The sequence below is a fragment of the Nocardia amamiensis NBRC 102102 genome, from assembly GCF_001612745.1.
Taxonomy (GTDB): Bacteria; Actinomycetota; Actinomycetes; order Mycobacteriales; family Mycobacteriaceae; genus Nocardia; species Nocardia amamiensis.
In genome coordinates this window covers 1-91,167 of sequence record NZ_BDBA01000025.1, presented here as the reverse complement: position 1 = coordinate 91,167, position 91,167 = coordinate 1, and the positions used below count along the sequence as shown (strand labels likewise).

At 68.2% G+C, this 91,167-nt stretch carries 92 protein-coding genes and 1 pseudogene; 40 read left to right on the top strand and 53 right to left on the bottom strand.

What is annotated here, in order from left to right; translation table 11 throughout:
- Window positions 1-552, bottom strand: a pseudogene (locus NA4_RS07395) (NlpC/P60 family protein); the annotation flags it as partial.
- 469 nt (window positions 553-1,021) lie between these two features.
- On the bottom strand, window positions 1,022-1,591 hold the full coding sequence (locus NA4_RS07390; protein WP_067465988.1) for an Rv1476 family membrane protein: 570 nt from the start codon (window positions 1,589-1,591) through the stop codon (window positions 1,022-1,024).
- Between the two features lie 287 nt (window positions 1,592-1,878).
- On the opposite strand from NA4_RS07390, the gene NA4_RS07385 reads away from it, so the two are divergent.
- From NA4_RS07385 to NA4_RS07370, 5 genes are all read left to right on the top strand, one after another.
- The gene (locus NA4_RS07385) at window positions 1,879-4,683 is read left to right on the top strand and encodes an aconitate hydratase (RefSeq protein WP_067465984.1); all 2,805 of its coding nucleotides are present in this window, start codon (window positions 1,879-1,881) and stop codon (window positions 4,681-4,683) included.
- Window positions 4,684-4,817: 134 nt separating this feature from the next.
- The gene (locus NA4_RS07380; protein WP_067465980.1) at window positions 4,818-5,384 is read left to right on the top strand and encodes a TetR/AcrR family transcriptional regulator; all 567 of its coding nucleotides are present in this window, start codon (window positions 4,818-4,820) and stop codon (window positions 5,382-5,384) included.
- A gap of 446 nt (window positions 5,385-5,830) precedes the next feature.
- Window positions 5,831-5,965 carry a hypothetical protein gene (locus NA4_RS43210; protein WP_281179984.1) on the top strand — a complete coding sequence of 45 codons (135 nt, stop codon included), beginning with the start codon at window positions 5,831-5,833 and terminating at the stop codon, window positions 5,963-5,965.
- A 62-nt stretch (window positions 5,966-6,027) separates the two neighbouring features.
- The gene (locus NA4_RS07375) at window positions 6,028-6,510 is read left to right on the top strand and encodes a hypothetical protein (protein WP_067465976.1); all 483 of its coding nucleotides are present in this window, start codon (window positions 6,028-6,030) and stop codon (window positions 6,508-6,510) included.
- A gap of 11 nt (window positions 6,511-6,521) precedes the next feature.
- The gene (locus NA4_RS07370) at window positions 6,522-6,827 is read left to right on the top strand and encodes a hypothetical protein (RefSeq protein WP_067465972.1); all 306 of its coding nucleotides are present in this window, start codon (window positions 6,522-6,524) and stop codon (window positions 6,825-6,827) included.
- A 169-nt stretch (window positions 6,828-6,996) separates the two neighbouring features.
- Here the strand turns inward: NA4_RS07370 and NA4_RS07365 are convergent, their stop codons facing one another.
- Both NA4_RS07365 and NA4_RS07360 read right to left on the bottom strand, forming a co-directional pair.
- Window positions 6,997-7,806, bottom strand: a complete 810-nt coding sequence (locus NA4_RS07365) for a hypothetical protein (protein WP_067465969.1) — start codon at window positions 7,804-7,806, stop codon at window positions 6,997-6,999.
- A gap of 161 nt (window positions 7,807-7,967) precedes the next feature.
- Window positions 7,968-8,474 (bottom strand): MarR family winged helix-turn-helix transcriptional regulator, encoded by a 507-nt coding sequence (locus NA4_RS07360; protein ID WP_067465966.1) that lies wholly within the window; start codon window positions 8,472-8,474, stop codon window positions 7,968-7,970.
- A gap of 159 nt (window positions 8,475-8,633) precedes the next feature.
- Here NA4_RS07360 and NA4_RS07355 point away from each other — a divergent pair, with 159 nt between their 5' ends.
- From NA4_RS07355 to NA4_RS07345, 3 genes are all read left to right on the top strand, one after another.
- On the top strand, window positions 8,634-9,047 hold the full coding sequence (locus NA4_RS07355; RefSeq protein ID WP_245671164.1) for a cupin domain-containing protein: 414 nt from the start codon (window positions 8,634-8,636) through the stop codon (window positions 9,045-9,047).
- A 413-nt stretch (window positions 9,048-9,460) separates the two neighbouring features.
- Window positions 9,461-9,916, top strand: a complete 456-nt coding sequence (locus NA4_RS07350; protein WP_067465959.1) for a hypothetical protein — start codon at window positions 9,461-9,463, stop codon at window positions 9,914-9,916.
- Between the two features lie 44 nt (window positions 9,917-9,960).
- A complete protein-coding gene (locus tag NA4_RS07345; protein ID WP_245671158.1) occupies window positions 9,961-10,890 on the top strand; it encodes an MvdC/MvdD family ATP grasp protein in 930 nt (309 codons plus the stop codon).
- On the opposite strand, the gene NA4_RS07340 is transcribed toward NA4_RS07345, so the two are convergent.
- The 3 genes from NA4_RS07340 to NA4_RS07330 all read right to left on the bottom strand — a co-directional run bounded on the left by NA4_RS07340 (window position 10,884) and on the right by NA4_RS07330 (window position 13,484).
- Window positions 10,884-11,456, bottom strand: coding sequence for a dihydrofolate reductase family protein (locus NA4_RS07340; RefSeq protein ID WP_067465953.1), 573 nt, complete (start codon window positions 11,454-11,456; stop codon window positions 10,884-10,886). The two genes, NA4_RS07345 and NA4_RS07340, sit on opposite strands and share 7 nt — an antisense overlap.
- An 81-nt stretch (window positions 11,457-11,537) precedes the next feature.
- On the bottom strand, window positions 11,538-11,771 hold the full coding sequence (locus NA4_RS07335; RefSeq protein WP_067465950.1) for a helix-turn-helix domain-containing protein: 234 nt from the start codon (window positions 11,769-11,771) through the stop codon (window positions 11,538-11,540).
- Window positions 11,772-11,852: 81 nt separating this feature from the next.
- Window positions 11,853-13,484, bottom strand: coding sequence for an ABC-F family ATP-binding cassette domain-containing protein (locus NA4_RS07330; RefSeq protein WP_067466027.1), 1,632 nt, complete (start codon window positions 13,482-13,484; stop codon window positions 11,853-11,855).
- A 171-nt stretch (window positions 13,485-13,655) separates the two neighbouring features.
- Between NA4_RS07330 and NA4_RS07325 the strand changes: the two genes are divergently transcribed.
- Window positions 13,656-14,420, top strand: a complete 765-nt coding sequence (locus NA4_RS07325) for an SDR family oxidoreductase (RefSeq protein ID WP_067465947.1) — start codon at window positions 13,656-13,658, stop codon at window positions 14,418-14,420.
- Window positions 14,421-14,457: 37 nt separating this feature from the next.
- Here NA4_RS07325 and NA4_RS07320 read toward each other — a convergent pair whose 3' ends face one another.
- On the bottom strand, window positions 14,458-15,237 hold the full coding sequence (locus NA4_RS07320) for a hypothetical protein (protein ID WP_157128866.1): 780 nt from the start codon (window positions 15,235-15,237) through the stop codon (window positions 14,458-14,460).
- Window positions 15,238-15,325: 88 nt separating this feature from the next.
- Window positions 15,326-17,536 carry an MMPL family transporter gene (locus tag NA4_RS07315; protein ID WP_067465940.1) on the bottom strand — a complete coding sequence of 737 codons (2,211 nt, stop codon included), beginning with the start codon at window positions 17,534-17,536 and terminating at the stop codon, window positions 15,326-15,328.
- A gap of 632 nt (window positions 17,537-18,168) precedes the next feature.
- Between NA4_RS07315 and NA4_RS07310 the strand changes: the two genes are divergently transcribed.
- Window positions 18,169-19,266 (top strand): lycopene cyclase family protein, encoded by a 1,098-nt coding sequence (locus tag NA4_RS07310; RefSeq protein WP_245671162.1) that lies wholly within the window; start codon window positions 18,169-18,171, stop codon window positions 19,264-19,266.
- On the top strand, window positions 19,263-20,204 hold the full coding sequence (gene ku / locus NA4_RS07305) for a non-homologous end joining protein Ku (RefSeq protein ID WP_067465937.1): 942 nt from the start codon (window positions 19,263-19,265) through the stop codon (window positions 20,202-20,204). The genes NA4_RS07310 and ku overlap by 4 nt, the downstream gene beginning before the upstream one ends.
- A gap of 45 nt (window positions 20,205-20,249) precedes the next feature.
- Here ku and NA4_RS07300 read toward each other — a convergent pair whose 3' ends face one another.
- From NA4_RS07300 to NA4_RS07230, 15 genes are all read right to left on the bottom strand, one after another.
- Window positions 20,250-20,861: a hypothetical protein gene (locus tag NA4_RS07300; protein WP_067466021.1), complete on the bottom strand. Its 612-nt coding sequence runs from the start codon at window positions 20,859-20,861 to the stop codon at window positions 20,250-20,252.
- 116 nt (window positions 20,862-20,977) lie between these two features.
- On the bottom strand, window positions 20,978-21,169 hold the full coding sequence (locus NA4_RS07295) for a hypothetical protein (protein WP_067465934.1): 192 nt from the start codon (window positions 21,167-21,169) through the stop codon (window positions 20,978-20,980).
- Between the two features lie 35 nt (window positions 21,170-21,204).
- Complete coding sequence (locus NA4_RS41290; protein ID WP_067465931.1) at window positions 21,205-21,531, bottom strand: DUF3467 domain-containing protein; 327 nt, start codon at window positions 21,529-21,531, stop codon at window positions 21,205-21,207.
- A gap of 94 nt (window positions 21,532-21,625) precedes the next feature.
- Window positions 21,626-22,147, bottom strand: coding sequence for a hypothetical protein (locus NA4_RS41285; RefSeq protein WP_067465928.1), 522 nt, complete (start codon window positions 22,145-22,147; stop codon window positions 21,626-21,628).
- 277 nt (window positions 22,148-22,424) lie between these two features.
- On the bottom strand, window positions 22,425-22,850 hold the full coding sequence (locus tag NA4_RS07280; protein WP_067465925.1) for a DUF4189 domain-containing protein: 426 nt from the start codon (window positions 22,848-22,850) through the stop codon (window positions 22,425-22,427).
- Window positions 22,851-23,176: 326 nt separating this feature from the next.
- On the bottom strand, window positions 23,177-23,593 hold the full coding sequence (locus NA4_RS07275) for a DUF4189 domain-containing protein (RefSeq protein ID WP_245671157.1): 417 nt from the start codon (window positions 23,591-23,593) through the stop codon (window positions 23,177-23,179).
- Between the two features lie 304 nt (window positions 23,594-23,897).
- Complete coding sequence (locus tag NA4_RS07270; protein WP_067465922.1) at window positions 23,898-24,284, bottom strand: metal-sulfur cluster assembly factor; 387 nt, start codon at window positions 24,282-24,284, stop codon at window positions 23,898-23,900.
- Window positions 24,277-24,774: a Fe-S cluster assembly sulfur transfer protein SufU gene (sufU, locus tag NA4_RS07265; RefSeq protein WP_067465919.1), complete on the bottom strand. Its 498-nt coding sequence runs from the start codon at window positions 24,772-24,774 to the stop codon at window positions 24,277-24,279. Before sufU ends, NA4_RS07270 begins: the two co-directional genes overlap by 8 nt.
- Before the next feature lie 3 nt (window positions 24,775-24,777).
- Window positions 24,778-26,031 (bottom strand): cysteine desulfurase, encoded by a 1,254-nt coding sequence (locus tag NA4_RS07260; protein WP_067465916.1) that lies wholly within the window; start codon window positions 26,029-26,031, stop codon window positions 24,778-24,780.
- Window position 26,032: 1 nt separating this feature from the next.
- Entirely contained in the window at window positions 26,033-26,809 is a 777-nt protein-coding gene (gene sufC, locus NA4_RS07255; RefSeq protein ID WP_067465913.1) for a Fe-S cluster assembly ATPase SufC, read from the bottom strand.
- A gap of 37 nt (window positions 26,810-26,846) precedes the next feature.
- Complete coding sequence (gene sufD, locus NA4_RS07250) at window positions 26,847-28,025, bottom strand: Fe-S cluster assembly protein SufD (RefSeq protein ID WP_067465910.1); 1,179 nt, start codon at window positions 28,023-28,025, stop codon at window positions 26,847-26,849.
- Complete coding sequence (gene sufB / locus NA4_RS07245) at window positions 28,025-29,461, bottom strand: Fe-S cluster assembly protein SufB (RefSeq protein WP_067465906.1); 1,437 nt, start codon at window positions 29,459-29,461, stop codon at window positions 28,025-28,027. The genes sufD and sufB overlap by 1 nt, the downstream gene beginning before the upstream one ends.
- Window positions 29,458-30,258 (bottom strand): helix-turn-helix transcriptional regulator, encoded by an 801-nt coding sequence (locus NA4_RS07240; RefSeq protein ID WP_373862765.1) that lies wholly within the window; start codon window positions 30,256-30,258, stop codon window positions 29,458-29,460. The genes sufB and NA4_RS07240 overlap by 4 nt, the downstream gene beginning before the upstream one ends.
- 286 nt (window positions 30,259-30,544) lie before the next feature.
- Window positions 30,545-31,564: a zinc-dependent alcohol dehydrogenase gene (locus NA4_RS07235; RefSeq protein ID WP_067465900.1), complete on the bottom strand. Its 1,020-nt coding sequence runs from the start codon at window positions 31,562-31,564 to the stop codon at window positions 30,545-30,547.
- 39 nt (window positions 31,565-31,603) lie between these two features.
- A complete protein-coding gene (locus tag NA4_RS07230) occupies window positions 31,604-32,266 on the bottom strand; it encodes a TetR/AcrR family transcriptional regulator (RefSeq protein ID WP_067466015.1) in 663 nt (220 codons plus the stop codon).
- Window positions 32,267-32,360: 94 nt separating this feature from the next.
- Here NA4_RS07230 and mptB point away from each other — a divergent pair, with 94 nt between their 5' ends.
- The 8 genes from mptB to NA4_RS07190 all read left to right on the top strand — a co-directional run bounded on the left by mptB (window position 32,361) and on the right by NA4_RS07190 (window position 40,035).
- On the top strand, window positions 32,361-34,043 hold the full coding sequence (gene mptB, locus NA4_RS07225; RefSeq protein ID WP_067465897.1) for a polyprenol phosphomannose-dependent alpha 1,6 mannosyltransferase MptB: 1,683 nt from the start codon (window positions 32,361-32,363) through the stop codon (window positions 34,041-34,043).
- 150 nt (window positions 34,044-34,193) lie between these two features.
- Window positions 34,194-35,126 (top strand): ABC transporter ATP-binding protein, encoded by a 933-nt coding sequence (locus tag NA4_RS07220; RefSeq protein WP_067465895.1) that lies wholly within the window; start codon window positions 34,194-34,196, stop codon window positions 35,124-35,126.
- A complete protein-coding gene (locus tag NA4_RS07215; RefSeq protein ID WP_067465892.1) occupies window positions 35,123-35,914 on the top strand; it encodes an ABC transporter permease in 792 nt (263 codons plus the stop codon). Before NA4_RS07220 ends, NA4_RS07215 begins: the two co-directional genes overlap by 4 nt.
- Before the next feature lie 68 nt (window positions 35,915-35,982).
- On the top strand, window positions 35,983-36,951 hold the full coding sequence (locus NA4_RS07210) for a COX15/CtaA family protein (protein ID WP_067466012.1): 969 nt from the start codon (window positions 35,983-35,985) through the stop codon (window positions 36,949-36,951).
- A gap of 28 nt (window positions 36,952-36,979) precedes the next feature.
- Window positions 36,980-37,963, top strand: a complete 984-nt coding sequence (pip, locus tag NA4_RS07205) for a prolyl aminopeptidase (protein ID WP_067465888.1) — start codon at window positions 36,980-36,982, stop codon at window positions 37,961-37,963.
- Between the two features lie 194 nt (window positions 37,964-38,157).
- Window positions 38,158-39,036 (top strand): universal stress protein, encoded by an 879-nt coding sequence (locus tag NA4_RS07200; RefSeq protein WP_067465885.1) that lies wholly within the window; start codon window positions 38,158-38,160, stop codon window positions 39,034-39,036.
- A gap of 25 nt (window positions 39,037-39,061) precedes the next feature.
- Window positions 39,062-39,298: a hypothetical protein gene (locus NA4_RS07195; RefSeq protein ID WP_067465882.1), complete on the top strand. Its 237-nt coding sequence runs from the start codon at window positions 39,062-39,064 to the stop codon at window positions 39,296-39,298.
- 152 nt (window positions 39,299-39,450) lie between these two features.
- Complete coding sequence (locus NA4_RS07190) at window positions 39,451-40,035, top strand: HAD family hydrolase (RefSeq protein WP_084496877.1); 585 nt, start codon at window positions 39,451-39,453, stop codon at window positions 40,033-40,035.
- 65 nt (window positions 40,036-40,100) lie between these two features.
- Here NA4_RS07190 and NA4_RS07185 read toward each other — a convergent pair whose 3' ends face one another.
- The gene (locus NA4_RS07185) at window positions 40,101-40,640 is read right to left on the bottom strand and encodes a DNA-directed RNA polymerase subunit beta (RefSeq protein WP_245671156.1); all 540 of its coding nucleotides are present in this window, start codon (window positions 40,638-40,640) and stop codon (window positions 40,101-40,103) included.
- A 399-nt stretch (window positions 40,641-41,039) separates the two neighbouring features.
- On the opposite strand from NA4_RS07185, the gene NA4_RS07180 reads away from it, so the two are divergent.
- The 4 genes from NA4_RS07180 to NA4_RS07165 all read left to right on the top strand — a co-directional run bounded on the left by NA4_RS07180 (window position 41,040) and on the right by NA4_RS07165 (window position 44,600).
- Window positions 41,040-42,413 (top strand): helix-turn-helix domain-containing protein, encoded by a 1,374-nt coding sequence (locus tag NA4_RS07180; protein WP_157128864.1) that lies wholly within the window; start codon window positions 41,040-41,042, stop codon window positions 42,411-42,413.
- On the top strand, window positions 42,410-43,327 hold the full coding sequence (locus tag NA4_RS07175; RefSeq protein ID WP_067465873.1) for a phosphotransferase enzyme family protein: 918 nt from the start codon (window positions 42,410-42,412) through the stop codon (window positions 43,325-43,327). The genes NA4_RS07180 and NA4_RS07175 overlap by 4 nt, the downstream gene beginning before the upstream one ends.
- 208 nt (window positions 43,328-43,535) lie before the next feature.
- Window positions 43,536-43,952 (top strand): VOC family protein, encoded by a 417-nt coding sequence (locus NA4_RS07170; protein ID WP_067465870.1) that lies wholly within the window; start codon window positions 43,536-43,538, stop codon window positions 43,950-43,952.
- A gap of 75 nt (window positions 43,953-44,027) precedes the next feature.
- The gene (locus NA4_RS07165) at window positions 44,028-44,600 is read left to right on the top strand and encodes a flavoprotein (RefSeq protein ID WP_067465867.1); all 573 of its coding nucleotides are present in this window, start codon (window positions 44,028-44,030) and stop codon (window positions 44,598-44,600) included.
- Between the two features lie 120 nt (window positions 44,601-44,720).
- On the opposite strand, the gene NA4_RS07160 is transcribed toward NA4_RS07165, so the two are convergent.
- Window positions 44,721-45,515 (bottom strand): transporter substrate-binding domain-containing protein, encoded by a 795-nt coding sequence (locus NA4_RS07160; protein WP_157128863.1) that lies wholly within the window; start codon window positions 45,513-45,515, stop codon window positions 44,721-44,723.
- A gap of 3 nt (window positions 45,516-45,518) precedes the next feature.
- Window positions 45,519-45,869, bottom strand: coding sequence for a hypothetical protein (locus NA4_RS07155; RefSeq protein ID WP_067465861.1), 351 nt, complete (start codon window positions 45,867-45,869; stop codon window positions 45,519-45,521).
- A 61-nt stretch (window positions 45,870-45,930) separates the two neighbouring features.
- Here NA4_RS07155 and NA4_RS07150 point away from each other — a divergent pair, with 61 nt between their 5' ends.
- On the top strand, window positions 45,931-46,896 hold the full coding sequence (locus NA4_RS07150) for a quinone oxidoreductase family protein (protein WP_067466006.1): 966 nt from the start codon (window positions 45,931-45,933) through the stop codon (window positions 46,894-46,896).
- A 258-nt stretch (window positions 46,897-47,154) separates the two neighbouring features.
- Here the strand turns inward: NA4_RS07150 and NA4_RS07145 are convergent, their stop codons facing one another.
- Window positions 47,155-47,679 carry a DUF8020 domain-containing protein gene (locus tag NA4_RS07145; RefSeq protein ID WP_067465858.1) on the bottom strand — a complete coding sequence of 175 codons (525 nt, stop codon included), beginning with the start codon at window positions 47,677-47,679 and terminating at the stop codon, window positions 47,155-47,157.
- 448 nt (window positions 47,680-48,127) lie between these two features.
- On the opposite strand from NA4_RS07145, the gene NA4_RS07140 reads away from it, so the two are divergent.
- On the top strand, window positions 48,128-48,838 hold the full coding sequence (locus tag NA4_RS07140) for an FAD-dependent monooxygenase (RefSeq protein ID WP_281179983.1): 711 nt from the start codon (window positions 48,128-48,130) through the stop codon (window positions 48,836-48,838).
- Here the strand turns inward: NA4_RS07140 and NA4_RS07135 are convergent.
- Window positions 48,831-49,820: a heme o synthase gene (locus tag NA4_RS07135; RefSeq protein WP_067466003.1), complete on the bottom strand. Its 990-nt coding sequence runs from the start codon at window positions 49,818-49,820 to the stop codon at window positions 48,831-48,833. The two genes, NA4_RS07140 and NA4_RS07135, sit on opposite strands and share 8 nt — an antisense overlap.
- 754 nt (window positions 49,821-50,574) lie before the next feature.
- Between NA4_RS07135 and tkt the strand changes: the two genes are divergently transcribed.
- The 7 genes from tkt (at window position 50,575) to NA4_RS07100 (ending at window position 60,479) form a co-directional block, all read left to right on the top strand.
- Window positions 50,575-52,716: a transketolase gene (tkt, locus tag NA4_RS07130; protein WP_067465855.1), complete on the top strand. Its 2,142-nt coding sequence runs from the start codon at window positions 50,575-50,577 to the stop codon at window positions 52,714-52,716.
- Window positions 52,717-52,721: 5 nt separating this feature from the next.
- The gene (tal, locus tag NA4_RS07125; protein ID WP_067465851.1) at window positions 52,722-53,876 is read left to right on the top strand and encodes a transaldolase; all 1,155 of its coding nucleotides are present in this window, start codon (window positions 52,722-52,724) and stop codon (window positions 53,874-53,876) included.
- Between the two features lie 3 nt (window positions 53,877-53,879).
- Window positions 53,880-55,457: a glucose-6-phosphate dehydrogenase gene (gene zwf / locus NA4_RS07120; protein ID WP_067465848.1), complete on the top strand. Its 1,578-nt coding sequence runs from the start codon at window positions 53,880-53,882 to the stop codon at window positions 55,455-55,457.
- Window positions 55,454-56,362 carry a glucose-6-phosphate dehydrogenase assembly protein OpcA gene (gene opcA, locus NA4_RS07115; RefSeq protein ID WP_174552912.1) on the top strand — a complete coding sequence of 303 codons (909 nt, stop codon included), beginning with the start codon at window positions 55,454-55,456 and terminating at the stop codon, window positions 56,360-56,362. The genes zwf and opcA overlap by 4 nt, the downstream gene beginning before the upstream one ends.
- On the top strand, window positions 56,355-57,110 hold the full coding sequence (gene pgl, locus NA4_RS07110) for a 6-phosphogluconolactonase (protein WP_067465842.1): 756 nt from the start codon (window positions 56,355-56,357) through the stop codon (window positions 57,108-57,110). Before opcA ends, pgl begins: the two co-directional genes overlap by 8 nt.
- 96 nt (window positions 57,111-57,206) lie before the next feature.
- Complete coding sequence (locus NA4_RS07105) at window positions 57,207-59,519, top strand: thiamine pyrophosphate-dependent enzyme (protein ID WP_067465841.1); 2,313 nt, start codon at window positions 57,207-57,209, stop codon at window positions 59,517-59,519.
- Window positions 59,520-59,999: 480 nt separating this feature from the next.
- Window positions 60,000-60,479 (top strand): SRPBCC family protein, encoded by a 480-nt coding sequence (locus NA4_RS07100; protein ID WP_067465838.1) that lies wholly within the window; start codon window positions 60,000-60,002, stop codon window positions 60,477-60,479.
- A 221-nt stretch (window positions 60,480-60,700) separates the two neighbouring features.
- Here NA4_RS07100 and NA4_RS07095 read toward each other — a convergent pair whose 3' ends face one another.
- Both NA4_RS07095 and NA4_RS07090 read right to left on the bottom strand, forming a co-directional pair.
- Entirely contained in the window at window positions 60,701-61,303 is a 603-nt protein-coding gene (locus NA4_RS07095) for a DUF7691 family protein (protein WP_067465836.1), read from the bottom strand.
- A 61-nt stretch (window positions 61,304-61,364) separates the two neighbouring features.
- Window positions 61,365-62,354 (bottom strand): alpha/beta hydrolase, encoded by a 990-nt coding sequence (locus NA4_RS07090; protein WP_067465832.1) that lies wholly within the window; start codon window positions 62,352-62,354, stop codon window positions 61,365-61,367.
- 139 nt (window positions 62,355-62,493) lie between these two features.
- Here NA4_RS07090 and NA4_RS07085 point away from each other — a divergent pair, with 139 nt between their 5' ends.
- Window positions 62,494-63,342, top strand: a complete 849-nt coding sequence (locus tag NA4_RS07085) for an SDR family NAD(P)-dependent oxidoreductase (RefSeq protein ID WP_067465829.1) — start codon at window positions 62,494-62,496, stop codon at window positions 63,340-63,342.
- A 96-nt stretch (window positions 63,343-63,438) separates the two neighbouring features.
- Here the strand turns inward: NA4_RS07085 and secG are convergent, their stop codons facing one another.
- Genes secG through NA4_RS07070 form a run of 3 tightly spaced genes read right to left on the bottom strand, consistent with a single transcriptional unit; the run spans window position 63,439 to window position 66,277 of the window.
- Window positions 63,439-63,672, bottom strand: a complete 234-nt coding sequence (gene secG, locus NA4_RS07080) for a preprotein translocase subunit SecG (protein ID WP_067465827.1) — start codon at window positions 63,670-63,672, stop codon at window positions 63,439-63,441.
- Between the two features lie 51 nt (window positions 63,673-63,723).
- Window positions 63,724-65,322: an MFS transporter gene (locus tag NA4_RS07075; RefSeq protein WP_067465825.1), complete on the bottom strand. Its 1,599-nt coding sequence runs from the start codon at window positions 65,320-65,322 to the stop codon at window positions 63,724-63,726.
- A gap of 10 nt (window positions 65,323-65,332) precedes the next feature.
- Entirely contained in the window at window positions 65,333-66,277 is a 945-nt protein-coding gene (locus tag NA4_RS07070) for a DMT family transporter (protein ID WP_067465821.1), read from the bottom strand.
- Window positions 66,278-66,676: 399 nt separating this feature from the next.
- Here NA4_RS07070 and NA4_RS07065 point away from each other — a divergent pair, with 399 nt between their 5' ends.
- Complete coding sequence (locus tag NA4_RS07065; protein ID WP_067465817.1) at window positions 66,677-67,459, top strand: META domain-containing protein; 783 nt, start codon at window positions 66,677-66,679, stop codon at window positions 67,457-67,459.
- A 76-nt stretch (window positions 67,460-67,535) separates the two neighbouring features.
- Here the strand turns inward: NA4_RS07065 and tpiA are convergent, their stop codons facing one another.
- The 9 genes from tpiA to NA4_RS07020 all read right to left on the bottom strand — a co-directional run bounded on the left by tpiA (window position 67,536) and on the right by NA4_RS07020 (window position 77,159).
- Window positions 67,536-68,321, bottom strand: a complete 786-nt coding sequence (tpiA, locus tag NA4_RS07060) for a triose-phosphate isomerase (RefSeq protein ID WP_067465815.1) — start codon at window positions 68,319-68,321, stop codon at window positions 67,536-67,538.
- 2 nt (window positions 68,322-68,323) lie between these two features.
- Window positions 68,324-69,538, bottom strand: a complete 1,215-nt coding sequence (locus tag NA4_RS07055) for a phosphoglycerate kinase (protein ID WP_067465812.1) — start codon at window positions 69,536-69,538, stop codon at window positions 68,324-68,326.
- 5 nt (window positions 69,539-69,543) lie between these two features.
- Window positions 69,544-70,563 (bottom strand): type I glyceraldehyde-3-phosphate dehydrogenase, encoded by a 1,020-nt coding sequence (gene gap, locus NA4_RS07050; RefSeq protein WP_067465809.1) that lies wholly within the window; start codon window positions 70,561-70,563, stop codon window positions 69,544-69,546.
- A gap of 187 nt (window positions 70,564-70,750) precedes the next feature.
- Complete coding sequence (whiA, locus tag NA4_RS07045) at window positions 70,751-71,734, bottom strand: DNA-binding protein WhiA (RefSeq protein WP_040780001.1); 984 nt, start codon at window positions 71,732-71,734, stop codon at window positions 70,751-70,753.
- Window positions 71,725-72,771 carry a gluconeogenesis factor YvcK family protein gene (locus tag NA4_RS07040; RefSeq protein ID WP_067465806.1) on the bottom strand — a complete coding sequence of 349 codons (1,047 nt, stop codon included), beginning with the start codon at window positions 72,769-72,771 and terminating at the stop codon, window positions 71,725-71,727. The genes whiA and NA4_RS07040 overlap by 10 nt, the downstream gene beginning before the upstream one ends.
- Window positions 72,768-73,748 carry an RNase adapter RapZ gene (rapZ, locus tag NA4_RS07035; protein WP_084496871.1) on the bottom strand — a complete coding sequence of 327 codons (981 nt, stop codon included), beginning with the start codon at window positions 73,746-73,748 and terminating at the stop codon, window positions 72,768-72,770. The genes NA4_RS07040 and rapZ overlap by 4 nt, the downstream gene beginning before the upstream one ends.
- Window positions 73,749-73,860: 112 nt before the next feature.
- On the bottom strand, window positions 73,861-75,870 hold the full coding sequence (uvrC, locus tag NA4_RS07030) for an excinuclease ABC subunit UvrC (RefSeq protein WP_067465802.1): 2,010 nt from the start codon (window positions 75,868-75,870) through the stop codon (window positions 73,861-73,863).
- Between the two features lie 47 nt (window positions 75,871-75,917).
- On the bottom strand, window positions 75,918-76,337 hold the full coding sequence (locus tag NA4_RS07025; protein WP_067465799.1) for a hypothetical protein: 420 nt from the start codon (window positions 76,335-76,337) through the stop codon (window positions 75,918-75,920).
- Window positions 76,338-76,469: 132 nt separating this feature from the next.
- On the bottom strand, window positions 76,470-77,159 hold the full coding sequence (locus NA4_RS07020; RefSeq protein ID WP_067465796.1) for an HAD family hydrolase: 690 nt from the start codon (window positions 77,157-77,159) through the stop codon (window positions 76,470-76,472).
- Window positions 77,160-77,300: 141 nt separating this feature from the next.
- Here NA4_RS07020 and NA4_RS07015 point away from each other — a divergent pair, with 141 nt between their 5' ends.
- Window positions 77,301-79,253, top strand: a complete 1,953-nt coding sequence (locus NA4_RS07015) for a gamma-glutamyltransferase family protein (RefSeq protein ID WP_067465792.1) — start codon at window positions 77,301-77,303, stop codon at window positions 79,251-79,253.
- A gap of 3 nt (window positions 79,254-79,256) precedes the next feature.
- Here NA4_RS07015 and NA4_RS07010 read toward each other — a convergent pair whose 3' ends face one another.
- The 5 genes from NA4_RS07010 to NA4_RS06990 all read right to left on the bottom strand — a co-directional run bounded on the left by NA4_RS07010 (window position 79,257) and on the right by NA4_RS06990 (window position 82,846).
- Window positions 79,257-79,796 (bottom strand): GNAT family N-acetyltransferase, encoded by a 540-nt coding sequence (locus NA4_RS07010; RefSeq protein ID WP_067465789.1) that lies wholly within the window; start codon window positions 79,794-79,796, stop codon window positions 79,257-79,259.
- 84 nt (window positions 79,797-79,880) lie between these two features.
- Complete coding sequence (locus NA4_RS07005; protein ID WP_084496870.1) at window positions 79,881-80,381, bottom strand: PH domain-containing protein; 501 nt, start codon at window positions 80,379-80,381, stop codon at window positions 79,881-79,883.
- Window positions 80,382-80,383: 2 nt separating this feature from the next.
- The gene (gene ribH, locus NA4_RS07000) at window positions 80,384-80,863 is read right to left on the bottom strand and encodes a 6,7-dimethyl-8-ribityllumazine synthase (RefSeq protein ID WP_067465786.1); all 480 of its coding nucleotides are present in this window, start codon (window positions 80,861-80,863) and stop codon (window positions 80,384-80,386) included.
- Between the two features lie 30 nt (window positions 80,864-80,893).
- Window positions 80,894-82,138: a bifunctional 3,4-dihydroxy-2-butanone-4-phosphate synthase/GTP cyclohydrolase II gene (locus NA4_RS06995; RefSeq protein WP_067465783.1), complete on the bottom strand. Its 1,245-nt coding sequence runs from the start codon at window positions 82,136-82,138 to the stop codon at window positions 80,894-80,896.
- 84 nt (window positions 82,139-82,222) lie between these two features.
- Window positions 82,223-82,846: a riboflavin synthase gene (locus NA4_RS06990; protein WP_067465779.1), complete on the bottom strand. Its 624-nt coding sequence runs from the start codon at window positions 82,844-82,846 to the stop codon at window positions 82,223-82,225.
- 632 nt (window positions 82,847-83,478) lie between these two features.
- Here NA4_RS06990 and NA4_RS06985 point away from each other — a divergent pair.
- Complete coding sequence (locus tag NA4_RS06985) at window positions 83,479-83,949, top strand: hypothetical protein (protein WP_067465776.1); 471 nt, start codon at window positions 83,479-83,481, stop codon at window positions 83,947-83,949.
- A gap of 6 nt (window positions 83,950-83,955) precedes the next feature.
- Here NA4_RS06985 and rpe read toward each other — a convergent pair whose 3' ends face one another.
- Window positions 83,956-84,612 carry a ribulose-phosphate 3-epimerase gene (gene rpe / locus NA4_RS06980; RefSeq protein WP_067465773.1) on the bottom strand — a complete coding sequence of 219 codons (657 nt, stop codon included), beginning with the start codon at window positions 84,610-84,612 and terminating at the stop codon, window positions 83,956-83,958.
- A gap of 96 nt (window positions 84,613-84,708) precedes the next feature.
- Between rpe and NA4_RS06975 the strand changes: the two genes are divergently transcribed.
- Both NA4_RS06975 and NA4_RS06970 read left to right on the top strand, forming a co-directional pair.
- Complete coding sequence (locus tag NA4_RS06975) at window positions 84,709-85,131, top strand: ATP-binding protein (protein ID WP_067465770.1); 423 nt, start codon at window positions 84,709-84,711, stop codon at window positions 85,129-85,131.
- Window positions 85,131-85,994, top strand: coding sequence for an RNA polymerase sigma factor SigF (locus NA4_RS06970; RefSeq protein ID WP_067465768.1), 864 nt, complete (start codon window positions 85,131-85,133; stop codon window positions 85,992-85,994). Before NA4_RS06975 ends, NA4_RS06970 begins: the two co-directional genes overlap by 1 nt.
- Before the next feature lie 6 nt (window positions 85,995-86,000).
- Here NA4_RS06970 and NA4_RS06965 read toward each other — a convergent pair whose 3' ends face one another.
- The 4 genes from NA4_RS06965 to def all read right to left on the bottom strand — a co-directional run bounded on the left by NA4_RS06965 (window position 86,001) and on the right by def (window position 89,632).
- The gene (locus NA4_RS06965) at window positions 86,001-86,351 is read right to left on the bottom strand and encodes an MmcQ/YjbR family DNA-binding protein (RefSeq protein WP_067465995.1); all 351 of its coding nucleotides are present in this window, start codon (window positions 86,349-86,351) and stop codon (window positions 86,001-86,003) included.
- Between the two features lie 49 nt (window positions 86,352-86,400).
- Complete coding sequence (locus tag NA4_RS06960; RefSeq protein WP_084496869.1) at window positions 86,401-87,732, bottom strand: RsmB/NOP family class I SAM-dependent RNA methyltransferase; 1,332 nt, start codon at window positions 87,730-87,732, stop codon at window positions 86,401-86,403.
- Window positions 87,733-88,142: 410 nt separating this feature from the next.
- On the bottom strand, window positions 88,143-89,066 hold the full coding sequence (gene fmt / locus NA4_RS06955) for a methionyl-tRNA formyltransferase (protein ID WP_067465766.1): 924 nt from the start codon (window positions 89,064-89,066) through the stop codon (window positions 88,143-88,145).
- Complete coding sequence (gene def, locus NA4_RS06950; RefSeq protein ID WP_067465762.1) at window positions 89,066-89,632, bottom strand: peptide deformylase; 567 nt, start codon at window positions 89,630-89,632, stop codon at window positions 89,066-89,068. The genes fmt and def overlap by 1 nt, the downstream gene beginning before the upstream one ends.
- Before the next feature lie 388 nt (window positions 89,633-90,020).
- Here def and NA4_RS40140 point away from each other — a divergent pair, with 388 nt between their 5' ends.
- Both NA4_RS40140 and NA4_RS06940 read left to right on the top strand, forming a co-directional pair.
- Window positions 90,021-90,386, top strand: coding sequence for a hypothetical protein (locus NA4_RS40140; RefSeq protein ID WP_157128861.1), 366 nt, complete (start codon window positions 90,021-90,023; stop codon window positions 90,384-90,386).
- A gap of 25 nt (window positions 90,387-90,411) precedes the next feature.
- A partial coding sequence (locus NA4_RS06940; RefSeq protein WP_157128860.1) for a heavy-metal-associated domain-containing protein occupies window positions 90,412-91,167 on the top strand: 756 nt, incomplete at its 3' end.

Genomic DNA, 91,167 nt, shown 5'->3' with positions numbered 1-91,167 from the left:
GGCCGCCTTCGCCTGTCGGGCGGCGGAATTCTTGTTGCCGTGATCGATCTGGGCCCGGCGCAGGCCGTCGAGCACCTGTTGCCGGTTCTTGGAGACCAGCTCGAGCAGTTGAGCACGGTCGAGCGCGGCCGCCGGGGTGGCAGCCGCGAGGTAGGTGATCATCGAATCGGACCCGGGCCGGGTGTAGACCTGGGTGGCGAACTGGTCGAAGTTGTGTCGCGCCTGGCCGACTCGCGCTCCGGCGTCGGCCAGTGCGTGCTGGGTATCGACGACGACCACGGCCGCCGCGTCGGCGGCATCCCGTGCGTTCTGTAGGTCGACCAGCGCCCGGTTGACGTCTTCCCGGCGCTGCGCGACGACGTCGTCGAGTTGCCGCAGCTGCTCGTCGGCGGCGGCGACGTGGTTGATGAGCGTGCCGACCTCGGCGACCCCGGCGTCGACCTGCGCCCCGGCTTGGGAGATCTGCGCGTCGCTGGGATTTGGCGGAGGAGGCGGCACAGCGGCGACCGGTCCGGCGGTGACCGCCGTGGCGACCGATATCAGCAACCCCATAGCGATCCATAGCGGGCGCCGTCTGGCTAGCTCGCCGTTGTTGCGCATCACACCTCCCATGGACCGGATTCCGGTAATGCCTCACGGGCATCAGGCGAACCATGACGCACTGTGGTCGACAGATGGCCTCTGGAAACACATATTCCCCATCACTGACCATTTGAACCGTATGCCACATAAGTCACAAGAACAACACTGGTAACAGCCTGGGCGTGCCCACTTCTGAATTGCTGTAAGTTTGCTGAACGTGGCGAGATGACCAGGCGGTCATAACAGACCAACCGGACGGAAAGTTAGCTACTGGGATACTGGAGCCCCGATTGCCACCGAGCAAGGCTCCACCGCAGCCTTCGCGTAGGCGAAGACCGCGCCAGAAGTCTTGGTCGCTCGAGAGTGATCCCGCGGGCAATGCCACGCGGCCGAAGGCAGATCGGCCGGAGCGACCGGCCGAGAAGAGGAAGCGCCGAACCTAGACGGCGCGAACGTCCGGCGACTCGCCCTGCGGTAAGTCGCGCCCGGCCTCCCGCGCCCGCCTGGCTTTGATCCAGTACAACCCGGCGATGACCGCCGACGTCCCGGCCAGCAGCGCGCAGGTGATGACGCTCCAGGAGACCGATTCCGGCGATTCCAGACGGGCCGCGAAGACGCTCGCCGCCTCGCCACTGTCGCCGTGCCGGTACTTCGCGGCGTCCTCGGCCCATTCCAGCCGCACCCGGCTGATCGTGTCGCTGTAGGTGCCGATCCAGTCGTCGCTGAACACGACGACGGTGCCGTGCTGCGTCTTGCCCACTTCGGTGGCCAGGTCCCGTAGGCTCGAGTCGTGTCCTGGATTGCCGGGGACGACCACGATGCTCAGCGGGATTCCTTGGGATCGCGCCTCCGCGGCGATGGCCGCCAACTCCGCCTCGTCCTTGCCGGTCAGTGTCGCGACGTGGTCATCGGCCAGATCGGCGTTGAGCGTGCGCACGGTGTCGGTGGTGAGGTTCGGCGGCAATTCCGCGGCCATGGGGGTGAAAACCGAGGTGTGCGGGGCGGTCATCTTCCATCCGGTCTGTCGAGCCGCATCGGCAACCGAAGCGACAGGCATCCAACACTGCAGGGTCGAGCGAGATCCCCCTTGCTGGCTCGAAAGCACAGTACGCGACGGAGTGTCGCATCACCGGACCACGGCACGCCCAACCGCCCCCCTGGTATTTCACAGGACAAGCGTACTGTTAGGGTCGTACCGCGAGGAACCGGCGCCCTAGCGGCGCCGGAGCACCTCCGAAGACTCGGTCGCCGGCACAGCCCCGCCGGCGGCCACCCTCACAGACGAGTGGAGCTGACGTGACGACAAGTATCGATACTTTCGGCGCCAAGGGCACCCTCGAGGTCGGTAGCAACTCCTACGAGATCTTCCGCCTCGCCGCCGTGCCCGGCACCGAGAAACTCCCCTACGCACTGAAGGTCCTCGCGGAGAACCTGCTCCGCACCGAGGACGGCGCGAACATCACCGCCGATCACATTCGTGCCATCGCGAACTGGGATCCGTCGGCGCAACCGAACACCGAGATCCAGTTCACGCCCGCCCGCGTCATCATGCAGGACTTCACCGGCGTGCCGTGCGTTGTCGACCTCGCCACCATGCGTGAGGCCGTCGCCGCCCTCGGCGGCGACCCGAACAAGGTCAACCCGCTCTCCCCCGCCGACATGGTCATCGACCACTCGGTCATCCTCGACGTCTTCGGCCGCGCCGACGCACTCGAGCGCAACGTCGAACTCGAGTACCAGCGCAATGGCGAGCGCTACCAGTTCCTGCGCTGGGGCCAGGGCGCGTTCGACGACTTCAAGGTCGTCCCGCCGGGCATGGGCATCGTGCACCAGGTCAACATCGAGTACCTGGCTCCCACCGTCATGGTCCGCAACGGCCAGGCCTATCCCGACACCTGCGTCGGCACCGACTCGCACACCACCATGGTCAACGGCCTCGGCGTGCTCGGCTGGGGCGTCGGCGGTATCGAGGCGGAGGCGGCCATGCTCGGCCAGCCGGTCTCCATGCTTATTCCGCGCGTCGTCGGCTTCAAGCTGACCGGTGAGATCCAGCCGGGCGTGACCGCCACCGACGTGGTGCTCACCGTCACCGACATGCTGCGCAAGCACGGCGTGGTCGGCAAGTTCGTCGAGTTCTACGGCGCCGGTGTCGCCGAGGTGCCGCTGGCCAACCGCGCCACCCTCGGCAACATGAGCCCCGAGTTCGGCTCGACCGCCGCGATCTTCCCGATCGACGCCGAGACGGTCAACTACCTGCGCCTGACCGGCCGCACCGACGAGCAGCTCGCGCTCGTCGAGGCGTACGCCAAGGAGCAGGGCATGTGGCACGACCCGGACCACGAGCCCGCCTACTCCGAGTACCTCGAACTCGACCTGAGCAGCGTGGTGCCGTCCATCGCGGGCCCGAAGCGCCCGCAGGACCGGATCCTGCTCAGCGAGTCGAAGATCGCCTTCCGCAAGGACATTCACAACTACGTCGAGGAGCAGCTGCCGGTCGCGCATACCAAGCTCGACGAGGCGGTCGAGGAGTCCTTCCCCGCGTCCGACGCCGCGGTACTGTCCTTCGCCGACGACGGCGCGGTCGACGTGCAGTCCGCGGCGAACAACGCCGAGGGCCGTCCGAGCAAGCCGGTCCGCGTGGTGTCCGAGGAGCGCGGCGAGTTCGTCCTCGATCACGGCGCGGTCGTGGTGGCGGGCATCACCTCCTGCACCAACACCTCCAACCCGTCGGTCATGCTCGGCGCGGCGCTGCTGGCTCGTAACGCGGTCGACAAGGGCCTGTCCAGCAAGCCGTGGGTCAAGACGAACATGGCGCCCGGGTCCCAGGTCGTCTCCGACTACTACGAGAAGGCCGGTCTGTGGCCGTACCTGGAGAAGCTCGGCTTCTACCTGGGTGGCTTCGGCTGCACCACCTGCATCGGCAACACCGGCCCGCTGCCGGAGGAGATCTCCAAGGCGGTCAACGACAACGACTTGTCGGTCACCGCGGTGCTGTCCGGCAACCGCAACTTCGAGGGCCGCATCTCCCCCGACGTGAAGATGAACTACTTGGCCTCCCCGCCGCTGGTCATCGCCTACGCGCTCGCGGGCACCATGGACTTCGACTTCGAGACCGACTCGCTGGGCAAGGACACCGAGGGCAACGACGTCTACCTGCGCGACATCTGGCCCTCGCCGCAGGAGATCGACGACACCATCAAGTCGGCGATCAGCCAGGACATGTTCCGCAAGTCCTACGCCGACGTCTTCAAGGGCGACGAGCGCTGGCAGAACCTGTCCACCCCCGAGGGCGACACCTTCGCGTGGGACGAGAACTCGACCTACGTCCGGAAGGCGCCGTACTTCGACGGCATGGAGCTCGAGCCGGCGCCGGTCACCGACATCAAGGGCGCCCGCGTCCTGGCGCTGCTCGGCGATTCGGTCACCACAGACCACATCAGCCCGGCCGGTCCGATCAAGCCCGGCACCCCGGCCGCGCAGTATCTGGACTCGCACGGCGTGGAGCGCAAGGACTACAACTCCCTCGGCTCGCGTCGCGGTAACCACGAGGTGATGATCCGCGGCACCTTCGCCAACATCCGGCTGCGCAACCAGCTGCTGGACGACGTCTCGGGCGGCTACACCCGCGACTTCACCCAGGCGGGCGGCCCGCAGGCGTTCATCTACGACGCCTCGCAGAACTACCAGGCCGCGGGCATCCCGCTGGTCGTGCTCGGTGGCAAGGAGTACGGTTCGGGCTCGTCACGTGACTGGGCCGCCAAGGGCACCCGGCTGCTGGGCGTGAAGGCCGTCATCACCGAGTCGTTCGAGCGCATCCACCGCTCCAACCTCATCGGCATGGGCGTCATCCCGCTGCAGTTCCCCGCCGGCGAGTCGGCCGCGTCGCTGAAGCTGGACGGCACCGAGACCTTCGACATCGAGGGCATCACCAAGCTGAACGAGGGTGTCACCCCGAAGACCCTGAAGGTCACCGCCACCAAGGAGAACGGTGACAAGATCACCTTCGACGCGGTCGTGCGGATCGACACCCCCGGTGAGGCCGATTACTACCGCAACGGCGGCATCCTGCAGTACGTGCTGCGCAACATGATTCGCGGCTGAACTGTGTTCCGCCGAAAGTAGGAACCGTCGTAGAAGGGTCCGCGCACCGCATCCGGCGGTGCGCGGACCTCTCCACATTCCGCTTCGCGCCGCACCGCGCACCGCGCGATGCCCGCTTCCCTCGGAGGAGCCCGATGCCCAAGGTCAGTGACGATCACCTCGCCGCCCGGCGCAGCCAGATTCTGGACGGGGCACGCCGCTGCTTCGCCGAGTACGGCTACGACGGCGCCACCGTGCGCCGCCTGGAGGAGGAGATCGGGCTCTCCCGGGGCGCCATCTTCCACCATTTCCGCGACAAGGACGCGCTGTTCCTCGCCCTCGCCCAAGAGGATGCCGAACGCATGGCCGACGTCGCGGCCAACCAGGGCATCGTGCAGGTGATGCGCGACATGCTCGCCCATCCCGAGCAGTTCAACTGGCTCGGAACGCGTTTGGAGATCGCGCGGCGGCTGCGCACCGATCCCGAGTTCCGTGCCGGCTGGACCCAGCGTTCGGCCGAGCTCACCGCCGCCACCCTGGCCCGCCTGGAACGCCGCAAGGCCGCAGGCGCACTGCGCGACGACGTCCCCACCGACGTCCTGCTCGGCTACCTCGACCTGGTCCTGGACGGCTTGATCGCCCGGATCGCCTCCGGCCACACCAACGAAAACCTCTCCGCGGTGCTGGATCTGGTCGAGGCTTCGGTCCGCCGCAAGCACTGACACTCCCCCGCCTCTCCGCGTCTTCCGGCCCCACCGAAGGGAGGGGACGAACTTCACGAGTCGGTGAAGCCGCCGAATCCCTTCCGAGAACGAGCACCCGCCAGGTCGCCGGATGACCGGTCACACCAGGTACAGGGGTGGCCGCATGTTGCCAGGCCGTTCGCGTCTGAGCAGGTCGCGCAGTTCCTCTCCAGCGTCCGCACCCGTCGCGCCGGTCAGCTCGATGACACGGCGGATTGTCAGCGCGTTGACACCGCGAAGTGACGCGGCGTACGCATAACGGTCGATGTCGCCAGTTGTGTCGATGGTCGGCGTCCGCTGCGGGTAGCAGATGTCCGAATTGCATCCCGTATGGACGGATGTCGCTCTATCAGTGCGGGCGCTGCTCGCTACTTTTCACAAGGAAACCCGCCAGAAACTCGACCGCGCCAGTTGACAGTCATCCGATGTTTCAGGGCGCGGAGGGCTTGCTGATGCCGGTTGATGGGCACGGATGGGTCTCCGACTCGGACGCCGACTTGGACAAAGCCGACGCACTCACGATCACGCCTATCAGCGTGGTCGACGTCGAAGCGAACTGATCACGCCATGAGAGTACTGGGCGGTATCGGCCGCGCAGGCAGGAAAGAATGGGGGCAATCCCTTGCACTACAACATTTCTCGACTGTCCGTCATCGTCGCCGCGCTAGGCGCGCTGCTGATCTCCGGCACAAGTGGCAACGTCGCGAGCGCCAGTCCGGACGGACCATTGGTCACCGAGGCAAAGAAGCCTATCTGCGACAACGGATTCAGCCCCTGGTCCACACCAACGGTATTGCAGCCCAAGATCGAGGGCTACGGTTGGGCCAAGTGCGATCTCCCTCCCGATGGCAACCCCGGTCTCACGCACAACTACTACCTGAGCTTGCAGCGGCGTAACGCCTCTGGTGGCTGGGATTCCGTGGGCGAGCACATTCGAACCAGCCTCGTCCCGTGGACACGCCAGACCTACACGGCCAGCGCACCGTGCACGGCTGGATACTGGCGCATCGTCTCATCGGTGAGCGGTACCATCCAGGGCAGACAATACGGCCCCATCGAAACCGCGTCCGACCCGCGGGTCGTCACAGCAGCCGAATGCGGATAGAAGGGGATGACATGGGTTTGCCGAATGGACGGCGTTACGCCGATTACCACGGTCCGGTCACTATGCGCGATCAGGTGATCGGTTTGGCGCGAGCATTGTCGCGCCTCCGGCCTGGGCGGCGACTGTTGCACCCGCGCGATTCGGGTGGCGGGTATCAGGGCGTCCGCCGCGAGTTCGGTCGCTGGGTCGTGCGACCGATGAGCGGACCTGGTTCCCGCCGTTGGGTCAGCAAGCCGCATTACGCCACCCGCGCCATCCCCGCCGATGACCTCAAAGCGGCCGAGGACTGGATGCTGGCGACTCTCGGTGTGTACTGATCCGGCACCATTGGGTCTGCCGCCGCCAACCTAACGACAAACGCGCCCCGACCGAAGGGCCGGGGCGTCGTCATGTCCGCTTGCCGATTGCTAGCGGCGCATTTCATCGTCGTGCGAAATCAGTCGGCACGTCGCAGATCCGGCGAAAGCACGGAGAGGCGGGGAGCCTTCAAAACGTCGTGTTGATGTACTCCGCGGCGTGTGTGGTCCACAGAACCTTCGTGCCCGGCATCTTGTGTGTCGCGTAGAGCACGTGCTGACCGTGCGGCCACGGGGTCAGGTAACCGATGACGCCGCGGACCGCCGCGCTGTAGCGGTCGAGATTGCCGATCGGGTCGCGTTGCAGGATTTCCAGGAGTTCGGCAAAGATCAGCGGCGCGACATTGCCGATCCGAGCGCCCTCGACGAAGGAGAACGGCGAGATGCCGACGCCGATGATGCGCAGCGGCGAATCTTTGGGCGCGGCGGTGATGATGTCGCCGGGGTTGGCGTACTCGCGGACCGCGACCGAGGCAGGCCACGCGCAGCGCTGCCCGTGCAGGCCGAAGGTCGCTGCGGGGCAGAGGTTTCCGACCGACTCACCGGCCCGGCGCACCGGGTTTGCGATATTCACGGCGAACGCGATTTCCAGCGGCGTGCCGTCGATGTTCTTGTACTTCCCCGACCGGACGCCCTCCAGGATTTGGCTGGCGCAGATGCCGCCGAGCGAATAGCTCAGCAGCCCGCAGACGTTCGGCGAGTCCTGGATGGCTTTCACACCCGCCGCCGTGCCGAGCCGCACCGATGTGTCCAGCGAGGGACCCCAGACATTCGGCGCCGGTCCCACCGGCACAGGACCCACCGAAGCGGGCCACTCGGGCTCGAAGCAGCTGAATTTGTCGGTGTCGAGTAGTTTGGCGACTTCGTGCAGCATGCCCGCGGGCGTTCCATCGGAGTTCCGCGGCTCCCCGGTGCCGCGGAGAGTGACGATGTCTATCATCGTGTCCTCCTTGCACAATCGCACCGAAACTTTCGGCACGCAACTCCACGGTAAACCCGGGTGGCAGCGCGGGGCATGAGTATCGAGCTACCTCATCGGGACACGAGTTTCCCCATGTAGAGCGCGATTCGGCGGATCGAAGGCCGCGTGAGCTACCGCGACTACTCCCCCAGCTCCATACTGCTCAGTAGAATTCGCGCGATCCGGTCCAGTTCCTGCCGCTGACCGGTGGTCAGCACGGACAGGATCCTGGTCTCGTTCGCGGTGTGTTCGGTGACCATGGCGTCGACGAGTTCGCGCCCCGCCGCCGTGAGGGCGACCCGGATCGCGCGACGGTCCTTGGCGTCCGCGACTCGCCGCACCAGCCCCGCGGCTTCCAGCCGATCCAGCCGTCCGGTCATCCCGGCCCGCGAGAGCATCAGCGTGTCGGCGAGGACCGACGGGTTCAGCTCGAAGGGTTCGCCCGAACGACGCAGCGCGGCGAGTACATCGAACTCACCGCGTTGCAGGCCGTGTTTGCCGAACACCGCCTCGATCTCGCGCCGCGCCACCACCATCAGCCTGCCCAACCTGCCGATCACGGCCATGGCCTCGAGGTCGAGGTCCGGACGTTCGCGCCGCCACTGCGCCACGATCGCGTCGACAGGGTCCGTCTGCTGCTCCGTCATGGACGGATTCTATTCGGTGATTTATAGTTCGGTCGCTAACTATCAAACACCGAACCAAATGGAGTTCCGATGCGCACTACCGGCCCGCACACCCAAGCCGCGATCCGCCAGCCGCAGGATGCGGAGACACTGCACACGAAGTCGGTCACCGTGCGCCTGCTGATCGACGCCGTGGAGGCGGGCGGCGCCCTGAGCACACTCGAAGTGGCCATGGACCGCGGGGCCGACGGCGCAGCGCCGCATTACCACACACGTTCCGACGAGCTGTTCTATGTCGCCGAGGGGGAACTGCAAGTGCTGGCGGGCGACCGGATCGTCACGGTCGGCGCGGGCGGTTCGATCGTGGTACCCAAGTTCATGCCGCACGCGTTCGGCGCCGCGCCCGACAGCACGGCGCGCATCTTGATCGCCCTCACACCGGGCGTGCAGCGCTTCGAGTACTTCCGCCTGCTGGAGCGCATCGCAGCAGGCGAATCGGCCATGGCCGAGCTCGCGGCGGCCCAGGACGAGTTCGACAACCACTTCGTCGACGCCCCGGCGTGGTGGGTCGAGCGCAACGGTAACCGGCGCTGAGCCCCCTGCGACGCGCCGGCAGCCGCAAATGCCAGCCCGCCCAGTCTGATTCGAACAAGTTGAGCAAGACGGCCCGCGCGCCGAGCCGAGGAAATACGATCCCATGCGGACGCGGTGGCGGTTCCGGCCTGGGCCGCCTGCGGAGGCCGCAGTGCACGAAAGTACAGATGCACAGCCGCCAATATCGGGCTATGGACGCGGTCCCATCCAGCCCCTGGGGTAGCTCGATGATTGCACCCTGACTATTTCCGGCCTACCGGAAATGTTTCGGTACTCGCCGGTTCCGGATCGGAATTCGGTTTGCCACCGGCCGGTAAATCTCCCGATCCGAACCGATCGAAGCACCTACCGCGATATGATCGCTCACACGCTTGGGGGTCGTGGCAAATGGTGAGCAGATCGGAGAAACGGCTATGACCGACGCAATCCGCCGTCCCGGCACGACGCCGCAGGGTGACCGCGTTCCCCCGCTCCAGGGTGTGCTGGTCGCGGAATCGGACCGCGAAATCAGCGTGCGCGTCGCCGAGGGCACGTGGACGTTCCGTCGGTCCGACGTCCTGCGAGTCGTCGATTCCGCTGTGCCGCATTCCGATCAGGACGGCCGCCCGGTATTGGTGGACATTCGCGTGGGCGCCACCGCCGATTTCACCCGGCGTCTGCGTATCGACCTGGTCGACCGGCCGATGACCATCCCGGAGGCACCGTCGGAGGCACTCGGCGACGACCAGCTGCGCCGGCTCACCGAAATCTGGGCCGACCGACTGCAACTCGTCCAGGGCCCGGGTGCGGGCGGCGCGACGTTCACCTACTGCCAGACCAAATCGCTCGACGGCAGCGACGACGGCATCAACTGCGACAGTCTCGACTGAACGGCACGCACATGGCGGCACGCCGGAGGGCCTCGGTCCTGATCGTGTCCGAATCCGATGACCTCCACGGCACCGCGATGGCGGCGACGTTGCGAGAGCACCACGGACTCAGTCCGATTCAGCTCGATTTACGCGACTTCCCTCGCGAGTCCGGCAGCTTCCGCCTGGACCGGCTCGGCACGACCCGCTCGCTGTCGCACCTGATCGGCCTCGACGACGTCCGGTCGGTGTGGTGGCGGCGACCGCACCACGCCCAAGTGCCTGCGGGTGTCCGCAGTTCGGACAACGACTTTCGGCAAGCCGAATGCGATGGCTTCATCCAGGGATTGCTCTGGTCCATCCCGGCCTACTGGGTCAACGACCCGGGCGCCGACCGCACCGCGGGACGCAAGATCGTGCAGCTGGAAACGGCGCTGCGGGCCGGATTCGCGGTACCGGAGACGCTGATCACCAACGACCCCGACGAGGCACGCAGTTTCGTCGAATCCCGGCCCGGTCCCGTCGTGTACAAACGCACCGGCACCAGCCGCGGCGAGTTCGCCGAGACCAGAATCATCTCCCGCGACGACTTCGGCAGGCTCGCCGCGATCCGTTCGGCGCCGACCACGTTCCAGGACTACATCGACGCCACCTGCGACCTGCGCGTCGTGTGGGTGGACGGGATCGAATGGACCGTGCGCATCGACTCGCAAGCCGGGGTCGGCAAGGTCGACTCCCGCCTGGACACCTCGGTCGACTTCACGCCCGACCACTTGCCCGCCGCGGTGAGCAAGTCGCTGGCCACCCTGATGGGTGCGCTCGGTCTGTCCTTCGGTGTGCTCGATATCCGGCTCGGCCGCGATGGCGAGTACTACTTTCTCGAGGTCAATCCGCAGGGCCAGTTCGCCTACCTGGAGATCAAGACCGGACTGCCCATCTTCCGCAGCCTGGCCAACCTCTTGGTGGACGGCGACGGCATGGTGGCCGGTTACTGACTGCGGCGATAGATCTGCCGCACCACACCGGACGCAGGGAACGCGACGACGTCCACCAGTCGCAGCCGCCGTGGCGCCACCTCCTCGAACAGCTGCTGACCCGCACCGAGCAGCACCGGAAACACCAGCAGCCGAAGCTCGTCCACCACGTCGAGGCGAAGGAACTCCTGCGCGGTGCGCGCGCCCGCGAACACCACCACCGGCTTGCCGGAGCTGTTCTTCAGTTCCGCGACCTCGGCGCGCAGGTCCGCGCCGATCCGGCGGGCGGGCTGCCACGGCAGCTCCAGGTCCGGCCGATGCGAGAGCACCAGTTTGGGCAGCGCGTTGACCAGCGGAGCCAGCCGCGCGTCCCCGGGAGTCGCCGGATTCCGTTGCGCGTCCGGCCAATACCCGGCAAGCAGCTCGTAGGACGTGCGCCCGAAGATCTGCGCGTCGACGCCGCTGAGCAGCTCGGCGAGATAGTCGTCCAATTCGGGATCGTCGACCTCGATCCAGTCGAGCGCTCCATCCGGCCCGGCCGCGTAGCCGTCCAGTGTCACCATGATCTGCAGCAGCAGCTCCCGCACCGCGAGGTCCTTTCCGTCGACATCGTTGCTGTCAACAGTGCGGACGATCCCCGCGGCGCGAATTCATCGCGGCATCGGACGCTACTGGCCCTTCCTGCGGTTGGCCCCACCCCGGCTGCGGAGCTGCACATGCGACTCCACTAGCACGTTGTGGATGAAGCCGTAGGAACGGCCGGTGGACCGCGCCAGTGACCGGATGCTCGCACCGGCCTCGTATTGCTTCTTCAGCTGGGTTTGTAGGCGGTCGCGCGACTTCCCGGTGACGCGTGTGCCCTTACCCAATGTGGCCTTAGTCTGTGTGGGCCTGTCGCTCATGGCTTCCTCCGAGTCGCCGAGCAGCGTCTTTCCAGGCTAAGCACTCAGCAGGCCGTGATCAACGGGTTCCTGTGATGAAACTCACGCAAGCTGAATAAGTTCCAGATATTCCGCCGACCAGTGATCTTCTGTCCCGTCCGGGAGGAGAATCACCCGTTCCGGAGACAACGCCTCCGCTGCGCCGGGGTCGTGGGTCACCAGCACTACCGCGCCCGCGTAGGTGCGCAGCGCGTCGAGCACCTGCTCACGCGACACCGGGTCGAGATTGTTCGTCGGCTCGTCCAGCAGCAGCACGTTCGCCGCCGAGGAGACCAGACCGGCCAGCGCCAGACGGGTCTTCTCACCACCCGAGAGGGTGCCTGCGGGCTGGTCGAGCTGCGGTCCGGAGAACATGAACGCGCCGAGCAGGCCACGCAGATCCTGCTCACCCGCGTCCGGCGCGGCGTGGCGGATGTTCTCCCAGACGGTCGCGTCGTCGTCCAGGGTGTCGTGTTCCTGCGCGAAGTACCCGATCTTCAGGCCGTGGCCGGGCACCAGGCCGCCGGCGGTCGGCTGCTCGACCCCGGCGAGCAGGCGCAACAGCGTGGTCTTGCCCGCTCCGTTGAGCCCGAGTACGACGACCCGGCTGCCGCGATCGATAGCGAGATCGACACCGGTGAAGATCTCCAGCGAACCGTAGACCTTGGTCAGGTTCTCGGCCATCAGCGGCGTCTTCCCACAGGCCGCGGGCTCGGGGAATTTGATCCTGGCGACCTTGTCGGCGACGCGCACGTCGTCGAGTTCGGCCAGCAGGCGATCGGCCCGTTTGGCCATGTTCTGCGCCGCAGTCGCTTTCGTGGCCTTCGCCCCGAGCTTGGCGGCCTGGGCGCGCAGCGCGCTCGCCTTCTTCTCGGCGTTCGCGCGTTCGCGGCGCCTGCGCTGCTCGTCGGTGGCGCGCGCGTCCAGATACTTCTTCCACCCCATGTTGTAGACGTCGGCTTCGCCGCGCACCGCGTCCAGGAACCACACCTTGTTCACCACGTCGGCGAGCAGTTCCACATCGTGGCTGATCACGATCAGGCCGCCGTCGTGGTTCTGCAGGAAACCGCGCAGCCAGGTGATCGAGTCGGCGTCGAGATGGTTGGTCGGCTCGTCGAGCAGCAGAATGGTGTCCGAGCGGCCGCCGCTGCCGTCGGAGGCGGCGAACAGGATGCGCGCCAATTCGATTCGGCGGCGCTGGCCGCCGGAGAGAGTGCGCAACGGCTGGCCGAGTACCCGGTCGGGCAATCCGAGGCTGTGGCAGATGCGCGCCGCTTCGCTCTCGGCGACGTAACCGCCGAGCGCGGAGAACCGTTCCTCGAGCCTGCCGTACTTGCGTACCGCCTTCTCGCGCTCCTTGTCGTCGGCCACCTCGGCCATCAGGGCCTGCTGTTTCTCCATCTCGCGGATCAGCGTGTCCAGTCCGCGCGCGGACAGCACCCGGTCCCGGGCCAGCACGTCCAGGTTGCCTTCGCGCGGATCCTGCGGCAGGTAGCCGATGTCGCTGGAGCGCAGGATCTTTCCCGCGTACGGCTCGCCCTCGCCCGCCAGGATGCGCAGCGTGGTCGTTTTGCCCGCGCCGTTACGTCCGACCAGTCCGATCCGGTCGCCCGCCTGCACGCGCAGCGCCGGCCCGGGGGCCGACAGCAGGGTGCGGACTCCGGCCCGGACTTCCAGGTCGGTCGCGGTGATCACAAACTTCTCCTCGCGGATCGTGGTTGCTGGACGCGTGCGCTCGATTGTGCGACCCGACGGCACACAAGAACCACCGATTTTAACCGGGACGAATGGCTCGCCCGCAGCCCAGCGCCCCGCATGTGACGGCGGTAACGGCACGGGCGGACAACTGCGCTACCGTGCGATGCCATGAGTACCGATCTATTGGGCAAGAGCGCTCTGGTCACAGGGGCCAGCCGCGGCATCGGCAAGGCGGTCGCGGCGGAGCTGCTCGGCCGCGGCGCGAACGTGCTGATCACCGCGCGAAAGAAGGATCCGCTGGACGAGGCGGCCGACGAGCTGCGCGAGCTGGGCCACCAGGGTCAGGTCGTCGCGCTGGCGGGCAACTCCGGCGTCGCCGAGGATCGGGCGGCCGCGGTCGAGCGCGCGGTCACGGAGTTCGGTTCGCTGGACGTCCTGATCAACAACACCGGCATCAACCCGGTGTTCGGGTCCCTGATGGACGCGGACCTGGACGCGGTGCGCAAGATCTTCGACGTGAACGTGGTCGCGGCGCTCGGCTACATCCAGGAGGCGTACCGGGCGTGGATGCGCGACCACGGGGGCGCCGTGGTGAACGTGGCCAGCGTGGCCGGTATCCGCTCGACCGGCGTGATCGCCGCGTACGGCGCGTCCAAGGCCGCGCTCATCCGCCTGACCGACGAACTCGCCTGGCAGCTGGGACCGAAGATCCGCGTGAACGCGGTCGCGCCGGGCGTGATCAAGACCAAGTTCGCCGACGCGCTGTACTCGGCCGACGAGGAACGCGCCGCGAGCGTGTACCCGATGAAGCGGCTGGGCAGCCCGGAGGACGTGGCACGCCTGATCGGCTTCCTGGTCTCCGACGAGGCCGCATGGATCACCGGCGAGACCGTGCGGGTGGACGGCGGGCTGCTGTCGACCGGCGGACTCTGACCTCGCCGCCGAGATTTCCGTACGGGGCGCCGCCGCGCTACCGGAACGCCAGTGCACCGAGTATGTCGGCGTGCCGGTAGCGCAGATACTTCTCCACCGTCTCGGGGGAGACCGCGTCGGTGGCGGTCGCGATGGTCACCACGACGAACTCCTTCTGGCTGCCGTCCTTCCACTTGCCGGTCGCGTAACCGGAGATGTAGGAGCCCGGCCGCAGGGTCAGGTCCGAGTCGCTGAATCGATCCGTCGCCGCTGCGGCCTGATTCTCGTCGGTCATGCCGAGGATGAACTGGGTGAGCATCAGCGCGCCGCCCTCGGTGCGGAACACCATTTCCGCCGCATACGTGCAGCCGAGACCGGCGAGCTTGCCCGCTTTGTCGATGTCGCCGCAGTCGGGGTGGTCGCGGCCGTCGACCCAGTCGGCGTGCAACTCGACGCGGTCGAACCGGAAGTCCCAGTTCCCGGCGTACTCGGTGTGGCTCAGCCTGCCGGACGACGGGCCGCTCGTCCGGGTGCTGGTGGTCGTGGTGGCACGGGTAGTCGCGTCGGCGGACGTGGCGACGGCTGGCGCGGCGCCACGCTCGCGCGGGACCACCGCCACAGCGATGCCGACTGCGAGCAGGACGGCGACGATGCCGACGGCCAGCCCGGCTACCCGGCCGGTGCTGGATTTCGGGGGCGGTGGCAAGGGCGGCGCTTCCCACGCAGGCATCGGATACTCGCTGGGTGGGGAAGATTGCCCCCACCCATACTCCACACCGTCGGATTTCGCGTAATCGCCTGGCCCGCCGTCGAATCCGGGGCCGGAGGGATACGTCATCGCGGTCGCCTTCCCGCATCCCCGGGCGGCCGTCCCACCCCGTGCGGGCTCCCCCGGGCTGCCCGACCGACCCTACCCGATACGCGTTTCAGAGCCGGGCGGGCTGACGCCAATCCTGGGAGCCGCCAACCTGGGCGGCGGCCGGCCCCTCCTCGATGCCGAAACGCCGGTGCAGCTTGCGCAGTGGCCCGGGTGCGTACCAGTTCCAGTCGCCGAGCAACTCCATCGCCGCGGGCAGCAGGAATCCGCGCACCAGGGTCGCGTCCACCAGGACCGCCAGCGGAAGGCCGATACCGAAGGCTTTCATGAACGTGATGTCCGAGGCGAGGAAGCCGAGGAACACCAGAGAGATCAACACCGCCGCCGCCGTGACGATCCGTCCGATCCGCTCCAGCCCGGAGGTGACCGCGAGCGCGTTGGATCTGGTCCGCTGGTACTCCTCGCGGATGCGGGCCAGCAGGAACACCTGGTAGTCCATGGCCAGGCCGAACGCGACGCCGAACAGCATGACCGGAACGGTCGGCGGCAGGTCGCCGGTGACGGTGAACCCGAGCAAGCCGGACAGATGCCCGTCTTGGAAGATCCAGACCAGCGCCCCGAAGGTCGCGGTCAGGCTCAGCACGCTGAGCACCACCGCCAGCAGCGGCAGCACGACGCTTCCGGTGAGCAGGAACAGGACCGCCACCATGATCAGCACCACGAACACCAGCGCGTACGGCAGCGCGGAGACCACCGCGTCGATCGCGTCCGCGTTCGCCGCGGCCACGCCGCCGACCAGCACCGGCGACGCGGCGGGCGTCGCGCGCACGGCGCCGGCGATCCGGTCCAGCGCACCTGGATCGGTGGTGTCCGGAATCACCGTGAGATAGGCCGCGTTCGGCGCGCGGAAGCGGTCGTCGGCCGCAGTGGGCGGGGCAAGCAGACCGCCGTGGCTGTAGCTACCGGTGGCCGTGTCGACCCGGCGGACGTTCTCGATCTCCGACAGTTCCCTGGCGTAGGCGTCCAATCCTGCCGCGTTGTAGGCGGTTTCGGGCAGCACCGCGAACAGCCCGTTCTGCTCGGTGGCGGCGAAGTCGCGCTGGATGGTCTCGGTGACCTGGCGGTTGTTCATCGACTCCGGCAGCGAACGTTCGTCCGGGAAGCCGAGTTTCACGCCGAGGAAAGGCGCGCCCAGTACCAGCAGCAGGGCGGTCACCGCGAGCCCGATGGGCACCGGCCGCATCATCACGAACCGGGCCAGGCGATGCCAGGCGCCCTCGCCCGGCGCGGGCCGGGCGGCGCGCAGGAACCACCAGAGCTGACCGTTGTCGATTTTGGTGCCGAGCAGGAACAGGATCGCGGGCAGCACGGTCAGCGAGACCACCGCGGCGATCACCGCCACGGCCAAGCCCGCGTACCCCATCGACCGCACGGCCAGCAGCGGGAAGAACAACAGGCCCGACAGCGCCACCGCGACGGTCACGGCCGAGAACGCGACGGTGCGACCGGCCGAGCGCATGGTCGCCACCACCGCGGCCGCGGGCTGCTGTCCGGCGACCAGCTCGTCGCGATAGCGGCTGATGATCAACAGGCTGTAGTCGATCGCGAGGCCGAGGCCGAGCAGGGTGGCGACGTTGGTCGCGGTCGCCGCGAGATCGGTGATGCTCGCGATCAGCCACAGCGCACCCATCGTGATCATCACCGTGATCATGGCGACGACCAGCGGCAGGCTGGCCGCGACCAGGCCGCCGAAGACCAGCAGCAGCGCGACCAGCGTGATCGGGAAGGCGATGGATTCGCCGAGCACGACGTCTTTCTCGCTCTGTTGCACCGTCTCGTGCAGCAGCATCGCGTACCCGCCGACCCGCACCTCCAGCGGGCCGTGCGTGCCGCCGAACCGCTCGGCGAGGTCGCCGACGCGTTTGTCGACCTCGGACTCCTCGCCGAGGATGCTGGCCACGATCAGGCCCTTGGCGCCGTCGGTGCTGCGCAGCGCGGGCGACTTCTCGGTCCAGTAGGAGGCGACGCCCGCGACACCGGACTCCGACTTCAGCTCGGCGACCAGCTCGGTCGCGGCGGTGACCGCGGCGTCGTCGTCCACCGACCCGGGAGTCCGCACCAGCAGCACGAGATTCGGGGTGGCCTGGCCGAAGGTGTCCCGCAGCATCGCGGCCGCACGGCTGGATTCGCTGTCGGGATCGATGTACCCGCCGCCCTGCACTTTGTCGAACAGCGTCGCGCTCAGCGTGCCCATCGCCAGCGCGAGCACGGCGAACACCGCCAGGATCCATCGGCTGCGCCGCCTGGTCAGTTCGAACACTGCCTCTACCCCTAACTCGTTCCGGCCGGGCCGCTTTCGTCCTCGGACTGCCACGGCGCCGCCGGTTCGGCTGCCTGCCCGGCGCGCCATCGCGGCGTACCGGCACGCCGGTTGTTCGCCGCCGAACCTCGACACCGGGGCCGGATGCGTCGCCAGCGCCCCGGAATCCTAACAACGCCAGCGAAACTCTGGTGGGCGAGAACACATTCCGTGCACGACCAGCGCTCGAACCTGTCCTGTGCGCCTGGCGGCCGAGATCCTGTGCCGCCGCGCGCAGGGACGGTTGCCCTGACGCCGCCGCTGTTCTGACGGAGACATCGACTGTCCGCGAAGCGCGTGGTATCGCACCCAGTAGCAGAGTTCGCTGCGCCGTTGTTCGGAACATCACGACGGCAGCTGCGCTGCGGCCTCGGATAGCCGGCCCCGGGCAGGGGTCCATGCCGCGGTATTCGCGAGAAATTCATCTGAGATGTGCCGGGCTTCGGCATGGCGGCGTGCACGACGGCGACAACCGCGTTGTCCCCGTCCAGGCGAGCCGAACTACTAGGCTCCGACCAGTCCGGACCGAACGAACGAAAGGCGCAGACGATGCACGTAGGCGCCCCGGCGGACGCAGCGTGACGCCGGATCTGATCGTCTGTGGTCTGGGCCCGGCCGGACGGGCCCTTGCACATCGCGCTACAGCACGCGGGCTCACGGTCATCGCTGTGGATCCCGCACCGGAACGCAGGTGGACGGCTACGTATGCGGCATGGGCCGATGAACTGCCGGATTGGCTGGCGCCGGAGGCGATTGCCGCGACAGTGGCCCGGCCGATGGCATGGGGAACTCGGGCGCATCAGGTCGACCGCAGCTACGTGGTGCTGGACACCGCGCGTTTGCAGACGTCGTTGTCCTTGTCCGAGGCACGGATCATCGCCGACCGCGCGGTCGAGATCTCTCCCGAGCGGGTGACTCTCGCCTCGGGCAGGTCACTCGCGGCGGGCAGAGTCGTGGACGCCCGCGGCCTCACCCGTTCCCCCGCGCGGGCCGAGCAGACCGCCTATGGCGTGATCGTGGACGCCGAGCGCTGCGCAGGTATCGACCCGCTGTTCATGGACTGGCGCGCCGACAACGGCGCGGCGGCAGGCGAGATGCGCTCCTTCCTCTACGCCGTCCCGCTGGACGACGAGCGGATGCTGCTGGAGGAGACCTGCCTGGCCGGTCGTCCCGCCCTCGCGGGATCGCGGCTGCGCACGCGCCTGCACCACCGGCTGCGCGCCAGGGGCATCCGGCTCACCGGTGCGGAACCCGTCGAGCATGTCCGGTTCCCCGTGCAGGGCGGGCGTCCGGGCCCGCAAACCTTCGGCGCCGCCGGAGGCTTCCTGCATCCGGCGACCGGATACAGCGTCGCCGCCGCGCTGGCCGCGGCCGATGCCATGGCGGCCGGTCAGAACATGTGGCCTGCGGCCGCGCGGGTTGTCCACCGTCTTCGCGGCGCGGGACTGCGGGCGTTGCTGGCCGTGCCGCCCGCTGATCTCCCGGTGTTCTTCGACACGTTCTTCGAACTGCCCCCAGCGGCGCAACGCGCGTACCTATCCGGCCGCACCGACCTGACGGGCACGGTCGATGCGATGCGGACCCTCTTCGCGGCGCTGCCGTGGCGGCTGCGTCGGCGTGTCGCGGCCGCGACACTCGGGATTCCCGTTCCGTCGCGCGGTCGCCCGGGTTCGGCCATGATGGGTGCATGAGGTCGATCTGGAAAGGCTCGATCGCATTCGGGCTGGTGAACGTCCCGGTGAAGGTGTACACCGCCACCGAGGACCACGACATCCGGTTCCATCAGGTCCACGCCAAGGATGGAGGCCGGATCAAATACGACCGCGTGTGCAGCGTGTGCGGTCAGTCCATCCCGTACACCGATATCGACAAGGCCTATGAGTCTCCGGATGGAGACAAGGTCGTGCTGACCGACGAGGACTTCGCGAAACTGCCCGTGGCGGAGAAGCACGAGATCCCGGTGCTGCAGTTCGTGCCGTCCGAGCAGATCGACCCGATCCTGTTCGACAAGAGCTACTACCTGGAACCGGATTCCAGCACACCGAAGGCGTACGTGCTGCTGGCGACGACGCTCGAGGAGATCGAGCGCACCGCGCTGGTGTACTTCACGCTGCGCCAGAAGACCAGGCTCGCCGCGCTGCGCGTGCGCGATGGCGTGCTGGTGCTGCAAACCCTGCTGTGGCCGGACGAGGTGCGCTCGGTGGACTTCGAATCGCTCGACGGTGTCGCGCAACCGAAGCCGCAAGAGATCAAGATGGCCGAGACGCTGGTCGACGCCATGTCCGACGACTTCGATCCGGACCAGTTCACCGACGAATACCAGATCGAGCTCAAACGGCTGCTGGACGAGGCGATCGCCAGCGGCACCGGGAAGGTGCCCGAGCAGCCGGAGTTGGTGCCCACCGGGATGGACGCCGAGGTGGTCGACCTGGTGGCCGCGCTGCAGCGCAGCCTGGAGGCCAGCGGACGCCGGACGGCAGGCGGCGACGGTGCGGCGAAGGCCGAACCGAAGAAAGCGGCGAAGAAGGCGGCCGCCAAGAGTTCGAAGAGCGCGGCCAAGAGCACCGCGGCGAAGAAGGCGCCTGCGAAGAAAACCGCCAAGAAGACCGCCACACGCAAAGGCGCCTGACCTTCGCCGGTTGCGGTCGGTGATCAGCCGGACCCGGAGGCCGGGTCAGCCCTTGGCCGCGCGTTCCCGGCCTTCCTCGAAGAATTGCAGCAGCGCCGCCACGGTGTTCACCTTGTCGCGTGGACGCAGCGCGCCGAACGGCGCGTTCCAGAATTCGCCGCTGCGCGGGGTCCACGGTCCGACGTAGGCGTACGGTCCCGGATGCGCGTCGTCGCCCGGCGACACGCCGTAGTTCACCTCGTCCAGCGTGCTCGCCAGATCGAAATGCTCCGGCCACAGCACCGGCGTCAGATCGGGTGCCAGGCAGCGCAACGCTCTGTCCCCCACCGCGAACCACTCCTCGATCAGCCCCGCCGCCGACGGGTCCAGCTCGATCGCGGCGTCGAGATCGACACCGGTGGTGTCCGAATAGGAACCCTCCGGCGCTCCCGGTTCGAAGCCGGCCACACGCGCCACCTCGCGGTAGGTCCCCTCCAGCCGGGTCCGCCCCTCCGGCCACACCAACTCGGCGCCGACGACCGAGATCGGCCACCGCACACCCCCGAATCCCCCGTGCACCGCACGCATCCGGATAGTGCCGAACTCCCGGTATTGCGGCCCCGCTATGAGCAACTCCGCCACCGCGTGCAGTGCCTGTCTCGACCGCAGATACGTCATCTCGTCCACTCCGGCATCATGTCCACTTCCGCCCCCGGACCGCACGGGTTTCGCCGGATGCCCGCGCCTGGCCGGGAGCGTGCGAGCCGGGGGCTGCGTCGATCGCCCGTCCCGGCTCACCCGACGCTGCCCGCGGCCCTCCCGGACACGATGGACTGGGATGCGGGCGCCGGTCGCGGAGCGACGGTGACGGGCTGGTAGCGGCGCCCGGTGATCAGTTGGGGCCGATACCGCACTGCCGGGTCCGGCATGACCGAGCGGTCGAGCGCACAGGCAACCAGGATGACCGGGCCGGACCAGGTGACCATCGTGGGTTTCTCCTGACGCGTAATCGGCTCGACGGTTAGTCGCCGAGGTGGGTGATGTGACCGAACTGGCGCTCGTAGTTGCTCATCGCGTCGTTGAGCGTCTGCATCAACCGGAAGATCAACGCGGGCGGGAACTTCACCCGGGATACGACCTGCACGGGCTGCCGCATCACCGGCCCGTCGCCCTTGACCGAACCGGGTTCGGCGGGGAGATAGACCAGGAAGTCCACGGTGAAATCAGTTCGGTTGTACCAGCAGGTGAATCCATTCGCATATGCCCCGGCGCTCAGCGCCTCGGGCACCACCACCTCGACATCGACCTCCGGCTCCTCCGCCGGGGGAGGCGGGGTTTGATCACTCATCGCCACCCACCTCTCCGGGACCGGCGAACCGGACGCACCGGGTTTCCGGCGCGCCGGTCCGTCGGCGCCGTATTCACTCGCTATCCGGCCGCGGTCAGCGACCCTGCAACTGCCGGGCCTGCTGGCGGATCTGATGCAGCTGCATCTCCCACTGGTTGGACCGATCCTGAGCCCGGCTGGCCTGGTCCTCGGCCTGCTGCGCCAGCTGGGTGGCCTGATCGGCCTGATCCTGCGCGGAGACCGCGCGCTGCTGGGACTGATTGGCCTCCCCTTGGGCCTGCTGGGCATGGTTCTGGGCCCGGTCGGCCTCGCTTTGGGCCTGCTGTGCTTGATTCCCCGCCAGAATGGCCTGCTGCTTGGCCTGCTGGGCTTGCTGGTTGGCCTGGCTGGCGTCCTGCTGGGCGATCTGCGCTTGATGCTGCACCTGACGAGCCTGCGCCTGCGCCTGCCGCGCCAACCCGCTGGCCTGCATCGCGGACTGCCGGGCGCTCTGCGCCTCCTGCCGCGCCTCGTCCAACCGCATCCGCAGCAACTCCACCTCCCCCCGGATGTCCGCCATCTCCTCACGCCGGCCCTCTGACGTCCTGCCTTCGGTGGCCATGTCCTGTGCTGCCATTACCGAGCTCCCTTCGAGGAAAGTAGTGGATTGCGACTGGGACGAACTCGCGTGACCGGACTCATTCTCACACCCACCCCCATCGTCATTAGCAACTTTGCAGCAACCATTAGGAAACGCTGCCGTAACGCTAGTCTGTGGCTCCGACGGCGGCAAAGATCGACCTGAGCGACTGCCTGGCGAACAGTCAGGCGAGCTACCTGTGCCGCGCCGCGATCCGAGCGCGCCGTCCCGGCGTGGTCGAAGCGGCGCACGGCTGGCCGCAAGGTCTGAGCTATCAGGCGGTCATTGTGCACACCGTGAGGCGCACGGTGGCGGGGCGCGGCACGGCGCTGCCGAGATCGGGGAAGGGCGGTGCGCTGGGACCGAGGAACTCGATGGCCCGGCGTTCGGCATCGGCCCGGGTGATCGCCCACGCCCAACCGTGGCGACCATCGGCGCCGCGGACCACCGACCCGCAGGCGTTCCAGAACTGCACCACCGTCCGGCAGTCGGTTACACCGCACTGGGATCGGGCGGCGGTCTCGGCTGCGTCGGCGGTCGAGAAGTTGACCGCCGACCCGATCGCGCCGGTGCTCGAAAGCGCAATCGCGCCGTGGTAAACCCCGGCGGCGCGGGCCTGACCCGCAGGACTGCCAACGATGGCGCAGGTAGCGGCGGACACCACCGCCAGACCCAGGGCAGCCTTGTGCGGCACCGACATACGATCCTCCCCTTCTGGCGACAGATTCAGGGCTCAGATCATCGTCCCGCTCACTTGCCGTGTCCAACGCCAGGACTTCCCACGCTGTGCGGTAGGGACCACACGTCGTCCATTCGGTTGTAGGGGGCTACCGATCAGGAAACGGTACTCGCCGCCGATCGCAGCCTCCCCCGCCGAATTGGCCAGCTACCGCGCGATTTTCGATCGCCTCACCGTGCGGCCGAGCGCGCGGTGGCTCCCCGGCTCACACGAGAAAGCGAGCCCAGGTCGATTGACGCGAACGGGCCCGGACCCCTTGGGGAGATCGGCCCAATCTCACCGTCGGATCAGCGGGCGTTGCTCGTGCAGACGACCTCGACGATCTTCGCGCCGCTCAGGCTGGCGGAGCCGACGTTGGCGAGCTGCGCCGTCGGGGTGATCTGCGCGAGCCGCTGGTAAGCGGCGCGCTCGGCCTCGGCCCGGTTCGGACCCGACGCCGCGGCCACACCATCGTTGCTCTCGGCCAGCGCACCGCAGCCGTTCGCCCAGGTGGTCATCACCTCGCAGTCGGCGGCACCGCAGTTGGCGAGCGCCGCGGCCCTTGCCTCGTCGACGCCCGCCTCATCGATGCTCACCCCGTACGTCCAAGAGCCACCGCTCATCGCGATCGCCGCGTACAAGCCCGCCGCGTTCGCCGATCCCGCGCCGAACACCGACCCCACCGCAAGGCTGCTTGCCGCGACGGCAAAGCCGACCTTACCCATCAATCTCATCGAACAGTCTTTCTCTCGGATGCGCCCCGGAATCGGAACCACCGCAATCATTCCCGCTGTCCTCGAATCCGTCCAATGGCGGGACGGCACGCCGATGCCGCCGCATGACGACCCCGGAAGCCTGCCGCAGCGCAACGACACGGACCCAGATCATTGCGATCCGGACCCGATGCCGAATAGCGCTGCGCGAAGGCGGAGGTCAGCCGGAGCGAAGGCAGGAGCTACGCACAGGCGGCGCTGCCGGACGCAGTCCGTCCATAGCCCGCGCATGGCCGGAGCGAAGGTGGCGGTACGCCTAAACCGTGAAGCCGAGCGCGCGCAGCTGCTCGCGTCCGTCCTCGGTGATCTTGTCCGGGCCCCACGGCGGCACCCAGACCCAGTTGATCTTCAGGTCCTCCACCAGTCCGCTGCGCACCAGCGCGTTGCGCGACTGATCCTCGATCACGTCGGTGAGCGGGCAGGCCGCGGAGGTCAGCGTCATGTCGAGGACGGCGACGTTGTCCTGTTCGACGCGCAGTCCGTAGACCAGGCCGAGGTCGACGACGTTGATGCCGAGTTCCGGGTCGACGACGTCGCGCATCGCCTCCTCGATGTCCTCGAGGTGCTTGATCTCCTCGGCCGAGAGCTCGACCTGCTCGGCCGAGAGTTCGGCCGATTCGGTCGCCGGTGTCGTCTCAGTCATGACGTTCCCCATTCTTCGGCAGGGCGCTGCCCATTGCGCGCTTGGTCTCTTCCGCGGAGGTTATCCGGACCACGGCGTCCTTGAACGCCATCCAGCCCAGTAGTGCGCATTTGACCCGCGCCGGATACTTCGACACGCCTGCCAGCGCGATGCCGTCGCCGATCATGTCCTCGTCGCCCTCGATGGTGCCGCGGCTGGAGATCATCTCGCTGTAGGAGTCGACCACCTTCAGCGCCTGCTGCACCGGGAGCCCGATGACCTGGTCGGTGAGGATCGAGGTGGCGGCCTGGCTGATCGAGCAGCCCTGCCCGTCGTAGGAGACGTCGGCGACGTCGCCGTTGTCGTCCAGCTGAACGCGCAGGGTCACCTCGTCGCCGCAGGTCGGGTTGACGTGGTGCACCTCGGCGCCGTACGGCTCGCGCAGCCCGCGGTGGTGCGGGTGCTTGTAGTGGTCCAGGATCACTTCCTGGTACATCTGCTCCATGCGCATGTGTTATGCAACCCCGAAAAAGCTCTGGGCCTTCCGCACCGCGGCGACCAGCGCGTCCACCTCGGCGAGAGTGTTGTAGACCGCGAACGAGGCGCGGGCCGTGGCGGCGATGCCGAAGCGCCGGTGCAGCGGCCACGCACAGTGGTGGCCGACTCGGATCGCGACGCCCTCGTCGTCCAGGATCTGCCCGACATCGTGCGCGTGGATGCCCTCGACCAGGAACGCCACCGCGCCACCGCGATCGATGTTCTCGGTCGGGCCAACGATGCGCACACCGTCGATCCCGGCCAGCCCTTCCAGCGCCGCGCCGACCAGCGTGTGCTCATGGGCCGCAACGGCTTCCATGCCGATCTCTTCCAGATACCGCACCGCCGCGCCCAATCCGACCACCTGCGAGGTCATCGGCACACCCGCCTCGAACCGCTGCGGCGGCGGAGCGTAGGTGCTGTGGTCCATGAACACCGTCTCGATCATGGACCCGCCGGTGATGAACGGCGGCGTCTCCTCCAGCAGCGCGCGGCGGCCGTAGAGCACGCCGACGCCGGAAGGGCCGAGCATCTTGTGGCCGGAGAACGCGGCGAAATCGACGCCGAGCTCGTGGAAGTCCACCGGCATGTGCGGCACCGACTGGCAGGCGTCCAGCACCACCAGCGCGCCTACGTTCCTTGCGCGGCGCACCAATTCGGCGACCGGGGCGACAGCGCCGGTGACGTTGGACTGGTGGGTGAACGCGACCACCTTCGTGGCAGGCGACAGTTCCAGCGAGTCGAGGTCGATGCGGCCGTCGTCGGTGACGCCGTACCACTTCAGCGTCGCGCCGGTGCGGCGGGCCAGCTCCTGCCAGGGCACCAGATTCGCGTGGTGCTCCAGCTCGGTGATGACGATCTCGTCGCCCGGCCCGACGTGATACGGGAACCGGTTGTCGCCGAACGCGTTCGTCACCAGGTTCAGTGACTCGGTGGCGTTCTTGGTGAACACGATCTCGCCCGCGTCGACGCCGACGAACCGCGCGATATCGGCCCGCGCGCCCTCGTAGGCGTCGGTCGCCTCCTCGGCAAGCTGATGCGCACCGCGGTGCACCGCCGAGTTGCTGGTGATCAGGAAGTCGCGTTCGGCCTCCAGCACCCCGATCGGCCGCTGCGCGGTCGCGCCGGAGTCCAGGTACACCAACGGTTTCCCGTCCCGGACCGTGCGGCTCAGGATCGGGAAGTCGGCCCGGATGCGGGCGACGTCGAGGGTGCGGACCGTAGCGGTCATATCAGGCTCCAGCAGTAGCGGTCTGAGTGAAGCGAACGTAGCCGTTGGCGTCGAGTTCCTCGGCGAGTTCGGGACCGCCCTCGGCGACGATGCGGCCGCCGACGAAGACGTGCACGAACTGCGGCTGGATGTAGCGCAGGATGCGGGTGTAGTGCGTGATCAGCAGGATGCCGCCGTGCTCACGTTCCTTGTACTGGTTGACGCCCTCGGAGACGATGCGCAGCGCGTCCACGTCGAGGCCGGAGTCGGTCTCGTCCAGGATCGCGATCTTCGGCTTGAGCAGACCGAGCTGCAGGATCTCGTGGCGCTTCTTCTCACCACCGGAGAAGCCCTCGTTCACGCTGCGGTCGGCGAAGGCGGCGTCGATCTCCAGCTCGCTCATCGACTCCTTCACCTCCTTGACCCAGTGCCGCAGCTTGGGCGCCTCACCGCGGACGGCGGTGGCGGCGGTGCGCAGGAAGTTCGACATCGAGACACCGGGAACCTCGACCGGGTACTGCATGGCCAGGAACAGGCCCGCACGCGCGCGCTCGTCGACCGACATCTCCAGCACGTCCTCGCCGTCGAGGGTGATCGAGCCGGAGGTCACCGTGTACTTCGGGTGACCGGCGATCGCGTAGGACAGCGTCGACTTGCCGGAGCCGTTCGGGCCCATGATCGCGTGCGTCTCACCGGATTTCACGGTGAGGTTCACGCCCTTGAGGATCTTGATGGGCTCGCCGGTCTCGTCGGGGTTGGCGACCTCGACGTGCAGGTCCTTGATTTCCAGGGTGGTCATCGAATTCGAATTCCTTAGTTGTAGAAGGTCTGGTTCGTCATGCGCCGATAGCGGCGAGTTCGGCCTCGATGGCCGACTCCAGCCGCTCCCGGACCTCGGGTACCGCGATCTTCTGGATGATCTCGTGGAAGAACCCACGCACCACCAGACGGCGGGCGGCGTCCTCCGGGATGCCGCGGGCGCGTAGGTAGAACAGCTGCTCGTCGTCGAACCGGCCGGTGGCGGACGCGTGGCCGGCGCCGACGATCTCGCCGGTCTCGATCTCCAGGTTCGGCACCGAATCGGCGCGCGCGCCGTCGGTGAGCACCAGGTTGCGGTTCACCTCGAAGGTGTCGGTGCCCTCGGCCGCGGCGCGGATGAGCACGTCGCCCACCCACACGGTGCGGGCATCGCCCTTGGGCGACTGCGGATCGCCTTGCAGCGCACCCTTGTACAGCACGTTCGACTTGCAGTTCGGCACCGCGTGGTCGACGAGCAGGCGCTGTTCGAAGTGCTGGCCGGCGTCGGCGAAGTAGAGACCGAGCAGTTCGGCGTCGCCGCCGGGGCCCGCGTAGCGGACGTTGCCGGTCAGGCGCACCAAGTCGCCGCCGAGGGTGACCGAGGTGTGCCGCAGGGTGGCGTCGCGGCCGAGTTCGGCGTGGTGCGCGGTGACGTGGACGGCGTCGTCGGCCCAGTCCTGCACCGCGACGACGGTCAGTTTGGCGGAGTCGCCGAGCACGAATTCCACGTTCTCGGCGTAGGTTCCGCTGCCGCGCTGATCGATGACCACGGTGGCCTTCGCGAAGCGGTCCAGGCGGATCTGCAGGTGCCCGTAGGCGGTCTTGCCCTCGCCGGGGCCGGTGATCGTGACGGTCACCGGCTCGGCGACCTCGATCTCTTTGCCGACCGACACGACCGTCGCCTGCTCGAAGCCCGAGTAGGCTTGCGCGGCAACACGATCCGACGGGACGCCGCCCTCGCCCAGCCGGGCGTCGGCGCGATCGACCGTCTCCACCGTGACGCCGTCGACGGCTGCGACCTCGACGGTCGCGCGGCCGTCGCCGGCCGCGGTGCCGTCCTGCAGTCCGCGCAGGCGGCGCAGCGGCGTGAACCGCCACGCCTCGTCCTTGGCGGAGGGCACCTCGAAGGCGTTCACGTCGAACGAGGTGAAGACCTCGCCCTTGTTGATCGCGGGGGTACGAGCCTCAGCGGCTTCGGCAACGTTCTCCACGGCCATCAGCCGACGGCTCCTTCCATCTGCAGTTCGATCAGGCGGTTGAGTTCGAGCGCGTACTCCATGGGCAGTTCCTTGGCGATCGGCTCGACGAAGCCGCGCACCACCATGGCCATCGCCTCGTCCTCGGTGAGGCCGCGGCTCATCAGGTAGAACAGCTGGTCCTCGGAGACCTTGGAGACAGTCGCCTCGTGACCCATGGTCACGTCGTCCTCGCGGATGTCGACGTAGGGGTAGGTGTCGGAGCGGCTGATCGTGTCGACCAGTAGCGCGTCGCACTTCACCGTGGACTTCGAACCGTGCGCGCCCTTGTTCACCTGCACCAGGCCGCGGTAAGAAGCCCGGCCGCCGCCGCGCGCCACCGACTTCGACACGATGGTCGAGGAGGTGTGCGGGGCCAGGTGCAGCATCTTCGCGCCGGTGTCCTGGTGCTGGCCTTCACCGGCGAAGGCCACCGAGAGCACCTCGCCCTTGGCGTACTCGCCGGTCATCCAGACCGCGGGGTACTTCATGGTGACCTTGGAGCCGATGTTGCCGTCGATCCACTCCATGGTCGCGCCCGCCTCCGCCTTGGCCCGCTTGGTGACCAGGTTGTAGACGTTGTTCGACCAGTTCTGGATGGTGGTGTAGCGGCAGCGCCCGCCCTTCTTCACGATGATCTCCACCACCGCGGAGTGCAGCGAGTCCGACTTGTAGATCGGCGCCGTGCAGCCCTCGACGTAGTGCACGTAGGCGCCCTCGTCGACGATGATCAGCGTGCGCTCGAACTGGCCCATGTTCTCGGTATTGATCCGGAAGTAGGCCTGCAGCGGGATGTCGACGTGCACGCCAGGGGGCACGTAGATGAACGAGCCACCCGACCACACCGAGGTGTTCAGCGCCGAGAACTTGTTGTCGCCTGCGGGGATCACCGAGCCGAAGTACTGCTGGAAGATCTCCGGGTGCTCCTTGAGACCGGTGTCGGTGTCCAGGAAGATCACGCCCTGGGCCTCCAGGTCCTCGCGGATCTGGTGGTAGACGACCTCGGACTCGTATTGCGCGGCGACACCGGCGACCAGCCGCTGCTTCTCCGCCTCCGGGATGCCCAGCTTGTCGTAGGTGTTCTTGATGTCCTCGGGCAGCTCGTCCCAGGACGCGGCCTGCTTCTCGGTCGAGCGCACGAAGTACTTGATGTTGTCGAAGTCGATGCCCTCGAGATTGGAGCCCCAAACCGGCATCGGCTTGCGATCGAAGATGCGCAGCGCCTTGAGCCGCTGGTCGAGCATCCACTGCGGCTCGTTCTTCTTCGCCGAGATGTCGCGGACAACCGCCTCGGACAGACCTCGTTGCGCGCTGGCGCCGGCCACATCCGAATCGGCCCAGCCGTAACCGTATTTGCCCAGCGAGGCGATGGCCTCTTCCTGAGTGAGCGGTTGCACCTGGTCGGTGGTCGTCGTCATTCGGCACTCCTTCCGGAGTCGTTCGTTCGTACCGCTGCGGGCTGTGCAGCGGTTTGTGCTGACGTTGTGGTGTGGGCTACCGGTGGCACCACCAGCGGCACGTGCGTGGTGCACGCGCAGTCGCCGTTGGCGATCGTCGCCAGCCGCTGCACGTGCGTGCCGAGCAACTCGCGGAACGCCTCGAGTTCAGCCGCGCACAGCTGCGGGAACTCCTCGGCGACGTGCGAGACCGGGCAGTGGTGCTGGCAGATCTGCACGCCCGCACCCACCTTGCGGGTGGTGGCGGCGAAACCGGCGTCGGTGAACGCTTCGGCGATCTCCTCGGCCTTGGCCTCGGTCTGCTCCGGGGTGTGCTCCTCGACCGGTTCGATCCCGGCCACGATAGTGCGTGCCCGCTGGCGGGCGAACTCGGTGATGGCCTGTTCGCCGCCGATCTTGCCGAGCTGCCGCATGGCCGCTCCAGCCAGATCGTCGTAGGCGTGGCCCAATTTGCCTCGGCCCGCCGCGGTGAGCTGGTATTGCTTGGCCGGGCGGCCGCGGCCCTTCTGCTGCCACGGCGCCGACCGGCTGGCTCGTGCCTGACCGGACTCGATCAGGGCTTCCAGGTGCCTGCGCACCCCCGCCGGGGCCAGGCCCAGCCGGTTCCCGATGGCGGTCGCGGTGATCGGCCCTTCCTCCAGCAGCAACTGGACGATGGCCGCACGGGTATGTCCCTCGCCGCCGACCGTCGCGGGAGCAGCGACCGACCCGGCACCGGCCCGGCGACCGGTTCCTGTGTCGTCTGTCCGCAAACCCACGGTTTTCACAACATCAGTGTGGCGGAATTCGTTCCCGAAATCTAATAAGGGTCCCCTGAGTTCGCCACCCGACTGACCTGCGCGAATTCTGCTGCGCCGAGCGTCCGTACAGGAGGGCTGCCGACCCGCCACCTGCGCCCGCTTTCCGCCCGCTGACCTGCGGATAGGTAGTGCTGAACGAAATCCGTCGGCGAACGCCGACCGGTCATCGCCGAGGGCGAGCGCGACCGGACCGGTATCCGGCGCGGTGATGCGCGAATGGAGTGCGATTGGTCACAAGCGGCGTTCACCGCACGGCGACCAGCTTCATCGGCGTCTCCAAAAGCGCGTCCACGGCTTCGTCCCACGCGACCGTGGCGGTCGTGACGAGCGCCGGATCGAAGCGGCCCGCGGATACCAGATCGAGGACCGCCGGAATGACCGGACGGACGTGCGCGCGGCCGGTGTGGAAGGTGCAGCAGCGGGTGTACATGCCGAGGATCGGCAGGGCGACGTCCTGCAATTGGACGCTGACGCTGGTGCACCAGCCGTCGTAGGCGGTCGCGTCGATCGCCGCGCGCAGCGCCATAGCTCCGCCCGCCGCCTCCACGATGACCGGGAACCGGCCGACACGAGCATCTCGCGGCCCCTCGATCGCCTCCGCGCCGAGCGAGTTCGCGATCGCCAACCGCTCCGCGGAGTCATCGAGATAGACGACGCGAGCGGAGCCGAGCGCGACCGCGAGCCCGGCGGCATACAGTCCGATGGAGGGGGCGGCGGGGCCGCCGATCACGAGGACTTCAGCGCCCGGATCGGCGGCGAGTTGGGGTCCGACGGAGCGATAGGCATCGGGGATGTTGTCGCTGGCGCTGGCCACGGCGACCGGATCGACGCCGGACGGCAGCGGCACGAGCATGGCGTCGGCGTGGGGCACCAGGGCCAGGTCGGCCCACAACCCGCCCCAGTCCAGCCCGCCCATGGCGCCCAGCCCGAAAGTGGACAGCGGTGGATGGCTGCCGCAGTTCCCGGTCCGGCCCCGCGTGCACGACCGGCAACTGCCGCAGGAGATCTGGAAGGGCACGACGGCACGATCGCCCACGGCGACGCTGCGGACCTCCGGCCCGACCGCGACCACCTCGGCGACGCCCTCGTGCCCGAACGGGTACGGCCCGGCCAGCGGGAACGCTCCGCGCAGGACAGCAGGATCGATGTCGCAGGTGGCCAGCGCGACCGGCCGCACCAATGCCTGGCCAGGGCCGCTCAGTTCGGGTTCCGGGTGTTCTTCCCAACGCAGTTCGCCAGGACCGGTGAGCATCAGACGCTTCATCGTTCTAGTGTCGCTAGAACGTTCTTTCTAATCAAGGCTTTACGCCGAATCGCCCTGCTCGAACGGCATTTCCGAAGTGCTTCCGGCGGCCGACGGATGCGCCCCGGACGCATCGCCCGGCGCGGACCCGGCGCTGCTCGCGGCAAACGTCCACCGGATCAGCCGCTCCATGGAATCCGCCACGGTCCGCAACGGCGCGTCGGATTGCCTGATCCGGGCCAGAATCGTGGCGCCCTCGTAGGCGGCGACCACGGTCGTGGCCAACGCCGCGGCATCTTCCTCGCGCAGGCCCAGCTCGGTGAGCAGCCCGGCGAAAGCGTGCTCCATGGTGTCGAAGGCGGATACGCAGGCCGAGCGCACCGCGTCGACGTCGCTGCCGCCGTCCAGCGCGGGCGTGCCGATCGGGCACCCGTCGGTCCAGTCCGAGTCCGCCAGCTTGGCGACCATGAATTCGAACAGCGTCGCCATGGTGGCGAACACGTCACTCGGAGCCTGCCGGATCATCCGGCCGGTCAACACCCCCGTCCCGGTGATCGCGGCGACCGCGATCTCCTCCTTGCCGCCGGGGAAGTGGTGGTAGATCGAGCCGTACGGCAGTTCGGCCGCTTCGCTCAGCGCCTTCAGCCCGAACCCGTGATACCCGTGCCGCGCCAGCAGCCCGCACGCGGCGACCTCGATACGCCGCCTGGACTCCGAAACCATGCGTCGATTGTCCCCCGCGAACGGGAGAGGTCCGATCGGAACGAGCGGTGCCCGTTCGCCGTGCGCGACCGCCACGCGAACTAGGCTTCGTCTCGTGGCGGTACTGGAGGGCGCGCGGCGCAGGACACTGGCGTTCGGGCGCCGGGCACTCGGACTCGATGTGCCCACGCCCGATCACACCATCGCGGTGCTGCATCGGGACGAATCGGAAGTCCCCGGTCTCGATCGCAAAGAGCTGGCGCAGCTGGACCGGATCCGCCTGATGGGCGCGACGGGCACGGTGCTGATGGCGATCAGCGCGCTCGGCATCGGCGCGCAGCCGGTGCACCAGAACCCGACCTCCGGCGTCCGCGTGCTCGGCATCTTCGCCCGCGCGCACACCGGCTCGCTGGCCATGTGCATGACCGGCACCGTCGTGGTGGTGCTGGCCTGGCTGCTGCTGGGGCGGTTCGCGGTGGGCGGCATCGGCGGCTCCCCCATCCACCGGCTGACCCGCTCGCAGCTGGACCGCACGCTGTTGCTGTGGATCATCCCGCTCAGCGTGGCGCCGCCGCTTTTCAGCAACGACGTGTACTCCTACCTGGCGCAGAGCGAGATCGCCGCGCGCGGCATCGATCCCTATGAGGAGGGGCCGGTCGCTGGTTTGGGGATCGACAACGTCCTCACCAACAACGTTCCGACAATCTGGCGTGATACTCCCGCGCCTTACGGGCCGCTGTTCCTCTGGATCGGTCGCGGAATCGCCGAACTCACCGGCGACAACATCATCGCGGGCGTCTGGGTGCACCGGCTGCTGGCGCTGGGTGGAGTCGCGCTGATCGTCTGGGCGCTGCCGCGGCTGTCGGTGCGCTGCGGCGTCGCGCCGGTGAGCGCGCTGTGGCTCGGCGCGGCCAATCCGCTGGTGCTGTTCCACCTGGTCGGCGGCGTGCACAATGACGCGCTCATGCTCGGGCTGATGCTGGCCGGACTCGAGCTCTGCCTGCGCGCGATCGAGGACACCCACCCGTTCGACGGCCGCGCCTACGCCTGGCTGACCAGCGGCGCGGTGATCATCACGCTCTCCTCGACGATCAAGTTCACCTCGATCATCGCGCTCGGTTTCGTCGGGATGGCGCTGGCCCGGCGCTGGGGCGCCACGCTGCGCACCGTCGCCATCGCGGCCGCCATGCTGGGCGCGATCGCCCTCGGCACAACGCTTTTCATCAGTTCGGTCAGTGGGCTCGGCTTCGGCTGGATCTACACCCTCAACACGGCCAGCGTGGTACGCAGCTGGATGTCGCTGCCGACCGTGCTCGGCATCATCACCGGATTCGGCGGCGTCCTGCTCGGACTCGGCGACCACACCACCGCGCTGCTGAGCATCACCCGGCCGATCGCGGCGGTGGTAGCGGGCTTCTTCACGGTGCGGATGCTGGTGGCCACCGGCACGGGGCGGCTGCACGCGGTCGGCGCGCTCGGCGTGGCGCTGGGCGCCATCGTGCTGCTGTTCCCGGTGGTGCAGCCGTGGTATTTGCTGTGGGCGATCGTGCCGATGGCCGCGTGGGCCACCCGGCCGGTGTTCCGCGTTCCGGCGGTGGCGTTCTCGGCGGTCGTGAGCGTGATCCTGATGCCGCGCGGCGCCAACCTCGAGGTGTTCCAGATCGTGGGCGCCGCCATCGCCACCCTGATCGTCGGGGTGCTGTTCATCGTGATCACGCGCAACGCGCTGCCCTGGCGTGGGCAGGCGGGGGTGTCGGCTCCGTCACAGGTGCCCACTGCTTACGGTGTGAGATCGTGACCGAGCGCAGCGAGGGAACCATCAACACAGCACCAACTGGCGCGACGCAGCCGAGCGCCGGCGAGGCGGAGTCGTGACCGTGCGCAGCGTGGGAACCGTCAACACAGCACCAGCGGGCGCGACCCAGCCGAGCGCCGGCGAGGCGGAGTCGTGACGGTAAGTTCCGGACCCGCCGTCAGTGTCGACGGTGTCGTCAAGCGTTTCGGCGAGACGACGGCGGTGGACGGCTTGACGTTCGACGTAGAACCGGCGCAGGTGCTCGCGCTGCTCGGTCCGAACGGGGCGGGCAAGACCACAACGGTGGAGATGTGCGAGGGGTTCGCCGCGCCGGACGCGGGTGTGGTGCGAGTGCTCGGCCTGGACCCGGTCGCCGATTCCGAACGGCTTCGTCCCCGTATCGGCGTCATGCTTCAAGGCGGCGGCGCGTATCCCGGTGCACGGGCGGGCGAAATGCTCGACTTGGTGGCCGCCTACTCCGCCGATCCGCTCGACCCCGACTGGCTGCTGCGCACGCTCGGTCTCCAGGACAACCGGCGTACGCCCTACCGCCGCCTCTCCGGCGGGCAGCAGCAGCGCCTCGCGCTGGCCTGCGCCCTGGTGGGCAAGCCGGAGATCGTCTTCCTGGACGAGCCGACCGCGGGTCTGGACGCCCAGGCCAGGCTGATGGTCTGGGAGCTGATCGACGCTCTGCGCCGGGATGGCGTGACCGTGGTGCTGACCACACACATGATGGACGAGGCCGAGCAGCTCGCCGACCAGCTGGTGATCATCGATCACGGCCGCATCGTCGCCTCCGGCACTCCGGCCGAGGTCACGGCGCATGGCGCGGCCGGGCAGCTGCGGTTCTGCGCGCCGGCCAAACTGAACTTGGACCTGCTGAAGGGGGCGCTGCCGGAAGGCTTCGCGCCCAGGGAAACCGCGCCGGGCACGTATCTGGTGGAGGGCGAGATCACTCCGCAGGTGCTCGCGACCGTCACCGCGTGGTGTGCGCGAATGGACGTGCTGGCCACCGACATCCGGATCGATCAGCGCCGTCTCGAAGACGTCTTCCTGGAACTGACCGGACGGGATTTGCGCGGATGAGCACGCAGGATTCGACCGCCAACCGCTTCGCGCCCGGCACCTTCACCCCTTCCCCGCGCCCGAGTTCGCGCGCCGCGATGATGCTGGCGCAGACCCGGCTCGAGCTGATCCTGTTGCTGCGCAACGGCGAACAGCTGCTGCTCACCATGTTCATCCCGATCACGCTGCTGGTCGGTCTGAGCCTGCTGCCGTTCGGCGACCTGGGCGCGCACCGGGTGGACACCATCGTGCCCGCGGTGATGATGGTGGCCGTGATGTCGACCGCGTTCACCGGACAGGCCATCGCGGTCGGCTTCGACCGTCGCTACGGGGCGCTCAAGCGGCTCGGCGCGACGGCGTTGCCGCGCTGGGGCGTCATTGCGGGCAAGAGCGCGGCGGTGCTCATCGTCGTGGTGCTGCAAGCGGTCCTGCTCGGCCTGATCGGCGTCGCGCTGGGTTGGCGCCCCGAACCCGTCGGGCTGCTGCTGGGCGCCGCGGTGATCGCGCTCGGCACCGCCACCTTCGCGGCGATGGGCCTGCTGCTCGGCGGCACCCTCAAGGCCGAGGTGGTGCTCGCGCTGGCGAACATCCTGTGGTTCGTCATGCTCGGCATTTCCAGCATCGTGTTCGCCCGCGACGACCTGCCGACCGCGGTGAGCGTGCTGGCCCGGCTGGTGCCCTCGGGCGCGCTGGCGGTCGCTTTGGAGGACGCGATGCGCAACAGTCTCGACTGGTTCGGCTTGTCCGTGCTCGCGGCGTGGGGCGCGGTGTGCGGTGTCCTCGCGACCCGGCTGTTCCGCTTCCACTGAACCGACCAACGACCGAATGTAGTAGACCGGGTGCGGTGGCCGGATCGGGCCGGGCTACCATTTTCGACGTGCTGTATCGCGCGTTCCTGCGACTCGTCGACAAGCTGCCGCTGCCCTCGCTGCGGGTGCAGCGCCTGATCGCTCTCGCGGTGATCCTCACCCAGGCGGGTATCTCGGTTACCGGCGCTGTTGTGCGGGTCACCGCGTCGGGTCTCGGTTGCCCGACCTGGCCGCAGTGCTTCCCCGGCAGCTTCACACCGGTCGCGGTGTCGGAGGTTCCGGCGATCCACCAGGCCGTCGAGTTCTCCAATCGGCTGCTCACCTTCGTCGTCTCGCTGTGCGCCGGGCTCGTCGTGCTCGCGGTGACCAGGGCGCGGCGGCGCCGCGAAGTGCTGGTGTACGCGTGGCTGATGCCCGGCGGCACGGTCGTGCAGGCGATCATCGGCGGTATCACGGTGCGCACCGGACTGCTGTGGTGGACCGTCGCGACGCACCTGCTCGCGTCCATGGTGATGGTCTGGCTCGCGGTGGTGCTGTACGCGAAGATCGGCGAACCCGACGACGGCGTCGGCACCGTGCAGGCCCCCGCGCCGCTGCGCTGGCTCACCGCGCTCAGCGGCGTCGCGCTCGGCGCTGTCTTGATCGCGGGCACGCTGGTGACCGCGGCGGGTCCGCACGCCGGTGACAAGAGCATCGAGCGGCCTGTCGAGCGGCTGGAGGTCGAGATCGTCACGCTGGTGCACCTGCACTCGCAGCTGCTGGTCGGGTATCTGGCGCTGTTGGTCGGCCTGGCGTTCGGCTTGTTCGCCGTGGGCATCACGCCCGCGGTCCGCACTCGGCTGTTGGTGCTGCTCGGATTGGTCTGCTCGCAGGCGCTGGTCGGCGTCGTGCAGTACTTCACCGATGTGCCCGAGGCGCTGGTCGTCGTGCATGTGGGCGGGGCTGCGGCCTGCACTGCCGGTACCGCGGCGCTCTGGGCCTCGCTGCGCACCAGGGAGCGGGTCGGCGCACCGGCCCCCGCGACGCAGGCCGTCTGAGCCACGTCCGCGAGTACCGTGGTCATCCGTGTCCACGCCTGACCCGAAATCCGAAGCACCCCAGCCCTTTCCCGACCTCGACCCGTACGCCCACGGGCTGCTCGACGTCGGGGGCGGCCAGCGCATCTACTGGGAGACCAGCGGCAATCCGACGGGCAAACCGGCACTGGTCGTGCACGGCGGCCCTGGCGGCGGAGGATGGCGGGGCGCGCGGAAATCGTTCGACCCGCAGGTCTACCGGATCGTGCTGTTCGATCAGCGCGGGTGTGGGGAGAGTCTGCCGCATGCCTCCGACCCCACGGTCGACATGGCACACAACACCACCGACCACCTGATCGCCGACATGGAACGATTGCGCGAGCACCTCGGCATCGATCGATGGCTGCTGTACGGCGGTTCCTGGGGATCGACGCTGATCCTCGCCTACGCCCAGCGCCACCCGGATCGGGTCAGCGAGATCGTCCTCGTCGGGATCACGATGACCAGGCCGGAAGAGATCGACTGGCTCTATCGCGGCGTCGCGCGGCTGCTGCCCGAGCAGTGGGAGACCTTCCGCGCCGGTGTTCCCCTCCCCGAGCGCGACGGCAACCTCGTCGAGGCGTATCGCAAGCTGATGGAAAGCCCCGACGCGGCGGCGCGGGAGCTGGCGGCGGGGCGCTGGTGCGCCTGGGAGGATGCCGTCATCGCCCACGAAAACCTCGGCAGCCCAGGGCAATACAGCGCCAAGCCGGACGCGGCGCAACTGGCTTTCGTGCGGATCTGCACGCACTATTTCGCCAACGCCGCCTGGCTGGACGACGGGCAATTGCTGCGGGACGCGCACCGGCTTGCGGGCATCCCCGGCGTGCTGATCCACGGCAGGCTCGACCTCAGCGGTCCGCTGTACACGGCGTGGCAGCTGGCACGAGCGTGGCCCGACGCCGAACTACAGGTCATCGAGGATTCCGGGCACACCGGCAGCCCCTCGATGCGCACCGCCGTCCTGCGGGCCATCGACCGGTTCGCCCGTTGACCGTGCTGCGGCCCGGAACCGCGAGCCCGTCCGCTGCGGCTCCAGGCGAGATCTGGGCCCCGGCGGACGCCGGTCATCCGGTCCCGAGATGAGGTCTTTGGTCCCTAGCATCAAGGCCCGCTGACCCCGTTGCGCGCGGACGGTCGGCTGCGAATGTGAAGAGAGCCACGTCGCAGCTATCGACGGGAGAACCGATGAGCACACTCGCCGACCGTCAGTCGATCGTCGTCGGAATAGACGGCACCGCCACCGCGCTGGCGGCCGCCCGCTGGGCTGGTGCCATGGCGGATCGCCTGCGCTCCCCGCTTGTGCTGCTCGGTGTCGCTCCCACCCTCGACTACCCGCTGACCTCGTCGTCCGGGATCAACATGGTGCCCGAACTCCGGGCCGCGGCGAAGAACAAGCTCGACGAGGCCTTCGAGGCCGTGCGCGCCGATCACCCTCGGGTGGAAGTCCGCCAGGTCCTCGAAGACGGTATGCCCGCACGCAAGCTGATCGAGCACAGCGCCGTCGCACGCATGATCGTCGTCGCGGCGAACTTCAGTGACCGGCTCACCACATTGCTCCTCGGATCCACCACCCTGACGGTCGCGAACAAGGCGGCCTGCCCCGTCGCGGTATGGCGTGGCAGCACCGACCAGCCGCTGCCGGACGGGCGACCCGTGCTGGTCGGCGTCGACGGCAGCCCTGGCAGCACCGTCGCGGTCGGCGAGGCGTTCGAGCTGGCGGCGGCCCTCGATGTGGAGGTCATCGCGTTGCACGCCTGGAACGACCCAGACCTGCTGCAGTGGACCCCGGTGCCCGACGCCTGGGAGACTCTGGCCCAGCAAGAGGAGGAACTGCTGTCCGAGCGCATGGCCGGATGGAGCCAGAAGTACCCGGACGTCACCGTCACCAAAGTGGTCCAGAAGAACACACCCGCGCAGGCGCTGCTCGAATACGCCGAGAGCACGCAACTGGTGCTGACCGGCAGCCGCGGGCACAACCGCCTCACCGGACTCCTGGTCGGATCGACCAGCCAGAACCTCCTGCACCACGCCCCGAACCCGGTCGTCATCTGCCGTGAACGGTAGAACCGCACGTAGGAGCCTCGACCTCATGCCCGACAAGCCATCGTCCGACAACCGCGACACCGAGCTCGCTCCCCTCGCGCCTCTCGCACTGGTACTCGGCTTCGTGATGATCGTCGCCGCACTCATCGCTGTCGTCGAAGTCCCCAAATGGGCAGTCGATTACGGGATCATGGTGGTCGCCGCGGGCTTCCTCTACGTGGCCGTCGCAGCGTGGTTGGTGCACTGGGGCGTGGGACAGATGCGGAATCGCTCCAGCGACTGATCGGCGAGCGTTCACGGTTGGCGGAGCAATTGCTGGCTAGGTTGCGGCGGTTCACAGCAATCAGCTCGCCGGGTAGTGCCTGAGTTATCGGTCACTTGCCAGCTACAGCGTCTGAGCAACGTGCCGTTGATCGATCTGCCAGAATGCTCGGCATGAGTGCGGAGTACGCGGGACTCATCGTCTGGGACGTCGACGGCACGTTGATTCCTGCCGACCTGCGTTGGCTCCGAAGGGCTGTCGCTCGCACATATGCCATTCAAGAAGCCGATGTCACCTTCCCAGCGGCGCGTGTGCACGGCTACACCGACGAGTCCATAGTCGTCGACACGGCAATCACTTCTGGTATCTCCCCGGAGTTGGCAGAGCGCGGCATCGAACGTTTCCCCGAGCAGTTGGCGCAAGTGATGGCAGACGGCGAGCAGGAACTCGCGCGAGATCAGCCCCCGTACCCGGGCGCGGCCGAAGCAATTGATTCCCTCGCTGAGCACGGCTTCGTTCAAACCGTCCTGACCGGAAATCTGCGCAGCGCTGCCGAATTCAAGCTCCGGGTTGCGCGCCTGGAACCTTTTCAGAAAGGCGGGTGCTCACGGTTGCAGGTACAAGCGCTCGTTGGGCAGCCGGGGCAGTCCCGTCGGGTCGCCGGGCACCACGGTGACCGCATGGTGACAGTGGCGGGCGCGCCACTCCCGCACGAACAACTCCGCCGCGCTCGCGCAGGCCGCGAAATCCATACGTAGGTCATGGAATTGAATCGACAGGTGAACGTCGTCCTCGTCCGGGCGCGGGGACTCTCGCCGCACCGTCATCTCCCGCGCCGCACACAGACACGAACTGCGGCGACCACAACCGAACCGGACGGCCGGAAGGTGTCCCGGGGCGGCTCGATCCACAGACGAAACGACGCCGATCGGTCGGCGGGTGACGGCAGCGCGATCTGCGCACCGCCTCGGGCCACCGATACATCCAGCCGGAACAGTTCGGCGAACAAGCGGACTTCGTCGGGCAGATCCGGCCGCACCAAATAGGTCCAGCGCCGTGACCTCGGGTGCGAAACGATCGGCCCGAGCGCGGATCGCCGGGCCTGCGTCAGCGTCCTCACCTCCTGACCGAGGCGCGCGGGCAGGGTGATCGCACCGATCCTCCCCGCGCGCACGACGATCCGCCCGTCTTCCGGTTGCACAGCCGCCGGGAGCCCGCACTGCCGGTAGAAGCGGCACCGGCTGACGGGGGTATCGGCCAGTGGATCGGATATGTAGCTCACCGCGTGCTCTTCTGTGCCGCGCTCAATACTCGAGCCGAACCGGGGAGTTTCCGATGGGGAGTAGATGTCGTTCAGCCCCATGAGTCAGTCCTCCTCCAGCCTGTGGGACAGGACTGCACCCGCGGCGAGCTGTGGAAGACAAACAGGCGCACAATCTCTGTGGATTGCCCACAGCTGGCGCGCCGTTTGCCAATCCAGGTGATAGGGCTCCCACGTGCAGTCGTCCAGTGGCAGTTGTTCCACGTCGGAGTTTTTCGGAACTATTTTCATCAGGCGTCTCCCCCTGTTGAGTTGCCGGGTTCGCTACCAAGCATCAAGACGCGCTGGAAATGCAGTAAGCCGTACTGGCAGTCAGCTTGGCTAGCAAATTGAGTGACTAGTCGGGCTAGTCGATTTCGCATTGTCCTGCCGCGTGGTTCCGTCGACGGCTAACCTGAATGCCATCGGGGTTCGGCTGGTGCACCGACAGATGGAGTCACGGTGAACGTGGATCGAGACCAGTCAGGACAGATCGGTTCGGCTGTGTGGGAGCACAGAGAGATGCGGCAAGCGCTGGCGTCCCGCGACTTGAAAAGGGTGTACGAGCTACTACAACGCGTCGGTATTTCTCAGCGGGGGATCGCTCGGCTCACCGGCCAAAGCGCATCCGAGGTCTACGAAGTCCTCTATAAGAGTCGACGCATCATGGCCTATGACGTGCTGGTGCGTATTGCCGACGGTCTCGGCATTCCACGGGGTTACATGGGTCTCGCGTACGACGAAACTACCGAGACCGCTCTGGACCTTGCTGCCGCCAACTGTTCGATCAACGCTGCAGAACGCGATGAGGTCCGCGATCTACTGTGCCACGCGGCGAACGTGACGATGGGCACCACCGTCAGCGAGGTTGCCCGATGGTGGCAGCCGTTGGATCGGGAAACGGCTCCGGCGCCCAGCCGCATCGGTCCGTCGGATGTCCAGCACCTGCAGGCGATAACCGCTGCGATGCGTGCTGTCGACTACCGGCATGGTGGCGGCGCATGCCGTGACGCCGTGGCGGCACAAGTGCGTTGGGCTCAGCAACTTCTCGATGCCGATTGCGCGGCCGCAACCCGTCGGCAGCTGGTGGCGGCACTCGCCGATCTGCACAACCTCGCGGGGTGGACGTCGTTCGATGTCGGCATGTACAGCATCTCCCGCCGTCATTTCACCCGAGCATTGGAGCTCGCCCGGGATGCCGATGATCACTCTCTGGCGGCGAACGTGCTCTACCGCATGGGCCGGTTGCACCTGCACCGCGTGATGCCCTTGGAGGCGCTTCGTTTCTTCCAGCTCGGCCAGATCACCGCTCAGGATTCCGGCTGCACCCTGACCGTCGCGATGCTGTGCGCCAACGAGGGTGTCGCATACGCCCACCTCGATGACCGAGAACAGATGCTCCGTTCGCTGGGCCGAGCCCAGGACGAATTTGCTCGGTCCGAACCCGAAACCGCCCGAGCCTGGGTCCGATTCTTTGGCCAAGCCGACCTCGACGCCTCCCGCGGCGTCGCGCTTACGGCGCTGCGCAGCGCGACCCGCGCAGAACTCGACGACGCGGTACGCCTCATCGGCAGGGCGATCAGCATGCGGGGCCCCGACATGACACGCAGCCGGATATTCGAACTGATCGCCTTCGCCACCGCTCACTTGCGCAACGGCAGCACCGAACGGGGCGTGCGTGCTGCGTACGACGCCGTATCAAGTACCTCGACCGTACGATCGGTCCGGACCGTTGACCGTTTGGCGCCGCTGCATGAGGTTGCCAGCAACCAACAGCACCACTCAGAGCTGAAGCACCTCGTACACTCCATCGACTCGCTGCGGGCTCTCACATGACAGAGACCACCGCAGCCAGCAATCCGAACACCGAGACCGATTGGGCCGCTCGCATTCTGCGCGATGCATGTGCTGAAGTCGGGCTGGATGCCTCTCGCGCACGACTGATCAAGTTCACGAACAATGCCGTGTGGGCACTCGACTCGGCGCTGGTTATCGTTCGCATACCTGGTTCATCGGCCGTCCGGAAACGGGTGCCCAAGATTATCGCTGTGGCACGGTGGCTGGCCGAGCAGAACATGTCCTCGGTTCGTCTGGTCGAGGAACTTCCGCAGCCTCTTCGAGTCGGTCAGAATGAGATCACCTTCTGGCATCTCGTCGCCTCGCCCGGGGCAGCGACGCCTCCGAACGGGCACGACCTCGGCAGAATTCTGCGGCAATACCATTCATTGCCTGACCCGTCGTTCGACCTACCGCAATGGCGGCCCCTCGACGCCGTCCGCCAGCGCATCAACGAACAGGACGCACTCACCGCTGGCGACAGGCAATTTCTCGAGGACAAATGCGACGAAACCGAAGACCTACTCGCTCGGATCGCCTACCAGCTTCCGCCCGGCCCCATACACGGGGACGGGTTCGTCGGCAACCTGATAACCGGATCCAACGGAGCCGTCATTTGTGACTTCGATTCGGCTGCTGTTGGACCGCGCGAGTGGGACCTCGCACCAGTTGCAGTGGGACAGCTTCGGTTCCGGTACGCGACCGACTACCACCAGCAGATAGTCGACGAGTACGGCATCGATATCACTCAGTGGCCATACTTCACCGTGCTGCGTCAACTCCGGGAACTCCAACTTGTCACCAGTGTGTTGCCGGTGCTCAAAACAAATCCGTCGCTGGCGGACCAATGGCAGAGGCGATTCACGAGCTTCCGAGACGGTGACAACGCAGCGATCTGGACCCCGTATCGGTAGCGCGCGGGATGCCTCGGTGGTGCGCGACCACTGATCGTCGACGTCCACTGTTATCGACGGACCCATGTCGATCAGATTCGTCGTACACGAATCTTGTCGCGCTCTCTCCCAGCTGTGGATCGGCCAGGCGCGGCCGCCGACCACCTGTAGCCGACTCTCGGGGATTTCGCGGCTGGGCAGAACCGGCAGTCATGACAGTATCTAGACCATGCCGATCACCACCAGTTCGTTCGACCATGCTCGCTTGACAGTGACCGACATCGACAGATCGCGGGCCTTCTATGACGCCGTCTTCGGGTGGCCGATCGCTTGGGAGTGTCCCGCGGACGCGGACGAAGCCACACGTGAGCGATTCGGGTTCCTCTTCGGCGGCGTGATCTATCAGATGGGTGATGCACTGCTCGGGCTTCGCCCGGTCGCCAGCGACGAGTTCGACGAGGATCGAGTAGGGCTCGACCACCTCGCGTTCTCCCTTGCCACACGAGCAGATCTCGATGCGGCGGCTGCCTTGCTCGACGAACTCGGCGTCGCTCATGCGGGCGTGAAAGACCTCGGTCCCATGTACATCCTGGAATTCCGCGATCCGGACAATATCGCGCTGGAATTGGTCGTACGCAAGCAGTAATCGCCCGTTTTGGCCTGCAGACGTGGCAGCGCAGGTGCCCCATGCAGTGGATACCTGGCGTGACACGATAATCGCATGGACGCCAACGGAAATCCCGTGCTGTACGCCCTCGTGACCGGCTCCCCCGCCGCCCGTGACGTCGGCAAGCTGGTCGCGCTGGCACAGGCGGACGGTTGGGAGGTCTGTGTGATCGCCTCGCCGTCCGGGACCCGGTTCATCGACGTCGACGGGCTCGCGGCGCAGACCGGTCACCCTGTGCGCAGCGAGTACAAAGAGCCCGGGACGCCGGATGTCCTGCCGCCGCCGGACGGCATCATCGCCGCACCGGTCACCGGCAACTCGGTCGCGAAGTGGGCCGCTGGGATCTCCGATACGCTGCCGCTCGGGCTGCTGGTGGAAGGGCTGGGCAAAGGGCTGCCGATTGTGGCGGTGCCGTTCTCCAATCGAGCTCAGATGAGCTTTCCCGCGATCCAGGATGGGATGCGCAAGTTGTCCGAGTGGGGCGTCACCGTGCTGACGGGCGACGGCGAGCCGCACGAACCGGGCACCGGGGAGTCACTGATCCCCCGATTCCCGTGGGACACGGCCTGGCAGGCGTTTCTGGCGCATCCGCGTCGGACAGCCGTACACGGCCCGGCATCCGATTGAGCGCCGCATCCGCTCCCACAGCTGGTTCAGCGATAGCGCCGCGAATCAACCGCGTGACGAAAGACCGGCCGCTGATCGATTCGAAATGCTGTGGGGCACAAACCCCACCTCAGCGGGAGGTCAACTGGCGGACGCGTTCGGCCCGATCCACTGGTCGAACAACCGGTCCACTTCACCGGTCGCGAGCTGGGTCGCCAAGTAGGCATTGAGCGCGGTGGCCAGGACCGCGTCGTTCTTACGCACCAGCAGCACCTTGCCGAACGAGTCGAACGGCGCTTCGGGGTGCAGTACCTGGAGATCCGGGTGCTGGCGGACGCGGTAGCGGCCCTCGACGGCGTCGGTGACGAATACGTCGGCGCGGCCCTGTTCGATCTCGCCGAAGATCGTCAGGTTGTCCGGCCACAAGGTGAGCTGCGCGTCGGGGAAGTTCTTGCTCGCGAATTCCTCGTTGGTTCCGCCGCGGTTCGCGATGACCCGGACGCCGGGACGGTTGATCTCCTCGATGGTCGAGTAAGCCGCGCCGGTCGAGCGGCGGGTGATCGGGGCTTTGCCGTCGGTGCCGTAAGTGATCGAGAAGTCGGCGAAAGCGCGGCGGGAAGGCTGGTCGGAGATGCCTCCGACGGCGATATCGCAGTTTCGCTCGGCGAAATCCGTTTTCAGGGTGGCCCACGTCACGGGGACGAACTCGATCGGACGGCCGAGCGTGGTGGCGAATCCGCGGGCGAGGTCCACGTCCACGCCGCGGTAGCCGCCGTCGGCGACCGAGTACGGCGGGTAGTCACCCGGCGTGCAGGCGCGCAAGGCATTCGGCGTGTTCTGCGCCGCCGCCGGAATCGCCACTGCGACAAGGGCGGTGCACCCGGCGACCAGCACCGCGCCGATGCGGCTGGACAGCCGCGTCATCGGGCTACGCACCGATCACTTCTCGTTGCGCGCCTTGGGGAAACGGGTCTGCTTGGCGACCCAGCCCGCCATCTTGGCCCAATGGCCCTTGCGGGGGGTGACGACCGAGGTGAGCTCGCGATCCCACTCGTCGGTCTCGGAGAGCCCGTCGATGGTGGCGACCAGATCCTTGGCGGTCTCCAGGTCGGGGACGACGCGGTCGCCCAAGACGCCATCGGCGCCGACCAGGGTGAGCCGGACGCCGGTGCGCCCGATCGGCTGGAGCACGGCCGTGGCGGAGCCGCCGTGGTCGGCGACGAATCCCTTGACGGACTCCACGAGGGCGCCCGACAGCTTCGTCGGGGGCGTGGCGGTTTCAGCACTCATGGCAGGCAGTTTACCGACCGGTAGGATGCGGTCCAGCCCCTCGGGTGTACAACTGGATCTCATGCGCGCCATTCAGGTTTCCGAGCACGGCGGTCCCGAGGTCCTGAAGTACGTGGAAGTGCCCGATCCGCAGATCGGACCGGACCAGTTGCTGGTCGACACGCAGGCGATCGGTGTCAACTTCATCGACACCTACGTTCGCACCGGGCGCTACCCACAGGACGTCCCCTATATCCCGGGCTCGGAGGGCACCGGCGTCGTCGCTGAGGTCGGCGCGAATGTCACCGAGTTCTCGGTCGGCGACCGGGTCGCCTGGGCAGCCGCGCCGGGCAGCTACGCAGCGAAGGTCGCGGTGAACGCCGCCGTCGCCGTCGCGGTACCGGAGCGAGTCGATCCGCCGGTGGCCGCGTCGGCGCTGTTGCAGGGCATGACCGCGCACTACCTCATCGAATCCATCTACAAGCCGGAGCCCGGGGAGACCGTGCTGGTGCACGCGGGCGCGGGCGGTGTCGGGCTGATCCTGACCCAGCTGCTCACGGCGCGCGGCGTGCGCGTGATCACAACCGTGTCCTCCGACGACAAGGAGACCCTGTCCCGCGCGGCGGGCGCGGCCGAGGTGCTGCGCTACGGCGACGAGCTCGCGGGCCAGGTGCGCAAACTCACCGACGGGGTCGGCGTGGCCGCGGTCTACGACGGCGTCGGCGCGGCCACCTTCGAATCCAGCCTGGCGTCGTTGCGTGTGCGCGGCATGCTCGCCCTGTTCGGCGGCGCGAGCGGGCCGGTGCCGCCGTTCGACCTGCTGCGCCTCAGCACGTCCGGTTCGCTGTTCGTCACCCGTCCCAGCCTCGTGCACTACACCCGCGACCGCGCCGAACTCGCCTGGCGCGCAGGCGATGTCCTCGACGCCATCGCCAACGGCACATTGAACATCCGGATCGGCGCGACCTACCCGCTCGCCGATGCCGAGCAGGCCCACCGCGACCTGGAAGGCCGCAAGACCACCGGCTCCATCGTCCTTCTTCCGTGAACTCGAGCAGGGGCGACTCGACGGGTGGCCCACCGTAAGGGTTCTTCCACGGCAAAGAAGCGCCCAGGCGATGATTCTCCGAGTCGCCGCAACCGAACAGTCTCGTATGTGGAGCCATACTGCGCGGTGCGGATGAGGCCGTAGAGGCCGGAGACGTCGCGATGACGTGGTGACATCCCGGACAGAGCCCCGGGCACGGATCGGTCGGCGCGGAGAATCGTCCGCGCCGACCGGAGCATTGTCGGGTGAGCTGTCGCATCACTGGTTGGCGCCGGCGATACCTCCGATGATCCCGCCGATGACACAGCCGGGAAGCGCCCCGACGATCAGGAAAATGAGGCCGATCAGCGCACCCACGGCGCAACCGATCAACACGCCGGCGACCGTGGTGCCGGCGTCACCGATGAACTGCGGCGCATCCGGCTCCGGTGTCGCCGTGCCGACGGGAGTCAGGGTCAAGGTCGTCGCGGTGGCATCGATGTCGGGCGCCACCCGCACCTCCTGGCCCGAGACGCTGCGCACCGTCGTCGGCACCTGGCCGATTACCGAACCGTCCGGCGCCGCCACGGATACCCCGGTGGGTGTCAGAACGAACGAGCCCGAGGCAAGGGTGACGGTCGCACTGGACCGGTCGGATGCCACCGCGGCCGTGTACGCGACACCCTGGTCGACACCGCTGATTTCCGCACCGGCCACGCCCGCCTCGCCATGGCCGGTCGCAGCCGTGACGCCCAGTGCGGCGGCGGAAAGAAGTGCTGTTGCGGCGATTTTCGCAATGATCATGATGGTTACCTGCAATCACGAGTCGATTCACCGCGGCCCCGAACATAAGCGCCCGGCCGCCGGCATCGAATCGGCAGCACGCGTGGGGCGTGGCGAATAGGGATCCAATTGTGCTGCCCTGAACAGGGATCCGGCCCTCCGGCACGTCCCCTGATGAACAAACCGGGCTGTTTCCCATGGTGCTCTCGATCGGATCACAATGGAAGACCCCGGTTTCCGGGTGGGCCGGTCAGCCCGCAGCATAACCCGGCTGCAATCGTTCGGCTATTCCAGTTCTCCCTCGGTCTCGAGGTAAACCTGATGCGGGCGCTCCAGCGTCGAGCATTCGGGCTATCCCAACAGCTTCCGCTCGGTGGCCTCCGGCAATCATTCCGCGATCCCATGCAGGGCTGAGGAATTGGACCGCCTCGATCGCTGGCACGTACGCAACAGACCGGCCTGGTTGTCGGTGAATAACGCTGTGCTGCAGGAGTACGTGGACCGCTATTGCGGACACGACGACATCATCCTCAGCGACCTCACCTGGGCGACGGTGTGGCGGCCGAATGTCCGCCTGGCGCAACGGTTCCGCGACGGACGGGTCTTCCTGGCCGGTGACGCCGCGCACGTGCACCCACCCACCGGCGGGCAGGGCATGAACACCGGTATCCAGGATGCGTACAACCTGGGCTGGAAACTGGCCGCCGCGCTCGACGGTAACGACACGCTCTTGGACAGCTATGCGGCCGAGCGCCGGATGGTGGCCGCCTGGGTTCTCGGGCTGAGTTCGGAGTTGCTGGACAAGCTGGTCGACGGCGCCGAGGACGCGATGGACCGCGGACCGGAGACCCAGCAGTTGGACATCAGCTACCGCGATCCCGCCGTCCGCACGGCACTGGCCGTCGGTGATCGCGCGCCGGACGCGCCGCTGAAGGATGACGCGGGACGACCGGTGCGGCTGTTCGACCTGTTCCGCGGACCACACGCGACGCTGCTGTCGTTCGGCGTTCCCGCCGATACCGAGCCGGGCGTGCCCGCGTATGCGGTGGTCCGGCCCGGAACCGTGGTCGCAGGGCCGTACGTAGTCGACATCGATGGGCACGCGCACGCCGCCTATGCAGCGACCGAGGGCTCCCGGGTCCTCGTGCGCCCGGACGGCTACGTGGGCGCGATCAGCTGAAGAAGCTGCCGATGGTGTCCCAGCCGAGCACCGAGTCCACCGCAAGTCCGCAGAACACCACGGCCAGGTAGTTGTTCGACTGCAGGAACAGCCGCAGCGGCTTCACCGATTCGCCGCGCCGCACACCCGCGTACAGCTGGTGGGCCATGAGCAGGAACCACGCTCCGGCCACCAGCGCGACGGCCGCGTAGATGACACCGGTCGCCGGCACGAGGGCCAGCGTGGTGAGCACGGTCAGCCAGGTGTAGATGACGATCTGCCGGGTGACGGTCTGCTCGGTGGCCACAACCGGCAGCATCGGCACTCCCGCCGCGCGGTAGTCCTCCTTGTAGCGCATGGCCAGCGCCCAGGTGTGCGGCGGCGTCCAGAAGAATATGACGCCGAACAGCGCGATGGCGGGCCAGCCGATGCCGCCGGTCACCGCCGACCAGCCGACCAGCGCGGGCATGCATCCGGCCGCGCCACCCCACACCACGTTCTGCGAGGTGCGGCGCTTGAGGCCCAGCGTGTAGACGAAGACGTAGAACAGGATCGTCGCGACGACGAGCAGGCCGCTGAGCAGGTTCGCCTGCCACCACAGCCAGGCGAACGAGCCGACGCCGAGGACGACGCCGAAGACGAAGGCGTTCGACGTCGGCACCGCCTCCCGGGCCAGCGGCCGCTTGGCGGTACGTTTCATCACCTTGTCGATGTCGGCGTCGGCGACGCAGTTGAGCGTGTTCGCGCTCGCCGCGCCCATCCAGCCGCCGAACAGCGTGGCCAGGATCAGGCGGATGTCGATGGTGCCGCGGTCGGCGAGCAGCATGGTCGGGATGGTGGCGACGAGCAGCAGCTCGATCACCCTCGGCTTGGTCAGCGCGACGTAGGCCAGCACCCGCCGCAGCAGCCGGGACGGTAGGCCCGGACCCGTGAACCGGTCGGCCAGCGCCGTCGCGGAGGAGCCGTGCGCACCATCGCCACCCGGCTGTCGCCCAATCCGCACTGTCTCTCCTCGCACGCTGTGCATCGCATCCGGCATGGACCAGCAGCGCTCGTCCCGCTGGTACGGATGTGCCTGTACCGGACCTTCGTCCGCCCCGGCGCCCTCTCCGACCGGTGCGGCGCGACTACTACTACAAAGGATGGTAGACCCCCGCCGCCCCCGCCCTTCCCCTCGCCCCCGCGCAACGGCATGGGAATGTGACCCACCAGACGGGCCGTTCCGCGCGTTCGACCATCCGCCCTCGAGACAGGTCGTACGCCTGTGTCCGACCAGTTTTGTTCACGTGGCTTACGTCCTGATACGAAACGCAGTTCGACGCGGGTCCGGAGTTCTGCCGGCTCCGATGAGGCCGCAACGTGAGCGCGAACACGCAGCACCCGAGCACGGCACAGCCGATTCGCGTCCACGAGCATCGTTCCCCAGCCGACCGGCGTTCAGCCGCTCGATCAACGCGCTCCAGGCCAGTTGACGCGTGGCAGTGGATCACTGTTCGCAGACCGGCTCGCCGCCCAGGAGGCGAAGCGATCACCAACCTCGGCCGTCTCCGGCACGAGCCGCAACGTGGGCGCGAACACGCAGCGCCGCGGGCGCCGCAAAACGCCACGGCAAAACAACACAGGGTTACTGCTGTGCCGGTCACCGTGCACATCTAGGGTGGTTGGATAAACCCGGCATGCACGCCGTAGCTGCCGCGCGATCACCGCCGTCAGAACCCACCCGCCGTCGACGAACCAATGTCAGGAGAACCTCGGTCGTGTCGATCACAGACGACATCCGCGCCCTCACTCAGCCGAACCACCCGGACGACTGGACGGATCTGGACACCAAGGCTGTCGACACCATTCGGGTCCTCGCCGCCGACGCGGTGCAGAACACCGGAAACGGTCACCCCGGTACCGCGATGAGCCTGGCGCCACTGGCGTACACCCTCTACCAGCGCACCATGCACATCGACCCCACCGATCCCAGCTGGGTCGGCCGGGACCGGTTCGTGCTGTCGTGCGGCCACTCCAGCCTCACCCAGTACATCCAGCTGTATCTGTCGGGCTACGGCCTGGAACTGGACGACCTGAAGAACCTGCGCAAGTGGGGCTCGCTCACCCCGGGTCACCCGGAGTTCCGCCACACCGACGGCGTCGAGATCACCACCGGCCCGCTCGGCCAGGGCCTGGCGTCGGCGGTCGGCATGGCGATGGCGGCGCGGCGCGAGCGCGGTCTGTTCGACCCGGACGCCGCGCCGGGCACGAGCCCGTTCGACCACTTCATCTACGTGGTCGCCTCCGACGGTGACCTGGAGGAGGGCGTCACCTCCGAGGCGTCGTCGCTCGCGGGCACCCAGCAGCTGGGCAACCTGGTCGTGATCTACGACGACAACAAGATCTCCATCGAGGACGACACCACCATCGCCTTCACCGAGGACGTCGCCGAGCGCTACGCGGCCTACGGCTGGCACGTGCAGGTGGTCGAGGGCGGCGAGGACGTGGTCGCCATCGAGACCGCGCTGGCCGCCGCCAAGGCCGAGACCGACAAGCCCTCGATCATCGTGCTGCGCACCATCATCGGCTACCCGGCGCCCAGCAAGATGAACACCGGCTCCGCGCACGGTGCCGCGCTGGGCGCCGACGAGGTCGCCGCGACCAAGAAGGTGCTCGGCTTCGACCCCGAGCAGAGCTTCGAGGTGGACCCGGCGGTGATCGCGCACACCCGCAAGGTCGTCGACCGCGGCAGGCAGGCGCACGCGGAGTGGCAGAAGTCGTTCGACGCGTGGGCCGCGGCCAACCCGGAGAACAAGGCGCTGTTCGACCGCCTCGCCGCCCGGCGGCTGCCGGAGAACTGGGCCGCGAATCTGCCCACCTACGAACCGGATCCGAAGGGCATGGCCACCCGCAAGGCCTCCGGCAAGGTGCTCGCCGCGCTGGCCCCGTTGCTGCCGGAGCTGTGGGGCGGTTCGGCCGACCTGGCCGAGTCCAACAACACCACCATGCCCGACCAGCCCAGCTTCGGGCCGGAGTCGATCTCCACCGGCATGTGGAAGGCCAACCCGTACGGCCGCACCCTGCACTTCGGTGTCCGCGAGCACGCGATGGCCGCGATCCTCAACGGCATCGCGCTGCACGGCCCCACCCGCCCGTACGGCGGCACCTTCCTGGTCTTCAGCGACTACATGCGCCCTGCCGTCCGCTTGGCCGCGCTGATGCGGGTGCCCTCGATCTACGTGTGGACGCACGACTCCATCGGCCTTGGTGAGGACGGCCCGACGCATCAGCCGATCGAGCACCTGGCCGCGCTGCGCGCCATCCCCGGCCTGAACGTCGTCCGTCCCGGCGACGCCAACGAGACCACCTATGCCTGGCGCACCATCCTGGAGCGCGACAGCAGCGAGCACACCTCGCACTTCTCGGTGTCGGAGCCGCCGCACCAGGACGGCCCGTCCGGGCTGGCGCTGACCCGCCAGGACCTGCCGATCCTGGAAGGCACCAGCTACGAGGGCGTGTCCAAGGGCGGTTACGTCCTGGCCGAGGCGTCCACCGGCACCCCGCAGGTGATCCTGATCGCCACCGGTTCGGAGCTGCAGCTCGCCGTCGCCGCCCGCACTACGCTGGAGGAGCAGGGCATCGCCACCCGCGTGGTGTCGATGCCGTGTGTGGAGTGGTTCGACGCGCAGGACAAGGCGTACCGGGACGAGGTGCTTCCGCCCGCGATCACCGCACGCGTCGTCGTCGAGGCCGGTATCGCGATGCCGTGGCACCGGTTCGCCGGTGACGCGGGCGAGATCGTGTCGATCGAGCACTTCGGCGCTTCCGCCGACTACAAGACCCTGTTCCGCGAATTCGGTATCACTCCGGAAGCCGTCGTTGCCGCCGCGCAGCGCACGCTCGAGAACGTGAAGGGATAGCGCTCATGGCTCAGAACGAAAACCTCGCCGCCCTGTCGGCAGCGGGGGTGTCCGTGTGGCTCGACGATCTGTCCAGGGACCGGATCCGCTCCGGCAACCTGGCCGAGCTGATCGCCACCCGTGGCGTCGTCGGGGTCACCACCAACCCGACGATCTTCCAAGGCGCGCTCAGCCAGGGACACAGCTACGACAGCCAGCTGAAAGAGCTTGCCGCCCAACGCGCCGACGCCGATGCCGCCATTCGCACCATCACCACCGACGACGTCCGAGCGGCCTGCGACGTGTTCGCTCCGGTCTTCGAAGCGACCGGCGGTGTGGACGGCCGGGTCTCCATCGAGGTCGATCCGCGCCTGGCGTTCGACGCGGACAAGTCCATCGCGCAGGCGGTCGAGCTGTGGAAGATCGTCGACCGGCCCAACCTGTTCATCAAGATCCCGGCCACCGAGGCGGGCCTGCCCGCGATCACCGCGGTGCTCGCCGAGGGCATCAGTGTCAATGTCACGCTGATCTTCTCGGTGCAGCGCTACCGCGCGGTGATGGGCGCCTACCTGGACGGAGTGCGCCAGGCGAAGGTCGCCGGGCATGATCCGGCCAAGATCCATTCCGTCGCTTCGTTCTTCGTGTCCCGGGTGGACACCGAGATCGACAAGCGGCTGGAGGCGATCGGCACCGAGGCGGCGCTCGCGCTGCGCGGGAAGGCCGGTATCGCCAACGCCCACCTGGCCTACGCCGAGTACCAGGACGTGTTCGACGGTGGCAAGCACACCTCCACCTACACGAACCTGGCCGCTTCGGGCACGAATCGCCAACGGCCGCTGTGGGCGTCGACGGGCGTGAAGAACCCGGACTACCCCGACACCATGTACGTCACCGAGCTGGTCGCCCCGAACACGGTGAACACGCTGCCGGAGAAGACCCTCCAGGCGGTCGCCGATCACGGCGAGATCCGCGGCGACACCGTCCGGGGGAACGCCGCGGCGGCCACGGAGGTCTTCGACCAGCTCGCCGCGGTCGGCATCGACCTGGACGACGTGTTCGAGGTGCTCGAGCGCGAAGGCGTGGAGAAGTTCGAGAAGTCGTGGGAGGAGCTGCTTTCCGCCACGGCCGCCGAGTTGACGTCGGCCGCCGCGTCCGGCTCTGACGCGTCCGGGAACAGCTGACCGATGGCCGGTACAGCCCCCACGGGTCGAGCGGCCGCGAACGATTGGCACAACCCGCTGCGCGACGGCCGGGACCAGCGGCTTCCGCGCATCGCGGGACCGTGCAGCATGGTGATCTTCGGGGTCACGGGTGACCTGTCCCGGAAGAAGCTGATGCCGGCCATCTACGACCTGGCCAACCGGGGGCTGTTGCCCCCGGCTTTCGGCTTGGTCGGCTTCGCCCGCCGCGACTACGCCGACGAGGACTTCGCCGCGGTCGTCCTCGACGCGGTGAAAACGCATTCGCGCACCCCATTCCGCCAGGAAGTGTGGGACCAGCTCGCGGAGGGCATCCGCTTCGTCCAGGGCAGCTTCGACGACGACGCGGCATTCGACCGGCTCGCCGACACCCTGGCCACCCTGGACAAGGAGCGCGGCACGGGCGGCAATCACGCCTTCTACCTGTCCATCCCGCCGAAGACGTTCCCTGTCGTGCTGGATCAGCTCTCCGGGCACGGCTTGGCGCAGACGAAAGGGTTCGACGGAGCGGGCCGCAAGCCGTGGCGGCGAGTGGTGATCGAGAAGCCGTTCGGGCACGACCTGGAAAGCGCCCAGGAACTCAACGCGCTGGTCAACCGGGTGTTCCCGGAGGAGACGGTGTTCCGCATCGACCACTACCTCGGCAAGGAGACGGTGCAGAACATCTTGGCGCTGCGCTTCGCCAACCAGTTGTACGAGCCGATCTGGAACGCCAACTTCGTCGACCATGTGCAGATAACCATGGCCGAGGACATCGGCCTGGGTGGTCGCGCCGGGTATTACGACGGCATCGGCGCCGCGCGCGACGTGATCCAGAACCATTTGCTGCAACTGCTGGCGCTCACCGCCATGGAGGAGCCGATCAGCTTCGAGCCCAGGCAGCTGCAGACCGAGAAGATCAAAGTGCTCTCGGCGACCAAGCTCATCGAACCGCTGGACGAGACCACCGCGCGCGGGCAATACGCGGAGGGCTGGCAAGGCAGCGAGCACGTGGTCGGACTGCTGGACGAGGAAGGGTTCGATCCGAATTCGCGGACCGAGACCTATGCCGCGATCAGCCTGGAGGTCGACACCCGCCGCTGGGCGGGCGTCCCGTTCTTCCTGCGCACCGGAAAACGATTGGGGCGCAGGGTCACCGAGATCGCGGTGATCTTCAAGCGGGCGCCGCACCTGCCGTTCGACCAGACCATGACCGAGGAACTCGGGCAGAACGCGCTGGTCATCCGGGTGCAGCCGGACGAGGGCATCACCACGCGGTTCGGCTCGAAGGTGCCGGGCTCCGGCATGGAAGTGCGCGATGTCAACATGGACTTCAGCTATGGCGAGGCGTTCACCGAGTCCTCCCCCGAGGCCTACGAACGCCTGATCCTCGACGTGCTGCTCGGGGTGCCGTCGCTGTTCCCGGTCAACGCGGAGGTCGAATTGTCCTGGCGCATCCTGGACCCGGTGCTCGAGCAGTGGGCCGCCGACGGCAAACCGGAACCGTACGAGGCGGGCACCTGGGGCCCGGCGTCGGCCGAGGAGATGCTCGCCCGCACCGGGCGGGAATGGCGGCGGCCGTGATCGTCGACATGCCGGAGACCAAGACCGGCGAGGTCACCAAACGTCTCGTGCAATTGCGCGAGAGCAACGGCGTGATCACCGTAGGCCGGGTGCTCACCCTGGTGGTGTGCACGCTGGACAGCTCGGAGGCCGAGGACGCGATCGACGCCGCGAACGACGCCAGCCGCGAGCACCCCTGCCGCGTGGTGGTCCTCGCACGCGGTGACCGCGCAGCCGCCACCCGCCTGGACGCGCAGATCCGGGTCGGCGGCGACGCGGGAGCGGCCGAGGTGATCGTGCTGCGCCTGCAGGGCGAGCTGATCAACCACGAAAGCAGCGTCGTCATCCCGTTCCTCCTGCCGGATACGCCGGTGGTCGCCTGGTGGCCGCGCGGAGCCCCGGAGTTCCCGTCCAAGGACTCGGTGGGCCGGCTGGCGACCCGGCGCATCACCGACGCCACGTTCGCGCCGGATCCGCAGGCAGCGATCAAGAAGCGGCTCGGCTCCTACGCGACCGGCGACTCCGATCTGGCCTGGAGCCGGATCACCTACTGGCGCGCGCTGCTGGCCGCCGCCATGGACGAGCCGCCGTTCGAGCTGGTGGAGTCGGCGACGGTGTCCGGGCTGCGCGATGAACCCGCCCTGGACATGCTGGCGGGATGGTTGGCGGCGCGGCTGGGCTGCCCGGTCCGCCGCCGCACCGGACCCTTGCACGTGGAACTGCATCGCCGCACGGTCTCCATCGCGATCGAGCGACCGCAAACCGGTCGCACGGCCACGCTCACCCGCACCGGCGACCCGGTGCAGCGGATCGCTTTGGCCCGCAGGGAGACGCGCGACTGCCTCGCCGAGGAACTACGCAGGTTGGACGCCGACGACATCTACGCGGAGGCACTGGCCGGAATCGAGAAGGTGATCTATGAGTGACCACACCGATTCACCCTTTCCCAGCGACACCGTCGAGGTCCACCTCGATACCGAGTCGCTTCTCACTGCCGCGGCCGCCCGCTTCGTGTCGGTCGTCGTCGCGGCCCAAGCCGAGCGCGGTGCGGCGTCGGTGGTGCTGACCGGCGGCGGCACCGGCATCGCCCTGCTGGAGCAGGTGCGCAAGTCCCCCGGCGGCATCGACTGGTCCCGGCTCGAGGTGTTCTGGGGCGACGAGCGTTTCGTGCCCGCGGGCGATCCCGAGCGCAATGACCTGCAAGCCAGGCAAGCCCTGCTCGACCACGTGCCGGTGGACCCGGCGCGGGTCCATCCGGTGGCCGCGTCCGACGGCGAATACCCCGACCCGGTCGAGGCGGCCGCCGAGTACTCCGCGGCCGTGCATGCCTACCTCACCGAGCACGGTGCGTTCGATCTGCATCTGCTCGGCATGGGCGGCGAGGGACACGTGAACTCGCTTTTCCCGCACACAGACGCCGTGCGCGAGGAACACGAGCTCGTTGTCGCCGTGACGGATTCGCCGAAGCCGCCGTCTGTGCGGGTCACCCTCACCTTGCCCGCCGTCCAGCGCTCCCGCCACGTCGTGCTGGTGGTCGGCGGCGCGGCCAAGGCCGAGGCGGTCGCCGCGGCTATCGGCGGCGCCGACCCGCTGGAGATCCCCGCGGCCGGCGCGACCGGCATCGACTCGACAACCTGGCTGCTCGATCAGGAGGCCGCGGCAGCGCTGCGCTAGTTCCCGCCTGAATTTCATCCACCATTCTCGGTATCCGCCGGAAGAATACCGGCTGATAATCGTCCGAACGGTGGGGTTGTACGGGATGATCGTGCGGTGACCGAGCAGGCAGTGGATCTGGACGAGCGGTTTCGCACCGTGATCGCCGCACTCGCGCCGCGACCGAGCCGCCCGGCGAATCAGCCGATCGCGCCCGGCAGTGCGGTTACCGGCGCCACCTGCCTGGAACTGTTCGAATCACAGGCGACGAGCAGGCATCTCGATCTCGCGGCACGACGCCTCGGCAGCGCCCGGCGCGGTTACTACAGCATCGGCTCGTCCGGCCACGAAGGAAACGCCGCGTTGGCGGCGGCGCTGCGGGCCTCCGATCCCGCTTTGCTGCACTACCGATCGGGGGCGTTCTTCGTGCACCGGGCCCGGCGCGTGCCGGACCTCGACCCGATCCGGGACGTGCTGCTGGGAGTGGTCGCCGCGGCGGCCGATCCGATATCGGGCGGTCGGCACAAGGTGTTCGGCAGCGCGGCGGCGAACGTCATCCCGCAGACGTCCACCATCGCGTCGCACCTTCCGCGTGCGATGGGGTTGGCCTTCGCGATCGATCGGGCCGCGCGCCTGGGGATTTCCAGCCCGTGGCCCTCGGACGCGGTGGTGCTGTGCAGTTTCGGCGACGCGTCGGCCAACCACTCCACCGCGGCCGGGGCGATCAACGCCGCGATCCATACCGCCCACCAACGGATTCCGATGCCGATCCTGTTCGTCTGCGAGGACAACGGCATCGGCATCAGCGTTCCCACGCCGCCGGACTGGATCGAGCAGGCGTACGGCCATCGGCCCGGTCTGCGGTTCTTCAGCGCGGACGGTTCTGACGCCGTCGACGCGCTGACCACCGCGAGCACCGCCGCGCAGTGGGTCCGGGAAAACCGGAAGCCCGCGTTTCTACGCCTGCGGACCGTCCGGCTGCTGGGTCACGCCGGTTCGGACGTGGAGGCCGCCTATCGTCCCGCCGCCGATATCGTCGCTGACCTGCTCCGCGATCCTGTGCTGGCGACCGCGCGGCTGCTGGTCGACTCCGGCGTGGTCACGCCCACCGAAGTGCTCGACCGCTACGCCGACCGGGGGCGCCGCGTCGCCGCCACAGCCGAAATAGTCTGCGAGGAACGGAAACTCGCCTCTGCTGCGGCAGTGATCGCTCCGATCGGCCGATCTCACCCGGCCTTGGTGCGCGCGGATGCGCTCAGAACCGATCCTCTGCCGGACGACGGTCGCTCCGCAGCCCGGGCTGATCGTGCGACCTCACGCACCGATGCGTCTTACCGCACGAACGCGAACGGCGCTGCCGCGCAGGGTGATCCGATGACACTGGCCCAGGCGATCAATAACACGCTCGCAGACCTGCTGGCCCGCGACCGGGATGTGCTGGTCTTCGGGGAGGACGTCGGCCGCAAAGGCGGCGTATACGGCGTGACGAAAGGACTGCAGAAGACGTTCGGCGCGCGCCGCGTGTTCGACACTCTGCTGGATGAGCAGAGTGTCCTCGGCACCGCGCTCGGCGCGGCGCTGGCCGGGTTCGTCCCGATTCCGGAGATCCAGTATCTCGCCTACCTGCACAACGCCGCCGACCAGATTCGTGGCGAAGCGGCCACACTGTCGTTCTTCTCCGACGGGCGCTACCGCAACCCGATGGTGGTGCGGATCGCCGGATACGCGTATCAGAAAGGCTTCGGCGGTCACTTCCACAACGACAACTCGGTCGCCGCGCTGCGAGACATCCCCGGCGTGGTCGTCGCCTCGCCGTCCCGCGCCGACGACGCCGCGGCGATGCTGCGGACCTGCGTGTCCGCCGCCCGGGTGGACGGCAAGGTGTGCCTGCTCCTGGAGCCCATCGCGCTCTATCACACCCGCGACCTGCACACGCCAGGCGACGATGGCTGGCTGGCGCGCCCGTCTCGCACCGAGCACGTCGAGATCGGCCGAGCCCGCGTCTACGGCGACGGCACGGACCTGACCTTGGTCAGCTTCGCCAACGGCGTGCCGATGAGCCTGCGTGTGGCACGGCGCCTGGCCCGACGCGGTATTCATGCCCGCGTGCTCGACCTGCGCTGGCTCGCTCCGCTACCCGTGGACGACCTGGTGGAGCACGCGCGCGCGACCGGCCGGGTCCTCGTCGCGGACGAGACCCGCCGCAGCGGCGGCGTGTCCGAGGCAGTCTGCGCGGCCCTGGTCGATGCCGGATTCGCAGGGTCTCTCGCGCGCGTCAGCAGCGAGGACAGTTTCGTCCCGCTCGGCCCCGCCGCCGACACGGTGTTGCTCGACGAGGCCCGGATCGATGCCGCGGCCCGCGCACTCATGGGCCAACAGGAACTACCGAACGAAGTCCGTCCAGCCCGCGCCGGGCCGAGCGAAGGCTGAGGCGACCGCATGACAGACGCCGCCGGACCAAGTCTCTCCGCATTCCTGCCAGGCCGAGCGGCGGCTCGAGGCAGCCGCACACGCGTGGGGGCCGAGCAGAAGGCTCGAGGTAGGCGGCGCACATGCGCAGGCGCGACCGCAGACCCCAGCCAACCGCACATACGCCGGGGCGAGCGAAGGCTCCAGGCCAACCGCGCCGGGGCGAGCGAAGGCTCCAGCTAACCGCACACGCGCTGGGCCGAGCGAAGCTCGAGGTAGCCGCACACGCGCTGGGCGAGCGAAGGCTCGAGGTAGCCGCACACGCGCTGGGCCGAGCGAAGGCTCGAGGTAGCCGCACATGCGCTGGGCCGAGCGAAGGCGAGGTAGCCGCCTGTTCGCACGCGCGGCGCGCCGAGGCGCGGCATTCCGGAAATTCGATTCGGGCAGGGAATAGTGGAAATACAGTGAGGTGACGGTGACCAGCAGCGGAAGGACACGGCTATGACCACGATGTCCATGCTCGGCGAGGTACGGCCGGAGCACGAGCACACAGCCGACGGCGATCTGGTGCTGCTGCACTACCTGCGTTCCTTCCACAAGCCGGTGCTGGACGTGTGGTCGGCGGCCACCGATCGCGGCCAGCTGTCCCGCTGGCTCGGCGCGGTCTCCGGCGGCAACGGCAACCTCACCATCGAACTGCTCGACGGTCCCGTGGCTGGGCCGGTGGCGGTGCGCGTCGACCACTGCGTAGCTCCGCACGAACTGGTCGTGCACATCGGCGGCTGTCTGCTCGAGGTCCGGATGAGCCAGGTCGGCGTGGTCACCACCGTCGAGTTGACCCGCCGCCACGTCCGCCCCGCCGACGCGGGCGCCATCGGCCCGCGCTGGCAGTACCTGCTCGACCGCCTCACCGCCTACCTCGACTACGAGCCGCTGCCGCGGTGGTCGGATTACCCGAAGCGAACCGAGGAATACCGGTAGGCGGCTGCCTCGCCTCCGCTCGGCCCGGCGCAAGCTATAGGCGGGCTACGCCCGACCGCGCCCTCTCTGCGGCTACCTCAGCCTCCGCTCGACCAGGCGCGGGCTTAGCTGATCGAGTCTGCACGATAGCGATCGAGTCCGCCCGACTGCGCCCGTTATGCGGCTGCCTCGTCCTCGCTCGGTCCGGATGGATTGCGTTCGGATGCGACTTGGTCGGCGGTTCAGTAGAAGAACCCGGCGATGCCCCAGCCGGGACGGGCTTGGGCCGCGCGGATCCATTCGACGCATGACTCGATGGCGGCGAGTATCTCGTGGTCGACTTCCTCGCGTTGGGGTGGAGTCGTGGACTCCCACTGCACCAGCGCTTCCGCGCACTGCTCCGGCGTCCATTCGCCGTAGCCAGGCAGATCGTCCGGTTGGGGCAGCGCGGGCGGCAGCGAGTGGTACATGAAGTCGCGGACGCTGATCGCCTTGATGCCGAGCGTGGCGAGTCCGTCATCGATGTGATCGAGCCAGCGGCCACGGAACGCGGAGAAGTAGCGGTTGTCGACGAACCGGCCGTAGAACTGGCAGATCGTCTGGTAGGCGTAGCCGTATTGGAAACCGTAGGACGGGTCGAACGGGCCGCCGTCGATGACGGCGCGCACCGCCTCGTAGCGGGTGGGTGCGCCGGCCGCGATCTCCTCGGCGAACCAGTCGTCATCGTGGGTCAGCTGGGCCTTGAACCGGCCGCCGATCATCCGCCGGAGCTTGTCGTCCCTGGACCCGATGGCGGCGGAGACCCTGTCCAGTTCAACGACGTAGATGCTCAGGCTATAACTCATTCACCAGACATTAGCGGTGCCCACCGACAGCGAACGGCGCTGGGCCCGAAGACCTTTCACCTCAGGCCGAAATCCCGGAAGGGTGCGCGGCCAGGTGGTGCAGATGCGCGGTGAGCAACGCGTTCACCTCGGCGGTCCGCTCCAGCTGCACGAGATGACCCGCGTCGGCGATCTCGGTCACCGCGCGCAGGTCGACGACATGCTCCCGCATGGTGGCCAGCGGATCTCGGCCGCTGAAACCCTCCATGTCGGGATCGCGATCGCCGTACAAGAAATAGGCAGGCACAGTGACTTTCGTGCCCGCGTAGTCGGCGGTGAGTTCCCAGTTGCGGTCCAAGCTGCGGTACCAGTTCAATCCGCCGGTGAACCCGGTGCGTTCGAAATCTCGTGCCAGGGTGTCCACTTCGTGTCCGCTCAGCCAGCGCCATGGAAGCGCGGGAGCCTCTGGCAGCACGTCGAGGTAGCCGGTGCCATCCACGGGGAAGCGCCAAGTGTCCAGGTAGTGATAGTCGGCGCTCAGTGCAAAGTACACGCGCGTGAGAAATTCCCGTGGACGGGCGCCGAGTTCCGCGTCGGCGACACCGGGGGTCTGGAAGTAGTGCAGGTGCAGGAAGTGTCGTGCGGCGGCCTTCGCCCACAGCTGCGAAGGGGCACGGGACGGACGGGGCGCGAACGGATTGTTCAGGACGATGACGGCGCGCACCCGCTCCGGGGCGCGCAATGCCAGTTCCCACACCAGCGCGGCGCCGAAGTCCAAGCCCACGAACACCGCCTGCTCGGCGCCGATGTCATCGAGGAGGCCGAGCAGGTCTGCGCAGACGGCGCGATTGGTGTAGGCATCGAGGTCGGCGGGTGCGTCGGTCTGCCCGTAGCCGCGCAGGTCGGGCGCGATGGCGCGATACCCTGCCGCGGCGACCGCGGGGAGCTGGCGGTGCCAGACGTACCAGGTGTGCGGAAAGCCGTGGCAGAAGATCACCGGCTGCCCTTCCCCCTGCTCAGCGAGGTGCACACGAATACCGTTGGTCGTTACGAACCGATGCGTCAGTTCCACTCCGGCCTCCAAACCGTGGACTAGAACACGTTATTGTTTCACGGTAGTGTCCCAGTTCCGTGAGTGAGCGTCAGCGAGTGAACCGAAATTACAGCGCACCCCCGCGCACGACGGAGCCGAGCGTTAGCGAGGCGCGGTCGTGAGTGGACTACCGGACAAGCTCGAAGGCAAGATCGCGGTGGTCACCGGCGCCAGTCGCGGTATCGGCAAGGGGATCGCGCTGGAGTTGGGCGCGGCGGGTGCGACCGTGTTCGTCACCGGGCGCTCGACCGCGCAGGGACGCTTGCCCGGCACCGTGCACGCGACAGCCGCCGAGATCGATGCGGCGGGCGGGGTGGGCATCCCGTTCGTGTGCGATCACCGCGACGACGATGCGGTGGAGCGGCTGTTCGAACTGATCCGCACTGAGCACGGCAGGCTGGACGTGCTGGTGAACAACGTCTACAACTCCCCCGCCGCGGTCCGCTGGCTCGGCAAGCCGTTCTGGGAGGTTCCACCGGCGGCCTGGGACGAGACCTTCGACGTTGGTGTCCGGTCGCATTACGTGGCGAGCGTTTTCGCCGCGCCTCTGCTGATCGAATCGGGCGGGCTGATCGTCAACATCTCCTCACCCGGGGCGCGCAGGTACATGCACAACGCTGTGTACGGCGTCGCGAAGTGCGCGCTGGACCGGCTCACCGCCGACATGGCGCATAATCTCGCGGGCACCGACGTGACCGTGGTCTCGCTGTGGCCGGGCATCGTCGATACCGAACTGCTGCAGCTGGTTCCGGCCGACGCGCACGGGCACCGGCTGGTCACGCTGCCAGGCGAGGGCACCTTCGACCTCGCCGAGGCCCAGACGCCGCGCTTCACCGGCCGTGCAGTCGTCGCGCTGGCCACCGACGCCGGGCGCCGCTCGCGCACCGGATTGTCGTGGCGAGTAGCCGATCTTGCGGACTACTACGGTTTCACCGACGTCGACGGGCGCGTTCCGCGCACCGATTGACCGATCAGAGCACGCCGAGGAAGCGCTGCACCCCGTCCGTGATCGCCGCGATCGTGCTCGGTCCGGCGGCGCTTCCGGGGAGCGCGTTGACTCGGATCAGGCGAACTTGATCTCCAGGCCGATGCCGAGGATGGCGATCAGCCAGATGACGCCGGTGAAGATGGTGACGCGGTCGAGGTTCTTCTCCACGACCGTGGAGCCGGACAGACTGGACTGCACGCCGCCGCCGAACAGGCTGGACAGACCTCCACCCTTGGCGCGGTGCAGCAGCACCAGCAGCACCAGCAGCATGCTGGTGATGATCAGGAGGATATCCAGGAACATCCGCATGCCGGACAGTGTATGCGGTCGGTGCGATCGCACCGAATCAGGCACTCGGCCTCAGCGCCGGTCGACCGCGACGAGATGGGTGACCCGGTCGCCCTCGGCGGTGGTGAACTTCGCGACGGCCTGCTCCCGTAGCTGGTCCTGGGCGGTGAGTCGAACCTGGTGCTGGTGCATGTGCTCGGCCCACGACCGCACGACGAATGCCTCGACATAGCGGTCGATCACCCCGACGTCGCGGTAGAGCCGCCATTCCATCGCGCCGGTGCGCTGCCGGGACCGGCCGACGAAGGTCATGGCGGTGAGGAATTCCTCGACGTTCTCCGGGGGCACGTCGTAGTCGCGCAGGATCAGCACCGGGCCGTCGTCGGGATCGGGTTCGACCACCAATTGGGGCTCCGGCCAGAAGGCCGACGGCGTCAGGTCGATCTGCTCGGCGTTGTGCCGGATCGGCAGCCATATGGTGCTCACCGCGCAGAACCCGAGCAGCACCGCCGCCCACAGCAGCGCGGGCACCGATCCGATGGCGTCGGCGAGCAGACCCCAGACCAGCGAGCCGATCGCCTGGCCACCCATGAACACCAGCAGATACACCGACAGCCCGCGGGCACGCACCCAGGCGGGTAGCAGCAGCTGCATGGTCGAGTTCATCGTGGACATCGCCAGCAGCCAGGCCAGACCCGCGAAAACCAGGAGCACCATGATCACTGGCACGACGCGTAACAGCGCGGTACCTACAGTCGCGAGTCCGAACAGGATCGCAGCTGTACTCAGCCGCTGGGTCGGGTTCAGCAATTGCCGCAGGCGCGACAAAGCCGCGGCGCCGACCACAGCGCCGAGCCCCAGCGCGCCGAGCATCAGACCGTATCCGGAGGACGACAGGCCGAGCCGATCGCGTGCGATCACCGGCAGCAGCGCCCACACAGCGCTGGCGGGCGCGATGAACAAGAGCGAACGCAGCAGCACACGGCGGATCGCCGGTGCGGCTCGGATGAAACGGGTGCCCGCCTGCAACGCCGCCAGCGGACGCTCGGTGGGCAGCCGCCGGTCCATCGCCGGCCGACGCCAGAACGTCAGTGCCGCGACGATCCCACCGAAGGACACCGCGTTGAGCGCGAACACCAATGTCGGCCCGGACAGCGCGATCAGCACACCGGCGAGCGCAGGGCCCACCGCTCGGCCGATATTGATGTTCATGCTGCCCAGCGCCGCGGCAGCCGGTATCTGCTCGCGCGTGACCAGCTCCGGCTGAATGGCCTGCCAGGCGGGGGCGGTCAGCGCCTGCCCGCAGCCGAGCAGGAACAGGAGCGTCAGCAGCACCGGAGGCGTGGTGTGCCCGGTCGCGGTCGACACGGCGAGAATCGCCGCGAGCGCCGCCATGGTCGACTGCGCGCCGAGCAGCAGCCTGCGCCGGTCCACCAGGTCGGCGATCACGCCGGACGGAATGGCCAGCAGCATCACCGGCAGCGTGATCGCGGTCTGCACGAACGACACCAGAGCCGCGGCATTGGGCAAATCGACCAGGAGCCATTGCGCCCCGACGGTCTGCATCCAGGTGCCCAGATTGGACACGAGCTGGGCCAGCCAGAGCGCCCGGTATATCGGTGCACGCAGCGGCGCCCACGTGGAGCCAGGGGTCGTCGCGGCAGCGGTCACGGGCCGAAGCCTAGTCCCGCGAACGGTGGCTGCCGGTGGCCATGTCCAGCCCGTCGACCCGCGAGCGCCCTGGCGTCGCCGCGAGCAACAACGCCACGATGAGCAACGCGGCGCCGAGCAGTCCCAGCGTGGTGAGGCGTTCACCGAGCACTACCGCGGCCAGCAGCGCCCCGGTGAGCGGTTCGAGGAGCGCGAGCACCGCGGCGATCCCGGGCCCGGCATCCGAGAGCCCGCGGAAGTACAGGGTGTAGGCGACCGCGGTAGGCGCCAGCCCTAGCAGCAGGACCAATCCGATGCTGCCCACTGTCAGCTCGAACGCGAGCCCGCTCATGGCCGCTACCGGAACCAGCAGCAGCGCGCCGCCGGTGAATCCGAGACCCGTGGTGGTCATCGCGTCGAGGCCGGGCACCGGTGCCGCGTTGATCACCGTGACCGTCGCGAAAGCCGTGGCGGCCACCGACGCGAGCACCGCGCCCACCACCAGCCCGCCCGCGTTCGCTCCACCGGACGGCACCCCGACCAGCAATGCCAGCCCGCACAGGGCGATGCCGATCGTCCCCGCGCGCCGCCGGTCCACCGCACGCCTTCCGGTGACATGCTCCAGCACGGCGACGACCACCGGCGACATGCCGATGGTGATCAGGGTGGCGAGACTGACCGACGCGGCCGCGACGGCGCCGAAGTAGGCCGCCTGGAAGGTCGCCGCGAGCACCGCGACCGCGCCGATGCGACGCCACGCCAACGGATTTCGTGGCCAAGGCTGCCGTCTGGTGACGAGCAGCGCCACCAGTAGCAGCCCGCCGACGGCGAGCCGGCAGGTGGCGACCGAAACGGGGGAAAGACCGGTGGCTCGGTGCAGCAGCGTGCCGAGCAGGCCGCCGGTCCCCCAAAGGATTCCGGCGCCGACGAGATAGACCAGCCCGGAACGGCTGGCCGTGGACACAGAAGTGGACATAAAGATCGGGCTCCTGCGACTGAAAGGGGATGGGGTCGCGGAAGCGAGGTGCACAGCGATGCCGAAAATGGCGCGCCCACCCTTCGGTGGCGCGCGGAATACCTACACCTCGCTCAGGACGCGGGCGGCGGGGTTATGGGGAAGCATCGGTGCACGGCACAGATAGTAACGCACACCCGATGAGTCATCCCATGTATCCGGATTCTTGGCTCGACTCCCGTATCGCCTACGTCCGCGGCGGGCGCGAATCGGCCTCGTCCGGGACGCCGACTCGGTGACGGCGGACTCGGAGGCCTTGGCGCGACGCCCGACGGCCCCGAGGGACCGCACCGCATCTCGGCAGGCCGTCCCAACCCGCGAAATCCGGGCCGCTCAGTGCCTCGTCGGTAGCATCGCCGCATGGCGGCACACTTCGCACGACTAGCCTTCGCTGTTCTGATCGCCCCCTGCGCGATCGCGGCGTGCTCGAGCAACCGTCCGGTACAGACCTCCGACGGGCCGAGCCCGGTGGGCCGCACGTTCCTCTCGACCGGCGTCGAGGGAACCCCGATTCCCGGCGGCGCTCCCCTGACGGTCAGTTTCCCCGACGGCCGGATCACCGCGGACGCGGGGTGCAACAAGTTCACCGGCGCGGTCACCCTGGACGACCACGTCGTCCGTGTCTCCGGTCTGTCCACGACTCTGATGGCCTGCCCGGACGATCGCAGCGGAGCCGACGAATGGCTCAGCGGCCTGCTGAACTCCGAGCCCAGTTGGCGACTCGACGACGCGCGACTCACGCTGCACAGCGACGACCGGACCGTGACGCTGCTCGACAAGGAGGTCGCGCAGCCGGACCGGCCCATCAAAGGCACCTCATGGCTGGTCACCGCACTGATCTCGGAGGACGCCCAAATCCGTTCCCGTGCGCTCGACGAGACGAAGCCGACGCTGACCATCGCCGAGGACGGCGGCGTCTCGGGCAGCACCGGATGCAATCGCCTCACCGGCAGCGCCGACGTCTCCGGAGCGCAGATCACCTTCTTGGTCGCCACCACGAAAATGGCGTGCTCGCCCGAGGTTATGGAGGTGGAGCAGGCAGTTCTGAAAGCCCTGGACGGCAAGACCGCAGCCACCGTGGACGCCGACATGCTGACCCTGCGCAACGACAACGGCGCCGGCTTGATTTTCCGAGCACAGTGAGCGGCGCGGTGAAATCACTACAGCCCGGCATCGCGGCCAGCGATACCGGGCTGTAGCGCGTTGTCCGTCGACCGGGTCAGGGCAAGGGGCCGCCCGCCGCGATCGCCGAAAGGGTGGCGAACTCGTCACCCTTGAGCGATGCGCCGCCGACCAGAGCGCCGTCGATGTCGGTCTGAGCGACCAACTCACCGACGTTCTTGGCGTTCACCGAACCGCCATAGAGCACGCGGACCTCCGCGGCGATCTCGGGCGAGGTCAGCAGCGCCAGCTCACCGCGAATCGCCGCACAGACCTCCTGCGCGTCGGCAGGTGTGGCGACCCTGCCGGTACCGATCGCCCACACCGGCTCGTAGGCGATGACGATCTTCGAGACCTCTTCCGCCGTAAGGCCTTTCAGCGATCCGCGCAACTGCTCGAGGTTGTACTCGACGTGCGTGCCCGCTTCGCGGATGTTCAGGCCCTCGCCGATGCACACGATCGGCGTGATGCCGTGCTTCAGCGCCTGCTTGGCCTTGGCCAGCACGATGGCGTCGTCCTCGTTGTGGTACTGGCGCCGTTCCGAGTGCCCCACCACGACGAAGGTGCAGCCCAGCTTGGCGAGCATGCTCGCGCTGATCTCGCCGGTGTAGGCGCCCGACTCCTGCACCGAGACATCCTGCCCGCCATAGGTGAGCAGGAGTTTGTCCCCTTCGATCAGCGTCTGCACGCTGCGGATGTCGGTGAACGGCGGGATCACCGCCACGTCGACCTTGTCGAAGTACTTCTCCGGCAGGGCGAAGGCGATCTTCTGCACCAGAGCGATGGCCTCGAGGTGATTGAGGTTCATCTTCCAGTTGCCCGCGATGAGCGGTTTGCGTGCCATGCTCAGTCCTCCAACACCGCGATGCCGGGGAGTTGCTTGCCCTCGAGGTATTCCAGCGAGGCGCCTCCGCCGGTGGAGATATGCGAGAAGCCGTCCTCGGGCAGGTCCAGCGCGCGCACGGCCGCGGCCGAGTCGCCGCCGCCGACGACGGTGAACGCGCCCTTGCCGGTGGCGGTGACGATCGCCTCGGCGACCCCACGAGTGCCCGCGGCGAACTTCTCGAACTCGAACACGCCCATCGGGCCGTTCCAGAACACCGTGCGTGCCTCGGTGAGCAGTGCCGCGAAACGGTCCACCGACTCCGGACCCACGTCCAGGCCCAGCCAGCTGTCCGGGATTTCGTGCGCGGGCACCACCAGGGACTCGGCGTCGGCCGCGAACTTGTCGGCCACCACGATGTCGCGCGGCAGGTGGATGACATCGCCATACCGCTCGAGCAGCCCCTTGCAGGTGTCCACCATCTCCTCCTGCAGCAGCGAGGCGCCCACCGAGAGGCCTTGTGCGGCAAGGAAGGTGAAGCACATGCCGCCGCCGATCACCAGCGTGTCCACCTTCGGCGCGAGCGCCTCGATGACCGCGAGCTTGTCGGAGACCTTGGAACCGCCGAGCACGACCGCGTAGGGTCGGTCCGGGTTCTCGGTCAGCTTCGCCAGCACCTCGACCTCGGCCGCGACCAGCGTGCCCGCGTAGTGCGGCAGCAGCTTCGCCACGTCGTACACCGACGCCTGCTTGCGGTGCACCACGCCGAAACCGTCGGAGACGAACGCGCCGTCGTCGCCGACCAGCTCGACCAGCGCCGCGGCCAGCTTGGCGCGGTCGGCATCGTCCTTGCTGGTCTCGCGCGGGTCGAACCGGACGTTCTCCAGCAGCAGCACGTCGCCGTCGGTGAGGCCCTCGGACCGCGCGAGCGCGTCCTGGCCCACCACGTCACCGGCGAGCTGGACGTTGCGGCCCAGTTCCTCGGCGAGCCTGGCGGCCACCGGCGCCAGCGAGAACTTGGGGTCCGGCTCGCCCTTCGGCCTGCCCAGGTGCGCGGTCACGATGACCTTGGCGCCCGCCTCGGCCAGCGCCTTGATGGTCGGCGTAGAGGCGATGATCCGGCCGGGATCGGTGATCTGTCCATTGTCGTCGAGGGGGACGTTCAGGTCGGAGCGCACGAGCACGCCCCGACCCTCCACACCCTCGCCGAGCAGGTCCGCGAGTGTCTTGACAGCCATACGCGTCAGAGCGACTTGCCGACGAGGCCGATGAGATCGGCGAGACGGTTGGAGTAGCCCCACTCGTTGTCGTACCAGGAGACGACCTTGACCTGGTCGTCGATCACCTTGGTCAGCGGCGCGTCGTAGATCGAGGAGGCCGGGTCGGTGACGATGTCGCTGGAGACGATCGGGTCGGTGTTGTACTTGAGGATGCCCTTCAGCGGGCCCTCGGCGGCGGCCTTGTACGCGGCGTTGATCTCCTCGAGCGTGGCCGACTTGCGCAGCGTGGCGGTCAGGTCGGTGACCGAACCCGTGGGGACCGGCACGCGCAGCGCGTAGCCGTCCAGCTTGCCCTGCAGCTCGGGCAGCACCAGGCCGATGGCCTTCGCGGCGCCGGTGCCGGTCGGCACGATGTTCAGCGCGGCGGCGCGGGCGCGGCGCAGGTCGCCGTGCGGGCCGTCCTGCAGGTTCTGATCCTGGGTGTAGGCGTGGATGGTGGTCATCAGGCCGCGCTCGATGCCGAACTCGTCGTTGAGCACCTTGGCCAGCGGGCCCAGGCAGTTGGTGGTGCACGAGGCGTTCGAGATGATGTTCTGGCTGCCGTCGTACTTGTCGTCGTTGACGCCCATCACGATGGTGATGTCCTCACCCTTGGCGGGGGCGGAGATGACGACCTTCTTCGCGCCGGCGGCGAGGTGGCCCTTGGCCTTGGTGGCATCGGTGAAGATGCCGGTGGACTCGACGACCACGTCGACGCCCAGCTCGCCCCAGGGCAGCGCCGACGGGCCCTCCTTGATGGCCAGCGCCTTGATCCGCTGGTCGCCCACCACGATGGTGTCGTCGCCGTCGAGCGAGACATCCTGCGGCAGCCTGCCGAGGATCGAGTCGTACTTGAGCAGGGTCGCGAGGGTCGCGTTGTCGGTGAGGTCGTTGACCGCGACGATCTCGATGTCGGTGGTGCCGAGCGCCTTCTGCGCCTCCACCGCCCGGAAGAAGTTACGTCCGATACGACCGAAGCCGTTGATGCCTACCCGGACAGTCACGTTATCGCTCCTCAGCTTTCCAGCGGGTCATTCCGATGCCCTACTCACACTAACGCCCTGCTGTGACCTCTCTGACAGGCACCTGGCATTCGTGAGGACAGCATGCCTGGTCAGACGCCCGACTTGAGAAAAGTTCCGAAATCAGTACGCCGCCGTTCCGTGGGCGGGCGTCAGCGGAAATCGGACGTCAGGCTTCGTCCAGCAGCTCGGCCGTGACGGCGGATTCGGTGTCGGGCACGCCGAGTTCCTTGGCCCGCCGGTCGGCCATCGACAACAGCCGCCGGATCCGGCCCGCCACAGCGTCCTTCGTCATCGGCGGATCGGCGAGCTGGCCGAGTTCCTCCAGCGACGCCTGGCGGTGCTGCACGCGCAGCCTGCCCGCGGCGGCGAGATGGTCGGGCACGTCGTCGCTGAGGATCTCCAGCGCGCGTTCCACCCGCGCGGCCGCGGCGACCGCGGCCCGCGCCGACCGGCGCAGGTTGGCGTCGTCGAAGTTGGCCAGCCGATTGGCGGTCGCGCGGACCTCGCGGCGCAGCCTGCGCTCCTCCCAGACCATCCTGGTGCCGTGCGCGCCCATCCTGGTCAGCAGCGCGCCGATCGCCTCGCCGTCGCGTACCACCACGCGGTCGGTGCCGCGCACCTCGCGGGCCTTGGCCGTGATCCCGAGCCGCCGCGCCGCGCCGACCAGCGCCAGCGCCGCCTCCGGACCGGGGCAACTGACCTCCAGCGCGGAGGAGCGACCCGGCTCGGTGAGCGAGCCGTGGGCGAGAAACGCTCCGCGCCAAGCGGCTTCGGCGTCTGCGATGCTGCCGCCGACGACCTGCGCGGGCAGGCCGCGCACCGGACGACCGCGGACGTCGAGCAAACCGGTCTGCCGGGCCAGGGCCTCGCCCTCCTTGGACACGCGCACCACGTACCGGGAGGTCTTGCGCAGCCCGCCTGCGCCGAGCACGTGCACATCGGAGCCGTAGCCGTAGAGCTCGAAGATCTCCCGGCGCAGTCTGCGCGCGATGGAGCCCATGTCCACCTCGGCCTCGACGATCACCCGGCCGCCGACGATGTGCAGGCCGCCCGCGAAACGCAGCAGAGCGGACAGTTCCGCCTTGCGGGAACTCACCTGTGCGACGGTGAGCCTGCTCAACTCGTCTTTCACATCGGCTGTCATCGCCACGAGACGCGCTCCTTTCCACCCAACCCGGAACGCACATCCTGCCCCATGTGCCGTCCCTCGACTCGAAGCCCTGCCATTTGCGGCCGAGGTTGCCGGATCACTTGATCCAGTGCGGCGGCAAGCTTTCCGGGATGATGCCGGTCCGTTCCCGCTTCGGCGACATCGGAGAAGGTTACTCGCGCCCGCAACTGTTCGGCAGCCCTGGCCACATGTTCCCGCTCGCGCCCCTCCGGCACCGAGCCGGAGTCCACCAGCACCTCGTCGACCACGAATTCCGGTGCGTGCTGGGACAATACATGCAAATGCCGCTCCGCGGAGAACCCTGCGGTCTCCCCCGGCTCGGCGGCGAGGTTGAGCACGAGCACCTTGCGCGCCCTGGTGTACACCAGCGCCTCACGCAGTTCGGGCACGAGCACGTGCGGAATCACGCTGGTGAACCACGATCCCGGGCCCAGAACGACGACGTCGGCGTGTTCGATTGCCGACGTGGCCTCGGCGCTGGCCGGTGGGTCGGACGGAATCAGCCGCACCCGCCGCACCTTACCCGGCGTCGTGGCGATGGCAACTTGGCCGCGAATGCAGCGGCTCACCCGCGGATCCGCTTCCAGCCCAGAAACATCCGCCTCGATGTCGAGCGCGATCGGCGACATAGGCAGCACCCGGCCGGTGATACGCAACATCCTGGCGACCTCGTCGAGTGCGGCGACCGGGTCGCCGAGCACTTCGGCGAGACCGGCCAGGATCAAGTTGCCGACGGAGTGCCCGGCCAGGGCGCCGGTGCCGCCGAAACGATGCTGCACGGTGCGCGTCCAGACGCCGTCGGCGTCGGCGGCCAAGGCGGCCAGCGCCATGCGAAGATCTCCCGGCGGCAGCACCCCTAGTTCGGCGCGTAGCCGACCCGAGGAGCCGCCGTCGTCGGCGACCGTGACCACCGCGCAGATCTTTCTGGTCAGCCTGCGCACGGCGGTCAGTGTCGCGTACAGTCCGTGGCCACCACCCAGCGCGACGATGCTGGGATTGGATTCCCAACCGGTCATTCGCGCCCCAGATCTCGATGCACCACACGGACCACGTCGGCGGATTCCTCCGGCCCGCCGGTGACCTCGCTCATCAATTCGCCCAGTGCTTCGGCTATCGCGACGCTTCGGTGCTTGCCTCCGGTGCAGCCCACTGCGACCGTCATGTATCGCTTCCCCTCTTGGCGGTAGCCGTTCGTCGTCAGCTCGACCAGGTGATGGCAGGTGCGCAAGTAATCGTCCGCACCGGGGCGCGACAGCACATATTCGCTGACCACCGCCTCTTGGCCGGTATGTTCCCGCAACTCCGGTATCCAATGTGGATTAGGTAGAAAACGCACATCCAACACCATGTCGGCGTCCAGCGGAACCCCGTACTTGAAGCCGAAGGACTGCACGGTGAGCTGGAGCGCGGCGGGCGCGCCGCCACCGTAGGCCTCCTCCAGCTTGCGGTGCAACTGGTGAATGGACAGCTCGGTGGTGTCGATCACCAGGTCCGCGGCGGTCTTCACCGCCGAAAGGCGCACCCGCTCGGCGGCGATGCCCGCCGACAGCGTGCCGTCCTTGCTCTCGCTCTGCAGCGGATGCCTGCGCCGGGCGAAACCGAAGCGGCGGATCAGCACGTCGTCGGAGGCTTCCAGGAACAGCACTCTGGTGCGCACGCCGAGCGGCCGCAACTGTTCGGTGACCACCGACAGGTCGCCGGTGAAGAACCGGCTGCGCACGTCCATCACCAGGGCGAGACGCCGGATCGGCGGCTTCGCGGACGCGCCGAGTTCGACCATCCGCCCGAACAGCTCGGGCGGTAGGTTGTCGGCCACGTACCAGCCGAGGTCCTCGAGCACGCGGGCCGCGGTGCCGCGGCCCGCGCCCGAGAGCCCGGTCACGATCACTACCTCGACCTGCGGATTCGCCCCGGCGAGGGTGCCGGACGAGCCCGCTCGTCCCGGGCTCGTCGGCGCAGAGTCCGCACTGCTGTTCGATTCGACGCGTGTCATGTCCTACCGGATCCGTCTCTCGGGTGCCTTCCGATCATCGCGCACCGGTCTCGGTATCGGGCGCAGACACACAACGTACGCGAAACCGAAACTTCCGTGCACTGTCGACTGACTATTCGGACTGGAGCGCCGCAAGGACCGCTTTCGCGGTAGCCATCCCGATGCCGGGAACCTCGGTGATCTGCTCGACCGTGGCCTGCTTCAGCTTGGCCACCGAGCCGAAATGGGTGACCAGCGCGGTCCGGCGCGCCGTGCCGAGGCCCGGCACCGAGTCCAGCGCCGAGGTGATCATCCTGCGCGAGCGTTTGCTGCGATGGAAGGTGATGGCGAAGCGATGCGCCTCGTCGCGGACCCGCTGCAGCAGATACAGCGCCTCGCTGTTGCGCGGCAGGATCACCGGATCGGCCTCGCCCGGCACCCACACCTCCTCGAGCCGTTTGGCGAGTCCGATCACAGCGACGTCGGTGATGCCGAGCTCGTCGAGCACCTCGGCGGCCGCCGCGACCTGAGGGGCGCCGCCGTCGACCACATACAGGTTGGGCGGGTAGGCGAATTTGCGCGGGCGTCCGGTCCGGGGATCGATACCGGGCCGCGAGGTGAGGTCGAGCGCGTCGCTATCGTCTTCGATAGCGGCGAGCTCTTCGTGCTCCACCATGTCCCGTTCCCGGCGCAGCTTGAGGAAGCGGCGGCGGGTCACCTCCGCGATGCTGCCGACATCGTCGGAACGGCCTTCGCCCGCCGCCTCCTTCACCGTGTAGTGCCGGTACTCGGATTTGCGGGCCAGGCCGTCTTCGAAGACCACCAGCGAGGCGACCACGTCGGTGCCCTGCACGTGACTGACGTCAACACATTCGATGCGCAGCGGCGCGGTGTCGAGATCCAGTGCGTCCTGAATATCTTGCAGCGCCTGGGATCTCGACGTGAGATCACCTGCCCGCTTGAGCTTGTGCTGAGACAGGGCCTCCATCGCGTTGCGCTGCACTGTCTCGGCGAGCGCCTTCTTGTCCCCACGCTGCGGCACCCGGACCTTCACCGCCGAGCCACGCAGATCCGACAGCCACTGCTGGACCTGTTCCACGTCGGCGGGTAGCTCCGGCACCAGCACCTCGCGCGGAACCACGGTGGCGGGCTGCTCATCGGCGCCCTGCTCGGCGACGGCGACCTGTTCGCCGTAGAACTGGGTGAGGAACTGTTCGACCAACGCGGCGAGTTCGCCGCCCGCCCCCGGGACGTCGACGGCGTCGCCCGACTTGTCGACCACCCAGCCGCGCTGGCCGCGCACCCGGCCGTCGCGCACGTGGAAGACCTGCACGGCCACCTCCAGCTCGTCGGTGGCGAAGGCGATCACGTCGGCATCGGTGCCGGTGCCGAGTACCACCGCCTGCTTCTCCAGCGCGCGGCGCAGCGCTTGCACGTCATCGCGCAAGCGGGCGGCGGCTTCGAAGTCCAGATCTTCGGCGGCGTCCTGCATGCGCCGCTCCAGCTCGCGGACCAAACGGTCGGTGCGGCCCGCGAGGAAGTCGCAGAAGTCCTCGACGATCCCGCGGTGCTGCTCGGCGCTCACCCGTCCGATGCACGGCGCCGAGCACTTGTCGATGTAGCCGAGCAGGCACGGACGCCCGATCTGGCTGTGGCGCTGGAAGACTCCATTGGAGCAGGTGCGCGCGGGAAACACCCGCAGCAGCAGGTCGAGGGTCTCGCGGATGGCCCAGGCGTGCGCGTAGGGACCGAAGTACCGGACGCCCTTGCGCCGCGCGCCGCGGTAGACGAACAACCGCGGGTACTCCTCGTTCAACGTGACCGCGAGCACCGGGTAGGACTTGTCGTCCCGGTAGCGGACGTTGAAACGCGGATCGAACTCCTTGATCCAGTTGTATTCCAGCTGCAGCGCCTCGACCTCGGTGGAGACGACCGTCCACTCGACGCTCGCCGCCGTGGTGACCATCTGTCTGGTGCGCGGGTGCAGGTTCGCCACGTCGGCGAAGTAGGAGTTCAGCCTGCTGCGCAGGCTCTTGGCCTTGCCGACGTAGATGACCTGCCGATGGGCATCCCGGAATCTGTAGACACCGGGTTCGACGGGAATCGTGCCCGGCGCGGGCCGGTACGTCGCTGGATCTGCCACGTATTCAGCCTAATGACCGGGACCGACAGCCCGGCACCGCGGCGGCGTCAGGACTCGCGGACGCCGAACCACGCCCTGGCGTCCGGTTGGCACAGCAGGTGCACGACGGCCGCCGAAGTGCCGAGCGAATAGGCCGCGGCAACCACCCCGATCAGGGGCGGGACGGTCGCAAGGTCGCGCAGCGCCCAGCACCCGACGACGGCCTGCAGGATCGCCAGCGCCAGCGCCAGGCTGCGCACCGTGTACGCGCCCTCGGTGAATCCGAAGACGAGCAAGCCGAGCGCCCAGGCGACACAGAATTGAGCGGACGCCATGGCCGCCGCGTCGCCGCCGCGCGTCAGGTTCATCAGCACCGGATACGCGAGCCCGAACCCCGCCATTCCCGCGACCGCTTCCCGCACGTCCCGAACCGCCTCCGGCATGGCCGTTTCCACGCCGACGGACGACTCCTCACCCGAAAACGCCATGCTCACACCCGTACCCCCGCTGGTACCGAACGAACCGACGCACTGACGAACACGCCGATTCGCACGGTAACACGGTCGCAACCGGGAAACTCCGCCTTCGGCGAACCGAGGCGCGCGCGTAATGAACGCCTGCTACTCCAGCAGCCCGTGCCGGCGCAGTGCGGTCAGCAGCGCGTCGGGGCGTTCGGCGGTGGGCAAGGCCTCCACCAAGGCGAATCGGCTGCCCAGCGCGGCGGCGCCGCCGTCGGCTTCGGCGCTGTCGCCGATCATCAGGGCCGCGTCGGCGGATACGCCGAGTTCATCCAGGGCGGAATGGAATATCTCCGGGTCCGGCTTCATGACGCCGACCTCATAGGAGAGCGTGAACGCGCCGACCAGGCGGTCCCAGCCGCGTGCCGCGAACGACGGGCGGATGTCGAACGGGATGTTGCTCACCACCGCGACCGGAACATCCTGTGCCGCGAGCAGATTCAAGACGGCCTCGCTGTCGGGATAAGGCGTCCACTCCAGCGGATCGAGCAGCCGGGCATAGAGTCGTTCCGCGTCCTCGTCGGTGGGGACGCCCGACTTGCGCAGCACCTCCATCATGGCGGTGCGATGCAGCGCGGGATCGAGATCGCGGTTGTCCCACGCGTACTTCGTCTCGGCGTCGAATTCCACGATCTGGTCCACCGGCGCCGTCATCCTGCGCATGATCTCGGCCTTCTCGTGTACGTCGATCGCACGCCCGTCGGGCCAGCTCAGATCCGCGTACCAGGATTCGTCGTCCTCCAGCCGGAACAACGTTCCGGAGAAGTCGAACAGCACCGCCTCGATCGTCACTCGACCAGCCTACCGACGGCCCGGCGGGCCACCCGGCCCGATTCGGCTGCCCGTCCGCGACACACGCTGCGGCCGGAGCTATTTCGTCCGTGGGAAGGAAAGCCACGCACGTGGTCGACGGCGGGCGATAGAGTCCCCCGCATGGGGCGCAAGCGAGGAACCTGGGTCGCCGCAGCGGCGGCGTTCATGCTCACCGTCGGGATGGCTACGGCCTGTTCATCCGGCGAAGACCACGCCCACGGGGTATGCGAGACCGTCCCGAACGGCACGCCGGTCACCGCGTCCGCGACCGGTCCCGCAGGAAGCGGCACCAAGGACATCAGCACCAACCCGGAGATAGCGAGCGGCTATCGCACGAGCATGACACCGGTGCGCACGCACACATTCGCGGTCTCGACGGCCAACCCGGTATCGACCAAGGCCGCCTGCGAGGTGCTGCGGGACGGCGGAACGGCGGCGGACGCCCTGATCGCGGCACAGACGGTGCTGGGGCTGGTGGAACCGCAGGCGTCCGGTATCGGCGGCGGCGCCTTCCTGCTCTACTACGACGCGAACACGAAGACCGTGGACGCCTACGACGGCCGCGAAGTGGCTCCGGCGGCCGCGACCGAGAACTATCTGCGCTGGATCAGCGACACCGATCGCACCGAGCCCAAGCCGAACGCTCGCTCCAGCGGCCGCTCCATCGGGGTGCCCGGCGTGCTGCGGATGCTCGAGCTGGCGCACCGCGACCACGGCAAGACCGTGTGGCGCGAACTGTTCGACCCCGCCATCGGGCTGGCCGATCAGGGGTTCCCGATCAGTCCCCGCCTCGCCGGCCAGATCGCGGAGTCGGCGAAGGACCTCGCGCTGGACGAGGACGCCAAGGCGTACTTCCTCAATCCGGACGGCAGCCCGAAGGCCGCCGAGACCGTACTGACCAATCCGGCGATGGCCAAGACGCTCGGCGCCGTCGCCTCCGAAGGCGCGCAGGCCTTCTACACCGGCGCCATCGCCCGCGACATCGTCGAGGCATCGAGCCGGTCGTCCGGCGGGCGCACGCCGGGGCTGATCACAACCGAAGACCTGGCCAGCTACCAGGCGAAGAAGCGCACGGCGTTGTGCACCGGCTACCGCGGACGCGAGATCTGCGGCATGCCCAGTCCCTCCTCCGGCGGCATCGCCGTCGCCGCAACCTTGGGCATCCTGGAGCACTTCGACCTGGCCACCATGCGGCCGGACGATATCGATCGCAACGGCGGGCGGCCGAACGCCGAAGCCGTGCACCTCATCGCGGAGGCCGAGCGTCTCGCCTACGCCGACCGCAACAAGTATGTGGCCGACACAGATTTCATCCCACTGCCCGGCAATTCGGCACAAACCCTGCTGAACAAGGACTATCTGCGGCAACGTGCCGGGCTGATCGATCCGAACCGCAGTATGGGCACCGCGCAGCCCGGCGACTTCGGCCCGGTTCCGGTGGGCGTCGGCCCGCAGCCTCCTGAGCACGGCACCAGCCACATCTCGGTGGTCGACGAATACGGCAACGCGGCGGCCATGACCACCACCGTCGAGTCCGCGTTCGGTTCGTTCCACCTGGTGGACGGCTTCGTGCTGAACAACCAGCTCACCGACTTCAACGCCGACCCGCTCGGCGCCGACGGCGTGCCGGTGGCCAACCGCGTCCAGCCGGGCAAGCGCCCGCGCAGCTCGATGAGTCCCACGCTGGTGTTCGACAAGGGTCCCGACGGCGCACGGGGCGAACTCACCCATGTCGCCGGTTCACCCGGCGGTTCGGTGATCATCCAATACGTGGTGAAGACCCTGGTCAACATGTTCGATTGGGGCCTCGACCCGCAGCAAGCGGTCTCCGCGGTGGCCTTCGGCGCAGGCAACAGCCCGTCCACCGGGGTCGGCGGCGAGCATCCGGCGATCAACGCCGCCGACAACGGCGACCACGACCCGCTCGTGCTCCGCCTCCGGCAACTCGGTCACCAGGTGTCGGTCGCGCCGCAGACCAGCGGCCTCAGCGCACTGAAACGCAACGGCTCGGACGGGTGGATCGGCGGCGCCGATCCCCGGCGCGAGGGCGCGGTCCTGGGCGACACCCACTGAACGTCAGGTCGTCCGCAGCATCGGGTACACGACAGGACCGTGGCCGATCGCCAACTCTCCCTGCGGCTGGAACCCGAAGCGCTGATAGAACGGCACGGTGCCGTGGCTGTTCGAGATCAGGAAGCAGGGCTGCTCGGCAGCTGACAGCCTCCGCTCCAGCAGCGACGTCGCCAGTCCTCGTCCCTGCGCGCCGGGCAGCGTGCCGATGGCAGCCAGATAGAGATGCGGCGTCGCCGGTCGCGCCCGGTCCAGCTGCCGCGCGGCGGCCACCGCACGCGCTGCGCTCCGCCCCATGGCACGCAGCAAGGTCAGCGGCTTGGCCATCGGCGACACCACATCCGCGGGTTCCCACAGCGCCACGCAGGCGAGGTTTCCTTCCGCGTCGTGTGCGAGGTCGACCAGACCGTTCTTCCTGCGCGACGCGATGCGCGACTCCCAGAACAGCGGCAAGGCTTTCTGCCGTCGCCGTGAACGCGGCCAGAAGTAGATCATCAGTGGATCGTCGGCGAAAGCCGCCGCGAGGACGAACGCACCCGGCTCCATACCGGCGAGGCTAGACCAGCGCCGAGACCCGCGCGAGACGGACGGACCGGGGGTCGCACACCTCGGTCGACGCGCCCCGGGCGATCACTTGCTCTCGGAATACTTCGCGCCGAGTTCGCGCAGCCGGGCCATCGCCTGCGCGGCGTGCTCCTTGTCGTTGGAGCGGATCGCCAGCATCGGGACGTAGTCGTCGCCGACCAATTCCAGACGCGCCCAGGACTTCCGATCCGGGAACGACACGCCTCGGATGTACTCCCACGGGAAATCGTTGTCGCCCAGGACATTCCGCACGGACACACCACGCGGACCCACCCGCACCCTCGGCCTGGTCAGCAACAGCACCGCCAAGGCGCCGAGCAGCCCGATCCCGATCATCGCGATCTGGTCGGCCACCCGGAAGTTGACGCCGGTGGACCCGCTGCGCAGCCAGATACCGCCCGCGGTGAATGCGGCAGCGATCAGCACCGCGACGATCCAGGCCGTCCGCACCGCGCGCCGCGGGCGCACCTCGAAGTCCCACGCGGGCGCCTCGCCGGGCGCCGCGGCATGGGGCGCGTTCCTCCGGAAGATACGGACGACCGGCATCGCTACGCGGACTGCCGTAGGGCGCGCAGCGTCAGCGCGGCGTCCAGCGCCGCAGCCGCCGCCTGCTCGCCCTTGTTCTCATGCGACTCCGGCAGCCCCGCCCGATCCAGCGCCTGCCGCTCGTTGTTCGTGGTGAGCACCCCGTTCGCGACGGGCGTGCCCTCGTCCAGCGAAACCCTGGTGAGCCCGGCGGTCACCGCGTCGCAGACGTACTCGAAATGCGGCGTGTCACCGCGGATCACCACGCCGAGCGCGACCACCGCGTCGTGCGACTTGGCCAGCTCTTGGGCGACCACGGGCAGCTCCATCGCGCCCGCGCAGCGCACCACCGTGATCTGCCGCACGCCGGCATCCTTGGCCACCCGCTCGGCATTCGCGACCAGGGTGTCGCAGATCTGGGTGTGCCAGCGCGACGCGACGATGCCCAAGGTGAGGTCCTTGGCATCCTCCAACGCGAAAGTCGGTACCCCGGTACCGCTCATCAATGTCCGCCTTTCCGGTCTGTTCGCAGGTCAGTGCGCCGTCTCACCGAGATCGAGCTCGTCCAGCCCGATCAGGTCATGCCCCATCCGGTCCCGCTTGGTGCGCAGGTAGTGCAGGTTTTCCGCATTCGCGCGCAGTGGCATGGCCACCCGCTCGGTGATCCGCAGACCGTAGCCGTCCAAGCCCACCCGCTTGGCCGGGTTGTTGGTGAGCAACCGCATCGAGCGGATGCCGAGATCCACCAGGATCTGCGCGCCGGTGCCGTAATCGCGGGCATCCGCGGGCAGCCCCAGCTCCAGATTCGCGTCGACCGTGTCGTGTCCGGAATCCTGCAGCTGGTAGGCCTGCAGCTTGTGCATCAGGCCGATGCCGCGCCCTTCGTGGCCGCGCATGTACAGCACCACACCGCGGCCCTCGGCCGCGACCATTTCCAGCGCGGCGTCCAGCTGCGGGCCGCAGTCGCAGCGCAGCGACCCGAACACGTCACCGGTCAGGCACTCCGAGTGCACGCGGACCAGGACGTCCTCGCCGTCGCTGATATCGCCGCGCACCAGCGCGACATGCTCCACCTCGTCGTAGATGCTCTGATAGCCGACGGCCTTGAACTCGCCGTGCCCGGTGGGGATGCGCGCCTCGGCGACCCGCACCACGTGCTTCTCGTGCTTACGCCGCCAGGCGATCATGTCCGCGATGGAGATCAGCGCGAGCTCGTGCTCGTCGGCGAAGACGCGCAGCTCCTCGGTGCGAGCCATGTGGCCCTCGTCCTTCTGGCTGACGATCTCGCAGATCACGCCCGCGGGCCGCAGGCCGGCCATGCGCGCCAGGTCGACGGCCGCCTCGGTGTGCCCGGGACGGCGCAGCACCCCACCGTCCTTGGCGCGCAACGGCACCACGTGACCGGGGCGGGTGAAGTCGTCGGCCTTCGCGTCGGCGTCGGCCAGCAGCCGCATGGTGGTGGCACGATCGGCGCCGGAGATGCCGGTGGTGATGCCCTCACGCGCGTCCACCGAGACGGTGTAGGCGGTGCCGTGCTTGTCCTGGTTCATCGCGTACATCGGCGGCAGGCCGAGCCGGTCGCAATCGTCACCCGTGAGCGGCACACAGATGTAACCGGAGGTGTAGCGAATCATGAAGGCGACCAGCTCCGGGGTGGCCTTCTCCGCGGCGAAGATGAGGTCGCCCTCGTTCTCGCGGTCCTCGTCGTCGACGACGACGACCGCCTTACCGGCGGCGATATCGGCGACTGCGCGCTCGATGCTGTCGAACCTCGTCACGTCTGCTGTGCTCCATCTCGAAATAGGTGCCTCACCACAGTACTGTGCCCCCGGTGCGCGCCGGGACGAGCGGGTGGGACACGGCTAGCCGCGCTGTTGGAGGCGTTCGACGTACTTGGCGATCACGTCGACTTCCAAGTTCACGGTGGCGCCGACGGTGGCCGAGCCGAGATTGGTCATCGCGAGCGTGGTGGGGATCAAGGAGACCTCGAACCAGTCGCGGGTGCCGGTCTCGGTGGGTTCGCCGGAGACGCCGAGTCCGGAGACGGTGAGCGAGATACCGTCCACGGTGATCGAACCTTTCTCCACGACGTAGCGGGCGAGGTTCTCGGGCAGGGAGATCCGCACCACGTCCCAGTTCTCCGACGGCGTTCGCGAGAGCACGGCGCCGGTGCCGTCGACATGACCCTGCACCAGGTGGCCGCCGAGCCTGCTGTTCAGCGCCGCGGCGCGCTCCAGATTCACCTTCGAGCCGACGTCCAGCGCGCCGATGCTGGACCGGTTGAGCGTCTCCGCCATGACATCGACGGTGAACGAGTCGCCGCCGACGACGTCGACGACGGTCAGGCACACGCCGTTCACGGCGATCGAATCGCCATGTCCGGCATCGGAGGTCACCAGCTTGCCCTTGATCGTCAGCCGCGCGGCGTCGGCCAGCTGCTCGCTGGCGACGATCTCGCCGAGTTCCTCGACGATGCCTGTGAACATGTGCCCCTGACTCCCTATCGCGTCGTTGTCGTCCGGTTGCGCCAACAGCGCGGGCACCGGACGCTATTCCCGCGCCTCCTCAGCCTAATGGGCGCTGTCGGACGTAGTCCGCGTGCTCGGGCCCCGCGCATGGCCCGAGCGAAGGCGGAGATACGCCTGACGACGCCGGGGCGTAGGAGAGAGCGCCGTCGGCGCACCGGGGTGAAACCGACCGCAGGCGACGACACCCGAACCAGACCGCGGCCAAGCCGATGACGCCCGGGAACAAGCCCACACCAGGAAAGTGGAACAAAATATGTCCACACATCTGGGAAATTGTCGGCCGCACCAGTGTGGGATAACTATGCGATCGAATTCTGATACCGTTCGACGCCATTCATGCAGCGTCGTGATCGCGATTCCTGATCGGTACCCGATCGCGACACGGTTATAAACGATAATTTGCGCGCGAACGGCCCTGGAGCGATATTGTTATCCGGCTGACTTCTCCCGTTCAACTTCTCGCGTTGCACACTCGGACAGACTGACCGACCAGGGCGCACGTCCTACGCCCGGACACCTGACCCGCACTACTCGAGGAAGCCGGAAAACACAGTGCGACAAATCGAGTTCGACACGGTTGGGGGCGCGATGTGACCACATTTCTCGATTCGACGCCGGAAGTACGCTGCGCGCGGTATCGCCGCGAATTCCAGCTGCCCGCATCGGTGGATCCCGGCTCGCGTCGCATTCTGCTGCACATCGGCATCGATTACGGAGCCGTCAGCATGCCCGCCGAACTCGGCGAACAGGTGTTGCGCCGACTCGGCCAGGACGGAATCGCCGGGCCGGTCGTCGACCATCCACGCGCCCGGCGCTGGACCTTCCTCACCGGGCCCGCCCAGCCCGGCGCGCTCCCCACCGCGGTCTCGGCCGAATTGTTCCGGCTGTACGCGACGGTGGCCGGTGCGGGCAGCCAGGTGGTGCTGCCCTCGCCGGACGACGAGCGCACCGGCTACCGCATCTGGATCCGACCACCCGAGACGGCGGCGCACCGACCTCCACCGGAGGCGGTCATCGCGGCGCTTCGCGCTGTCGCCGCACGGAAAAGCCGTGCCAGGTAGGGCTTTTCAGCGCGCCTGCACCGCGGCGGCCTGCCGGCGCAAGGCCTGCACGGTGGCCGCGGGATCGGCGGTGTTGTAGACCGCGGATCCGGCGACGAAGCAGTCGACGCCCGCCTCCGCGGCCGCCTCGATGGTGTCGGCGTTGATGCCGCCATCGATCTCGACCAGCAGCCGAAGTTCACCGGAATCGACCAGGTTGCGCACGATGCGCGCCTTCTGCAGCACCTCCGGTATGAAGGACTGCCCGCCGAAACCCGGCTCCACGCTCATCACCAGCAACGTGTCGAACTCACGCAGAATCTCCAGGTACGGCTCGATCGGTGTGTTGGGCTTCACCGAGAGGCCCGCCTTTGCGCCCGCGGCGCGGATGTCGCGCGCGACCGCGATCGGATCGTCGGTCGCCTCCGCGTGGAAGGTCACGTTGTGCGCGCCCGCCTCGGCGTACGGCGGCGCCCAACGGCCCGGATCCTCGATCATCAGGTGGCAGTCCAGCGGGATGTCGGTGGCCTTCAGCAGGCTCTCGACCACGGGCAGGCCGAGTGTGAGGTTCGGCACGAAGTGCGCGTCCATCACGTCGACGTGCAGCCAGTCGGCGCCGGCGACGGCCTGCGCCTCGTCCGCGAGGTGCGCGAAGTCGGCGGAGAGGATGGAGGGGGCGATCATCGGCGCGACCCGCCGCGGGTAACTCGGGTTGGACACAACGCCGCAGTCTAATGGCCGCGAGGGTTGCCCAGCGCGGGAGTGGGTAGCCTGCATAGGGTGATCAATTTTTCGGCGGAACAGGGGCTCTACAGCACCCCGGTGGAGATTCGGGTGGCCGCGTCGGTGACACAGCTGCCCATCGTGCGTGGACTCGCCGAAACCCTCGTGCTACTCAGCGATTTCACGCTGGACGAGGTGGCCGACGTGCGACTGGCCGTCGACGAGGTCTGCTCGACCCTGATCGCGGTCGCCGCCGCGGAAACGAGCCTGAACTGCCGGTTCACCGTCGGGGACAGCGAACTGCTCGTCCGGGTCGACGGCATCGCGGAGAAGCCGGGGCTACCGGACCAGCGCAGCTTCGGCTGGCACGTCCTGCGTACGCTCACCGACGCGGTGGAGGCGACGCAGGATCCATTCGACGCGACTGTTTCCGGATATCCGACAACGGTGGAGTTCCGTCGGGTCCGGGGGAAGGCGTAGTGGCGGACGAAGAAACCGTGTTCGACCCCCGGCACGACGACGACGCCGACACGCTGACCACGGAAGACGCCACAGAGGACAGTGAAACCGTCGAAGCAGCGGACGCGGTCCTGGGATACGACGATGTCGGCCGGCTCTTCGAGCAGCTTTCGGCCTGTGAACCAGGAACCGCGCGGCACACGGCGTTGCGCGCGGAGCTGATCAGCCGCTGCATCCCGCTCGCCGATCACATCGCGCGCAAGTTCAGCGGCCGTGGTGAGCCGTTCGACGACCTCACCCAGGTGGCCCGCGTCGGCTTGGTGCACGCGGTGGACCGCTTCGACGTCGAGCGCGGTTCGAACTTCCTGTCTTTCGCGGTGCCGACCATCATGGGCGAGGTCCGCCGGTACTTCCGGGACAACACCTGGGCGATGCGAGTCCCCCGGCGCGTCAAGGAGACTCACCTACGCATCGGCGCGGCGATCGACTCCCTATCCCAGACGCTCGGCCGCTCCCCCACCGCGAAGGAGATCGCGGCGGAGCTCGATGTGGACCCGGACGAGGTGACCCAGGCCGTCATCGCGGGCAATGCCTACCAGCCGAGTTCGATCGACGCGGCCACGCTCGGCCGCGACACCGACGCCTCCCTGCTGGACACCCTCGGCGAGGAAGAGTCCCAGTTCGACCGGGTCGAGGAGTACGTCGCGATCCGGCCGCTGCTGGCCGGGCTGCCCGAGCGGGAGCGGCGCATCCTCACCATGCGGTTCTTCGAATCGATGACCCAGACCCAGATCGCCCAGCAGATGGGCATCTCGCAGATGCACGTGTCGCGCATCCTCGCGAAAACCCTTGCCCGCCTGCGTGAGCAGTCCAGCCGGGAATAACCGCGCTCACCTGGCTTCGCGGTCGCGCAGTCTGCGCACCTTCGCCGGAGCGGTGAGCCACCACGCGTCGTCGAGCAACTCGCGCAGCTGATCGGGCGCGACGCGATCCAGATCGATCAGGATGTACGCGTAGCCGTCGTAGTGCGGTGTGGTGTAGAAGGCCGGATCGCCGGAGGCGAGCAACGCCTCCTTCTCGGCCGGATCGCAGGCCAGCACGAGCCCGCCTTCGGCCTCGCTGCGCAGCCGGGCGAACCCCTTGCCTGCGACCTTCAACGCCGGACTGCGCCACCAGGTCGATTCCTCGACCGCCGGAAGCGCGGTTCCGAGCGCCACCACGTCCTGCCAGGTCATCGTCATGATCCGAGTGTGCGGCACGGACGCGGCAGCGGCTTGGACGAATGGAATGTCAGCGTGGTTTGCGCAGCGCGGCCAGGAACATGGCGTCGGTGCCGTGCCGGTGCGGCCACAGTTGCGCTCCCGGTCCGTCCCCGACGTCGGTGACGCCGGGCAGCAGTTCGCGGGTGTCCAGTTGTTCGGCGCCGAGACGGCGCACGGCGTCGGCAACGATCGACACGGTCTCCGGCAGATGCGGTGAACAGGTCGAATACAGCACGACACCACCGGGACGCAGCAGATCCCATGCGGCGGTGAGCAATTCGCGCTGCAAGACGACCAGCTCGCGAACGTCGGCCGGGGTGCGCCGCCAGCGCGCCTCGGGCCTGCGGCGCAGCGCGCCGAGGCCGGTGCACGGTGCGTCCACCAGGATGCGGTCGTAGCCAGGGTTCAATCCGCTGGCGCGGCCGTCGGCGACATGCACGTCCACCGGAAGGTCGTGCACGGCCTTGCGCACCAGTTCGGCTCGATGCGCGGCGGGCTCGACCGCATCCACCCGGAAGCCGTCGATCGCGGCGATCGCGCCCAGCAGCGCGGCCTTGCCACCCGGCCCTGCGCACAGGTCGAGCCAGCGGCCCTCGTCCGGACCGTCGAGCGCGGCCCGGGTCAACGCGAGCGCCACCAGCTGGCTGCCTTCGTCCTGCACGGCGGCCATGCCCTCGCGCACCGGTTCGAGCTTGCCGGGGTCGCCGCCGTCCAGGTACACCGCGTACGGCGACCATCGGCCCTCCTCGCCGCCGGTCACCAGCGCGAGTTCCTCCGCGGTGATGTCGCCGGGCCTGGCCACCAGGTGCACCAGCGGTCGTGCGTCGTCAGCGGCGAGCACGTCGCGCAGCTCGCCCGCTCGCGCGCCGAGCGCATCGGCGAAAGCCTGCGCGATCCACGCCGGGTGCGCGTACTCGAAAGCCAATCGCCCTACGGGATCGGCGGGCGCCAGCGCTTCGACCCACTGCTGCGTGGTCTTCTCCCCGGCCCGCCGCAGCACGGCATTGACGAAACCGGCCTTGCCCGTGCCGAACTCCGCGCGCGCCAAGGCTACCGAGGTATCCACCGCCGCATGCGCACCGATCCTGGTACGCAACAGCTGGTAGACGCCGAGCCGGAGCACGTCCAGCAGTGGGCCGTCGATTCCGTCGATCGGCCTGCCCGCCCCTTCGGCGATCACCGCGTCGAGCAGACCCAACGTCCGGCACGCGCCGTAGGCGAGTTCGGTCGCCAACGCCGCGTCGCGTCCGGACAACCCTCGTTCCCGCAGCAGCGGCGGTAGGACCAGGTTGGCGTAGGCGTCGCGTTCGCGAACCGCTCGCAAGACATCCCGCGCGACCGAACGCGGCGGATCGATCACTTCCCGACGGGCCGATCGCCCTGGAGAGCCTTGCCGTGCAGAGTTTTTCGCAGCGGTACGCGGACGCCGTTCTGCGGCGCGATCGGTTCTTCCCTCGGCTGAGCGCTGCCCCGCGGAGGCGCCTCGTTCGTCGCGATTGCGCCTGCCTGCCTCGTCGCCGCTACCGGCGCGCCGAGCCGCGGGACGGGGGCGACCGGTGCCGTTCCGGTCCTGCTTCGCGCCTTCCGTCGGTCGACCACTCTCGGCGGAGCTTCGCTGCCGTGCACCACTCGCTCGCGCGTCCTGGTCCCGTGACCGGTCGGTCTCACCCGACCGAGTCGTGCGGCGGGAATGTTTCCCGCGATCAGGCGCGGCATCCCGCTTTTCCCGGCGGTCACCGCGCCCGTTGTCGCGCCCGCCTCCGCGCGAGCTCACTCGACCACCGCGCCGGGTTCTAGCCGGGCGCCCCGCGCCCAGTCGAGCGCGGCCATCATCCGCTTGCCCTGCGGTTGAATCTGATCGAGCCGCACGGCGGTGGTGGCGGTGCCGATGAAGACACCGGACTTGCGGACCTCGATCGCCCGCTCCGGCAGCACCTCCTCGACCAGTTCGACCGGGCCGAGCTTCAGTCGGGTGCCGTTGACCTCGGTCCACGCTCCCGGCGCGGGAGTCACCGCGCGAATACGCCTACTGATGGCGAGGGCGGGCTGATCCCACCGGATATGCCCGGCCTCGACTCCGACCTTGGGCGCGTACGACACGCCGTCGGTGGACTGCGCGACCGCCTGCAGCGTGCCGTCCGCCACGCCGTCCAGCGTCGCTTCCAGCAGCCGGGAGCCGCTGTCGGCCAGCCGCTCCAGCAGCGTGCCCGCGGTGTCGGTGACGGAGATCTTCTCGGTCACCATGCCGAATACCGGCCCGGTGTCGAGTCCGGCCTCGATCTGGAAGGTCGACGCGCCGGTGAACTCGTCACCCGCGTCGATCGCCGCCTGCACCGGAGCCGCACCACGCCACGCGGGCAGCAGCGAGAAATGCAGGTTGATCCAGCCGAAACGCGGAATGTCGAGCACCTGTTGCGGCAGCAGCGCGCCGTACGCCACGACAGGGCAGCAGTCCGGCGCGAGTTCGGTGAGTCGCGCGAAGAATTCAGGTTCCGACGGCCGCACCGGGGTGAGCACCGGGATGCCGTGCTCGTCGGCCAGCCTGCCGACCGGCGACCTGGTCACCTTCCTGCCGCGGCCCGCCACCGCATCCGGCCTGGTCAGCACGGCGATCACCTCGTGGTGCGGCGATTCCAGCAAACGCCGCAGCGACGGCACCGCCGGTTCCGGGGTCCCCGCGAAGACGACGCGCATCAGCCACCCAGCCCGAACGGGTTGGGCCGGCCCGCACCGCTCACAGACCGGGCGGGACGCACCGTCACACCCGCGGCGAACCAATCGGATTCGCGGATCACTCGCATTGCCTCCTTGCGCTGGGCCGGGTCGAGACGATCGATGAACAGCACACCGTCGAGATGATCGGTTTCGTGCTGCACGCATCGCGCCAACAGGCCCTCGGCATCGAACGCGACCGGCGCGCCGTCGACGTCCACACCGGACGCGCGCACGCGCAGCGCCCGCCGCGTGTCGTAGCGCAGACCGGGAATCGACAGGCACCCCTCCGGGCCGACCTGTTCTTCGTCGCCGACTACTTCCCAATGCGGGTTCACCAGATGACCCGCGGCGTCGCCGGTGTCGTAGACGAACACGCGCAGCCCGACCCCGATCTGCGGCGCGGCCATCCCGACGCCTCCGTCGTCGTGCATGGTCTCGGTCAGGTCGGTCACCAGCTGCCGCAGATCGCGGTCGAAGGCGGTGACCTCCGCGGCACGGGCACGCAGGATGGGATCACCGAACAGGCGAACGGGCTGAATGGTCACGGCTGGCTCCCCGGAGCGGACGAACAGGTCGATTCATTCTAGTGAGACGACCGCAAATCCCCGATTCACCAGGCAGAAGCTGGTAGAACTCCTATGCGGTCCGGGCGGGGTGTCGATGCCTCCGCCCGGCCGCCCGGAAACGGCCGGCCGGACCGCCTCGACTCGGACCTGGGCATTCGGACGCAGCTGTGACCACGCCGTTCGCTTCGACGCGCGTGATCGCTGCATAGCTGCCTTCGGCCGACACGGTAGTTCGCACCGCCGGACAGTCGTAGGTGACCAAAGTCCATTCACCGCACCGCCAAGGGATGTAGCGGCTCGGGGCCGACCCGGCTTGGCTGGATCACATACTCAGCGAGGAGGTCCAGGGACCAAGGAAGGGATGGTCATGTCCGAGAAGACCACGGCCAGGAAGGCCCGGGAATCCGGTGCCGAAGCCGAACCTGCAGCGCCCGAAGCCGGCACGGAAAAGGCGACCGCCGAGCACGATGGATTGCGCGTCCCGATCCCGACGCTCGGAGTGCGGATGACCCGAGTCCCGCTACTACCCGGGCCCCGCACGGTGGCCGACGGTGTTTCGTCGGCCACGGCGGCGGTCCGCCATCGCGTACCGGATCGAGAATCGCTGCTGTACTACGGCGGGCTCGGGACGGCGGCCGCCACCGGGCTGGTGTCGTGGCCGGTGGCAGCGGCGATCGGCGTCGGTGTCTGGGTCGCGGAGCGAGCCCGCTACGGATCCGCCGCCGGCCGATAGCGTCATCGAACAACGGAACCCCGATATGTTCGGCGTCGCAAGAGCCGCGCGATTCGTGTCCGCGCTGGCCGTGGACACCGTGCGCGCGACAGGCAACGAGGTGGTGGGACGGCAGACCTGGGCGCGTCCGGGCCGCGCGCACATCGAGACCCGAGGCGTACACCGCACCGACGCTCCGCCGGGCTATCTGGCCGCCCTGCGGCATGCTGTGGGCAACGCCGACGGGGTGCGCTGGGTGGCCGTGAACGGCGTTCTCGGCGACGTGGTCGTCGATTTCGACCCCGAACGCGTCGATGTGGCGACGCTGCGCAACATCATCACCGAGGTCGAACGTGCGCACGAAATGGCGGACCTGCCTCGCAACCGGCCCATGCACCCGGGGGGATTCGAGCCGGTGTTCGACGAATTGCTCACGCTCGGCGGTGACCTACTCGGTGCGGCCGCCGGTCTGGTCGGGCGGATGCTCCCGCTGCCGACACTGCAGCCGGAAAGCATCGCGCTGATTCCTGCCATCGACCTGATACCCGGATTGCGCCACCGGCTCGACGTCCGGTTCGGCGCGCTGCGCGTGGAGACCGCGTTCGCCTTGACGAGCTCGGTTATCGGAGCGGCCGCGCATACGCCGCTGTCGGCGGTGGCCGACGCCGGACTGCGGGCGGTGCAGTTGCCCGCAGCACTGGCGCGCCGACATACCTGGGAATCGCGGGAACCCGAGCTCGCCACGAACGCCCGTGTCGCGGGCGCGCCCGCGCAACCGCCGCCAGAGGCGCGCCCGGTCCCG

Bases quoted from the DNA above. Each gene is read 5' to 3' on its own strand.
- NA4_RS07390 (WP_067465988.1), bottom strand. From the start codon at position 1,591: ATGACCGCCCCGCACACCTCGGTTTTCACCCCCATGGCCGCGGAATTG.
- NA4_RS07380 (WP_067465980.1), top strand. From the start codon at position 4,818: ATGCCCAAGGTCAGTGACGATCACCTCGCCGCCCGGCGCAGCCAGATT.
- NA4_RS43210 (WP_281179984.1), top strand. From the start codon at position 5,831: ATGTTTCAGGGCGCGGAGGGCTTGCTGATGCCGGTTGATGGGCACGGA.
- NA4_RS07370 (WP_067465972.1), top strand. From the start codon at position 6,522: ATGGGTTTGCCGAATGGACGGCGTTACGCCGATTACCACGGTCCGGTC.
- NA4_RS07365 (WP_067465969.1), bottom strand. From the start codon at position 7,806: ATGATAGACATCGTCACTCTCCGCGGCACCGGGGAGCCGCGGAACTCC.
- NA4_RS07360 (WP_067465966.1), bottom strand. From the start codon at position 8,474: ATGACGGAGCAGCAGACGGACCCTGTCGACGCGATCGTGGCGCAGTGG.
- NA4_RS07350 (WP_067465959.1), top strand. From the start codon at position 9,461: ATGACCGACGCAATCCGCCGTCCCGGCACGACGCCGCAGGGTGACCGC.
- NA4_RS07335 (WP_067465950.1), bottom strand. From the start codon at position 11,771: ATGAGCGACAGGCCCACACAGACTAAGGCCACATTGGGTAAGGGCACA.
- NA4_RS07325 (WP_067465947.1), top strand. From the start codon at position 13,656: ATGAGTACCGATCTATTGGGCAAGAGCGCTCTGGTCACAGGGGCCAGC.
- NA4_RS07320 (WP_157128866.1), bottom strand. From the start codon at position 15,237: ATGACGTATCCCTCCGGCCCCGGATTCGACGGCGGGCCAGGCGATTAC.
- ku (WP_067465937.1), top strand. From the start codon at position 19,263: ATGAGGTCGATCTGGAAAGGCTCGATCGCATTCGGGCTGGTGAACGTC.
- NA4_RS07300 (WP_067466021.1), bottom strand. From the start codon at position 20,861: ATGACGTATCTGCGGTCGAGACAGGCACTGCACGCGGTGGCGGAGTTG.
- NA4_RS07295 (WP_067465934.1), bottom strand. From the start codon at position 21,169: ATGGTCACCTGGTCCGGCCCGGTCATCCTGGTTGCCTGTGCGCTCGAC.
- NA4_RS41290 (WP_067465931.1), bottom strand. From the start codon at position 21,531: ATGAGTGATCAAACCCCGCCTCCCCCGGCGGAGGAGCCGGAGGTCGAT.
- NA4_RS41285 (WP_067465928.1), bottom strand. From the start codon at position 22,147: ATGGCAGCACAGGACATGGCCACCGAAGGCAGGACGTCAGAGGGCCGG.
- NA4_RS07280 (WP_067465925.1), bottom strand. From the start codon at position 22,850: ATGTCGGTGCCGCACAAGGCTGCCCTGGGTCTGGCGGTGGTGTCCGCC.
- NA4_RS07275 (WP_245671157.1), bottom strand. From the start codon at position 23,593: ATGGGTAAGGTCGGCTTTGCCGTCGCGGCAAGCAGCCTTGCGGTGGGG.
- NA4_RS07270 (WP_067465922.1), bottom strand. From the start codon at position 24,284: ATGACTGAGACGACACCGGCGACCGAATCGGCCGAACTCTCGGCCGAG.
- sufU (WP_067465919.1), bottom strand. From the start codon at position 24,774: ATGCGCATGGAGCAGATGTACCAGGAAGTGATCCTGGACCACTACAAG.
- NA4_RS07260 (WP_067465916.1), bottom strand. From the start codon at position 26,031: ATGACCGCTACGGTCCGCACCCTCGACGTCGCCCGCATCCGGGCCGAC.
- sufC (WP_067465913.1), bottom strand. From the start codon at position 26,809: ATGACCACCCTGGAAATCAAGGACCTGCACGTCGAGGTCGCCAACCCC.
- sufD (WP_067465910.1), bottom strand. From the start codon at position 28,025: ATGGCCGTGGAGAACGTTGCCGAAGCCGCTGAGGCTCGTACCCCCGCG.
- sufB (WP_067465906.1), bottom strand. From the start codon at position 29,461: ATGACGACGACCACCGACCAGGTGCAACCGCTCACTCAGGAAGAGGCC.
- NA4_RS07235 (WP_067465900.1), bottom strand. From the start codon at position 31,564: ATGAAGCGTCTGATGCTCACCGGTCCTGGCGAACTGCGTTGGGAAGAA.
- NA4_RS07230 (WP_067466015.1), bottom strand. From the start codon at position 32,266: ATGGTTTCGGAGTCCAGGCGGCGTATCGAGGTCGCCGCGTGCGGGCTG.
- NA4_RS07215 (WP_067465892.1), top strand. From the start codon at position 35,123: ATGAGCACGCAGGATTCGACCGCCAACCGCTTCGCGCCCGGCACCTTC.
- NA4_RS07200 (WP_067465885.1), top strand. From the start codon at position 38,158: ATGAGCACACTCGCCGACCGTCAGTCGATCGTCGTCGGAATAGACGGC.
- NA4_RS07195 (WP_067465882.1), top strand. From the start codon at position 39,062: ATGCCCGACAAGCCATCGTCCGACAACCGCGACACCGAGCTCGCTCCC.
- NA4_RS07190 (WP_084496877.1), top strand. From the start codon at position 39,451: ATGAGTGCGGAGTACGCGGGACTCATCGTCTGGGACGTCGACGGCACG.
- NA4_RS07185 (WP_245671156.1), bottom strand. From the start codon at position 40,640: ATGGGGCTGAACGACATCTACTCCCCATCGGAAACTCCCCGGTTCGGC.
- NA4_RS07175 (WP_067465873.1), top strand. From the start codon at position 42,410: ATGACAGAGACCACCGCAGCCAGCAATCCGAACACCGAGACCGATTGG.
- NA4_RS07170 (WP_067465870.1), top strand. From the start codon at position 43,536: ATGCCGATCACCACCAGTTCGTTCGACCATGCTCGCTTGACAGTGACC.
- NA4_RS07165 (WP_067465867.1), top strand. From the start codon at position 44,028: ATGGACGCCAACGGAAATCCCGTGCTGTACGCCCTCGTGACCGGCTCC.
- NA4_RS07155 (WP_067465861.1), bottom strand. From the start codon at position 45,869: ATGAGTGCTGAAACCGCCACGCCCCCGACGAAGCTGTCGGGCGCCCTC.
- NA4_RS07150 (WP_067466006.1), top strand. From the start codon at position 45,931: ATGCGCGCCATTCAGGTTTCCGAGCACGGCGGTCCCGAGGTCCTGAAG.
- NA4_RS07145 (WP_067465858.1), bottom strand. From the start codon at position 47,679: ATGATCATTGCGAAAATCGCCGCAACAGCACTTCTTTCCGCCGCCGCA.
- tal (WP_067465851.1), top strand. From the start codon at position 52,722: ATGGCTCAGAACGAAAACCTCGCCGCCCTGTCGGCAGCGGGGGTGTCC.
- zwf (WP_067465848.1), top strand. From the start codon at position 53,880: ATGGCCGGTACAGCCCCCACGGGTCGAGCGGCCGCGAACGATTGGCAC.
- pgl (WP_067465842.1), top strand. From the start codon at position 56,355: ATGAGTGACCACACCGATTCACCCTTTCCCAGCGACACCGTCGAGGTC.
- NA4_RS07100 (WP_067465838.1), top strand. From the start codon at position 60,000: ATGACCACGATGTCCATGCTCGGCGAGGTACGGCCGGAGCACGAGCAC.
- NA4_RS07095 (WP_067465836.1), bottom strand. From the start codon at position 61,303: ATGAGTTATAGCCTGAGCATCTACGTCGTTGAACTGGACAGGGTCTCC.
- secG (WP_067465827.1), bottom strand. From the start codon at position 63,672: ATGCGGATGTTCCTGGATATCCTCCTGATCATCACCAGCATGCTGCTG.
- NA4_RS07070 (WP_067465821.1), bottom strand. From the start codon at position 66,277: ATGTCCACTTCTGTGTCCACGGCCAGCCGTTCCGGGCTGGTCTATCTC.
- NA4_RS07065 (WP_067465817.1), top strand. From the start codon at position 66,677: ATGGCGGCACACTTCGCACGACTAGCCTTCGCTGTTCTGATCGCCCCC.
- tpiA (WP_067465815.1), bottom strand. From the start codon at position 68,321: ATGGCACGCAAACCGCTCATCGCGGGCAACTGGAAGATGAACCTCAAT.
- NA4_RS07055 (WP_067465812.1), bottom strand. From the start codon at position 69,538: ATGGCTGTCAAGACACTCGCGGACCTGCTCGGCGAGGGTGTGGAGGGT.
- NA4_RS07040 (WP_067465806.1), bottom strand. From the start codon at position 72,771: ATGACCGGTTGGGAATCCAATCCCAGCATCGTCGCGCTGGGTGGTGGC.
- rapZ (WP_084496871.1), bottom strand. From the start codon at position 73,748: ATGACACGCGTCGAATCGAACAGCAGTGCGGACTCTGCGCCGACGAGC.
- NA4_RS07025 (WP_067465799.1), bottom strand. From the start codon at position 76,337: ATGGCGTTTTCGGGTGAGGAGTCGTCCGTCGGCGTGGAAACGGCCATG.
- NA4_RS07015 (WP_067465792.1), top strand. From the start codon at position 77,301: ATGGGGCGCAAGCGAGGAACCTGGGTCGCCGCAGCGGCGGCGTTCATG.
- NA4_RS07010 (WP_067465789.1), bottom strand. From the start codon at position 79,796: ATGGAGCCGGGTGCGTTCGTCCTCGCGGCGGCTTTCGCCGACGATCCA.
- NA4_RS07005 (WP_084496870.1), bottom strand. From the start codon at position 80,381: ATGCCGGTCGTCCGTATCTTCCGGAGGAACGCGCCCCATGCCGCGGCG.
- ribH (WP_067465786.1), bottom strand. From the start codon at position 80,863: ATGAGCGGTACCGGGGTACCGACTTTCGCGTTGGAGGATGCCAAGGAC.
- NA4_RS06990 (WP_067465779.1), bottom strand. From the start codon at position 82,846: ATGTTCACAGGCATCGTCGAGGAACTCGGCGAGATCGTCGCCAGCGAG.
- rpe (WP_067465773.1), bottom strand. From the start codon at position 84,612: ATGATCGCCCCCTCCATCCTCTCCGCCGACTTCGCGCACCTCGCGGAC.
- NA4_RS06965 (WP_067465995.1), bottom strand. From the start codon at position 86,351: ATGACGATGACCTGGCAGGACGTGGTGGCGCTCGGAACCGCGCTTCCG.
- fmt (WP_067465766.1), bottom strand. From the start codon at position 89,066: ATGCGCGTCGTCTTCGCGGGGACCCCGGAACCGGCGGTGCCGTCGCTG.
- NA4_RS40140 (WP_157128861.1), top strand. From the start codon at position 90,021: ATGTCCGAGAAGACCACGGCCAGGAAGGCCCGGGAATCCGGTGCCGAA.